This window comes from Streptomyces sp. NBC_00988 (genome assembly GCF_045162645.1).
Taxonomy (GTDB): domain Bacteria; phylum Actinomycetota; class Actinomycetes; order Streptomycetales; family Streptomycetaceae; genus Streptomyces.
On sequence record NZ_CP108730.1, the window covers coordinates 10,926,219 to 11,040,423 of the forward strand.

Consider the following 114,205-nt stretch of genomic DNA (forward strand, 5'->3'; position numbering starts at 1 on the left):
GTGGCCGACGAGTGGGGGATTCCCACGGGGATTCCAACTGCCCCTCGTGTCACAGCCGTTGACTTCACCCTCCGGTGGCTCTACTTTCAGCGCGCCGTTTCGTTCGGTTGCCCGATCCATGTTCGAAATATCGGCAAAGGAGCCGCATGTTCCGCACCCCCATCCTGCGCGCCCTCGCGATGGCCGCAGCAGTGTTCACCCTGCTTCTCGTCACCAGACCAGCCCCCGCGGACCCCCTTCAAGCGGCCCCGGTCGCCTCGACGACCCGTCAGATGGCCGTGCCCACCGCCCCGATGGGCTGGGCCTCCTGGAACAGCTTCGCCTCGAAGATCGACTACAGCGTCATCAAGGCGCAGGTCGACGCGTTCGTCGCCGCGGGCCTCCCGGCCGCCGGCTACAACTACATCAACATCGACGAGGGCTGGTGGCAGGGCACCCGCGACAGCGCGGGCAACATCACCGTCGACACCAGCGAGTGGCCCGGCGGGATGAGCGCCATCGCCGACTACATCCACAGCAAGGGCCTCAAGGCCGGCATCTACACGGACGCCGGAGCGAACGGCTGCGGCTACTACTACCCGACGGGCCGCCCCGCCGCCGCCAACACCGGCAGCGAGGGCCACTACGACCAGGACATGCTGCAGTTCTCCCAGTGGGGCTTCGACTTCGTGAAGGTCGACTGGTGCGGCGGCAACGCCGAGGGTCTCGACGCGGCGACGGCGTACAAGGCGATCAGCGCCTCGGTCACCAAGGCCACCGCCAGCACCGGCCGCGCGCTGACCCTCTCGATCTGCAACTGGGGCTACCAGAACACCTGGAACTGGGCCACGGGCCTCGCCCCCATGTGGCGGACCAGCACGGACATCTACTACTACGGCGGCACGGCGTCCCAGGCGAGCGTGCTCTCCAACTTCGACCAGACCCTGCACCCGGCCGCCCAGCACACCGGCTACTACAACGACCCCGACATGCTCACCGTCGGCATGTCCGGCCTCACGGCGGCCCAGAATCGCACCCACATGGCCCTGTGGGCGATCTCCGGCGCCCCGCTACTGGCCGGCAACGACCTCACCGCGATGACCAGTGAGACCGCCGCGATCCTCAAGAACTCGGACGTCGTCGCCGTCGACCAGGACGCGCGCGGACTCCAGGGCGTCAAGGTCGCCGAGGACACCACCGGCCTCCAGGTCTACGGCAGGGTCCTCTCCGGCACCGGCAACCGCGCGGTCGTACTGCTCAACCGCACCTCCTCCGCCCAGAACATCACCGTCCGCTGGTCCGACCTCGGCCTGACCGGCGCCTCCGCCACGGTCCGCGACCTCTGGGCGCAGACCAACCTCGGCTCGTACGGCACGAGTTACACCGCCAGCGTTCCGGCGGGCGGCTCGGTGATGCTGAAGGTGAGCGGCGGCACCGAGGCGGCGAGCACGAACTACACGGCCACCTCGACCGGCAAGTACACCGCCGTCAGTGCGGCGAGCACCGGTTTGAACGTCGTCGACGTCACCTACACCAACACCGGCTCGACGGCTGTCACCGGCACCCTCCAGGTCAACAGCCAGACCGCGACGACGGTCTCCTTCCCGCCGACCGGCTCCAGCGCCGGCACGATCTCGGTGCAGGCCAACCTGTCCAAGGGATCGGCCAACTCCCTGACCCTGACGGGCAGTTCACTTCCGACCCTGGGCACGATCAACGTCCAGCCGATCCCGGGCACGAACGGCAACCTGGTCGTCGGCACCGGGTCCGGCCGCTGCGTCGACGTCTACAACAACACCATCACCAACGGCACCCAGGCCGAGATCTGGGACTGCAACGGCGGCCAGAACCAGGCCTGGACGTACACCTCCCGCAAGGAACTGGTGGTCTACGGCAACAAGTGCCTGGACGCCTACAACAGCGGTACCACCAACGGCACGAAGGTCATCATCTGGGACTGCAACGGCCAGAACAACCAGAAGTGGACCGCCAACTCCGACGGCACCCTGACCAACGTCAACGCGGGTCTGTGCCTGGACGCGTCCGGCGCGGCCACGGCCAACGGCACCCTGCTGATCCTGTACACCTGCGGCACGGCGACCAACCAGAAGTGGACGCTGACCTAGCCGTACCGGCCCCCGCACGGCACATCGTCCCGCCGGTCGTCAGGACCGGCGGGACACACGTCCCTAGGCGAGCGCCACGGTGACCAGACCCGTCGCCGCGAGCAGGGCGCACGCCAACAGGCAGCAGGCTAGGGCGCGTTGCCGCAGTCGCCGGTACGTCTCCTCGTACTCGTCCCGCAGTTGACGACCCCGCTCGGCCGTACGCTGCCACGACAGCCGGGTGAGGGCCAGGTACTCCGCCTCGAACTGCCGCTCCACCTCGTCCCGTTGGCCGTCGGTGAGCCAGTCGAGCCGTGCCGTGAACCGGGCGGCGGCGGTACGGCCCTCCGCGTGGGCGGCGGCGATCAGCAGGTGGCCCTCGATGTCGTTGAGGAAGGCTCCGGTGTCGACGGGGTGTTCGTCCATGGCGGTCACCGGGACGTCAACTCCCGTTCCAGGGCCGGGACATCGGCGTGATGGAGGTCGAACGCCGGGGACTCGCTGCGGATGCGGGGGAGCGAGACGAAGTTGTGCCGCGGCGGCGGGCAGGACGTAGCCCACTCCAGCGAACGGCCGTAGCCCCACGGGTCGTCGGCCTCGACCTTCTCGCCGTACTTGGCCGTCTTCCAGACGTTGTAGAAGAACGGCAGCAACGACAGGCCCAGCAGGAACGAGAAGATCGTCGACACCGTGTTGAGTGTCGTCAGGCCCTCCACCGCCAGGTAGTCGGGGATCCGGCGCTGCATCCCGTTCACGCCGAGCCAGTGCTGGACCAGGAAGGTGCCGTGGAAGCCGATGAACAGCGTCCAGAAGGTGATCTTGCCGAGGCGCTCGTCGAGCATCTTGCCGGTCATCTTCGGCCACCAGAAGTGGAAGCCGGAGAACATCGCGAACACGACCGTGCCGAAGACCACGTAGTGGAAGTGGGCGACGACGAAGTACGAGTCGGAGGTCGAGAAGTCGATGGGCGGGGCGGCGAGCATGACGCCCGTGAGGCCGCCGAACACGAAGGTGATCAGGAAGCCGGTGGCCCAGAGCATCGGGGTCTCGAAGGACAGGGACCCCTTCCACATCGTTCCGATCCAGTTGAAGAACTTCACGCCTGTCGGTACGGCGATGAGGAACGTCATGAAGGAGAAGAACGGCAGGAGGACTCCGCCGGTGACGTACATGTGGTGGGCCCACACCGTCACGGACAGGCCGGCGATGGAGATCGTGGCCGCGACCAGTCCCATGTAGCCGAACATCGGCTTGCGGGAGAAGACCGGGATGACCTCGGAGATGATGCCGAAGAACGGCAGCGCGATGATGTACACCTCTGGATGGCCGAAGAACCAGAAGAGGTGTTGCCACAGCAACGCACCGCCGTTGGCGGCGTCGAAGACGTGTGCCCCGAATTTCCGATCCGCCTCCAGCGCGAAGAGCGCGGCGGCGAGGACCGGGAAGGCCAGCAGAACGAGTACGGCGGTCAGCAGCACGTTCCACACGAAGATCGGCATGCGGAACATCGTCATGCCCGGTGCGCGCATGCAGATGATCGTGGTGATGAAGTTGACCGCACCGAGGATCGTGCCGAAGCCGGAGAAGGCCAGACCCATGATCCACATGTCGGCGCCGATGCCCGGCGAGCGGACCGCGTCCGAGAGTGGGGAGTAGGCGAACCAGCCGAAGTCTGCCGCGCCTTGGGGAGTGAGGAAGCCGCCCACCGCGATCGTCGAGCCGAAGAGATACAGCCAGTAGGCGAACATGTTCAGGCGGGGGAAGGCGACGTCCGGGGCGCCGATCTGGAGCGGCATGATCCAGTTGGCGAAGCCGGCGAACAGGGGCGTCGCGAACATCAGCAGCATGATCGTGCCGTGCATCGTGAACGCCTGGTTGAACTGCTCGTTGGACATGATCTGCAGGCCGGGTCTGGCGAGTTCGGCGCGCATGAGGAGCGCCATCACGCCGCCGATGCAGAAGAACCCGAACGCCGTGACCAGGTACAGCGTGCCGATCGTCTTGTGGTCCGTGGTCGTCAGCCACTTGATGCTCTTGAGGTCTCTCACGCCCCGCCTGTGTCCGCGCACCGCTCGCACGTCACACTCGACCGACGCGAGGAGAATCACGAAATCGGGTGTGACGATCGCCCGGGTGCCGGACACGAACGGGACATGAGCAACGACGAGAACTTCGCCGCTGCCTATCGCGAGCACTACTGGGCGGTCAGCCGCTATGTTGCGCGGCGACTGGACGGGCGGAGCAGCGAGGTCGAGGAAGTGGTGGCGGAGGTCTTCACCGTCGCCTGGCGCCGCCGTGCGGATCTGCCGCCGGCCCCGTTGCCCTGGCTGTACGGCGTGGCCCGTAACTGCCTGGCCAACGCGGTGCGCGGGTACGGGCGGCGCCGTCGGCTCGTCGATCGGTTGGGCAATGACGAGGGCGCGCACGGGAGACAGGTCGCGGTTGGTCCTGAGGCGGAGGCGCCCGGCGCGTGGGTGCACGAGGCGCTTGCGCGGTTGTCGTCGGCTGATCAGGAAGTACTGCGGCTGACGGCGTGGGAGGAGCTGGGGGTGGAGGAGGTCGCCGTGGTTCTCGGGTGTGGGGTGCGGGCTGCGGCTATGCGGTTGCATCGGGCGCGGCGGAGGTTGCGGGCCGAGATCGATCGACTCGCGGTGCTGGGAGGGGCGGGGCGATGAACGTTCCACGTGCCGCGACGTGCTGTTGGTCGGCCGCGGGTGCGTCGTGGCTGGTCGCGCCCACGCGGCGGAGCCGCACATCGACACCGCCCGCGCCCCTTTGGGGCATTGCCCTCACCCCCTTGAAGGACCACCGCCATGGCTGATGAGCTCGAACTCCTGCGTAGCGCCAACCCGTTCACGAGCGACGGGCCCCTCTACGGCGACGGGCCGCTGGACCATCACGCCGAGCGTCGGCTCAACGGGCTGCTGCACGAACGGCGTTCACGGCGGCGCCGGTTGCAGTGGAGCATCGTGGCCACCGCTGCCGTCGCCGCGACCGTGCTCACTCTCGTGCTGGGCGGGCCGAGCGGTACCCCGGCGGTCGCGGTCCCCCGCGCGCTGACGGTGCAGGCGGGCTCCACGCCCGTATCCCTGAAGCAGCTCGCCGCCCTCGCCGTGGCGACCGCGGCCGACGGAACTCCCGTTCTGCGCAGGGGAACCCACGTGCAGTCATGGAGTCTCGGCATGTCCGACGACAAGCCGCCGGTCACCATCCCCGAGGAACGCATCGTGCGCTGGAACGCGGACGCCAGTCACACGGAACGTGTCGTCGAGGACGGGCATGTCCTCAAGGAGACGACGTTTCCGCCGAGTTGGAGCGATGTCCCGCCCGATGCCCGGCCCCCGCACGACGTGGCGGGACTGCGGGCGTACCTCCAGGAGACGGCGTACAGCAAGACGCCGTTGACCACCCCCGAACTCCTGTCGGCCGTGGGGGAGTTGCTGGACCACTGGACGCTCGGGGCTCGTGAGTCGGCCGCGTTGGCGCGGCTGCTCGCGGGGGCGGACGGGCTGCGGCCGGTGGGGGAGGTGACCGACCGGCTCGGGCGGCACGGGCAGGCGTACGTCTATCAGCAGTCCGCGACCCGCCTGATGCTGATCATGGACCCGGCCACCGGCGCCGTCCTCGGAATGGAGAGCACCTTCACGAAGGACCAGCCCGAGTACGGCGTCAAGGCCGGGGACGTCATGGACTACAGCGCGTGGACGCGCTGATCACACCCCGAGCTGCCGGGCCGCGGCGGTCACCGTCTGTTCCAGGAGCGTCGCGATCGTCATCGGGCCGACGCCGCCCGGCACCGGCGTGATCAACGAGGCGCGTTCGGCGGCGGATTCGAAGTCGACGTCGCCGATGTTGCCCGCGTTGTAGCCGGCGTCGATCACGACCGCGCCGGGCTTGATGTCCTCGCCGCGGATCAGCCGGGGGCGACCCACGGCCGCGACCACGATGTCCGCCTCGCGGACCACCGCGGACAGGTCCCGGGTGCGGGAGTGGCAGTAGGTGACCGTGGCGTCGCGGGCCAGGAGCAGCATGCCGGCCGGCTTGCCGAGGATCGCGCTGCGGCCGATCACTACGGCACGCTTGCCGGACGGGTCGACGTCGTACTCGTCGAGCAGCCGCATGATCCCGCCGGGCGTGCAGGACACGAAGCCCGGCAGGCCGAAGCTCATCGACGCGAACGACGCGAAGGTCACGCCGTCCACGTCCTTCTCCGCCGCGATCGCCTCGAACGCGGCCCGCTCGTCGATGTGTTCACCCATCGGATGCTGGAGCAGGATGCCGTGCACGGTGGGGTCGGCGGAGAGTTCGTCGAGGGTGCCGACCAGTTCGGCGGTGGTCGTGGTGGCGGACAACTCGACATGCCGGGACTCGATGCCGGCCTTGCGGCTGCGGTTCTGCTTCATCCGGACGTACGTGACGGAGGCCGGGTCCGCGCCGACCAGAACCGTCGCCAGACAGGGCGCCGTACCGGTGCGCTCCGTGAGGTCGGCGGCCTTCTTCGCGGTGTCCTCGACGATGCGCCGGGCGAGCGCGCTGCCGTCCATGAGCCGTGCCTGAGACATGATCCACTCCTGAGCTGGTTGACCAATCGCCCAGGCGCACGGCATCGACTCCGCGTGGGCCGCTCCACGGTGGTGCTCCACCTCAGCGCCAGTCACGGCCCACCAACAGCCTAACCGACAGTCCTACGACGGCCCCGGCCCGCTCAGCCACGCCGGAAACCCCGCGTCCGACCGGCGGGCGGCGGCGGAAGCGAGCGGGACCGTGCCGCCCGCAGCACCGACCCCAGCAGCGTGGCGGACGCGCGCAGGCCCGCTGCGGAGACCGGTGCTCGGCGTCGAGCCGTAGCGGACCGCGCGGGTGCCGTGGTCGCCGAGAAGGTCCAGGTCAGACGGGTGCTGATCCGGACCTTCGGCACCAGCCCCGCTAGCCGTCCCATGCCTGGATCATGGTCTGCCGGGTGATCTTGCCGTCCTCCAGCAGAAGCATCGACTCGGCGAGGACACGGGCCCCGTCCGGGTACTGACACGATTCGCTGTAGGCGACCCGGTCCCCTTGTACGACGCACTCCTCCAGCTTGTGCGTCATGTCGCGGCTGTAGACGTCGGCGAGCATCGCGCCGATCTCGTCCCGGCCGTGCAGGACCTTGGGGTGACTGGGCTGGGTCTGGTGGTCGACGACGTGGATCTCGGCGTCGTCCGCGTAGAGCGACAGAAGTGTCGCCGCTGTGTGCTCTTCTATGCCCCGGCGCAGGGCTTCGGAGTCGAAGCCGGGGCGTGCCGCAGTGCCCATGGTGACCTCCTCGGAGGGCCGCGGCCCACACCGGAGCGAGCCGCGACGGGCCTCTCCTACGAGACTCCTCCGCCTCGCCGTGGTCGGCAAACCGGGCGGCGCGCTCCGCCTCACGGGTGAGCGGTGCCCGGTACCCGTGACCGCGCGGGGACCGGCCGCGTTGCTGAGGGCATGATCTCAACACGACGTATTGCCGCCGCCGTTGGTCTCGCCGTCGGGGTCACCGGCCTCGTCGCGCCGATGGCGAACGCCGCCGACGCGCCCGCCTTCAAGGACGGCAAGGTCAGCCCGGTCGCCCTGCTGGACTCGCTCGCGGTGAGCGAGATCCCCGCCGAGCACCGGGCGGAGGTCCCGCGGGTCGCCAACCAGCTGCAGGGCCTGAACCATCTGAACGACCTCCAGCAGTTGCACCAGGTCACTGACATGGCCGCGCCGGTCACGGGACTCCTCCCCAGCATCGAGCCGTGAGCCCGCAGTACTGATCCTGCGGAGCACGCAGACCTTGAGGGCCGTCCGGAAACGGGCGGCCCTCAGCCGTTCCGCGGGATCAGCCCGCCGTCGCCAGGAACTGGGTCGCCGCCAGCTCCGCGTAGAGCGGGTCGGCGGTCACCAGTTCCCGGTGCGTGCCCACCGCGCGGACGCGGCCCGCGTCCATCACGACGATCCGGTCGGCCATCGTCACCGTGGACAGCCGGTGCGCCACGACCAGGACCGTCGTCGTACGGGCCACATCGGCGACGGTGTCGCGCAGGGCTGCCTCGTTCACCGCGTCCAGCTGCGAGGTCGCCTCGTCGAGGAGGAGCAGGCGGGGGCGGCGCAGGAGCGCGCGGGCGATGGCGACGCGCTGGCGTTCACCGCCGGAGAGGCGGGTGCCCCGATGGCCGACGAGAGTGTCGGCGCCCTTCGGGAGGCGGGCGACCAGGCCGTCGAGGCGGGTTGTCTTCAGGACGCGCGATACGGCGTCGTCGTCCGCGTCCGGGTTGCCGAGCAGCAGGTTGTCGCGCAGGGAACCCGACAGGACCGGGGCGTCCTGCTCCACATAGCCGATGGCGGACCGGAGTTGGGACAGGTCCCACTCCGCGAGGTCCCGGCCGTCGAGGGTGATCGCGCCGGACTCGGGGTCGTAGAAACGCTCGATGAGGGAGAACACGGTGGTCTTGCCGGCGCCGGACGGGCCGACGAACGCCGTCATTCCCTGGGCCGGTATCCCGAAGGTCACGCCGTGGTGGACGTAGGGGAGGTCGTCGGCGTAGCGGAAGCGGACGTCGTCGAAGGCGAGGGCCGCGGGTTCGGCGCCGGGGGAGGGCAACTGGGCGGGCGGGGACGGGGGTTCGGCGGGGAGTTCCAGCGCCTCCTGGATGCGGGAGAGGGCCGCGGCGCCCGTCTGGTACTGGGTGATTGCGCCGACGACCTGCTGGATCGGCTGCATGAGATAGAAGACGTAGAGGAGGAAGGCGACCAGCGTGCCGACGTCAATCGCGCCTGTCGCCACGCGTGCTCCGCCCACTGCGAGGACGGTGATGAAGGCGATCTGCATCGACAGGCCGGCCGTATTGCCCGCCGCTGCCGCCCACTTGGCCGCGCGGATGCTCTGCCGCCACGACTCCTCGGCCGCCGCGTGCAGGGTGCGCTCCTCGCGGTCCTCGGCGCCGGACGCCTTCACCGTGCGCAGCGCGCCGAGGATCCGCTCCAGCGACGCGCCCATCACGCCGATCGCGTCCTGTGCCTGCCGGCTGGCCCGGTTGATGCGCGGCACGATCACGCTGAGCACGATGCCCGCACCCACGATCACGCCGAGGGTGACGGCCAGCAGCACAGGGTCGACCAGACCCATCATCACCACCGTCGCGACGAGGATGAGCCCTTCGGTGCCGAGACCGACCAGCGAGTCCGTGGTCACCTCGCGCAGGAGCGTGGTGTCGGAGGTGATGCGGGCCATCAGGTCGCCGGGCTCGCTGCGGTCCACCGCGCTGATCCGCAACCGCAGCAGATACGACGACAGGGCACGCCGCGCACCGAGCACCACCGACTCCGCGGTACGCCGCAGAACGTATGAACCCAGCGCGCCCAACGCCGCGTTGGCGACCACCAACGCCGACATCGCGAGCAGCGCCCCGGTGATCGTCCGGTCGTGCGAGAGGTCGCCGATGAGCCCACGCGCCACCAGCGGCAGCAGCAACCCGGTGCCCCCGGTGACCAACGAGAGCAGCGCGCCCGCCAACAGGGCCCAGCGGTGCGGTCGTACGTAGTCGAGGAGCAGCCGCCAGGCCGGCGGACCGCTCTGAGTCCCTGCGATGCTCACGGCGCTCCTCGGGAGTCGGTCGGAGCATTCAGGCTACGTCGGCCGCGATCGATCACCGTGACGGTCAGGGGGCGTGGCCGGGCCGTCAGCGTGCCCTTACCGATCAGTCACGCGTAGGGTCGGAGGCAGGGACAACGGCGACGAAGGGGTTCAGGACCATGGCGCAGGAAGTACGCGGCGTGATCGCACCGGGCAAGAACGAGCCGGTCCGGGTCGAGACGATCGTCGTACCCGATCCCGGACCCGGTGAGGCCGTGGTGAAGGTACAGGCCTGCGGGGTCTGTCACACCGACCTGCACTACAAACAGGGCGGCATCAGCGACGACTTCCCCTTCCTGCTCGGCCACGAGGCGTCCGGCATCGTCGAGTCGGTCGGCGAGGGCGTCACCGACGTGGCACCCGGCGACTTCGTGATCCTCAACTGGCGTGCCGTGTGCGGGAACTGCCGCGCCTGTCTGCGCGGTCGCCCCTGGTACTGCTTCAACACCCACAACGCCAAGCAGAAGATGACCCTCGCCTCGACCGGCCAGGAACTCTCCCCGGCCCTGGGCATCGGCGCCTTCGCCGACAAGACCCTGGTCGCCGCCGGACAGTGCACCAAGGTCGACCCGTCCGTCTCCCCGGCCGTCGCCGGGCTGTTGGGCTGTGGCGTCATGGCCGGCATTGGTGCGGCCATCAACACCGGCAACGTCGGACGCGGTGACACGGTCGCGGTGATCGGGTGCGGTGGTGTCGGTGACGCGGCGATCGCCGGGTCCCAACTCGCTGGTGCGGCGCGGATCATCGCCGTGGACATCGACGACCGCAAGCTGGAGAAGGCCCGCTCCATGGGGGCCACGCACACCGTCAACTCCAAGGCGAGCGACCCCGTCGAGGCCATCCGTGAACTCACCGGCGGCTTCGGTGCCGACGTCGTCATCGAGGCGGTCGGCCGCCCGGAGACGTACAAACAGGCCTTCTACGCGCGGGACTTGGCGGGCACGGTCGTCCTCGTAGGTGTCCCGACTCCGGAGATGAAGCTCGAACTCCCGCTCCTGGACGTCTTCGGGCGGGGCGGTTCACTCAAGTCGTCCTGGTACGGCGACTGCCTGCCCTCCCGTGACTTCCCGATGCTCATCGATCTGCATCAGCAAGGGCGCCTGGACCTGGCCGCGTTCGTCACGGAGACGATCCAACTCGACGAGGTGGAGAAGGCGTTCGAGCGGATGCACGGCGGCGACGTTCTGCGTTCGGTGGTGGAGCTGTGATGGGCGCTCGTATCGAACACCTCGTCACCTCGGGGCAGTTCAGCCTCGACGGCGGTACCTGGGACGTCGACAACAACGTGTGGATCGTGGGCGACGACTACGAGGTCGTCGTCATCGACGCGGCCCATGACGCCGACGCCATCCTCGCGGCGATCGGCGACCGCAGGCTGACCGCCATCATCTGCACCCACGCGCACAACGACCACATCGACGCGGCGCCCGAACTCGCGGACCGTACCGGCGCCACGATCTGGCTGCACCCCGACGACCTGCCGCTGTGGAAGCAGACCCACCCCGACCGCGACCCCGACGCCCATCTCGCCGACGGTCAGGTGATCGAGGCCGCCGGCGCCGACCTGAAGGTCCTGCACACGCCGGGGCACGCGCCCGGCGCGGTGTGCCTGTACGACGCCGGGCTCGGCACGGTCTTCACCGGCGACACCCTCTTCCACGGTGGCCCGGGCGCCACGGGACGGTCGTACTCCCACTTCCCGACGATCATCGACTCCATCCGCGACCGGTTGCTGACCCTCCCGCCCGAGACGAAGGTGCTCACCGGGCACGGCGACTCGACGACCGTCGGGGCGGAGGCCGCACACCTGGAGGAGTGGATCGCGCGGGGCCACTGAGGCACCGGCGAATACCCGACAGAAGGTGTCCGGTTTCTCCTGCACGATCGACAGGACAGCGAGTCGGACGAGCACGGGAGGCCGGACATGCCGGGACCACTGGAAGGCAAGGTCGCGCTGGTCGCGGGGGCGACGCGCGGAGCGGGACGCGGGATCGCCGTGGAACTGGGCGTGGCCGGCGCCACCGTCTACGTGACCGGGCGCAGCACCCGCGCCCAGCGCTCCGAGTACGACCGGCCCGAGACCGTCGAGGACACCGCCGACCTCGTCACCGCGGCCGGCGGCCGGGGCATCGCCGTCCCCACGGATCACCTGGAGCCCTCGGCCGTCCGGGCCCTCGTCGACCGTATCGACGACGAACAGGGCCGCCTCGACATCCTCGTCAACGACATCTGGGGCGGCGAGCACCTCTTCGCCTGGGACACCCCCGTCTGGGAACACGACCTCGACAAGGGCCTCCGCATCCTCCGGCTGGCGGTCGAGACGCACGCGATCACCAGCCACCACGCGCTGCCCCTGCTGCTGCGCCGGCCCGGCGGTCTGGTCGTCGAGATGACCGACGGGACCGCCGAGTACAACCGCGACACCTACCGCGTCTCCTTCTTCTACGACCTCGCCAAGTCGTCCGTCCTGCGCATGGCCTTTGCCCTCGGCCACGAACTCGGCCCGCGCGGCGCCACCGCCCTCGCGCTCACCCCGGGCTGGCTGCGCTCGGAGATCATGCTCGACCAGTTCGGCGTGCGCGAGGACAACTGGCGCGACGCCCTGGAACGCGTCCCCCACTTCGCCATCTCGGAGACCCCGCGCTACGTCGGCCGGGCCGTCGCCGCCCTCGCCGCCGACCCCGAAGTGGCCCGCTGGAACGGGCAGTCCCTCTCCAGCGGCGGGCTCGCCCCGGTGTACGGCTTCACGGACCTCGACGGCAGCCGCCCGGACGCGTGGCGGTACCTGGTGGAGGTGCAGGACGTGGGGAAGCCGGCGGATGCGACCGGGTACCGGTGAGGTACGAGGTCATTCCTGGGGCGTCAGCCAGCGGCCCGAGTGGCCGGGCGGGAGTGCCAGGTCTTCGCGTACGGCCGCGTAGTAGCCCTCGCGGCCGGCGCGCTGACGGTCCATCAACTCCCGCCAGGCGTCCGGGTCGTGGGTCTCCGTGCGCATGAACCGTTCCATCTCCATCACCGCGCTGACCCATGCCCGGGCCCTCTCCACGACCTCCGGACTGCCCAGCAGGATCAGCGCCTCACCGGAGGGATCGCGGCCCACGGTCGCCTCGGCGAGCAGCGGTTCCGCCTCCGTCAGGTTCAGCGGGTGAGGGTGCGGGTCGTTGCCGAGATGGGAGGCGACCCGGTAGGTCAGGGTCACCGACCTCTTCAACGTCCGGGCGTACTCGGCGTACACCTCCAGCCGCCGTTCCTCCCAACGGGCGTCCCGCTCACGGCGGAACCTCGCCTGATCGCCTCGCACGATCGCCACGTACGAACCGAGGGCACCGATCACGACACCGATCAGCGCGGGCAGTTGCTGTAGGAACCCGTTCATGTCTGCACGCTATCTGCCGAGTTGATCGTTCCGGCAGTACGTTCGGGACCATGACTGACACAACGCGCTTCGAGGGGTACGGAGTTCTCGTCACCGGTGCGGCCCGCGGCATCGGTGCGGCCATCTCCCGGCGGCTCGCGGAGGAGGGTGCGCGGGTGCTGGTCACCGACGTCGATCTGCCCGAGGCGGAGAAGACGGCGGCGGCACTGCGCGAACTCGGCCTGGCGACCGAGGCGTTCGGCTGCGATGTGGGGGACCGGGAGGCGGTGGAGCGGGCCGTCGCCCGGGCCGTCGAGTCCTTCGGGGCGCTCGACGTCCTCGTCAACAGCGCCGCACACTGCACGCCCGACCTCCCGCTCTTCGAGGACGAGCCCGACGACGAGTGGGCGAGCGACCTCGACATCACGCTGACGGGAACGTACCGGTGCTGCCGTGCCGCACTCCCGCACCTGGTCGCCTCGGGACGCGGGGCGATCGTCAACATCGGTTCCGTGAACGGCAGTCAGGACTTCGGCAACCACGCCTACAGCGCGGCCAAGGCCGGACTCACCTCGCTGACCCGCACCCTCGCCGGGCACGCCGGCCGGCGCGGCGTGCGGGTCAATCTGGTGATGCCGGGCACGGTACGGACCTCTGCGTGGGAGGGGCGCGACGACGAACTGGACGCCGTCAGCGGGCTGTTCCCGCTCGGCCGGGTCGGCGAGCCCGAGGACATCGCCGCGGCCGTCGCGTTCCTCGCCTCGCGGGACGCCTCCTGGATCACCGGCACCACCCTCGCCGTCGACGGAGGGCTCACCGCGGTCAACACCGGGTTCCACCTGTCCCTTTCAGAGCGCAGGGCCAAGGGGCAGTGAAGCCAGCGCCGCCAGCACCCGGTCCGTATCGGCCCCGGACGTACGCCAGTTGCTGAACGCGGCGCGCAGTGCGGGTGTCCCGTCGTACACCGTCGGCGTCAGGAACGCCTCGCCGGTTGCGGCGACGGCCTCCGCGACGGCGGTCACCCGCTCCCGCGTCGGGTTCTCGGCGAGGGTGAAGCAGACGACGTTCAGCCGGACCGGCGCGGACAGCCGCAGGCCCGGGAGCGCGGCGATGCCCTCGCCGAGGCGGTGGGCGAGGGCGACGTTGCGTTCGACGATCTCGCGGTGCCCGGCGCGGCCGTAGGCCATGAGGGAGAACCAGGCGGGGAGAGCGCGCAGCCGGCGGGAGTTCTCGGGGGTGAGGTGGAGGAAGTCCGGGTCGCCGGTCGGCGGGCCGAGGTACGGGGACGCGTTGTGGAACACCCTGGTCTGGAGGTCGCGGCGGCGGGTGAACTGGACGGCCGCGTCGTAGGGCACGTTGAGCCACTTGTGGAGGTCGACGCAGACCGAGTCGGCCGCGTCGAGGCCGTCGACGAGGTGGGCGTACGCGGGGGAGAGCGCGGCGAAGCCGCCGAACGCGGCGTCCACGTGCAGCCAGAAGTCGTGCCGCTCCTTGAGGGCGGCGATTGCGCGCAGGTCGTCGAAGTCGACGGTGTTCACCGTGCCGGAGTTCGCGACGACGATCGCCGGTCGGCCCTTCAACTCGCCGAGCGCGGCGTCGAGTTGGGCCACGTCGACGGCCTCGCGGTTCCCGGCGAGCACGGGCACGTAGTGCATCCGGTCGCGGCCGATGCCCAGCACGGAGAGTGCCTTGCTGACGCTGGAGTGCGGGCTGCCGGAGAGGACGTCGACCGGGCCGAGCGCGGCGGCGCCGTCCTGGGACACGTCCACGCCCAGGCGCTCGCCGAGCCACTCGCGGGCGACGGCGAGACCCACCATGTTGGACACGGTCGCGCCGGTGACGAAGGCCCCGGAGTGCGCCTCGCCGAGCCCGAAGAGCTCGCGCAGCCAGCCCACCGTCTCCCGCTCCAGGGCCGCCGCCCAGGAACCGGCCGCCCCGGACACGTTCTGGTCGTACGCGCTGGTCAGCCAGTCCCCGGCGACCGACGCGGGCGTCGCACCACCGGTCACGAAGCCGAGGTACCGCGGGCCCGCCGACCCCGAGAGCCCGGGCGCCCACCGCTCGGCGAACCGCGCGAGAGCCGCCTCGCCACCGGCGCCCTCGACCGGCAGCGGCTCCCGGTCGGGCGCCTTGTCGAGCCGGACGACCGGCCGCTCGGCCACCCCGTCCAGCTCACGGGCGGCGACGTCACGGGCGGACTGGAGGAGCTCGGGGAGCCGGGAGAGATCGTCGGCGAGAGTGCGGTGCATGAGCGGCAGCGTAGGCGGAGGTGGCGGGCGGGGTATCGGGCCACTTCGGGGGAACTGGACCGGGCCACAACTCCTGGACTGTCAGTCGTCGGTCCTCCCGGTGGGAGCGGCTGTGCGCCATTGACGACACGGTCACGAAGAAGGCCGGTACCTCCTGCCCGCGGCGCGGCATCGTCGCTGCCGGCGCGGCTCGGATCAGACCTGTTGCAGCGCGACGCCTGCCGCGGTGAGACGGTCGATCTGCTCCTTGGGGGCGTCCCCGTCGGTGATGACGGCGTGCAGGGAGGAAGTGGGGGTGACGAAGGCCAGTGCGGTACGGGAGAGCTTCGCGCCCTCGGTGACGGCGATGACGCGGCGTGCGGAGGCGATGGCGGCGCTCTTGACGGCGGCGTCGTCCAGGTCGTACGCGGTCAGGCCGTCCGCGGCGTCCAGCCCGCAGCAGCCGATGATCGCGGTGTCGAAGCGAAGGGCGGCAAGCGACGCGACGGTCAGTGGTCCGGTCAGCGCCAGTTCGCCCGGCCGCGGCCGGCCTCCGGGCACCAGCAGGGTCAACTGCGGAGCCTCGGCCAGCGCGTTCACGGCGTGCAGGGACAGCGGCATCACCGTGAGCCGCCGGCCCGCCAGTGCGCGGGCCACTTCGAGGCAGGTGGTGCCGCTGTCGACGACGACGGACTCGCCGTCCGCGATCAGCCGCGCGGCCGCGGCGGCGATGCGCTGCTTGTTCTCCAGCCCATCCCGGCTCCGCAGCGCGAAGGGCGGTTCCTCGCCGCGGAGCAGGAGGGTCCGTGCCCCGCCCCGGAAGCGCTCCAGAACCCCCTGCGCGGACAGGGCCTCCAGGTCGCGGCGGATCGTCATCTCCGACGCCCCGGTGAGCTCCGCGAGCTCGGCAACGCCCATGCGGCCCGCCTCGCGCACAGCGTCGGTGATCCGCCTCAGTCGGTCTGTGCCAGCCATGGCCTCATTGAACGGAAACGCCGCATGAAAAGCAACGTTTCGACAATCGACGCTGTTCGTTTCGTTTGAGATGTGCGCTCAGATCCGGGCTGACAGCAACCTTCCGAACACCATTGATGTTCTATTTGTTCGAAGATACGGTGTGGAACCTCTTGAGGTCGGCTTTCCAGGGGGCCCTGACTTGTCACGCATTCTTGCCGCCGACGGCGTCGTGCCCGCCCCGTCCGCGATGCGGTCGGTATGGAGCTCGCCGCTCCACCGCGGCGCAACCGTGGCATTGTTCCTGTCCGGGCTCGGGACCTCGGCCGCCGCCCCGCAGATCACCCTGTTCCTCGTCAACGACCTGCACGTCTCGCTGACCACGGCGGGGTTGTACTACCTGACGAGCATCACCGCCCCGGTCGCCGGATACCTCATCGGCGCACGCTCGGACCGCACGGGCCGACGACTCGGGCTCTTCCGGCTGTGCGCGGCGGCAGGATTCCTCGGCTGGACCGCGATGGCCGTGTCGACCCAGGTGTGGATGCCCTTTGCGATCAGTGCCGTGGTCCTGTGCTTCGCCGGTGCCGCCGGGTCCCAGCTGTTCGCCGCCGTCCACGACGACCTACAGGCCACCGCCAGCCCCGTCGGCGACGGGGTCGTCTCGATCGTGCGGATGGCGCTGACGGCCGGTTGGATCGTGGGCCCCGTCGCGGGATCGCTGCTGGCCACCGCCGCCGGCCCACGCGCGATGTTCGTCGCCACCGGACTGTGCACCCTCGCGCAGATCGTCCCCCTGGGCTTCGCGCGCGGCCGCTCGGCGGGGCCTGTCACACGGGCCGCGCCCGCCGCCGAGGTACGGGCGGAGGCGTCGGTCGAGCCCCCGGGACGGCGCCTGGCGATACGGGCCCTGCTGCCCCTGCTCGCTTTCACCGGGCTGTACGTGCTCGTCTACGCGGGAGAGCCGATCAAGTACGGATACCTCACGATCTACATGCACGAGGACATGCACCTGCCGACGGCGGTCAGCGGGACGGTGATCGCCATCCAGCCCCTCATCGAACTGATCCTGATGCCGGTGGCCGTGGTCGTCGCCCGCCGCATCGGAATGATGCGGCTGATGGTCTTCGGCGCGGCCTTCGGCGTGGGCGCGAATCTCTGCTTCGCCCTCACCGGTAGCGCCGCCGGGATGTTCGCCGGGCAGGTCCTCATGGGCGGGGTGTGGGGTGTCTTCGCCGGCCTCGGAATCATCGTCGCCCAACGCCTGCTGCCCGAGGCCGTCGCGACCGCCTCGGCCGTCTTCATGAGCTCGACCGCCATCGCCAGCGCCCTCGGCGGGCTGACCGGCGGCCTCGGCGTGGCCCTGCTCGGACTGCCGCACGTCTTTCTCGTACCGGCGCTGTACGGGCTCGTGGCGACCATCGGCATCGCCGCCATGAGCCGTTCCCGGCACGCCGTGGGCTGAGGCTGGAGCCGCCCCCCTGGGTCGCGGGCACCGGCGACGCCGCTCGCCTCCGCGCGACGAATGGCACGGTGTTCCGGTGTCCGTTCGCGCAGGACTCTTCCAGCGGCCTGTCCCACCAGCGGAGAATGTCACCGTTTCGTCGCAGCGTGTCCTCTACTACAACCTCGACCGCCATACTCCGGTCTAGGTGGCAGAGATCGCAGTTCTTGCCGACGGGGAGGGTCCGACATGGGGGACATACGCAGACGAGGTGCCATAGCGCTCGGTGTCACCGGGCTGGTGGCGCCGCTCGCGCTGGTGCTGGGCAGCGCTCCGGCGCAGGCGGCGACGAGCTGTACGACGCAGAAGGGGCCGTACCAGAAGCAGGTCGAGAAGTTCCTCGGGCGGCCGGTCGACGGGAAGCAGTCCGCCGCCGACTGCAAGGCCATCAAGGCCTTCCAGACCAAGCACGGCATCACGCCGAACATCGGCTACGCGGGATCCGTCACCTGGGGCGTGATGGACCTCATGAACAAGCAGAAGGCCGTGGGCAACAAGCCCAACGCGGCCGGCAAGTGCCCGACCGACAAGGGCCGCATCGCCTGCGTCAACCTCACGCTGCAGATCAGCTGGATCCAGGACGGCAGCCGGCTCGCCTACGGCCCGGTCCCGGTGCGCACCGGCCGCAACGGCTACGAGACCCGCACCGGTCTGAAGAAGATCTACTGGCGGGACATCGACCACGTCTCGAACATCTACAACGTGCCGATGCCCTACAGCCAGTTCTTCGACGGCGGCCAGGCCTTCCACTCGGTCAGTCTCAGCATGTGGAACCCGCCGGGCTCGCACGGCTGCGTCAACATGACCAAGACCACCGCCAAGAAGTACTGGTCGCTGCTGAAGAACGGCGACGACGTCTTCGTGTACGGCCGCAAGCCGGGGACCTGACACTCGGTCACCCGGCTTGCGTGACAGTCGAGTTACTCGGGCGCGTCCCCGAAGTCCGGGATCTCCAGCCGCGCCCCGCCCTGCCGTGCCGAGTCGTGCGCGATGATGCCCGGCAGGGTGTAGCGGGCCGCGACCCACGCGTTCACGCTGGGCAGGGTGCGGGAGTTGACCGCGGTCACGAAGTCGTCCGCCAGGAAGTGGTGGCTGCCCTCGTGGCCGTTGTGCAGGTTGTCGAACTCCCGCGGCAGCCGCGACCGGTCGTGCACCGGCGCCGAGCCCGAGGTGAAGGCGGCGCGGAGGTCCGGCGCGATGTGCTGGAGTGACGGATCGTCAGGAGACATGGTGGGCTTGGGCTCCAGCAGCTCGCTGATGTCCTGCACCCCCTTCTTGTCCTGCCAGAAGGCCACCGTCGCGAGCTGCTCCATGCTCGCTTCGGTCCCGAAGAACCGGAAACGCGATTCGCGGATCTGCGAGGGATAGCCCACCCGCCGGAACTCGTTGGTACGGAACGATCCGCCGCCCGCGACCTCGAACAGCGCGGTGGCGTTGGAGAAGTCGTTGCCGAACTGGCTGACCTCCTTGTCGAAGACACCGTCCCCGCGCTCGTCGGTGACACCGATCGCCGAGACGCTCACCGCGTGCGTCTGCCACGCGCCGAGCACCCCGCCCACCGAGTGCGTCGGGTACAGCAGCGGCGGATAGCTGGCCGTGGCCTTCCAGTTGTCGCCGCCGCTGTACTGGTACGCCTCGTAGAACCCCAGATCCATGTCGTGGACGTAGTCGCCCTCGGCGTAGAAGATCCGCCCGAAGGCGCCCTCCGCGATCTGGTTGCGGGCGTGCACGGTCGCCGGGTTGTACTGGCTGGTCTCGCCCATCATGTACGTCAGTCCGGTCGCCCGCACCGCGTCGATGATCGCCGCGATCTCCTCCGTGCTGATCGCCATCGGGACCGCGGAGTACACGTGCTTGCCGGCACCGAGCCCCTGGAGGACCAGGGGGCCGTGCGTCCAGCGCTGGGTGAAGATCGCGACGGCGTCGACGGCCTTCGATTCCAGCATCGCCTCGTAGGAGGGGAAAGTGCCCGCCAGCCCTTGTTCGGCGACCAGTTGCTCCGCCCGCTCCGGCAGGAGGTCGGTCACATAGACCTCGCTCACGCCCGGGTGGGCCTGGAACAGTCGGGCGAACTGGCCGGAGAACTGGCCTGCTCCGACGATGCCGAGGGAGAACGTCATGGGTGCGTGTCCTTCTCTGACGGGGATTTCCCTGAGCGGAAATCACTGAACGAACATCACTGGCCGAACATCACTGGCCGAGGATGAAGTTGATCTGTTTGTTGGTCTTGCTGAGGCCGCTGACCGGTGCGTCGTTGGCGTAGACGTCCTGCATGGCGGGGCGCATCAACGCGTACACGTCCGCCGAGTAGTTGGTGATCGGGAAGGAGAAGGTGGCGAAGTCCTTCTTGTCGGCGACCGGCCGCGTGAAGGCCGTGACGTCGATGCCCTTCTTCTTGTAGGCGGCGACGGCGGCCCTCGTGCCGTCCGGGGTGGCGGGGAAGACGATGCCGTAACTGCCCACCGTCTTCTGGCAGTCGTTCGACGACAGGTAGGTCACCCACTTTCGCGCGCCCGCCTTGTTGTGGGCGTTCTTGGTGATCGAGTCGGCCAGTCCGTTCATCATGGTCGCCCGTTTCCCGGTCGGACCGGTAGGGGTATATGCGGTGCCGATCTTGATTCCCTTGGCCGCGGCGTACGTGGAGATCATCCAGGCGCCGTCGAACGCGGTCGCCGCCTTGCCCGCCGCGATCTGCGCGTTGGGCGGGTTGGCGCCGTCGCTGTAGTCCGTGAACGGCGCGAGGTAGCCCTTCTTCGCCAGGCCGAAGTACCACTTGACCGTCGACTGGTAGGTCTTGCTGTCGTACTGGAACTTCGTGCCCCAGCGCTTCTTGTCCGTGTAGTTCCAGCCGGCCGAGGCGGTGAAGGGACTCCACGTCGTCTGACCGTCGGAGTCACCGGCGCCCCCGGTGGCCATGCCGTACACCTTGACGTGGTGCTTGTCGAAGCCCGGTTCGTCGCCGCGCTTGCCGTTCCTGTCGATGGTCAGATGGGCGATGGCCTTCTCGAAGGTGCCGCCGTCCGTCGGGTTCCAGGACAGGCTGTTGAGCTGGTCGGAGCTCAGGCCCGCCGACTTGGCCATCTTCTGGTTGTAGAAGAGGGCGACCGTGTCCCAGTCCTTGGGTGTGCCGTACTGATGTCCGTCCTGGCCCTGCCAGTTGGCGGCGAGTCCGGGCTGATAGGCGGACGCGTCGACGTCGAGGTCGTCCAGCGGCTGGAGCACCTTCAGGTCGGCGAACTGGCCGAACTTCTGGATGTGGTCGGTGAACACGTCCGGCTGGGTGCCCGCGATGAAGCTCGCGGTGAGCTTGGTCCAGTAGTCGGCCCAGCCCAACTGGGTGATTTTTACGTTGAGTCCGGGGTTCTGCCGCTCGAAGTCCTTCGCGCAGGCCTGGTAGGCGGGGAGTTGGTTGGAGTCCCACAGCCAGTACGTCACCGTGTCCGAGGCCGAACCTACGGAGTCGCCCTTCGCGCAGCCCGCCGTCAGGGACAGCGCGAGCGCCCCGGTCAATGCCATGACCGTACGAAATCGCATGCCCTGCCCCTTACTTGATTCCGGTGAAGCTGATGGAACTCACGATGCGGCGCGCGAACACCCCGAAGAGCAGGAGCATCGGGAGCGCGGCGATCAGGGTCGCCGCCATCAGGCCCGACCAGTCGTAGCCGGTCTGCGGGGTCTGCGAGCGGAAGATCGCCAGCGCCACCGACAGCACGCGGGAACTGTCGCTGTAGGACACCATCAGCGGCCAGAAGTAGTCGTTCCAGGACGTGATGTACGTCAGCACGCCCAGTGTCAGGACCGGCGTGGCCGCCATCGGCAGCAGGACCCGGAAGAACACGCGGATTTTGCCCGCGCCGTCGAGCAGTGCGGCCTCCTCGACCTCGCGAGGGATGTTCATGAAGAACTGCTTGAGGAAGAACACCGCGAACGGCGTCATGAACATCGTCGGCAGCGAGATCCCCAACAGGGTGTCCACGAGCCCGAGTTGCTTGATGAGGACGAAGTTCGGCAGCAGGGTGAAGATCGCCGGCACCATCAGCCCGGCCAGGAAGAGACCGAACATGCGGTCCCGGCCGCGCCAGCGGAGCCGGGCGAAGGCGTAGGCGGCCATCGCGGAGAAGAACACCTGGCAGACGGTGATCAGGGTCGAGACGATCACCGAGTTGAGCAGATAGCGCCAGAACTTCAGCCCGCCGCCCGAACCGCCCTGTGCGATCGCCTCCTTGGTCGACTGGAGGCCGAGCGCCCGCTCGAAACCGCCGGTGGTGAAGTCGACCGGCAGCGGGTCCGAGGGGTGGGCGGCGAGACCGGTGTTGGTGGAGAGCGCGGTGCGCAGGATCCAGTAGAAGGGCAGCAGAGTGATCAGCATGATCGCGGCCATCGCGATCCAGGCGGCGACCTTGCCGACGGAGGGCCGGGGCCGGGGCGGCCGTACGACCTCCTGCTTTGCCGTAGGCGTAGGGGTGTTGGGCACGTTGGGCGTGGTGGTCAGGGTGGCCATGTCGACTCCTTCCGGTCAGCCGAGGTCGGTCTGGCCGGCGCGGGTGAGCCGGTACTGGAGGAACGTGATGGCGCTCAGCACGATCAGCAGGGCCACGGACATCGCGGACGCGTAGCCGAACTGGAAGCGCCCGAAGGCGGAGCCGTAGATGTAGTACTGGAGGACGTTCGTCGCGTTCGCCGGGCCGCCCGCGGTGGTCACCGCGACCGTGTCGAACACCTGGAACGAACCGATCACCGTCATGATCAGCACGACCGCCAGCACCGGGCGCAGCAGCGGCATCGTGATCCGCCAGAACATGCGCCACTCGCTCGCGCCGTCCACCTTCGCGGCCTCGTACATGTCGCCCGGGATGGCCTGCAGCCCGGCGAACAGCAGCAGCGCGGTGTAGCCGACGTGCCGCCACACGTTGATCAGGGCGATCGTCGGGATCGCCCAGGTCTTGTCGGCGAGGAAGGGGATGTGGTCGAAGCCGAGCCCGCCGATGATCTCGTTGCCGATGCCGAGCTGGGTGTCGAGGATCCACAGCCAGACGATGCCGGCGACGACGTTCGACATCAGGTACGGCGTCAGCACGATCCCGCGCAACAGGGCGGACTGGGTGAGCCGTTGGAGCAGGACCGCGATGGCGAGGGCGGCCACCGTCTGGATGCCGATGTTGATGAGCACGTACTCGACGGTGACCTTCAACGACGACCAGAAGATGGGGTCGTGGACCATCCGGTCGTAGTTGTCGAGGCCCACCCACTTCGCTGGCGTCAGCAGGTTGAAGCGGGTGAAGCTCAGATAGATGCCCCGCAGGGTCGGCCAGAGCAGGAAGACCAGGAAGCCCAGCAGGGCCGGGGCGATGAAGACCGCCGCCAGCCGACCGTCGCCGCTGTCTTCACGGGCCCGCGGCCGACGGGTCGGGGGACTGCTTGAGGCGATGGTCATCTGGAGACTCCCTTGTCTACGACGGCTCGTCCTCGGGCCACTTACTTTCGTCACGAAAGAATCCAGGCGTCAATAGCCGTGCACGGATCTTTTCTGTGCGGGATTGCGGCCGTAGAGTGGCCCTGTTACTTCCAGAGGGAAAGAAACCTCGGGGGGAGAGACCTTGTGGGAGTGTGACCCTCATGACCACACGTGCCGCCAGCTGGCAGCCGCTGAGCCCCGGTGAACGCTCCGTCGCGATCGAGGTGCTCGTCCACGGCCCGCTGTCGCGCACCGACCTCGCGCGCCGGCTCGACCTCTCGGCGGGCAGCCTCACCCGCCTCACCAAACCGCTGATCGAAACCGGCCTGCTGGTCGAGGTCCCCGACGGCGGCGGCCCGGCCGAGGTCCGCCAGGGCCGCCCCTCCCAACCCCTCGACGTGGTCGCCGAGTCGCGCACGTTCGTCGGGTTCAAGGTCACCGAGGACACGGTCTACGGCGTCGTCACCACCCTCAGGAGCGAGATCGTCGCCCGCCTCGACCGGCCGCTCACCACCCACGATCCCGCCCAAGTGGCTGACCTGCTGGGCGAGATGACCGGTGAACTCACCGCCCGGTTCCCCACGCTCACCGGCATCGGTATCGGCGTCGGCGGACTCGTCCAGGACCGTGCCGTGGTGGGGGAGTCGGCCTTCCTGCAGTGGAGCGACGTCCCGCTGGCCCAACTCGTCGAGGAGCGCACGGGGTTGCCGGTCGTCGTCGAGAACGACGTGGCCGCCCTCGTCGAGGCCGAGACCTGGTTCGGCGCCGGACGCGGCCTCGACCGCTTCGTCGTCCTCACCATCGGCGCGGGCATCGGCTACGGCCTCGTCCTCGGCGGCAAGCGCGTGCCGTACGCCGAGGAGGACCGCGGGTTCGGCCGCCACTGGATCCTGAACCCCAGCGGCCCGATCACCCCCGCCGGTCAACGCGGCAGCGCCGTCTCGCTGTTGACCATCCCGAGCATCCGCTACCAGATCCGGGCCGCCACCGGACTCGACCTGAGCTACGAGGAGATCCTCGCCCGCGCCGCCGCCGGTGAGCCCATGCCGGCCCGCGTGATCGACGAAGCGGCCCGCGCGCTGGGCACGTTGGTCGCCCAGATCGCCAACTTCGTGCTGCCGCAGAAGATCCTGCTCGCCGGAGAGGGCGTCGGCCTGATCGACGTGGCCGGCAAGACGGTGGACGACACCCTCCGCGCCCACCGGCATCCGCTGGCCGCCCCGCTCGACGTGGAGACGAAGGTGTCCGACTTCCACGACTGGGCGCGTGGCGCAGCGGTGTTGGCGATCCAGGTGCTGGTGCTCGGTGTGGCCGAGGTGTGAATTGCGTTACAGGGCTTGACAGATGACGTGATCAGCAACACGGTCCGATATGTCCGGTTCACTCGTGATTACTCACATCGCCTTCACCTTCGGCGACGTATGCTTCACACCATGTCCACCAGCGTTGAATCAGCCACCGAGCGATCGGCAGCCGAGGTCAACGAGGAGATCAGGGCCCTGTGGCACCGATCGGGCGGGACACTGAGCGTCGAGCAGCGCGAGGAATACCGTCGGCTTGTGATGGAGTGGGCCGCCGCGGCTCCGCAGCCGGCTGAGGCGGCCTGAGCGCCGCCGCTGTCGACTCGACGCAGGTGTCGTTGTCGTTGTGTCGGTAGCTCGCCGCCCGGCCTTCCTCGTGACCCCGGTCCAGCCGGCCGAGCCCCTGTAGCCCCGACCGACCCGATCACCCCCGTCGGACTCCCTTGAGTCGAACTCCCTTGTGATCAGCCCCACATCGCCGAGTAGTGCCGCTGGAACGCCTTGCGGTCCTGCTCGGCGCGGATCCAGCGCGTCGCCACCAGCGCGATCAGACTTCCCGCGATGACCAGCAGACCGGGACCCACGTTCTTCGGGTCCGTGAGCCGTGACGCCAGAGTCGTCGACCCCGACGTGGTGTTCGTCGCGGGCGCCGAGATCCCGGGCGTGGCCGCGCCGGCGGCTGCCCCGCTGCCTGCGGCCGAGGCGGACGGCGCGGGTGAGGCGGCCGTCTTCGGCGCCACCAGCAGCTTCACGTTCAGCGCGGCGAGCGCCTTGGTCAGCGGCTGGAAGAACGTCGTACCGCCCGCCGTGCAGTCACCGCTGCCGCCCGAGGTCACGCCCAGCGCGATGCCGTTGGCGAACAACGGGCCGCCGCTGTCGCCCGGTTCGGCACACACCGTGGTCTGGATGAGACCGGTGACCGTGCCCTCCGGGTAGTTCACCGTCGCGTTGAGCGCGGTCACCTCGCCATCGTGCAGCCCGCTGGTGCTGCCACTGCGGAACACCTTCTCGCCCACGGCCGCGTCGGCCAGGCCCGTGATCGTCACGCCGCTGCCGTTGCCGATCGCGACGACGTCCGCGCCGTCGCCCGCCGAACCGCTCGCGTACTGCACCAGGGAGAAGTCACTGCCGGGGAAGTTGTCGGAGACCGTCTTGCCCAACTGCTGGTCGCCCTGGTTGTTGGCGAACCAGATGGACCCGACCGGGCCGCAGTGCCCGGCCGTGAGGATGAAGTCGTTCGTCCCGTCGGTCACGTTGAAGCCCGCCGAACAGCGCCCGCCGGTCGACAGGATCGGCTGCGCGCCATTGATCCGGGTCGTGAACTTGCCCTGCGTGCGCTGCATCTGGACCGAGGCGCCGATGCCGGACGCGACCTTCGTCATCGCGCTCCAGTTGGCGGCGGAGACGCTGCTGTCGGCCTCCACCAGCACCCTGTTGTTCCGGTAGTCCATCGCCCACGCGGTGCCCGGCACCTTGGGCGCCGAACTCAGCGTCGTGGCGGCCGAGTTCAGCACGTTCATGCTGTACCGCACGACCTTCGCCTCGGCGCCCGCCTTCGTCACCTCGGCCGCCGTCTTCGCGTCGGTGACCGCGACGACCGTACGACCGCCGGAATCGACCCAACTGCCCGCCGTGCGTGCCGAACCGAGCTTCGCCACCAGGGCGGAACCCTTGTCCGCGGGTGTCTGTGGCGCGCTGAGCGTGGCGGCGGACGTGCCGGAAGAGTCACTGGCCATGGCCGCCTGGGTGACCATGGCACCTCCCAGCAGGAGTCCGCCGACGGCCGCCAACCGTGTAACTCGCCGGATGACCCGTCGTCGTGCGTGCCTCATGCTTGGCTCCCGAACCCCGAACGTGCGGTGCGACACCGCGGGGCTCTCCGGTCGTTGAGTGCCCTTCCTCCATACGTGGCCCGGCGCTCCCGTGTTCACCGGACGGAAGATCGGCTTCAGCACGCGCGACCAACGAGCGGTCTACACGGCTGAGTTGACCACGGCGGTGCCGAGCCGGAGCCCGCTGCCCTCGTCGTCCGAGCCGGACTCGTCGCAGGCGATCTCCGTCAGGGCGCCGTTCTCAGGATTCTCGGTCGACGCACAGCCCCCTATCTTGTGGCCCATGACCAGCATCCCGCAGGAAACGTCCGGCGAACCGAATCCCCTGCGCGCCCTCACGCTCGACCGCCTGCGCCGTCGTACGAGCATGAAGTGGCGCACGTATCCGGAGGACGTGCTGCCGGTGTGGGTGGCCGAGATGGACGTGCCGCTCGCCGAACCGGTGGTCCGCGCGGTCACCGACGCGCTCGCGCTCGGCGACACGGGCTATCCCGCCGGTACGGCCTACGCGGAGGCGCTGGCCGGGTTCGCGGAGAAGCGGTGGGGCTGGGACGGGCTTGCCGTCGAGCGCACGCGGGTCGTGCCGGACGTCATGCTGGGCGTCGTCGAGATGCTCCGGCTGGTGACCGGTGCCGGTGATGCGGTGGTGGTGAATCCGCCCGTGTATCCGCCGTTCTTCCAGTTCGTGGAGCACATGGACCGGCGGGTGGTGGAGGCCCCGCTGGGGGTGGATCTGCGGATCGACCTCGGCGCGCTGGAGGACGCGTTCCGGCGGGCGGTCGAGGGCGGGCGGCGAGCCGCGTATCTGCTCTGCAGCCCGCACAATCCGACCGGTACGGTGCACACCGCCGAGGAGTTGGCCGCTGTCGCCGCCCTCTCCGAGCGGTACGGGGTGCGGGTCGTGGCCGATGAGATCCACGCGCCGGTCGTGGCTGCGGGCGTGACGTTCGTGCCGTATCTGAGTGTGCCGGGTGGGGAGAGCGGTCTGTCGCTGATGTCGTCGTCGAAGGCGTGGAACCTGGCCGGTCTCAAGGCCGCCCTCGCTGTTGCGGGGCCCGCGTCGGCCGCCGACCTGGCCCGGCTTCCGGAGGAGGTCGGCCACGGCCCGAGTCATGTCGGGGTCATCGCCCACACGGCCGCGCTGCGCGACGGCACGGCGTGGCTGGACGCGCTGTTGGCCGGCCTCGACGACAACCGGCGGCTCCTTGCGGACCTGCTCGCGGAGCATCTGCCGGCGATCGGCTACCGGCCCGCCGAGGCCACGTACCTCGCCTGGCTGGACTGCCGCGCGCTCGGCCTCGGTGATGATCCGGCGGGGGTCTTTCTGGAGCGGGGGCGGGTGGCACTGAGCCCCGGAATCGACTTCGGGACCGGAGGAGTCGGGCATGTACGGCTGAATGTGGCGACGCCGCCGGAGGTGATTGCCGAAGCGGTGCGACGGATGGGGGTGGCGTTGGGGTGAGCGGGGTGGGGGTGTTGGGCGGGGTGGCGGTGCTGTGTTGAGTGGGGCGGCGGTGCTTGGGGGGACCAGGCGGCTGTGGTGTGTTGGGCGGGGTGGCGGTCCTGGGGCGGCAGGGCGGGTGGCCGTGCCGGGTTGAGGAGGGCGATGGTGCTCTGGGGCGAGCCGCCGAGGCGTGCCGCGGTGAGTACGGCGACGGCGCCGGAGTGAGTCGCGGCCGTGCCGGGTTGAGCATGGCTGTGGTGCTGGGGCGAGTACGGCGCCGGAGCAGGCCCCCCGCGCGTGCCGCGTCACGCCTGCCGCCGGCGCCCCGGTGACCCGCCCGGCCGTGCCGTCCTGACCACCCGCCCCGGCTGCCATGATGACCCCATGCGCGTGCTGATGCCGGTCCCCGACCGGGACTTCGATGTCACCGAGGTCGCCGTGCCCTGGCGGTTGCTCACCGACGCCGGGCACGAGGTCGTCTTCGCCACCGAGCGGGCCGGGACCCTGCCCGCCGCGGATCCTCGGTTGCTGACCGGCGTGCTCTTCGGGCAGCTCGGTGCCGAGGACGAACCCAAGCGGTTCTACGAACAGCTCACCGCCGCACCGGAGTTCAGCGCCACCGTCGCGTGGGCGGATCTGGACGTGACCGGCTTCGACGGACTGCTGCTGCCCGGGGGACACGCGCCCGGTATGCGCCAGTACCTGGGGTCGCCCGAACTGCACGCCACAGTCGGGGAGTTCTGGAAGCTCGGCCGTCCGGTCGGCGCTATCTGTCACGGGGTTCTCGTGCTGGCCCGTACCCAGGACCCGGACACCGGTCGCAGTGTCATCGCCGGACGCCGTACGACCTGTCTGCCCAAGTACATGGAACGCACTGCCTACTTGACCACCGCCTGGCGCCTGGGTCGCTACTACCGTACCTACCCCGCCTACGTGGAGGACGAGGTGCGGGCCGCGCTCGACGACCCGGGTACGCAGTTCGAGCGCGGCGCCAAGGAACTCACCCGGCGTGGGACCGCGAGCGACGACACGCACGCGTTCGTCGTGCGGGACGGGACCTACCTGTCGGCGCGCTGGCCCGGCGACGCCTACCTTTTCGCCCGCCGGTATCTGGATCTCCTGCGGGCACCGGCGGGTGCTTAGACTGCCGACCATGGACGAGACCCCGCTGGACCGGCTCGGCGCGAGCCAGTACCTGCTGATCACCAGCTACCGCAAGAACGGCTCCCCGGTCGCCACCCCGGTCTGGGTGGTGCGCGACGGCGAGGCCCTCGGTGTCTGGACGCCCGCCGACTCCTGGAAGGCCAAGCGCATCAGGGCCCGCGCCGATGTCCTAGTGGGCCCCTGCGACCTGCGCGGCAACCCGACTGGCAACCAGGTCCCCGGCACCGCCGAAATCTGCGACCCGGAGACCACCGCCCGCTACCGCAAGCTTCTCGCCCGCAAGTACGGTCTCACCGGGCGCATCACGCTCCTCGGCAGCCGGTTGCGCCGCGGGCCCGACGGCAGCGTCGGCATCCGCGTGACGCTCGCACCCTGAGGACGATCCCCTTGCACACCGAACCCAGGGAGCGCCCGTGGACCCCGCGCTGAACCCGGACGACCTGCGACTGCGGCAGGAGCGCGTCGTCTTCGCCCGGATGCGCGGTACCCAGGACCGGGTCGCCGACGCGATCACCGCGTTCGCCGGCACCATGCTCTTCGTCTACATCCACGCCCTGTGGTTCGCCGTCTGGATCGCCCTGAACGAAGGGCTCCTCGGGCAGGGCGGGATCTTCGACCCGTATCCGTACGGGTTGCTCACGATGATCGTCAGCCTGGAGGCCATCTTCCTGTCGACCTTCGTCATGGTGAGCCAGAACCGCCAGGCGACCCGGGAGAACGTCCGCGCCGACCTCGACTTCGAGACCAACCTCCGCTCCGAGGTGTGGTCCGCCCACATCGGCGCCGCGCTCGGCCTCGACCCCCGCGAGGTCGAACAACGCGTCCAGGAACTCCTCACGGAGAACCGAGCCAAGATGAACAACGGGACCCAGAAGCCGAGTTGAGCATCCGCATCATGCAGTCGGTCGCACGATGAAGGGGCCGCAACTTTCGCGCTGCGGCCCCTTCACTTCTCACGGCGTTTCGCTGGACGATCCGTTACGGCTTTCCGCTACCACGCGTCGAGCACCGTGCCGGTCAGTTCCGGTCCGCCGCTCTGCGGGTCGCCGTTCTCGTCCACGCCCAGGAACCGTACGGACTCGGGCTGTTCGGTCACCTGGTCGGTGATCGTGGGCACGCTGATCTCCGCGCTGAGCTGCCCCGCCGAGACGGAGGTCCAGAGGAACAGGCCCAGCACCTTGGACAGCGGGCGCTCCGGTGCGGCTTCCTCACCGGAGTTCTCGCTGAGCCACTGCGGGTCGACGTCCAGGGTGGACAACTCCGGGCCCGAGGTGACCGGTTGGACGAGGAAGGCCGGGTTCAGCTCCACGTCGGCGGGCGCGGACAGCGTCACCTTCCACTTGAGGGGCTGGCCCTCGGTGACCCGGTCCGCGATCGGCGTGACGGTGAACGTCGGCATCGGGTCGTCGTTCTCGGTGGTGACCCCGCCGCGGTGCGCGCCGACGACCGCGCCGTGTACCGCCTTCACGAAGATGTCGTGCTGGACGCCGTAGTCGAAGCGGGTGTTGCCCTCCACCTTCACCGGTACGTCGATGGAGTTGCCGCCGGGCCGTACCGTCACCAGCCGTGAAGTGTCCTGGCCGGTGGCCGGGTTGCTGACGTAGAGCCGCACCTGGCCGCTGCCGTGGCCGGAGATCTGGACGGGCACGTGGTACGTCTTGACGCCCGAGTCCCCTTCCTTGACGGCGAGTCGGCCGATGTCGACGCGGGGAAGCGGGGCCGAGGTGACCGCCGGAGTGCCGGGGCGCCAGGCCCAGGCGTCCATCAGCCAGGCCTGGCCGGAGCGCGAACGCGGGGTCAGGTCAAGGGACTTGATGTGACGCAGGTCGAGCCCGGCGTGCGCGGCGGCGGCCAGCGGTACGCGGACCTCGCGGGCCCAGTAGGAGGCGGTGCGCTGGGTGCCGGGCAGGCCGTCGACGCGGACCCGGCCGAGGGTCGCCCGGTGGCCGGAGGTGTCGGTCACGGACACGTCGAGCTGGGTGCCGGTGGTGTTGGGCGGCACGATCACGCGCAGGGCGAGGCCCTTGGCGCCGCCGAGGGAGACCGGCTTGCCGGGACGCACCGTCACCGGTGAACCGGCGGCGGACCAGCGCAGGGCGACGGCACGGCGGCCGACCTCCTTCGTGGCCTCCCACTGCGCGAAGTGCGGCGAGATGCCCTTGGAGTCGTCGCTCAGGCAGGCGACGGCCGGGTCGGGGTCGACCGCGGAGCACAACTTGCCGCCCGAGACGGTGACTTGACCGTCGGGGAGGAATCCGGCGCCGCGGTTCGCGCCCACCGCGTGGGTGAGGACCCGCGCGGGGTCGGCCGAGGGGGCGCGGCGGCCGGAGCCGTCGAGCAGTTCGCGCGCCCGGTCGTCGCCCCCGATGAACAGCCGTGCGGCCGTGGCGATGTAGGTGGAGCCGGCCTTGTGCTGCTGGTCGGCGGTCAGCCGGGTCGCCGTGCCCGGCGAGCACACCGCGTCCCGCTGGTCGGGGTCGTCGTAGAAGTCGTCCTCGGCGGGCGCCTGGGCCTGGCCCGGCGTCCACTCGGTGTTGAAGAAGTTGTGGTCGGCGCCCTCGACGTAGACCGCGCTGTGCAGGGCCGTTCCCCTGCTGACCCCGCGGGTGCCGTCGACGTAGACCTCGCCCTGGAGGTCGGAGACGTCACCGTCGCAACCGGGCAGGATCGTCACCGACGGCACGTCGGCCACCGGGTTCTGGCCGAAGATCGTCGGGCCGATGAGGACCGTGCCGCGGATCTTCCAGCGGACCGGGCCGTGATAGCCGTCCTGGGCGGTCGGCGGCGGGTAAAGGCTGTCCATCGCCGCGCGGTTGACGCCCTCGCCGCCGCGCGAGTGGCCCATCAGCAGGACGCGGGAGAGGTCGGCCTGGGGCGCGTCGCGGACGACCGGCGGAGCCGTCTCGGGGTGGGCGGACCAGTCGGCCCAGTGGGCCAGATGCTGCCGGATCAGCGACGAACGGGCCTGCGCGCCGGCGTCCTCGGCATCGGCGTCCTGCGCGTTGATGCCGTTCGCGGAGATCGACACCGTGACATAGCCCTGGGAGGCGAGGAGTTGCTGGTCGCGCAGGTAACCCCGGTAGCTCGGGACCGACTTGAGGCCGGTGGGGCAGGGCCAGTCACCGGTGATCTCCTCGGTGCCCGGCTTGTAGCAGGTGTAGTGACGGCCGTGCAGGAACAGCGCGAGCGGGCGCTTGCCGGTGGCGCCCTTCGGCGCGACCACGACGGCCTGCATCTCGATCGGCTGCGGATACCCGGGCAGCCGGACCGAGTCGAGCGTGTACTCGCCGGTCGTCGTACGGTACGTGCCCGGCTTGCCGGGATCGATCGCGCCTGCCGGCAGCGGGGCCGCGGGCTGTACGGCGGCCTCCGAACGCCCCTTGCCGGAGCCGCTGTTGTCACCGGCGGCATCCAACCGCCGCCCTGCGGCGAGTACTTGAAGGTCCGTCAGCTGCTTGGGTGCGACGGCACCGAGGCCGAGCCGGAACGTCCGTCCGTCCTTCGCCGGTCTCGGCACACCGAGGAGCCGGCCCCCGGCATGGAACTCGACGCGCGCGTCCCCCATGGGCACCCGCGTGCCCGAGCGCCAGACCAGCTGCTGCGCGGAACCCTTCCCCGTGATCCGCCAACCCGGCGGGAGAGTACCGTCGTTGGCCGTCGCCGCCGCCGTGAACGGTCCGGCGTCCGACGGTGGCGCCGCCTGCGCCGACCCGGACATCCCTCCCGCCACCGCGAGCACCGCCGCGGCCGTGACCCATATTCGCCGGGCACGGAACAATGTGTTCTCCTCCTCGAACCCCAGGCTCAGGCGCCCCGTCGATCACGGGAGCCTCTCGCGCCCCGGAGGACGAGAAGCAGAGCCTGTGGGTTGCCTGTGGAGGAGGATTCGGCCGATCTTCGTCGGCCGGGCCTGAACTCGGCTTCGCGCCAGGGCTGTTCGGACGCGGTCCGTGGGTCGACGCCGATCGGGGTGAGGCTCAGTGCCAGGCGCGGTACGGCTCGTCGAGGAGCTGGAAGACCGGCTCGCCGCGCACCGGGTCCTTGGCCGTGGACAGCCGGACGCGGTCACCGCTGTGGATGCCGATCGGCGGGCCGATGACCCGGCCCCGCACCACGAAGCCCTCGGCCATCTCGATCAGCGACACATTGCGGGCGGCGGGGGTGTTGCGGTGCACGACCGTGGAGTGGCGGACCGTACCGGTGCCCTCGCTGCGCTCCGTGCGCAGGTCGCCGCCCTGACAGACCGGGCACAACAACCGGTGGTACATGGCGGTGCCGCACCAGGTGCAGCGCTGGAAGAGGATGGTGTCCCCGTCCGCGGTGGGCGGATCGAGGAGGCCCGCCGGGGAGCCGACTGCCGGACGGGTCGCGAATCCTGAGTGGTGGTACACGCTGTCAACTCCCTGCGCTCGGCCGGAATCCCGCGCGCGCGGCTGAGCCGGGCACGCATGTGCGCGGCTCGCCGTGCCACCGTGCACGGCCTCAGCGTATGGCACTCAGTGCCAGGCGTAAAGATACTGCGTACCCTGGCTTTTCCGGTTCAGTCGCGACCGAACGCGGACTCGATCTCCTGGACGACGCGCCACATGGGGGCGTCACGCCGGGAGACGACCACTACGACGTCCTCGGGCCGCTGCTCCCGGTGTACGCCGGCGGGCCGCACCGGAGGGTGTCCGAAGGCGGACTGCACATACCCCAGGGCGTGGTCCACCTCGGCACCCGCGTCGCGCTGCCCGTCCGAACGCAGCCAGGAACGCAGGGCGTTGTTGTGCGCCGCGACCACGGCGGCCGCGATCACGTCCGCCTGCAGGGTGCCGTCGCGCCGCCCGGCGAAGCGCCCGCGCAGATAGTCGGCGAGGGCGCGTTCGTAGCGCCACACGACCGACAGCTCGTACGCGCGCAGCCCCGGCACCTTCTTGGTGAGGCGGTAACGCTGCACGGAGAACGTCGGGTTCTCGTTGTACATCCGCAGCACGAGCCGGGCCGCGTCGCAGACCCGCCGCACGGGTTCGTGCTCGTCGCCGCCGGAGGCGAGGAAGGCCGTCATGTCGGCCAGGCAGCGTTCGTGGTCGGGGAAGACCACGTCCTCCTTGGACGGGAAGTAGCGGAAGAACGAGCGCCGACCGACCCCGGCCAGCGCCACGATGTCGTCGATGGTGGTCTGTTCGTAGCCCCGCTCCAGGAACAACTGGAAGGCGGCCGCCACCAGGGCGTCCCGCATGGGCGGCTTGGAGCTCATGGACGGGAACGTAGCACCAGGCCGGCACGGATGGCACTCAGTGCGCTCCGGGTGGGGACTGAGTCCCCTCGAAGGGCTGGAGCGACCGATGCGATCAAAACGATCGATACGATCCGCCGCATAGAGTGACCGCGACCAGTTTCACCTCAGGGGGACCCATGCGACCGCACGTCGACCAGCGCCATGAGCGGGTGCTCGAACTCGTCCGTGAGCGCGGCAGCCTGCGGGTCGCCGAGCTCGCGGCCGAACTCGGCGTCTCCGCCGTCACCCTGAGGCGGGATGTGGAGGCGCTGGCCGGCCAGGGCAGGGTGCACCGGCTGCACGGCGCGGTGGTGTGGCCGGGCGGCGAGAGCGCCGTCGGGATGCGGGCGGCGCGACAGAAGTCCGCCGAGGCCGCCGATTCCGCTCCCTCCGCCGAGGGCGTTGTGATCGGAATGATCGTGCCGACCACCGCCTCGATCTTCGCCGACATGGTGCGCGGTGCCCGCGAGGCCGTGGGAGCGCGGGGCGGCCGACTGGTGCTCGGAGTCTCCGGATACGTCGACGCGGAGGACGCCGTCCAGGCCGGGCACCTCCTCGCGGGCGGTGCGCAAGGGCTGCTCGTCGCGCCCAGTTGGCCGGGCGGTGTCCCCGTCGGCGGCCAGGAACAGTGGCTCCTCGACCGGGGCGTGCCCACCGTCCTGGTCGAGCGTTCCGCCCCGCCCGGCAACCCCGCCGCCGCCCTGGACCGGGTGCGCACCGACCGCGCCCACGGGGCCGCCATCGCCGTCGGACACTTCGCCGCCCTCGGCCATCACCGGATCACCGCGGTACTCCAGGACGGCCCGCACGCCGCGCAGATCAGCGCGGGCTACGAGGCGGCCGTACGCTCCCTGGGCCTCGACGACGCCCGGGGTGCCCCGTCTGTCCGCGAACACGGCGACTACGAGTCGAGCGTGGACTACCTGGTCGACGCGGTCCGCGAGCGCGGAGTCACCGCCGCCCTCGTGCACAGCGACGAGGACGCGATCGTGCTCGTGCCCCGGCTCCAGGCGCGCGGCATCCGGGTCCCGGACGATCTGGCACTCATCGCCTACGACGACGAGGTCGCCCCGCTCGCCGACGTACCGCTCACCGCCGTGGCCCCGCCGAAGCGGGCGGTGGGGGAGTCGGCCGCGAAGCTCCTCCTGCAACGGATCGCCGAGCGAGGCGGCGGACGCCGGCCGGCCCCGCGTCAACACGTCGAACTCCTCCCCGAGTTGAGGATCCGCTCGTCCTGCGGAGCCGGAACGCTCGTCCGGTGACCACGGGCCGACCGTTTTGATCATTCCGCGCGAACGCTCTCGGTGAACGCTCTCGACCAAGGAGAACCGGCATGCCCTCCACACCCCTCGCCCGCCCCCGCGTCCTGTACGTCACCGACCTGACGTACCCCGCGCGCGGGCGCCGCTACTGCGACGAGGACATCGACCTGACCTCCCGGCTGCGCGAGGACTTCGACCTGGCGCTGTGCCATCCGCTGGACGCGGCCGCGCTGATGTACGGCTTCGACGCGGTCGTCGTCCGCAACAGCGGTCCCGTACTCGGCTACCAGGCTGAGTACGACGCGTTCCGCGAGCGCGCGCTCCGCACCGGGGCCCGTGTCTACAACCAGCTCTCCGGCCGGGCGGACATGGCGGGCAAGCAGTACCTCCTCGACCTGAGCGCCGCCGGGTTCCCGGTCATCCCGACCGTCGACCGCGTCGAGGACCTGGACCGGCTGCCCCGCACGGACCGCTATGTGGTCAAGCCCAAGCTCGGCGCCGACTCCATAGGGCTGGAGATCGTCCCGGCCGACCGCCTGCCCGCGCTGACCGACGGAAGCGTCCTCGTCCAGCCGTGCGTCGACTTCTCGTACGAGGTGTCCTTCTACTTCGTCGACCACGACTTCCAGTACGCCCTCTACGCCCCGGACACCGAGAAGCGCTGGCAGCTGGAACCGTACGAACCCGCCCCCGAGGACCTGGAGTTCGCGCAGCGGTTCATCGACTGGAACGGCATCGACCACGGCATACAGCGCGTCGACGCCTGCCGCGCCCCGGACGGCGGACTGCTCCTGGTCGAGCTGGAGGACCTCAACCCCTACCTCTCCCTTGAGGCGCTCGACGACACGCGGCGGGACGCCTTCGTCGCCGCGCTGAAGGCCTCCCTGCACCGGTTCGTCCAGGCCTCACCGTCCTTCTGTGAGTGAGCGCGTGCCGCACTGAACTCCGGTGGCCGTGCGCGCGTATCTCTCCAGGGGGATGGCGGACATCCGTGCGCGCGGAACGGAAGGAGAGCAGTGTGTCTACACCGCCCGAACCGGGATCGTCGTCCGGCGGCCCGGTCCTGGAACCCGCCCGAGTCCTGCGCCGCCGCCGCTCCGACAACCTCGCGGAGCTGCTGCGGGAGCCCCGCCGGGACTCCTCCGTCTTCGAGTCCGTGCCGGTGCCCCGGCCGTTCTTCGGCTCCGAGGCCGAGACACAGGAACTGCCGCCCGTACCCGGCGAGTCGCACCCGCTGCCGGCCACCGGCCCCTTCGGACCGGGTCTGCGCCGGGCCGCGATCGTGGTCGGCGTGAGCGCCGCCGCGCTGGTCGGCTTCGCCTGCGCCCTGCTGCTGCCGGGCAAGGGAGAGGCCAGCACGGCCCAGCCGATCAGCACGCCGACTCCGGTGGCGTCCGCCACGGCCAGCAGTGCCACCACCGGCGACCCGGACGGCGCCGGCACCCTCCGCGAGGGCGACAGCGGCCCCGAGGTCAAGGAGCTGGAACAGCGGCTCCTGCGCATCCCCAACGTCTACGAGAACGGCTCGACCAGCGGGCAGTACGACGCGACGCTCACGGCAGCGGTCGCCCGCTTCCAGCTCTGGTACGGCATCCGGGGCGACGAGAACGGCGTGTACGGCGACGACACCCGCAAGGACCTGGAGTCCCGCACGGCGCTCGACAACGGCCAGTAGGCGTACGGGTTTCGAGCACCCGGGGTTTCGAACACGCGGCAAGGCCTGCGGAAAGTCGGTGGTGACGGGGCCGTAGAGCCTCATCATGGACAGCGCGGCGCCGCAGGTCGGCGGTGTCGTGCCCGTTCCGAACCGAAGGCCATTCCGATGAGCGGCTCCCGCGTTCCCGGTCTGATCCTGCCCGGAGTCCTGCTGCTGGCCCTCGTCGTGGGCGTGTTCTGGTACTGGCGGCACCGCGACGACGACTGACCCCGGCCGGCGGTGGGGTCAGCGTCCCGTGCTGTGCCCGACCAGGGCCTCGGTCACGGCCCGCACGCTGCGCGCGATGTGCTGGAGCTGGAGGACCTCGGCGGCGTACAGCTTGATGGTGTGCTCGATGACCGACTCGGGCAGGCCGATGCCGGGCAGGTCGGCGCGCGCGGTCTGCAGGGCGGTCCGGGCCACCCGGATCTCGTGCTGGACCTGGATCTGCGCGTGGCGGGCGAGCAGCACGGGGTGGCGGATGAACGCGGGGTAGCTGGCGTAGCGGGCCGGCACCAGCTCGCGCAGCCACTTGGCCGCCGAGCGCTCCCAGTCGTAGCTGCCGGGCGTCTTGACCTGACAGGGCCAGTCCTGGCTGATGCGCGTGGTGGTCAGTTGCATGTCATCGCTTCCCGGTGTGCGGCGTCGCGGGGGTGGGTCGACGGTGTGAGGCGGCCCCGGCCCAGGGGATGGCCGAGGCCGCCTTGGGCGCTCGCGGAGGCGATGCCCGACCGAACACGTCCGGCGCCGACGCGGGTAGGAGACGGCGGCTGGGCGTGCCCGTGAGAGGGCCCCGGGAAGCGGGTGTCGCCGGCGCGGCGGGTCGAGCGGAGGTGCGCATGGGCGGACCGGGCTTTCTCGGGGCGGGTGCGATCCGTGAGCAGTATTTATATATGCCGTCCGCTTTGCAAGGCGTATGAAAACATTCATGCGCGAAATGGGCGTAATCGCCCCGGTGTGCATGCCTATGAGGGGGGAGTGGCGGGTCAGTCCCGCATGAAGAACTGGTGCTGCTCGGCGATCTGCTCGTAGTCCTCCAGGCGGGCCTGGGTCCGCTCGGGATCGGCGTCCGTCATGGCCTGGAGCAGCGCGGAGGCCATCACGCCGGGAGCCGCGTACGAGTCGAAGACCAGGCGGGAGCCGGTGCCGGTGGCGAAGGTGACGTCGGCCTCGTCGGCCAGCGCGCCGAGCGCCAGATCGGTCACGAGGGCCACCTTGAGCCCGGCGCTGCGCGCCACCCGGAGCGTGGTGAGCGTCTCGTGCGCGTGCCGGGGCATGTCGAACGCGAGGAGCCAGGTGCCGCCCGCCTCGCGGGACTGCAGGATCGCGTCGTAGGCGACGCTCCCGCCGCGGGTCACCAGCCGTACGTCGGGGTGGATGCGGCGCGCCGCGTACGCGAAGTACTCGGCCAGCGAGACGGAGATGCGCAGGCCGAGGACGGTGAGCGGGGTGGACGCCGACAGTTCGCGGCCGACCTCGATCAGCCGGTCGGGGTCGGCGAAGTCCCGGCGCAGGTTCTCCAGGTTCGCGATCTCGGCGTCGACCGCGGCCTGCAGTTCGTTGCTCCGGTTCTCCTCCGCCGCGGGGCCGCCCGCGAGGGTCCGCAGGGCGATCGCCTGTAGCCGCTCCCGTAGCGCCGGGTAACCGCTGAAGCCGACCGCCGCCGCGAACCGGGTCACCGAGGGCTGGCTGACGCCGACGCGCTCCGCGAGGTCGGTGATGGAGAGGAACGCCGCCTCGGTGATGTGCTCGATCAGGTACTGGGCGATGCGCCGTTGGCCCGGTGACAGCCGTGGCCCGTCGAAGAGTTCCCTGAGTTGGGACGTCGGTGCCGCGCCGACTTCCGGGTCGGTTTTTCCCGAGGTGATCACGGATGCCTGGGCGCGTGCCTGCTGCGGCGATGGCACCGGTGCGCCTCCTTTGTCTCCCACAGCCACTCAACATAGCTCACAGAGCGTTGTGACCAGAGAGTGATCAGCGCCGGTAGATCGTGATCGAATGACCGACTTGATCGATCGGACGACTGCTGTCGATCAACTCGGCCAGTTTCCCCTGTGCTTTGTCGATCGCGGTGTCCGAGACGACCAGCAGCCCGTGCACATCGCGCACCCCTGCCTTGCGCGGATCGGCCGACTCGATGCCGTAGTACGACGGCACACCACTGCCCTTGTAGACGAGCCAGATCCGCTCGCCCGCGTACCGCTCGCGCAGCCGGTCTGCGAGGCGGCCGAGGTCCTGGCCCCAGTCCACGTTGGAGTCGTGCAGCCGCAGATAGGTCTTCGACGGACCGCCGAACGCCTCGTTGGAGTACGGCAGATAGAAGGGGAACGTCCGCAGCGAACTGACCGCGACGAACGCCACCAGCAGCCCCGTGGACAGCGGAGCCCACCGCCACCACGACCGCAGCGCCGGCACACAGGCCGCCGCGACCGCCAGGAACATCGGCACGAAGATCGCGTAGCGCGTGCCGAAGTCCCGCGAGCCGTCCATCGCCGTGGCCAGCAACACGGCGGTCGGGACCAGCAGATACGGCGCCGCGGGCCGCAACCGCCGTACCGCCACGACCGCGACGGCACCCGCCATCCACAGCGCGATCATGCCGAGCGGGGTCTTCACCATCAGTGCCACCGGCAGGTAGTACCAGTGCGACCCGGTGTAGAGGTGCCCGAACAGGAAGCCCTGCCACGGGTAGTCCTCCATGCCGAACTGGATGAGCATCCCGTCCCGGAACGCCCGCGGGAACGGCAACAGAGGAACCAACTGCCCGCGCAGCCCGTCGATGACGGGCACCGGCTCCGTGGACGTGAACCGCAGCTGCGGATCGACGACGAGATACGACGCCCATACGACGGCGAGCGCCACCACCGCCACCACGGCCGCGCCCACGACCCCGAGCGCCAGCGTCCGCAGCCGGGCAGCGCGTTCGGCCGGGCGGCGGGCGGACCACACCGACGCGACGGCGAGGAGCATGAGGACGGGGACGGCGGGCAGAGCGCTCATCTTCGTCGCCACGGCGGCCCCGAGCGCGGCCCCCGCGAGCGGCAGATACATCCGCGGTCGCCGTCTGGCCCGCCACAGCAGCCACACCGACGTCAGCAGAAAGCCGGCCTCCGGCACATCGAGCGTCGCCAGCGAGCCGTGCGCGACGACATCCGGCGAGAACGCGTACAGGGCGAGCGCCACCAACCCCCGTGCCGGGCCCACGAGTTCACGCGCGAACGCGAACACGACCAGCCCGAACAGCAGCGTCAGCACGATCACCGGCAACCGCGCCCAGAACATCAGCCGCCAGGGGTCGTTGCCCGACTCGTACAGCAGATGGCGTCCCAACGCCCCCTGGTTACCTTGGTAGTTGGCGTCGAAGTGTGGATCGGCGATCGCGATTCCGGCGGCGATCACCAGCTTTCCGAGGGGCGGGTGCTCGGGGTTGTAGTCGAGGCTGTGCTCGCGCAGATAGACGGTGGCCGTGGCCACGTACACGGGCTCGTCGATGGTCGGTGTCTGCTGCACGGCGGTCGTGACCATCACGGCGGCCATCTGCGCGAGCAGCACCACCACGAAGAGGGGCAACAGCCATCGCTTACGGCGCCGCAGCCCGGCGTAGAGGCGTGTCGACCGCGAGCCGTCGGCGCGCGGCGGCGAGTCCCCGCCACCGCCGTCGTCGAGCGTGTCGGGGTCGAGGACCGAGTGCTGTTCGCGCGCCATCATCCGCCCTGCGGTGAGGCCGGTCGCGTGGTGGCGGGAGCGAGCCGGGGCCGGGTCATGGCCCTACTGTCGCATCGCTCCCGCCACCAGGGGCGTCACCGCTTCAGGAGTCGTACCGACAGACCTTCCGCCGTATACACGGGTACGGCCCGCAGCTTGTCCGAGTTCACCGTGATGGTGTCGAACTGGCCGCGCAGCGAGGACGCGCTCAGGACCCGCACCGTGGAGCCCGCGACCGGCGGGTGCTCGGCGTCGAACCGCAGGGTCAGCGTGCTGCCCCTGCCGAGCGTCGCGCGCCGGGTGACCTCGACGGCGGGCTGGTGGCCCGAGCGGAGCGTGACCTCCAGGGTGGCGGACTGCTGGGTGTAGGCGCCGTGGATCTGCACGGACTCGGAGACCCGCAGCGCACCGTCGAGCACGCTCACGTCACCGTGGCCCAGCGCGTGCGCCGAACCGGCCACCAGCGCACCGGACTTGAGCACGGTCCCGCCGGTGTACGCGTTGTGCCCGGTCAGGGTGAGCGTGCCGGTGCCCTGCTTGGTCAGGCCGCCGCAGCCGTCGATGTCGTTGCGCCAGGTGTCGGCCGCGCCGAAGCCACCGGCCGCCGCGTCGAGGGCGACGACGACGTCGGACTCGAAGGAGCCGTAACCGTCCGCCGCCGCGAAGAGGTTGAGGCGGCCCCACTGCTCGAAACCGTCGAGCAGGACGTACCCGGACGGCAGCGCGGTGGTGCGCAGCACCTCGCGCCGCTGCGCCGCGTCGAGGTACGGCAGCCGGGTCTCCAGCAGCACTTCCGCGCCCTTGGGCACGGTCAGCGCCTTGTCACGGCCGCTGCGGGTCAGGACGTAGGTGAACTTGGGCTCCACCAGACGGGAGTTGGCGGTCCGGTCCGCGTACGGGTCGGTCGCGGTGGTCGCCGAGTGGGCGTAGGCGTACAGGGTGTCCGCCGTGGTGCCGGTCTTCGCCTCGAAGTAGGCGAGGGCCTGCGCGCGCGCCGCCGCCTTGAGCGCCGCGTTGGCCGGGTCGGCGAGCGTGGCGGCGGCCAGCGCGGTGGCCATGATGCGGCCGCCCATGACGTCGACCGCCGAGTGCATGCCGGCCATGATCCGGGTGTGGCTCAACTGGAAGGTGCGGGTGACCAGTTCCTGGAAACGCTCCGGCACGGCGTACGCGTAGGCGAGGCCAGCCAGGTGGAAGGCGTTGGTGTGACCGCTGGGGAAACCGCCGTCGTCGACCGGTGACGTGCTGCGCTGGCGCAGGAGTTGGGGCGCGACGACCACCTTCGAGTCGTAGACCGGGTAGCCGAGCGCGTCGACCGTGCCGGTGTCGACGACCTCGCTCTTCTCGTTCATGCGCCACGGACGCGGGTACTGGTAGGCGTACTTGCCCGGGTTGCCCGACGCGTAGTTGCCGCGCACGGTGTCGACCAGTTCGGCCACCTTGCCGAGCGCGGAGTCGTGCGAGCCGGCGCCGAGCGCGGAACCGGCGGGCGCGTCGGCGGGGACGGCGTCGTTGATCGTGGTGGCGGGCGTCCCGTCGGGAGCGCTGGTGATCGAAGTGACCGCCAGGGCACCGGACTTGTACAGGTCGGCCAGCGGACCCAGGCCCGCGATCATCGCGTAGCTCTGGTGCTGGCGGTCGTAGAGGAACGCCTCCTTCGCCTGGGCCTCGGTGCGGTGCGTGGTGAGGTCGACGCAGTACCGCACGTTGGCGCGCAGGATCTCGGGGCGCAGCGGCGTGCCGGTGTTCCAGGCGGCGCCGGTCTTCCATATCTGCGCCATGCCGCCGAGGACCCGGACCACGGCATTGGTCTCGGGCGTCAGGTTCGCGATGACGTTCGTCTTGTAGTCGTCGACGAACGCGAGCGGAGCCGTGGCGGCCTTGGCGTCCGCGGTGGCCAGCCAGCTGACCAGCGTGGGCGCGGCGACCACACCGGCCGAGGCGCCGAGCGAGGTCTTGAGGAAACCACGTCTGTTCACGGCGGGTCGAACGGCATTCGTGCGCTGCCCGGCGGGTGACGGCATGGGTGTGCCTCTCTTGAGTTCTACGGCCGATGAGGCCGGCGAGGTCGTGCGACCAGGGAGGGTGGTGCGATCGGCTGTGGTGCGGGGTGCACCGTACGACGCGAGAAAGCGCATACGTCAACTGGTGCGTACGTGCGAAGATTCGCGGCGAGCCGTGTCCCGTCGGAGGGGGTTCGGCGTCCACGACATGACCCCCGGGTGAACGGGGGCCGTGCGGTTCACAGGATCGATCGGGCCAATGCCACGGCGCCCTCGACGGGCGGCACTTGGATGGGCCACGGCCGCGCCCCCGGCACCCGCTCGGCGAGCGCGACGGTGAGGGCGTCGTACAGGCGGGGCTGGGCGAGGACGGTGCCGCCCGAGACCACCACGTCGTCGACGGGGACGCCGCGTTCGGCGAGCCGTACGACGAGTGCGGCGAGGGACCGGCCGGCCTCGGCTATCACCTCGCGCGCGAGGAGCGAGCCGGCGTCGGCCGCGGCGAAGACGACACGGGCGTGGCGCCCCCAGTCGGCGGAGACGTCGGAAGCGCTTTCCAGCGCGGCGCCGAGACCGGGCACTTCGGCCACGCCGAACGCCTCGACGAGTCCCAGGGCGAGTTCGTCCGGGGCCTCGCCGCGGTCGTGCGCTGCCCAGGCGGCGCGGGCCGCCTCGCGGACGAGACCGGCGGCGCCGCCCTCGTCACCCAACACCGCGCCCCAGCCGCCCACTTGGAGCCGGCCGCCGTCGGCGAGCAGACCCACCGCGACGGAACCGGTACCGGCGACCAGGCCGACCCCCTTGTCCAACCCGGCCGCGGGGACGAGCAGTTCGGCGTCCCCCACGACCAGTACGGGCACTTTGAGACGTTCCTCCAGCGCGGCACGGATCCCGGCGCACTGGCGGGGTGTCTCACAGGCGTGCCCGCCCACGGCGACCGAAGACGGGTGCGCGTCGGCGGGCAGGGTGTCCTGGACCAGCGCGGTCAGCCAGTCGGCGGCGGCCGCGGGGTCGTGCGGCCGCCAGCCGCTGCTCGCACGGATGTGGTCGGCCACGACATCCGTGCCCGCGCACGCGCGCACATGTGTCTTGGTGCCACCCACGTCGATGCCGACCACGAGGGGCGTGAAGTCCTGCACGGAACCTCTTTCGTCGTTGCGCGGTGCTGCGACGGCTGGGCGAACCGTGTCCGGGGGAACGGCAGTTCAAGCACTAGGGAAGCCCCGGGACGGGCTTCTGACGGACCACGGCAGGCGAGTACCGTGACGTTCGTTAGGAAGTTAACTAACGAAGTACAGTGCGTCAAGAGTCATCGCGAACTCGGTCACAGGGACCGTTGTCCGGGCCGCGTGACGTCAGGACATCCCATCGCCGCATCCCACGGACACCCATCGGGGACGCGGCCTGTGAACTGGGGGAAGTGTGGAACACGTCGTGGCGCAGGCGTCTCGGCTGACCGAGAGCGCGAGTGCGGTGTTCGCGGTGCTGGCGAGAGCCGGCAGTGCGACCCGGCCGCAGCTCGCGACCCTGGCGGGCCTGTCCAAGCCGACGGTGTCCTCCGCCGTGGTGGAACTGGAGAACGTCCGGCTCGCCGCCCACTCCGGCACCGCCTCCGGCGGCACGGGACGCAACGCGGCCGTATACCGTCTGGGCCCGGCCGCGGGCGCCGTACTCGCCGTCGATCTCGGCCCCGCCCTCACCCGGGTGCGGGGCTGCGCCCTCGACGGCACCCTGCTGGCCGAGGCCACCGGCTCCCGGGAGGATGCCGCCGACGCCGTGCGCGAGGCCCTCGGCGCGCTGCCCGCCGGCACCCCGCTGCGCACCGTCGTCGTCGCCGTCGGTGACGTCGCCGCGCGGGACCGGGCGGGCGCCGGGATGCGCCCCGCGACGGCCAAGGCGGGCCCGGTGTTCGACGCCATGACGGTCGCCCTGCCGCCGGGCGTGCCGGTCCACCTGGAGAACAACGTCAACTGCGCCGCCCTCGCCGAACTGCACGAGGGCGCCGCCCGGGGCCGCACCACCTTCGGCTATCTCCGGATCGGCGTCGGTATCGGCCTCGGCATCGTCGTCGGCGGCCATGTGCTGCGCGGCGCGAACGGCGCGGCCGGTGAGCTCGCCCGGCTGCCCTACCCCTGGGACGACGCCGTGGAGCCGCGCCGTGAGGCCCTGGAGGAGTACGTGGGCGCCCGCTCGCTGCTGCGCCGGGCGGCGGCCGCCTGGCCGGACACCGGCGAACCGTGCCCCGGCAGCGCGGACCAGCTCTTCGCCCTCGCCCGGCAGGGACACGACACGGCGAGCGCACTGGTCGGCCGGCACGCCGCCGACGTGGGCCGGCTGGCCGCCGCCGTGGCCGCCGTACTGGACCCGGGACTGATCGTCCTCGGGGGCAGCACGGGCACGGACCCGCAGCTCCTGCCCGGTGTACGGACCGAGCTGGGGCGGCTGAGCTGGCCCACCGAGGTGGTCAGCAGCACGGTCGGTGATCTCGGCACCGTGGTGGGCGCGGCCCGGCTCGCGGTCGCCAGAGGAGTCCAAACCGTGACCGATGGTGCGGGGGCGAAGGATTGACGGCCTCCGACTTGGTCTGCCAATGTCCGGACAAGCGCTTTCTAAGTCGGTCGGGACACCGACTTGGGGTGAGGCTTCTCAGCCCGTACGCGAAGTACGGCAACCGCACGAGGGTGTGCTTGTGCGGTGACGGCCAGGACGGCCGGGGATCTCACTCCGTGTGGACGACGCGGCCGGGCGAGGCCGTGCCCCCGGAAAGCGACCTTTCCTGCAAAATGCACCCGTGCCGCATCGGTCGGCGCCGTGCTCCGTCCCCTACGACGAAAAAGGGATCGAAGATGACCACTGTGGGTGTGCGGCGCTCCAGCCGACTCGGCCGCGGCGGCATGCGCCGCCTGGTTCCCCTCGCTGCCGTCGCTGTGTCAGGTGCCCTGCTGCTCTCCGCCTGCGGGTCGGGGTCCGGCTCGGGCGGTAACGCGAAGTCACTGACGTTCTGGATCTCCACGGTTCCGGGGCAGGACGCGGGCTGGAAGAAGCTGGTCGCGCAGTACAAGAAGGAAACCGGCGTCAAGGTCAAGCTCGTCAACATCCCCTACGACGGGTACACGACGAAGCTGCACAACGCCGCGCAGGCGAACTCGCTGCCCGACGTGGCGGACGTGCCCGCGCTGGACCCGATCTGGTCGAGCAAGCTGATCGACCTCAAGTCCATCGCGAACAACAAGAGCTACAACATCAACTCGAACTTCCTCGCGAAGGACTCGTCCGGGAAGGTGCTGGCGATCCCCTCGGACGTCACCGCGTCCGGCCTGTTCATCAACAAGTCGCTGTTCGAGAAGGCCGGCGTAGCCGTCCCGGCCTCGCCCGCGAAGACCTGGACCTGGACCGAGTTCATCGCCGCGGCGAACAAGGTGCGCGCGAAGACCGGCGCCAAGTACTCCCTGACGTTCGACCAGTCTCCGTCCCGGCTCCGCGCCATGGTGTACGAGATGGGCGGGAAGTACGTCCACGCGGACTCCTCCGGCAAGTTCTCGGCGGACGCCGCGACCAAGAAGGCCGTGGAGTACTTCGTCGGACTGAACGACGACAAGGTCATGCCGAAGTCGGTGTGGACCAGCGGCGCCGACCCGTCCGCCATGTTCCAGAGCGGTGACGTGGTCGCCTACTGGTCCGGCGTGTGGCAGGTTCCGGCCTTCGCGACGAGCATCAAGAAGTTCGACTGGGCGAGCGTCCCGACCCCCGCCCAGCCGGTGCAGGCCAGTGACGTCAACAGCGGCGGCATGATGGTCGGCTTCAACAACAACGGCGCCGCGGCCACCGCCGCGCAGAAGTTCATGTCCTGGGTGTACGAGCCGAAGAACTACACCGAGCTGGTCGAGACCTCCGGGTTCCTCCCGGTCGAGAGCGGTCTGACCCCGAAGTACCCCTTCAAGTCCGCGGCGGCGCAGGCGGCGTTCAAGCTCTACAACGAGGAGATCCCGCTCTACGCCCCGATCTCGGGCTACTTCAACAACGCGCAGACGAACTGGGTGCTGAAGGGCAAGAGCCTCACCGAGGACCCGACCAAGACGGAGCTCGGCAAGGCGATCAACGGCCAGCAGTCGGCCGACAAGGCCCTGCAGAACATCGTGGACGGCTACAACACGGCGGTCGGCGGCTGATCGTGGGCCGACGGGCCGGGCGGCGGAATCACCGCCGCCCGGCCCCGGTCGCCCACGTGATGCTGGGCTCATGACGTGAGCCCACAGCGATCCATTCCACCAGCACGGAAGTCAGGAAGATGACAAATAGCGCCGCGGACGTGTCCGTGAGGCCGCCCAGGAAACGACGTAGCACCTACACACTCGCGCCGCTCGTCCTCATCGCGGCCAATGTCGTGCTCTTCGCGCTGTTCTTCGTGTGGCCGGCGGTGATCGGGCTCGTCTACTCGTTCACGAACTACACCGGTGTGGGGGCGTTCCAGTTCATCGGGCTGGACAACTACCAGAACCTGTTCGGGGACTCCACCTTCTACGACGCGCTGTTCCGGACGCTGCTGTACGCCGTGCTCGTCGTCCCGCTGAACTTCGTGCTCGCGCTGTTCATCGCCAACCTGGTGGTGAGCAAGCAGGCCAAGGGCGCGTCGGTCGCCCGTGTCGTCTTCTTCATCCCGTGGCTCATCTCGCCCATCGTCGTGGGTGTCCTGTGGCGGTGGCTGTTCGGCGAGAACTTCGGACTGATCAACTACGTCATCGAGAAGCTCGGCGGAAGCGCCGTTCCGTGGCAGTCGAACGCCGACCTGTCGCTGGGCGTCGTGGTGATGGCGGGCGCCTGGTGGGGAACGGCCTTCTCGATGCTGCTGTTCATCGCGGCGATCAAGAACGTGCCGGTGTCGTACTACGAGGCGGCCTCGCTCGACGGTGCCGGCCCGTGGCGCCAGTTCGTCAGCATCACCCTGCCGAGCATCGCGCCCACCTCCTTCATCGTCATCCTGCTCAACACGATCAACGCGATGAAGGAATACCCGCTCTTCGTCTCCCTCAACAACGGCGGACCGGGCACGTCGAATAACCTGCTTGTCCAGTACATCTATCAGACCGGCTTCAACCGGGGCCAGATCGGCTACGCGAGCGCCGCGTCGTTCGTGCTCATGCTCATCCTGATGGCCGTCGCGATCATCCAGCTGATCGTCAACCGGCGGGTGGAGAACCGATGACAACCACAGACACGCCGCGTCCGGCCGGTGCCGACTCCGTGCGGACCCTCTCCAAGAGGCAGCGACGCAACGTGCGCGACGGTGGGCTCCGGCGCGCGGTACCCGCGACGACACTGCTGTGGATTCTGGCGGCCCTCTACGGGCTGCCGGTCGCGTGGTTCGTCCTCAGCTCCTTCAAGCCGGCGGGAGACCTGTTCTCCCTTCCGCTGACGGTGCTTCCGCACAACCCCACCGTGTCGGGCTACAAGGCGGCGTGGGACAGCGCCAACTTCTCCCAGTACTTCATCAACACGGCCATCGTGTGCGTGATCACGACGATCCTCACGGTGGGCGTCAGCTGCTGCACCGGGTACGCGCTGGCCAAGTACAACAACAGGTGGCTGAAGTTCTTCTTCCTCTGCATCCTGGCCACCACGATGCTGCCGTCGGAGGTCATGCTCGCGCCGGAGTTCCTGGTCGTCCGCAACCTGGGCCTCTACAACTCGTTCGCCGGCATCATCCTCCCGGCCGTGCTCACCGCGACCGGCTGCTTCATGTTCCGCCAGTTCTTCCTGACGGTCCCCGACGAACTCGTCGAGGCCGCGCGCATCGACGGCGCCCGTGAACTGTCGATCTTCCTGCGGATCATGGTGCCGATCTCCCGGCCCATCATGCTGACCCTCGCGATCCTGTCCTTCCAGTGGCGCTGGAACGACTACATCTGGCCGCTGCTGATGCTGAACGACCCCAACAAGTTCACCGTGCAGATCGGCATCCAGAGCCTCGTCGGCGCGCAGAACATCAACTGGTCGGTGCTGCTCGGCGGTTCGGTCATCTCCATGATCCCGCTGATCATCATCTTCCTGGTGTTCCAGCGTTACGTCATGAGCGCCGACATCAACGCCGGACTGAAGGACTGACCTTGCACACCCCGCTCGACCACGAGTTCGTCCGCGCCGCGGCCCGCGCCGCCGACCGGCCGGCCGCCCCGCTGGCGGCCGGCCCCGACGAGGAACCCGCCGGTGTGGCGCACCGTGGTCTGGCGCGCCGGGTGAAGACCCTGATCGCGGCCTACCGTTCCCCGGACTCGGCGCTGCACGGCAGCGGGCAGGCCGTCACCGCTGCGATGACGCACATCCGGGCCCTGCGGGCCGCGCAGACCGCCACCGGCCTCTTCGCCGGTGGCGACAACGTGCAGTCGCCGCCGGACTCCGCGTTCACCGTGAACGACGTGTGCGACGCGCACGTCCTCGCGGCGGGCGCGGGGCCGGAACTGCGCGAGGTCACGGCCGCGCTCGCCGACATCGCCGGCGCCGCCACCGCCAGTCTCCTGACCGGCGGGGTCCACACCCCGAACCACCGCTGGGAGTTGTCCGCGGCGCTGGCCCGGCTGCACCGCTCGTTCCCCGACGACCGGCTGCTCGACCGCATCGAGCAGTGGCTCGCCGAGGGCGTGGACATCGACGCGGAGGGCCTGTACTCGGAGCGCAGCGCCAACTACGCGGCCCACGTGTCAAACCCGTCGCTCCTGCTCCTGGCCGACGTCCTCGACCGCCCCGACCTGCGGGACGCCGTCGAACGCAACCTCACCGCGACCCTGGACCTCATCCGACCGGACGGCACGGTGGAAACCGTCCTCTCGCGCCGGCAGGACCAGAACCACCCGTTCCCGCTGGCGCCCTACCTCCCGCACTACCGGCTCCTCGCGATCCGCACCGGCCGCGGCGACTTCAGCCGAGCGGCGCACCTGGCGGCAGCCGACGGCATCGACGACCCCGACCTCCTCGCGGAGACCATCCTCACCCCGGACCTCTGCCGCGAGCTCCCGACACCGACGCCGGAACCCCTGCCCCGCGCCCGCTACATCCCCACGGCCCGCCTCGCCTCCCGCGCCTCCACGACCGCGCACAGCGTCGTCTACGGCGGCTCGGACGTGCCCGCGTTCCGGCGCATCCGCTCGGGTCTCGCCTGCAACCCCACCTTCCTGCGCCTGTTCGCCGGCGACGCCGTCCTCGACGCGGTCCGCCTCTCGCAGGGATTCTTCGACCTGGGCCCCTTCCGAGCCGCAGACATGGAGCAGCTGGCGGCCAACCGGTACCGGCTCACCGAATCCCTCTCGGCCGCCTACTACCAGCCGCTCACGCCGGACCTGCGACGGGACGACGCCGCCTACTACATGGCGGACGAGGGCCGCTTCTCCGCCGCGATGGCCTTCCCGGACCGGCCCCAGGACGAGGTCTCCCGGACGACCCGCGTCGACGTGGAGCTGCGCGAGGACGGTGCCGACCTGCGGATCGACATCAGCGGACCGCGGGTGCCCTGGGCCCTCGAACTGACCTTCCGTCCAGGGGGCGTTACCGAGGGCGCCGAACCGCTCGACGACGGACGCTGGTGCCTCACGACAGGGCCGCTGACCTACCGCGTCGGCGACGACGAGATCCGGGTCGAGGCCACCGTCGAGGCAGGCGAACCCCTCGCCGGACCGGACCGGAGCGACGTACTACGGTACGACCCGGGGCAGGACTACACCGTGGTCGGCGGCACCGACGCGACGACCGGGAACCGCGTCTACCTCGGTGGAAACGGCCCCCAGACACTGAGCGTCGCCCTGCGCGCCGGCTGCCTCGCACCCGCCCGCTGATCCCGACGACCCACGCCATGGCCACCTCAGGCATGAAGGGCTGATCCACCGCGATGCAACTCCCTCACCAGCGCGGCCCGTTGCACGACCTCCCCGACACCCCGGAGGCCTACGACGCGGTCCTCGCCGACGTCGTCGAGCAGGCCCTGCGACGTCTTACGCCGGAGGGCAACCTCGAACACCCCGACTGCTACGACGACATCGGGGACACGTCGCTCGGGATGACGTCCCTGCTGGCCTTCGCCTGGCAGCGCGGCAAGGACCCACGACTGCCGGAGGCGGTACGGCGCAGCCTCGCCTTCCACCTCCGGGAGCGCGTCTACACCGAGGACAACCCCGGCTACCCGAACCTGAAGGTCCGCAACTCCGGCCTCCCGTACGCCCGTTACGTCCTGGAAGCGGGCGCGCACCCCATCGGCGACTGGCCGAGCACGGCGTGGGCGCTGCTCCAGGCGGTCAACATCCTCGACGCGACGGACGGCCTCGTCGACGACGAACAGCGCACCGCCCTGGTCGAGTTGGCGCACGGCTACTGGCGCTGGCTCACCGAGGCGACCTTCTTCAACCCCCAGGAAGCCGGCAACCAGGCCATCGGCTGCGTCGTCGGCGGCCTGATGCTGGCCCGCCATCTCCCTCCGGAAGAAGGGGAGTCGGTCCGTACGCGCGCACTCCGTGTGTACGGCGACGAGATCCGCGCCCACCGCGTGAGCGACCGCGGCGCCCTCCTCCCGCCCGAGCACGGCGGCGCGTACGACAACAACTACGGCCCGATCTCCCTGTCGTTCCTCGCGCAGGCCCACATCGTCAGCGGCGAGGACGTCTTCGCCGAGGACGGGGAGGCGCTGGCCCGCTACATCGACGCCCGCCTCACCGACGGCGGCTTCGACAACGGCGGCCCGCGCTACAGCGAACAGCACTCCGGCTTCGAATCGGTCCTCGGCCTGCGCTACTTCGGCAGCCGTATCGGCTCCGACATCGGCCGCTACCGGGGCGACAGCCGCTGGGGCAGGCACGCGGCCAAGCCGGACGGGGGAGTGGACGGACACTTCGCATGGATGGTGGTCTGGCAGATCCAGGACACCACGCGCTGGCACCGGACACCGTCCACGACGCCCGCCCGGCATCAACTCCGGTCGGGAACCGTCTCGGTGGCCTTCGACAGCAAGATGACCCCGTCACTGGTCGAGGCCGACGGCACCTACTACCTGCCCGCCGCCGTGAACCGGCAGCACGGCTTCGGGCCTGTCGTCGACGGCTTCCTGCTGTGCCGCCCGATGGGCGAGGTACGGGTCCGGGATCTCCAAGTAGACGGACTCACAGCCAAGTTGGTCACCAAGCCGGTCGTCGGCCGCGACCACGTGCTGCGGCACGTCCGCTCCCTGTACGTCACGGACGGCACGCGTCTGTGGATGACGGTGGCCCTCGAACTCCTCGACGGAGCCCCGTACTTGCTCGCCGGGCTGCCCTACGCGGCGGACGACGGGGACCGGGTGCGCAGGACGGCGGAGGGTGACGTCACCTCCGCGGGCGCCCTGCGCCTCACCCACCCGACCGACCAGGGCGCCGACCACTTCGACGCCCGCTCCGAACTCACGCAGGAACAGGCCGCGTTCGCGCTCGCCGCCGACCCGCGCGGCTACGGCAACCCCGACGAGGGCTGGCGCCACCTGGTCAGCTCCACGGCACTGGAGGCCGACCCGGCACCGGGCGCCCCGGAGAACCTGCACGTGTTCGCCGTGCGGTACGGCCCCGGAGCAGGGGAGTTCTCGCCCGCCTTCGAGACCGGCGAGGACGGTCTGACTCTCACCGTCCGTACGGAGGCCTTCACCGCGGTGATCGGCGACCCGGCGGGCGACGCCGACGCCGAGCCGGAGCTCACCCTGCTGGCCTGAGGGTCCTCAACTGCCTGCCCGCGCCGCCGAGTTCTGCTCCGGCGCGGGCAGTGCACCGAACGGCACGACCAGGTCCGCCCGGTCCCGGGTCGCCGCCACCAGGTCGGCGTTGCGCTGGTCGGTGCCCGACACCCAGGCCACCGCGGTCTCGTGGTCCTTGCCGAACTCCTCGTGCCGGGCGACGAGTCGGCGGACGCGCTCGTCCTCGTCGACCTCGCAGAACCACACCTCGTCCAGGCACGGCCGTACCCGCGCCCATGAACCCGCCTCCAGCAGAAGGTAGTTGCCCTCCGTCACCACCAGCCGGGCTGTGGGCAGTACCGGGATCGCGCCGGCGATCGGCTGCTCCAGCACCCGCTCGAAGCCCGGCGCGTACACCACTTCGTCGGTCTCCTCGCGCAACCGCCGCAGCAGCGCCGCGTAACCGGCCGCGTCGAAGGTGTCGGGCGCGCCCTTGCGGGCGCGGCGGCCCAGGCGGTCCAGTTCGACGTCGGCGAGGTGGAAGCCGTCCATGGGGACGTGCGCGACCCACGGTTCCGCGCCGCTCCCGTTCAGCGTCCGCACCAGGTGCTCGGCGAGCGTTGTCTTGCCCGCGCCGGGGCTGCCGGTGATCCCGAGGACGGCCCGTCGGCCGGGGGCGGCGAGGGCGGTGGCACGGGTGAGGAGTTCGTCGAAAGTCAGCGGCACACGGAGAGTGTGCCATCCGTCTCGGTTGCCCGGCCGGGGCGATGATGTGCGGAAGATCGGGGAGTCGACCCGACAGAGAGACCATGGAGTGGGGGACAGGAACAGGAGCCGTCCATGACCGACGACGCGACACAGATCCGCACCCTCATCACCGGCTGGGCCGAGGCCGTCCACCGCGGCGACCTCGACCGCGTCATGGCGGACCACACCGAGGATCTCGTCATGTACGACGTCCCGCCGCCCCACGCCGGCATCCACGGCCTCGCCGCCTACCGCGCCACCTGGCCGCCGTTCTTCGACTGGCAGGCCCAGGGCGCCTGCTTCGACATCGACTCCCTCGACATCACGGCCGGCACGGACGTCGCCTACGCCCATGCCCTGCTCCGGTGCGGCACTCCCGAGGAGTTCGCCGAACACCCCACCCTGCGCCTACGGCTCACCTTCGGCCTGCGCAAGGAGCGGGGCCGGTGGCTGGTCGCGCATGAGCACCACTCGTTCCCGCACGACTGAGGCTGGAAGGGCGCTCAGGTCGACTTCCTGATCAACTCGTCGGCGACCCAACGTGCTGTTCCGGCGGGGTAGGGCGCGGGCAGTCCGAGGACGATGTGGTGGAAGCCCGCGTCGAGTGCCTCGCGGATCGCGGCTCGGGTGGCCTCGGGACGGTCGTAGGAGACGGAGAGGTGGATGGAGCGGGTGATCGTGGCGGGGTCGCGGCCGATCTCTGTGCAGTAGCGGTCGAGGAGTGCGCTGCGGTGGGTGGCGTCCTCGATGTCGCCGCCGGGGATGTTCCACAGGTCGGCGTGTTCGGCGACCACGCGCAGGGTCGTGGCCGCGCGTCCGCCGATGAGGATCGGCGGGTGGGGGCGCTGGACGGGCTTGGGGTTGCCGAACGCTCCGGTGAGGTGGTGGTGGGTGCCGTGGAAGTCGAACGGTTTCTCCTCGGTCCACAGCCGCCGGATCACCGTGCAGGCCTCGGCGAGGCTCGCCACGGCGTGCGCGGAGTCGTGGAAGGGGAGGCCGTGCGCCTCGTACTCCCGCCTGGCCAGGGGATGGTCCGGGCGGGAGCCGACGCCGATGCCGAAGTCCAGCCGTCCGCCGGAGACGATGTCGACGGTCGTGGCGATCTTCGCCAGCACCGCGGGCGGCCGGAAGCGGTTGCTCGTCACCATCACGCCGAGCCGCAGGCGCCGGGTCTGCGCGGCGAGGGCGGAGAGCAGCGTCCAGCCCTCGAAGGCCGGGCCGTCCGGGTCGCCGCCGATCGGCATGAGGTGGTCGAAGAGCCAGGCGTGCTCGATCTCCGGGACGGTGTCCGCCTCGCGCCAGACGCGGAGGAGGTCGTCGTAGCCGACCTGCATGGGAGCGGTCATGATCCCGAAGCTGGGGCGGGGTGTGTGGGGCATGGTGGCGTCCGTTCTCCTGCACCGCTCATCCGCACCGCGTGGTGGCAGGCGTGGCTTGGTCGTCCGGCCTCTGATCTGGCATCATAGGCAAGCGGAACCTTGTTCCGGAAAGAATACGGAACGCGGTTCCGGTTTGGCAAGTCGTGAGGGCGGAGGAGTTGCGCGGTGAGTGGGAACGGTGCGGATGCGGGGCGCGCGGCCAAGGCGGACGGGCAGGCCGGGAAGGCGGACGGGCAGTCCAAGCGGGCCGACGCCCGGCGCAACAAGGAGACCCTCCTCGACGCCGCCGCCAAGGTCTTCGTCGCGTCCGGTGTCGACGCCCCCGTGCGGGACATCGCACGCGAGGCCGGCGTCGGACTCGGCACGATCTATCGGCACTTCCCGACGCGCGCGGATCTCGTCATCGCCGTCTACCGCCACCAGGTCGAGGCCTGCGCCGAAGCGGGTCCTGCGCTGCTGGCGAGCAGTGCCACGCCGTACGCCGCGCTGCGGGAGTGGATCAGTCTCTTCGTCGATTTCCTGGTCACCAAGCACGGACTCGCCGCGGTGCTGCGGTCCGACACCGCCGGCTTCGAGGCGCTGCACGGCTACTTCCTGGACCGCCTGCTGCCCGTGTGCGCCGAGCTGTTCGACGCGGCGGCCGCCGCCGGTGAGGTCCGGTCCGACCTGACCGCCTACGAGATCATGCGCGGCGTCGGCAACCTCTGTGTCGGCGCGGAGGGTGATGAGCGCTACGACGCGCTCCGGCTGGTCGACGTTTTCGTCGCGGGCCTGCGCCTGGCGCGCTGACGCGGTCGCCCGTCTCGTTCATGTGCGGGTAGCCGGAGTGTCATCTTGCGGTCATCTGGTGCTGAGACGTTCGCTCTGTCGGAAAAGTTGGCTATACAACTTGGCGAGAGAGTGATGGCGATGTCACAGTCCGTAGAGGATCCAGTGGGAGACCTCATAGAAGACCTGCCGCTCACCTGGCTGCGGGACAACTGCCCCTGCCCCCGGTGCCGCGACCCCCGCAACGGGCAGAAGCTGTTCCAGATCACCGAGCTGCCCACCGGCCTCGCGTTGGACGCCGTACGGCGGACCGCCGGCGGTGTCGAGGTCGACTGGGCGCCCGACGGGCACCGGTCCGCGTACTCCGCGCAGTGGCTGACCGCCAACCGGCCCGACAGCGGGGACGGTTCCGGCGATCGGCGTGGTGAGAACGGCAAGACCCTGTGGGCCGCCGCGGACCTGAACGGCCGTCTCCCCGAGGCGAGTTGGGCGGAATACCTGGGCGACCCGGTGGTCAAGGCGCGGGTGCTGGAGTCGGTTCTAGGGCTCGGCTTCGCGCTCCTGCGTGATGTGCCGTGCCGCGAGGGGCAGGTACTGGAGGTCGCGAAGACCTTCGGGTACGTCCGTGAGACCAACTACGGGCGGCTCTTCGACGTGCGGGTCGAACCGGACCCCAACAACCTCGCCTTCACCGGCGCCCGGATCACCCCGCACACCGACAACCCGTACCGCGACCCGGTGCCCACGCTCCAGCTCCTGCACTGCCTGTCCAACGCGGCGGTCGGCGGTGACTCCGGACTTGTGGACGGGTTCAAGGCGGCCGCGTTGCTGCGTGCCGAGGACCCGGAGGCGTTCGCCGTACTGACGCGCACCTCCGTGCCGTTCCAATTCAGCGATGCGCAGACCGTGTTGGCCGCCGACCGGCCGTTGATCGACGTGGACGGCCGGGGCCGGATCCGCGAGGTGCGCTTCAACAACCGTTCCATCGGCACCCTGTTGCTGCCCGCCGACGAACTGGAGGCCTTCTACCGGGCCTACCGCACTTTCGCCGAGATCACCCTGCGCCCCGAACTCCAGCTGGAATTCCGGCTGTTGCCCGGCGACTGCCTGATCTTCGACAACGTCCGCCTGCTGCACGCGCGGACGGCCTTCGAGGAGAGCGGCGCCCGTCACCTCCAGGGCGCCTACGTCGACATCGACGCGCTGGCCGGCACCTTGGCGGTACTGCGTCGTGAACGGGCCGCAGCGGGTGCGGAGTTCGTGGACGAACTGGCCGAACTCTTCGCAGGCGAGGGCGCGACCGCCTACCTGGGGGAGGAGGTCACGATGGCGCAGCACATGCTCCAGGCTGCGGCGCGTGCCGAAGAGGCGGGTGCGCCTGACGCGTTGATCGCCGCCGCGCTGCTGCACGACCTCGGGCACTTCCACGGGCCGGTCAGCGGTGCGGAGTTGATGGAGGGCACCGACAACCGGCACAGCCACACCGGGGCGGACCGGCTGGCCGAGTGGTTCGGCCCCGAGGTCACCGAGCCGATCCGGCTGCACGTGGCGGCCAAGCGGTATCTGTGCGCGGTAGAGCCGGGTTACTTCGGCCGGCTCTCCGAGGCCTCGGTGTACACGCTGGAGGTGCAGGGTGGTCCGATGTCTCCGGCCGAGGTCGCCGCGTACGAGGCGAATCCCTACGCGGCCGACGGGGTCGCGGTGCGCCGCTGGGACGACGAGGGCAAGGACCCCGAGGCACCGACCCCGGACTTCGCGCACTTCCGCCCGCTGCTCACGGCCTTGCTGCGGAGCACCTGAGGTCAGGCGTCGTCGACCGGGCGGCGGGCCAGTGAGCCGGCGGCGGCCGAGCTGTGGACGGTGAAGACGACGGTCTCCGGAAGGTACCGGTCCTCGGACCATTCGACCGGGGTGCCCGCCGGATCCGTACTGCACCGGCGCTCGCGCAACAACGGGTCGCCGGGCCGGCAGCCGAGCAGCCGGGCGTCCTCCTCGTCGGCCCGGCACAGGTCGATCGTGTGCTGGGCGTCCGCGATCAGCACGCCCGACTCCTCCAGGGCCACGGTGTGCGACACCGAGTCCGGCGGCAGCTCGGCGATCAACTCGCCCACGGCGGACGGGTACACGGTGCGCTCGATCATCACCGGGCGCCCCGAGAGCGTGCGCAGCCGCCGTACCTCGTAGATCTCCGCCCCTGCGGGCAGGCGCAGTTGGTCCCGCTCGGTCGCGTCGGCGGGGCGGGTCTCCACGGAGACGGTCCGGCCGCCGGGTTCCTCGCCGGTCGAGCGGGCCCAGCGGGTGAAGCTGAGGAGTTCGCCGAAGCTCTGCGGGCGGGGCGTGCCGATCACGACCCGGCGGGTGCCGCGCCGGGAGGCGATCAGGCCCTCGGTGCGCAGCAGGGCCATCGCCTGGCGGACCGTGCCCCGGGAGACGCCGTAGCGTTCGGCGAGTTCGCCCTCGGCGGGCAGCCGTCCGCCGGAGCCGTAGCGACCCTCGCCGATCTCGCGGCCGAGGTCCGCCGCGACCTTCCGGTACATCGCCGGGGGTTTCCCCGTGCGGTCCGCGCCGTCCGTCACCGTGCGCCTCTCCCCGGGTCCCGCGCCCGTCAGTCGTTCTCGGCGTTCTCGGCGTTCTTCTTGTTCTTGATCCGCTCGGCTTCCTTGCGGACCTCGGCCTGGGTGGCGCGCTCCTTCTCCAGCCACTCGGGGCCGGCCGCCCTCAGTGCGTCGATCTGCTCGGTGGTGAGGGGCTCGGTGACCCCGCCGCGGGCGAGACCGGCGATGGAGACGCCGAGCCTGGCCGCGACGACCGGACGCGGGTGCGGGCCGTTGGCGCGCAGCTCGCGCAGCCACTCGGGCGGGTTGGCCTGCAGCTCGTTCAGCTCGGCGCGGGAGACCTCGGCCTTCTGGAACTCGGCGGGGGTGGCCTCTAGGTACACACCCAGCTTCTTCGCCGCCGTGGCGGGCTTCATGGTCTGGGTGGTCTGGTGCGACTTCATACCGTCAAGAGTATCGACCGCGTTCGAGACCTCCGACCACGGCGGGTAACCTTGCGGGGTGACAGGCTCGGAAACATCCCCCACGTTCCGGCTCGCGTACGTCCCCGGGGTGACGCCCGCCAAGTGGGTGCGGATCTGGAACGAGCGCCGGCCCGACGTCCCCCTCGTCCTCGTACCGGTCACGGCTGCCGAGGCATCCGATGTGCTGCGGCGCGGCGAGGCCGACGCCGGACTCGTACGGCTGCCGGTCGACCGTGAGGTCTTCAGCGCGATCGCCCTCTACACCGAGGCGACCGTGGTCGTAGCCCCCAAGGACCATGTCGTGACGGCGGCCGACGAGGTGTCCCTCGACGAACTCGCCGACGAGGTGGTCCTTCACCCCCTCGACGACGTCCTCGACTGGGAACAGCCGCCGGGGGAGCCCGCGTTCGAGCGTCCCGCGACCACCGAGGACGCCGTCGAACACGTGGTGTCCGGCATCGGCATCCTCTACGTCCCCCAGTCCCTGGCCCGGCTGCACCACCGCAAGGACCTCACCTACCGGACCGTCGTCGACGCCCCCCAGTCGGACGTCGCCCTCTCCTGGCCCGAGGACGCGACCACCGAACTGGTCGAGGACTTCATCGGCATCGTCCGCGGCCGCACGGTCAACAGCACGCGGGGCCGTACCCCGACGCCCCCTCAGCCGAAGACGAAGGCGAAGCGCACCGAAACCCCCGCCCGCCGCAAGCCCGCCGCCGGAAAATCGACCGGCAGGACCGGAAACACCGGCAAGAACCCCCGCGGGTCCTCCGGCGGCGCCAAGGGAACCAAGCGCGGCAAGCCTCGCGGTCGCTGATGGTCGACGCGGTTCAGCTCTGCGGTCGCTGACAACCCGACGAGGTCACGCCCTGCGGTCGCTGCCAACCAACGCGGTCAGCTCAGGCTGACTTCGCTGTCGAACCCCGCACCACGAGCCGCGGCGCCAGTACGACCTCACGGGCAGCTGTCCGTCCCTCGTCGAGCCGCCTCATTCCGCGCCCCCGGTCAGCAGATCGCGCAGGGCCCTCTCCTCCTCGGGGCTCAGACCGCTCACGAACTGCTGGAGCGCGCCGATCGGATCCGGCCCCCGGTCCAGCGCCTCGTGCATCGCCGCGGCGGTCAACTCGGCCGCGTTCTTCGCCGGCCGGTACGCACCGCGCCGCCCGTCCGCGTCGCGCAGGACGAGCCCCTTGTCGTAGAGCCGCTTGAGGATCGTGTGCACGGTGTTGTAGGCGAGAGGGCCGTCGATCTGGGCATGGATCTCGGCCGGAGTCAGCGGCCGGTCGGTCGCCCACAACGAGGCGAGGACCTCGCTCTCCAGTTCACCGGCGCTGCGCCGCTCCGCCCGGACCTGGGGGTCTCTGCCAGCCATGACGCTCACCTTACAGCGTGTAGGGCGCGGCTTGCCTACCGTTGGCGCTCTGACCAGGCTCTTTTGCCTGGTCGGGGTGGATCGACGCATCGGGGGGCCTGCTTCCGCCTGGGAACAGGAGGAGGGCGAGGCCACTGGTCGTGGCCTTGACTCCGAGGTCTGGATCCGTCCTCTGTGTGCGCTGGTCGTGGCGCGGTGGCCTTGCTTCTGTCGGTTGAGCTTCTGGTGCACAGGCCGGACCGTCGGGTGGTCGATTTCTCCGAGGGTGATGCTTCGGGGGAGGGCGATCGTCTGCAGAGCGATGCCCCTTTGCCGGCGCGGGCGTTGGCGCTTGACGCCCGGCACCGGGATCTGCGGCAGCTGTGGTCACGGCAGCTGACTGCTCTCGTTGATCTCCTGATTCGGCGGATGGGTCTGACTGAGGACACAGGATCTCGGGCTGCCCCTGTTCGGCGCCGGACCCCGCTCCGGCGATCCGCGAACTCACCCCGCCGGCCAACTGGTCGTCCGTAGCCACTGCTACGGCCACTCGCTCACCTTCGAGGGCCACACGGTGCTCACGCCGGAGAACGTCTCCGGCGGCACGCACCTGTGGCATCTGGTCCTGGCGCTCGGCGGCGATGCTGCCGTTCCCGGCCGCGCAGCTGTTACATCCGCACATGGATCTAGGAGTGGATGGCCGGCACGGCCTCCTCAACCATCCACCGGGGCACCAGCGTTGAAGATCCGCGGGCTCACCGGGACCTTCCCGCTCTTCGAACGTCCCGGTGGGAGACGCACGGCGTCAACGGTCACACCTCCAGCAGATCCCGGGCCTTCACCGGGAGCCGTGTCTCGAAGGACTGGTTCGCGGCCAGCGCGGTGACCAGGGACCGGGCTCCGTCGGTCGCGCCCGCCGCCCGGCCGAGCGGGTCCGGACCGCCGGTGGGCGGCCCGCCGAACAGGTCTTCGAGCATGCGGACATCGCCCCCGCCGTGGCCGCCCTCTCCCGTCGCGACCTTCACCTCGGTCGGCGGCTCCCAGAACCGGCGCAGCAGCAGCTGCGTACGCCCGGCGTCGTCGCCGACCGCCGCCCCGTGCATGACCGCGCTCGTACCGTCCGACCGTGCCCGGGGCCGGGTCCAGGTGGACTCCTCGACGAGGAGTTCGAGGCGTCCCGCGCTGCCGTTGAAGGCGATCCGGTAGCCCTCCCAGGGGGCGTAGGCGTTGAGGTGGTAGGTGAGGGTGGCGCCGGAGGTGTAGCTCACCAGCACCGCCATGTCGTCCTCGATCGTGACCCCCGGGCCGAAGACGTTCTGGTCGCGGTGGTAGCCGTCCTCGGCCTCCGCGTCCAGGTAGAGCGCGCTGAGCACGGGCGAGTCCGCCAGGCGTACGGCGAAGGGGTCGCCCTCGGCGGCGGGGGAGCCGTGGGCGCGGGCGTAGTCGCGGGCGAGGCCCCGGCGCCGGCCGGCCTCGTCGCCGTAGAAGAACAGCCCGCCCAGTGCGTAGACCGTCTCCGGAGCCGTGCCGAGCCACCAGTTGACCAGGTCGAAGTGGTGGCTGGCCTTGTGCACCATCAGGCCGCCGGAGTTGGCCTTGTCGCGGTGCCAGCGGCGGAAGTAGTCGGCGCCGTGGCGCAGGTCGAGGAGCCACTCGAAGTGGACCGAGCCGATGTCGCCGATCGCGCCGGAGGCGAGGGTCTCCTTCACGGCGGCGTGCACCGGGTTGTAGCGGTAGTTGAACGCGACCCGCACGTCGCGGCCGGTGCGGCGCTGGGCGTCCAGGATGCGGCGGGCGCGGGGCGCGTCCGTGGTCATCGGCTTCTCGGTGACCACGTCGCAGCCCGCCTCCAACGCCCGCACGATGTAGTGGTCATGGGTGCGGTCCACGCTGCACACCACGACCAGGTCGACGCGTTCGCGGCGCAGCATCTCCTCGAAGTCCTCGGCCGCGTACGCGGGCACGTCCGCCCCGATCCACTGACTGTGGACGGTCATGCGGTGGGCGTTGACATCGCAGAAGCCGACCAGCTCGACCCGGTCCGCGTAGGGACCGGACAGCGCCTGGGTGAAGAGCTGGGCGCGGGCGCCGAGCCCCACCACGGCGCAGCGGCGACGGCGTGCGGTGTCGGGGATCATGCGTTCTCCGTTCGGCGGGGTTCCAGGACATGGGGTGCGGGTGCGGACGTGGGTGCGTCGCCGTGGTCTGGGACCGGCAGCCTGGCTCCGCCCTGTTGCGCGGACCGATGGGCGATGATGCCCGGCAGCGTGTAGCGGGCGGCGACCCAGGCGTTGACCGGCGGCAGGGTGCCGGCGTTGACGGCCGTCACGAAGTCGTCAACGAGGAAGTGGTGGCTGCCCTCATGGCCGTTGTGGACGTGGTTGAACTCCTCGGGCAGCCGGGAGCGGTCGTGCACCGGCGCCGTTCCGGAGACGAAGGCGTCTCGGAGGGCGGGCGCTATGTGTTCCAGCGACGGGTCGTCGGTGGGGAGGGAGCGGACGGGGCGCAGATGTTCGCTGACGTCCTCGACGCCCTCCTTGTTCTGCCACACGCTGTACGTCGCGAGCTGCTCGAAGCTGCCCTCGGTGCCGAAGAAGCGGAACCTGGACTCGCGCTTGCGGGAGGGGTATCCGACCCGGCGGAACTCGTTGACACGGAACGATCCGCCGCCCGCGACCTCGAACAGGGCGGTGGCGTTCGAGAAGTCGTTGCCGAACTGGCTGACATCCTTGTCGAAGACGCCGTCGTCGCGGTCGTCGGTGACACCGATCGCCGAGACGCTCACCGCGTGGGTGCTCCAGGCGCCCAGCACCCCGCCGATGGAGTGGGTCGGGTAGAGCAGCGGCGGATAGCTGGCGGTGGACTTCCAGTCCTCGCCGCCGCTGTACTGGTACGCCTCGTAGAAGCCCAGGTCCATGTCGTGGACGTAGTCGCCCTCGGCGTAGAACAGCCGCCCGAAGCCGCCGTCGGCGATGCGGGTGCGGGCGTAGACGGTCGCGGGGTTGTAGTGGCTGGTCTCGCCCATCATGTACGTCAGTCCGGTGTCCCGTACCGCCTCGATGATCAGGGCGATCTCGTCCTCGGTGACCGCCATCGGCACCGCCGAGTACACGTGTTTCCCGGCGCGCAGGGCCTGCACGACCAGCGGGCCGTGGGTCCAGCGCTGGGTGAAGATCGCCACCGCGTCGACGGACGGTGACGCCAGCATGGCTTCGTAGGAGGGGAAGGTGCCCGCCAGGTCCTCTTCGGCGGCGACGCGCTTCGCCCGTTCTGGGATCAGGTCGGTGATGTGGACGTCGGCGACGCCGGGATGGAGGTGGAACAGCTTGGCGAACTGACCGGCGAACTGCCCGGCGCCGACGATGCCAAGGTTGAACGGCATGGAACGGACCTTTCGGATGGGGTCACTTGGGGGCGTACGGGTGGTCACAGCGGCAGCGGCCGCCACAGGTCGGTGGCGGTCGCCGCGAGGGCGAGCGGCCCGAGGACGATGAACAGCAGGACCGGCGACATGGTCAGCAGGACGATGACGGCGACCGCGGAACCGGCCAGCAGTACGGGCACGAGCGGCTGCTCCGGTACGGAGCGGAACGCCGCGACGAGGACGGCCCGCCAGGGCATCCCCTCCCGCCATCCGGCGGCGCAGCGCAGGCCCAGCGCGGCGAGGATCGCGGTGGCCACGGCGAAGGCCGCTCCCAGCCCGGGGCCGTGGGCGTCCAGGGCGACGGCGTCCAGCCACAGCAGGGCCACCACGCCGGTGGGGACCAGGACGACGGCGCGCCCCGAGCGCAGCACCCGGCGCAGCGCGGCGAGCAGGTTCGCCGGGGTCACCCCGGGGCCGCCGTGGGCCTGTTCGCGCAGCACCGTGCAGCCGGCCACCAGCGCCGGGTAGGCGGTGACCACCGGGAGCGAGCAGAGCAGCAGGAACACCCCGAGCAGCAGGCAGTCCGCGAAGAGGTGGAAGCGGGAACTACGCATCACGGCGCACCTAGCCCTTCAGCCCGGAGGTCTGGACGCCCTCCACCAGCAGACGCTGGAAGGCGAGGAAGAACAGCAGCACCGGCAGCAGGGCGATGACCGACATCGCGAACATCGGGCCGTAGGCGGAGCTGTCGGTCTGGTCGACGAAGAGCCGCAGGCCGAGTTGGAGCGTGTACATCTTCGGGTCGGTGAGGTAGATCAGCTGGGAGAAGAAGTCGTTCCAGGCGGAGATGAACGAGAAGATCGTCGTGGTGACGAGGGCCGGCTTGAGCAGCGGCAGGATGATGTACCAGAAGGTCCGGTAGGGGCCGCAGCCGTCGAGTACGGCCGCCTCGTCGAGTTCGCGCGGCAGCGAGCGGATGAACTGGACGATCAGGAAGACGAAGAACGCCTCGGTGGCCAGGAACTTCGGTATGACGAGCGGCAGATAGGTCCCGAGGAAGCCGAGCTTCTGGTAGATGACGTACTGCGGGATGAGCATGACGTGCATCGGCAGCATCAGCGTCGCGATCATCACGGAGAAGTAGAGCCCGCGGGCACGGAAGCGGAGCCGGGCGAAGGCGTAGGCGGCGAGCGAGCAGGAGATCACGTTGCCGGCCACGGCTAGGCAGGCGAGCAGCAGTGAGTTGCCGAACAGCCGCCAGAGGGTCAGCCCGCTGATCCCGTCCGCCGCCTTGGAGTAGTTGCCCGGCGTGAAGACCTTGGGGACGGGGCTGAGATTGGAGAGGATCTCGGTACCCGACTTGAACGACGCGGTGAACAGCCACAACAGCGGGTAGAGCAGCACCAGTCCGATCGCCACGCAGATCACATGCCAGGCCACCGAGCGCCCGGGTATGCGGGGGCGGCTGCGGACCGGGGTCGTCACGGTCGTCATCACGCATCGTCCTGTCCGTAGAAGACCCACAGCCGGGCGCTGCGGAAGGCGGCGTAGGTGACCACCGCGATGACGGCCAGCAGCAGCCAGGCCATCGCCGCGGCGTATCCCATGTGGAAGTTGGTGAACGCCTGCTGGTACAGGTAGAGCGAGTAGAAGAGCGTCGAGTTCGACGGTCCTCCGGTGCCACCGCTGATCACGAACGCGGAGGTGAACGACTGGAAGGAGTGGATGATCTCCATGACCAGGTTGAAGAAGAGCACCGGTGACAGCATCGGCAGGGTGATGGAGAAGAACGTGCGCAGCCGGCCCGCTCCGTCGAGGGACGCCGACTCGTACAGCTCCTTAGGGATCTGCTTGAGCCCGGCGAGGAAGATCACCATGGGTGCGCCGAACTGCCAGACCGTCAGCAGCACCAGCGGGTACATGGCGTAGTCCGGGTTGTCCGTCAGGCCGCCGACGTGCCAGCCGAAGAAGGACGTGGTGCGGTCGGTGAGCCCGCCGGTGGCGAACAGCGACCGCCACACCAGGGCGACGCTGACGCTCGCACCGAGCAGTGAGGGCGCGTAGAACGCGGCGCGGTACAGGCCGACTCCGGGGCGGGCGCGGTTCAGGAGCAGTGCTACGCCGAGCGCCGCCGCCAGCTTGAGCGGGCCTCCGATGAGGACGAACTTCAGGGTGACCTTGGCCGAGGTGAGGAACTTGTCGTCCTCGAACATGTAGCGGTAGTTGGCCAGGCCCACCCAGTGCGGCCTGGAGAACAGGTCGTAGTCGGTGAACGACAGATACAGCGAGATGAGCATCGGGCCGAGCGTCAGCACGACTGCGCCGATCAGCCACGGAGCCAGGAAGACGTGTCCCGCTACAGCTTGGGAACGGCGGCGCCTGGGCGGCGGCTTTACGACGGAAGTGCCACCACTCGGGCGGGGCATGGGGCGGGGCGGCGCGGTCGCCTGGGCCATCGGGGTCCACTCCTCCACGGTGAGGCTGGATGTCGGCGGCAACGATTGCACGCGGCCTCACCATCGACAAGAGGTGTGGCGAAACTATGTTTTGGCTGCTGATCAGGTCGCTCTCATTGACTGGAGCGTTCCGACGGGCGTACGTTCCCCGCCAGTTGGAAACAGAGTGGCAACGTTTGCAGCCGCTTTTCCCTCACCGTCGAGCGAAGGGCCGCGATGTCCGCAGCACGCCGTCCCCACACCCCGTCCACCTCACCGGGACTGACTCGCCGTCGGCTCATCGCCTCGCTCGGCGCGCTCCCGCTGGCCGGTGCCGCCGCCGGGTGCGGCACGAGCGAGGCGTCCACCGGCGGCAGAGTGACGATCGACTTCCAGTGGTGGGGCTCCGCAGACCGGAACCTGGCCACCGAGAAGGCCGTCGCGCTCTTCGAGAAGCGCCATCCGAACATCAAGGTGACGACCTCGTTCGCCGGTTACGCCGCCTACCTCCAGCGGCTCGCCACGCAGGTCGCGGCCGGCAGCGGCCCCGACGTCCTGCAGATGGACTTCGGCTACTTGAGGGCCTACGCCGACCGCAACGTGCTCTCGAAGCTCACCGACTCCGTGTTCTCCACGATCTCCCTGAAGCGGATACCGACCATCTACGCCCGCACCGGCCTCGTCGACGGCACGTTGTACGGGCTGCCTACCGGCATCGCCACCCAAGCCCTGCTGATCGACGCCAAGTTGTGGGCCAAGGCCGGGGTCGGCATTCCGAAACCGGGCTGGACCTGGGACGACCTGCTGAGCGACATCGGTCCCGCGCTGAAGAAGGCGCTACCGGACAGGGCACCGCTGACCGACTTCAGCGGCCACATCGAGATCTTCCAGATCTGGCTCGTCCAGCACGGCAAACCGCTCTACAAGAACGACGGTTCCCTCGGAGTCACGAAGGCCGACCTCACTCAGTTCTGGGAGTACATGGGCCGGCTGCGGGACAAGGGCGTCTTCACATCCGCGAGCCTCACCGCCTCGTACGCCAGCGGCTCGACGGCCGACTCGCCGCTGGTCCGGAAGCTGTCGGCCGGCGAGTTCTCCATCACCTCCAGCGCCTCGTCGTACTTCGAGACGTACGGCGCGGTGCAGCCCATCTCCTTCCCCACCCAGACGGCTACCTCCCCGATCGGGATGACCGGCGGTGCCTCGCAGGCGCTCTGCGTCCAGCGCAAGTGCGCGCACAAGGCGGAGGCCGCGCTGCTGATCGACTTCCTGCTGAACGATCCGGACGCGGCGAAGATCCTCGGCCAGGTGCGCGGGCTGCCCTCCAACACGCAGAACCTCGCCTCCCTCGCCCCGACTCTGACCGGCGGCGACAAGGCCGTCTACCAGTTCCTCACGTCGATCCAGAGCAAGCTCTCGCCCTCGCCGGCCCCGCCGCCGTCCGGCAGCGACGAGGACAAGCTCGACTTCACCAGCATCTACCAGGACATCATCTTCGGTAAGAAGAGCCTGAAGTCGGCCGTCTCCGACATGTGGGACAAGTTCCACACCACCGTCCCCGGGGGATGAGCCGGTGTTCATCAGCGAGTTGAGGGTCACCCCCATCGCCTTCCGTGACCCTCCGCTGCTCAACGCCGACGGGGTGCACGAGCCGCACGTCCTGCGCGCGGTCATCGAGCTCGTCACGGACGGCCCCGGCGGCGAGGTGACCGGCCTCGGCGAATGCACCGGCCACGCCTGGCAGTTGGACTGGCTGGAGCTGGTCGCCACCAGGATCCGGGGCATGAGTGTGTACGACACCGGGGCGCTGACCCGGCTGGTGAGCGAACTGCTGGCCGGCCGGGCGGACGGCGTCGCCTACGGACCGGACGCCGACTGGCGGCGCTGGTCCGGCCGTACGCCCGGATCACGGGGCCCGGCGCCGGTCCCGGCACCGGCCTTCGACGTGATGCGGGTGTACTCCGCGATCGAGGTCGCCTGCCTGGACGCGCAGGGCGGAAGGGCCGGCGTGCCGGTGGTGGACCTGCTGGGCGGCCGGGTGCGGGACGCGGTGCCGTACGCGGGCTACCTCTTCTACAAGTGGGCCGGGCACCCGGGCTCGGGCGACGACGAGTGGGGCGCGGCCCTGGACCCGGACGGCATCGTCGCCCAGGCCCGGCGCATGGTGGACCACTATGGCTTCCGCTCGCTGAAGCTCAAGGGCGGGGTCTTCCCGCCGGACGAGGAGATCGCGGCGGTCCGCGCGCTGCGGGCCGCGCTCCCCGGACTTCCGCTCCGCATCGACCCCAACGCCGCCTGGTCCCTGAAGACCGCGCTGGCGGCGGTCCGTGAGCTGGAGGGCGTCCTCGAATACCTGGAGGACCCGGTGGCCGGGATCGAGGACATGGCGGCCGTCGCCGCCGCCACGTCGATCCCGCTCGCCACCAACATGTCCGTGACCTCCTTGGAGGACGTACGCCCCGCCCTGGAGCGGAACGCCGTACGGATCGTGCTGGGCGACCACCACATCTGGGGCGGCCTCCGGGCGTCCGTCGCGCTGGGGGACGTGTGCCGGGCGGTCGGCTGGGGGCTGTCCATGCACTCCAACTCCCACCTGGGGATCAGCCTCGCCGCGATGACCCACGCGGCGGCGGCGACCGCGGCGCTGGGCCACGCCTGCGACACCCACTATCCGTGGAACGCGGCGGAGGACGTCGTGCTGCCCGGCGCGCTGTCCTTCCAGGACGGCTCGGTACGGGTGCCCGACGGGCCCGGGCTGGGGGTGCAGCTCGATCGCGTGGTACTGGACCGGCTGCACGCCACGTATCTCTCCCTGGGCCGCGAGCACCGCGACGACAAGGGCTACCTGCGCAGAGTGACGCCATGACGTGGCGGCCAATAGCCGCGCAGGGCAGGGGAGTTGGGCACAACGCACCGGCGCTCCGCGACCGGGCCGCACCACGCACCGGACAGAGCCGCTCAGCGCCGCTCGATCGCCGCTGTCGAACCCCGTACGACCAAGTGCGTCGGCAGCACCCGCTGCTGTGGTTCCGCCCCCTCGCCGGCGGGCGTGCCCAGGATGCGGAACAGCAGGTCGACCGCGGCCCGCGCGGCATGCGCCTTGGGTACCGAGACCGTCGTCAGCGGGGGCGCGGCCATACCCGACAGGGCGATGTCGTCGCAGCCGACCACGCTCATCTCGTCCGGCACCCGCACCCCGCGCGCGGTGAAGCGGCTGATCAGCCCGAACGCGACGATGTCGTTGAAGGCCACCACCGCGCTCGCCCCGCTGGCCAGCACCACATCGGCGGCCCCCGTGATCCCGCCGTCGAAGTGCGGGGCCACACTTCCCACGTGGATGATCTCGACCTTGCCCGAGTCCTCCATCGCCTTGATCCCGGCCGCCCGCTCCTGCGCCGTCCAGGTGGAGCGCGGGCCACCCACGTAGGCGATCCGGCGGTGGCCGAGCGCGTGCAGATGGGTCAGGGCGTCGGTCATCCCCTCCACCATGTCCGCCGTGACACTCGCGAAGCCGGGCTCCTTGCGGTGCAGCAACACGATCGGCTTCATGGTGACCTGGTCCAGCGCGGCCAGTTCCTCGCTGCTCAGGTGGGGGGCGCACAGCACGATGCCGTCGACCTCCGGGCCGAGCGTGCGGATCGCGTCCAGCTCCAGGCCCTCGTCGCGCTCGGAGTCGCTGATGAACACCGCGTGGCCGAGGCCTCGGGCGCGGGCCTGCACGCCCTTGCAGATGTCCGCGAAGAACGGGTTGAGCAGGTCCGGGACGATCACCCCCAGGTGGCCCGTACGACCGGTGATCAGGCCCTGCGCCGCACGGTTGGGCTGGTAGCCGAGCCGGTCGGCGGCGGCCCGTACCCGCTCACGCGTGCTCTCGCTCACCGTGCCGTCGGGCGACAGCGCCCGGGACACGGTGGACGGGGAGACCCCGGCCGTCCTCGCCACATCTCGAATCGTCACCTGCACGTGCCGAGGTTGACACCCCTGCTCACGGGCGTCAATCAAGATCGCCCATCCCATGGCCCGAAGCGGCTTCCCCCAGCACTGCCCGAGGAGCGTCGAGCATGACCCCGGACCAGCCCCGTCACCGCGTCGAATCGGTCGACCCCACCGACAACCGGAACGACCAGCACTTCCTCGCCTTCCTCGGTGCCGCCGCCGACGCCCGCGCGACGGACATCCTGAAAAGCCACGCCGGCGACCTCACCCAGCTCCGAGACCTGGGCAAGGCACGCGCCGCCGCCCGCTCACTGCGCACCCTCACCTCCGTCCACGTGTACGACGGCTCGGCGTACCACCACGACAGCACCCTGCTCACCCCGCTCGAAGAACTGGCGGAGGCCCTCGCCGAGGAGCAGTTCGAGGACGGCCTGTGGGACCAGGGAGGCGCCCACTCCCCGCCGGACACCGCGTTCTCCGTCGTCGACCTCGCCCTGGCGTGGGGCCTTCTCGACCAGGACGCGCACCCGTCCACCGAGCGGCTGCGGAGCACGGTCGGGCGGATTCTCCGCGCGGCGGGTCCCGGGCTCGCGACCGGCGGTGTCCACACGGCGAACCACCGCTGGCTGGTCTGCGCGGCCCTCGCCCGCGTCCACGCCCAGTGGCCCGACCCGTCATACGTCCGCCGGATCGACGCCTGGCTCGCCGAGGGCATCGACCAGTTGCCGGGCGGCGAGTACAGCGAGCGCAGCCCCAACTACGCCGCGGCCGTCACCAACCCGGCCCTGCTGACGATCGCCCGCCTCCACGGACGCGAGGACCTCTACGCGAACGTACGGGCCAATCTCACCGCCGGCCTGTACCTCGTCGAGCCCAACGGCGAGGTGGAGAGCGTCCATTCACGGCGCCAGGACCAGACCGCGCTGCGTCACCTTCCCGAATTCTGGCTCCAGTACCGGGAGTTGGCGGTCCGTGACGGTGACGGCCGGTTCGCCGCGGTGGCCGCGTTCCTGGGTGAACGCGGCACGGACCAGACCTTCGGCGAGACCCCGGCCGGCGACCGGCTCGCCGAGGTGCTGGACCGTCCCGAACTGGCCCGCCATCTCCCTGAACCCGCCGCTCTGCCCACGGACTTCGAGCACCATGACGACAGTTGCCGGCTGGTCCGCGCACGCCACGGCCGGAACACCGCGACCGTCTTCGGCGGCACGGACTTCCCCGAGGTCCGGGCCATCTCCTCGGGCTTGTCCACCAACCCGACGTTCTTCAGGATGCGCAAGGGCGCGGCGATCCTCGACTCCCTGCGGCTGGCACCCCGGTTCTTCTCCCTCGGCCACTTCCGCGCCGAGGGACTGGAGCGCGACGCGGACGGATGGCGGCTGCACGCCGAGGTGCGCGGCGCCTACCACCAGCCGCTCCCGCCCGGCCACCGTCGGCAGGGCGGCGGCTACCCGCTCACCGACGACGGCCGCTTCTGGTCGGCGATGGACTTCCCGCACCGCGAGCGGGAGTACCGGACGCTCCGTACGGAGATCCTGCTCCGGGAGGTGCCGGGCTTCGGCTGGGACATGGCCTGCTCCCAGACCGGGGCCGATGTGCCGTTCGCGCTGGAGCTGTGCCTCCGGCCCGGGGGCGAACTGACCGGCGACGGCGTGGAGCGGCTCTCCGACGACACGTATCACCTGGTCCACGGCGAAGCCGCGTACACCGTGGGGGAGGACCGCATCGTCTTCGGTCCCGGAAACGGCAAGGGCGGCCGGCAGCCACCGGTCGTCGACCCGGGCGAACGCTACGCCTGGCTCGGCGGCTCCCTCACCCCGGACGGCATCCGCGTCCTGATCACCGGCCGCACGCGGACGACGTACCGGCTGACCCTGCGCTGACCTCATCGATGTGTCAATGGTCAACGAGTGACCATGAGCCTACGGACGCCCTAGTCGGTGCCGGTGAAGTCCATCGGGACCTCTTCCAGCGGCGTGGCGAGCCGCAGGTTCGGAAGGCGTTGGAAGAGCTTGGGCAGGACGGTCTTCAGCTCGGCGCGGGCGACATTCTGACCGAGGCAGGCGTGGACGCCGTGACCGAAACCCATGTGGCGGATCATCCTGCGGTCGATGTCCAGGGTGTCGGGGTCCTGGATGGCGCGGGGTCGCGCCTTCCGTGGCGCCGGTGCGGCGCTTGTCGGCGACCAGCCCGGTGATGTGGTCGATCAGCCGGTGGGCGCCCTTGTCGCGCACCTCGGGGTGAAGCGACCGGTGAGCAGCCGGCGTTAGGCGCCGTGCTCAGCCGCGGGTCACTGAAGACCTGGCTGCCCTCCTCGAAGCGGGTGACGATCCAGCCTGTCGAGCCGTTGCGGAAGCGCACCTTGACGAGGGGCCGGTCCTCGCGCAGCCGGGTGTGCTTGGCGGGCGGGTCGCGGGGGAGGCTGGGTGCGCGTCGATGGCGGCCGTGAAGTGCGGCAGGTGATTTTCCGCCGCAAGGGTCTTGAATCGGCGGTCTTGTTAACGTTAACGTCCAGCGCAACACCACAGAAACTAGGGAGCGATCTCCAAGTGATGCCCTATGACGTCGTCAACTGACCGGGGCGGACGCCCCGCGGTCCTCGGCGACGTGGCCCGGCTGGCGGAGGTGTCGGCGATGACCGTGTCGCGGGTGCTCAACGAGCACGCCGGGGTCAAAGAGAGCACCCGGGCACGGGTGTTGGCCGCCGTGGCGGAGCTGGGCTACCGGCCCAACAGCATGGCGCGGGCGCTGGTGACCGGCAGGTCACGGGTGCTGGGCGTGGTCGGCTTCGACACCAGGCTGTACGGCCCGGCGACCACGCTGTTCGGCATCGAGCAGGCGGCCCGCGACGCGGGTTACACCGTACGGGTCACCACACTGGAGTCCACCGGCCAGAACTCGGGCGAGGAGGTCATGCGTGACCTGATGTCGGAGTCGCTCGCCGGGGTCATCCTGGCCGCCCCGCACGACTGGGCGGCGGGGGCGCTGCCGCACCTGACCAAGGGGACCCCGGTGGTCGTGGTGGACGTCGACATCGAGCAGGAGTCCGCCCCGGTGGTCGGCATCGCCCAGCACGCGGGCGCCCGGCAGGCCACCGAACACCTGCTGTCGCTGGGTCACCGGACCGTGTGGCACGTCGCGGGCCCCGTGGACTGGCCGTCGGCGCAGGCCCGTGAGACCGCCTGGCGCACCACCCTGACCGAGGCGGGACGCAAGGCGCCGGCGCCGCTGCGCGGGGACTGGACCGCGCGGTCGGGCTACGAGCAGGGCCGGCGCCTGGTGCGCCGCAAGGACGTCACCGCGATCTTCGCCGCCAACGACCAGATGGCCCTCGGGGTACTCCTCGCGCTGCGCGAGGCCGGTCTCGACGTGCCCGGCGACGTGAGTCTGGTCGGCTTCGACGACATCCCGGAGGCCGCGTACTTCTGGCCGCCGCTGACCACGGTGCGGCAGGACTTCGACGAGGCGGGTCGGCTCGCCCTCGACCTGCTCGTGGACCAGATCGAGGGCACCGCGGTGCGGGACGGCCTGACCGTGGTCGAGCCCGAACTCGTCGTACGTGCCAGCACGGGCCCGGCGGCCCGGAACTGACGCGGGGGAGCCGACACTCATGAACTCACGTGCATCCAAAAATGTTAACGTTAACGATCTTCCTCGACGTATTCTCTTCGGCGCCGCCTACTATGCCGAGTACCAGCCGTACGAACGGCTGGCCACCGATCTGGACCTCATGGCCGAGGCCGGATTCTCGGTCATCCGCGTCGGCGAATCCGTCTGGTCCACCTGGGAGCCCGAGGACGGCCGCTTCGAACTCGACTGGCTGCAGCCGGTGTTGGACGAGGCCCACGCCAGGGACATCTCGGTCATCATCGGGACGCCCACCTACGCCGTCCCGCCGTGGCTGCGCCGCAAGTACCCGGAGACCGCGGCACACCGCGCCACCGGCCGACCAGCCCCGTACGGCGGCAGGCAGGACGCGGACTTCAGCCACCCGGCCTTCCGGTATCTCGCCGAACGCGTCATCAGGAAGATCGTCCCGCGCTACGCCGACCATCCGGCGGTCATCGGCTGGCAGGTGGACAACGAGCCCGGGATGGAGATCCTCCACAACCCCGCCGTCTTCCAGGGCTTCGTCGACCACCTCCGGACCACCTACGGCGACGTCGGGACCCTCAACGACCGCTGGGGCCTGACCTATTGGTCGCACCGCATCAGCGAGTGGTCGCAGCTGTGGACGCCCGACGGCAACACCACCCCGTCGTACGACCTGGCCTGGCGCCGCTACCAGGCGGACCTGACCACCGACTTCATCGGCTGGCAGGCCCGGATCGTACGGGAACTCGCGGCCCCCGGACACTTCGTCACGACCTGCGTCGACCTGGGCCGCAAAGCCCTCGACGAGGTGGCGCTCGGGCGGGAGTTGGACGTGGCCGCCACCAACATCTACTTCCCGATGCAGGACGGACTGCGGCACCCGGCCCCGGAGGACCCGTCGGCGGTCGGCCGCCCGTGGTGGCTGCCCTGGTCCGGTGCCTGGGCGCTGTACCTCAAGTCCGACCTGTCGTACGGGATACGCCGCGAGCCCTTCCTCGTCACCGAGACGCACGCCCAGTCGATCGGCGAGTCGCACGTCAACTACCCGGCGTACGACGGCCAGTGGCGCCAGGCGGTGTGGGCGATGGTGGCCCGCGGGGCCTCGGCGGTCGAGTACTGGCACTGGCACACCCTGCACTTCGGCCTGGAGACGCACTGGGGCGGAGTCCTCGGGCACAGCCTCCAACCCGGCCGCTGCTACGGGGAGTTGAGCCGCACCGGCGCCGAACTACGGCAAGCCGGGGAGACGTTGGCCGGTCTTGAGCCGGACGCCGACGTCGCGATCCTGTACTCACTGGAGAGCAAGTGGGCGCTGGAGTTCCAGCCGCCCATCGCCGCCGGAACCAGCGGCGACCCGGACCGGTCGGCGTACGACCGTGTCGTCGCGACCCTGCACCAGGGCCTGTTCGACGCCGGGCTCCAGGCCGCCGTACTGAGCCCGCGGCAACTCGGCACCGACGCCGCCGCGCTCGCCGCCCGTTGGCCGGTGCTGGTGGTGCCCGCCCTGTATGTGGCGAGCGACGAACTCCTTGAGTTGCTGGAGCAGTACGCACGCCATGGCGGCCACCTGCTCCTCACGTTCCGCTCCGGGTACGCCGACGAGGAGGCCAGGCCGCGCCCGCGGGTCATGCCCGGTGTGCTGCGCGAGGCCGTCGGGGCGCACTACCTGGAGTACACCAACCTCGCCGAGCCGGTGCGCGTGACGGGACCGGACGGGGGGTTCGACGGCCGGGCGACGGCCTGGGCGGACGCCCTCGTACCGGACACCGCCAAGCCGCTGGCCATGTACGACCATCCGCACCTGGGCCGCTGGCCCGCCGCCGTCACGAACGAGCACGGGAGTGGCCGGGTCACCTATCTCGGCACCCTGCCCGATGCCGCGCTGGCGAGCCGACTGGCCCGCTGGGTCGCTGAGACGACCCTGCCCGAGGACCCGTGGCATGCCCGGCCCGCCTCGGTGACCGTGACCGGGGCCCGCGCGGCCGACGGACGGCGGCTGCGGTTCGTCAGCAACTGGTCGTGGGAGACGGCGCCCGTGCGGCTGCCCGTGCCCGCAACGGATCTGCTTTCCGGCGAAGCGCTCGAAGCCGGATCGGAGTTTTCACTCGGAGCTTGGGATGTCCGGGTGCTCGTCGAGCGGGACACCGGGATCACCGGGAACAGACAGGAGGAGAGACGATGAGGTCTCCGACAAGGGGCAGGCGTTCACGCCTGCTCGCCACAGCCGCGGGTGGGCTCGCCCTGCTCGTGCTGACCGCCTGCTCCGGCGGCTCGACGGCCGGGTCCGGCAACGGCACCAAGTCCGTCGACATGGCAGCCGAGTTGAAGAAGCCGGCCACGATCGAGTTCTGGAGCTGGGTGGACGGCATCCAGTCCGAGGTCGGTCTCTTCGAGAAGAAGTACCCCAACATCAAGGTCAAGGTGGTCAACGCCGGCCAGCCCGCCGCCGAGTACCCCAAGCTGCGTACCGCGCTGAAGGCGGGCAGCGGGGCCCCCGACGTCGTACAGCTGGAGGCCCACGAGGTCTCCTCCTTCACCATCACCAAGAGCCTGCTCGACCTGGCCCCGTACGGCGCGAACAGCGTCAAGAGCAAGTTCGTGTCCTGGGCGTGGAGTCAGGTCTCGCAGGGCTCCTCGGTGTACGCCATCCCGCAGGACACCGGTCCGATGGGCATGCTGTACCGCAAGGATCTCTTCGACAAGTACCACATCCAAGTCCCCACGACCTGGGCGGAGTTCGCGACGGCGGCCGAGAAGCTCCACAAGGCCGACCCGAAGGCGTATCTGACCAACGTGTCGCCGAGCAACGGCGCGTCCTACACCGGTCTGCTCTGGCAGGCGGGATCGCGTCCGTTCAAGACCAACTCGGCGACGAGCTTCGACGTGAACATCGCCGACGCGCCCGCCAAGAAGGTGAGCGACTACTGGAGCGGCCTGGTCAAGTCGGGCGCGGTCTCCACCGACCCCGACTTCACCGACCAGTGGTACCGCGGCCTGGCGAGTGGCAAGTACGCCACCTGGCTCACCGCCGCCTGGGGCCCGTTGTTCCTGCAGGGCACCGCGAAGGGGACGTCCGGCAAGTGGCGCGTCGCCCCGCTGCCCCAGTGGACCGCGGGGGAGTCCGCCTCGGGCAACACCGGCGGCTCCACCAGCGCCGTCGTCAAGAGCACCAAGTACCCTGCCGCCGCCGCGGCGTTCGCGGAGTTCCTCAACAGCGACCCCGCGTCGACGAAGATGCTGGCCGCCAAGCAGTCGCTCTTCCCCGCCACGACGGCGCTGCTCAACGACCAGAGCTTCCTGAGCACTTCGCTGCCGTTCTTCGGCGGGCAGAAGGTGAACCAGGTCTTCTCCGACATCTCCAAGACGGTCAGCACGGACTTCACCTGGAGCCCCGTCCAGGACTACGTCTTCAGCGACTTCAACGACACCGTCGGCAAGGCGATCACGAACAAGCAGGACCTCACCGCCGCGCTGGCCCAATGGCAGAACTCGGTCACCTCATACGCCAAGCAACAGGGCTTCACCGTCGGTGGCAGCTGACCGGAGCACACCGAGCCCCCACGGACGCCATCACCGGTGTCCGCGGGGGCCGGGGGAAGGTACGACATGAGCCAGACCGTCCCACCCGTGGCCGCGCGTCGCGTCCCGCCGCCGGTCGTCCCCAAGTCCCGCCGTCCGTGGCGGAGTTCCACCCGCGAGGCGCTGACCGCTTATGGGTTCGTCGCCCCCTTCATGATCCTGTTCGCCGCGCTGCTCGTGGTCCCCCTCGGCTACGCGGGCTATCTCAGCCTGTTCCGGTCGCAGCTGGTCGGCGGCGACGTCTTCGCCGGACTGGGCAACTACCGGCGGGCGCTGGACGATCCGCTGTTCCGGGAGGGTGTACTGCGGATGGCGCGGTTCCTGGTCATCCAGGTGCCGGTCATGCTGGCCGCCTCGCTGCTCTTCGCCCTCGCGCTGGACAGCGGCCGGCTGCGCTTCCCGCGCCTCATCCGCCTGGGCATCTTCGTGCCGTACGCGATCCCGAGCGTCATCGCCGCGCTCATGTGGGGCTACCTGTACGGCCCGGACTTCGGCCCGTTCGCCCAACTGGCCCGGGACGTCGGTCTGGGCACCCCCGGATTCCTCAGCCCGCACTGGATTCTCGCCTCCCTCGCCAACATCGTGACCTGGGAGTTCGTCGGCTACAACATGATCATTATGTTCGCCGCCCTGCAGTCGGTGTCGCCCACGCTGTACGAGGCGGCGGCCGTGGACGGCGCCGGCGCGTTCCGGGTCGCCTGGTACATCAAGATCCCCGCGATCCGGCCGGCGCTGCTGCTCAGCGTGATCTTCTCGGTGATCGGCACCTTCCAGCTCTTCAACGAGCCCAAGCTGCTGTCCGCGCTCGCGCCGCAGGCCATCAACACCGCGTACACCCCGAACATGTACGCGTACACGCTGGTGTTCACCAACCAGGAAGTGAACTACTCCTCGGCCGTCTCCTTCCTGCTCGGCGCGGTGATCGTGGTCGTCTCCTACGTCGTCCAGCTCGCGTCCCAACGGAAGGCCCGCCGGTCATGACCAGCAAAACCGCTCCCGCCTCGGCATCCTCCGCGACGCCCCGCCGCAGCAATCTGCTCACCCTGGTGATGCTGGCGTGCCTGGTGTACTTCCTGCTGCCGCTGTTCTGGCTCGCGGTCTCCGCCACCAAGGACAACGGGTCCCTCTTCTCCACGTTCGGGCTGTGGTTCGGCGGTGGCTTCCACCTCTTCGGCAACCTCCGCGACGTCTTCACCTACAACGACGGCATCTACGGGCGGTGGCTCCTCAACACCGCGCTCTACGCCGGGATCAGCTCAGTCGGCTCGGCCTTCCTGGCGGCGCTGGGCGGCTATGCCTTCGCCAAGTTCCGCTTCCCGGGCCGCAATCTGCTCTTCTCCATCGTGCTGGGTTCGATCATGGTGCCCAGTACGGTGCTGACCATCCCGACGTATCTGCTGTTCAGCAAGATCGGCCTGGTCAACACCCCGCTCGCGGTGATCATCCCGATGCTGCTGAGCCCCTTCGGCATCTACCTGATGCGGGTGTACGCGGAGGGCGCGGTGCCCGACTCCCTCATCGACGCCGCACGGGTGGACGGCGCCGGTGCGCTGCGCACCTTCTGGCAGGTGGGGTTCCGGCTGATGCTGCCGGGATTCGTCACGGTCCTGCTCTTCCAGCTCGTGGGCAGCTGGAACAACTACTTCCTGCCGCTGATCATGCTCAACAACCCGAAGCTGTACCCGGTGACCATCGGACTCGCCCAATGGCAGTCCCAGGCAAGCGGGTTGGGCGGCGCCCACGCCCTCTTCTCGATCGTCATCACCGGATCCCTCGTCTCGGTCCTCCCCCTCATCGCGGCATTCCTCCTTCTGCAGCGCTACTGGCAGGGCGGCCTCGCCACCGGCTCCGTCAAGGACTGACGGAGAGGCGCGGCCCCGGCCGCGCGACGGGTGACTCCGGATGTTGCGCCTTCATGAAATGAGTCCGTCAGGTCTTGGAGGGACCCCGGCACTGCTGCATACAGTTGCATACACCTCGTGCCGCGGCATCGGCCCCGACCTCCCTCCTACTCCTTCGGAGACGCACCGCCATGGAAGAGATCACCTACGAAGACCCCACGGTCGCCGAAGGCATCGCGGCCATCCGCACCGGTTCCCCGTTCGTCTACGGCCTCACCAACTACGTCGCGGCCAACCTCAGCGCGAACGTCCTGCTGGCCGTCGGCGCGGGCCCCGCCATCGGTGCCGCCGCCGACTTCCCCACCGTCTTCCCGGCCGGTGCCGGTGCCGTCTGGATCAACACGGCCGCCCTGATCAGCAACCCCGCCGAACCCGTCGCCGCCGCGGCCCGCACGGCCCACGCGGCAGGGACCCGTTGGGTGCTCGACCCGGTCGCGGTCGGCGCGGGAGCAGTGGAGTACGACGCGTTCGTCGCGTCCCTCCTGGAGTACCGGCCGACCGTCATCCGCGGCAACGCCAGCGAACTGACCGCGCTCGCGGGCGGCGACAGCACCGGCAAGGGCGTGGAGACCACCCTCTCCTCCGAGGACGCCGTCGGCGTCGTGGAGGACCTCGCCCGACGCACCGGCGCGATCGTCGCTGTCAGCGGTCCCACCGACTACCTGACCGACGGCACCCGCACGGTGGCCGTGCCCGGCGGGGACGTACGCCTGACGCAGGTGACCGGCGCCGGATGCAGCCTCGGGGCGCTGATCGCGGGCGCGCTCGCCGTCGTACCCGACGCGCTGACCGCCACCGTCGTCGCGCACGCGGCCTACGCCGTCGCCGCCGAACGCGCCGGTGCCCGCACCACCGGTACCGGCTCCTTCGCCGTGGCCCTGCTCGACGAGCTGTCCCTGCTCGCCGTCTGAGCCGGCCTGCCGAATCCCCCCTCAGGGAGCACCACTTGACCACCGACGACACGCACACCGGCCCCCGCCTGCACCTCGCCGCGTTCCTCAACGCGGGACCCCAGGGAACCGTCGGCTGGCGCCACCCCGACGCCGGTGACGGCTTCCTCACGGCCGCGCACTACACCCGGATCGCCCGTGTCCTGGAGGGCGCCGGCTTCGACATGGCGTTCGTCCCCGACTCGCTGGCCGTGCCGCGCAGCCTCGGGGACTCCTTCGACCCCGCCGTCACGTGGGGGACCGGCACACCGCGCCTGGACCCGATCCCGGTCATCACGCTGATGGCCGCCGCGACGCAGCACCTCGGCGTCGCCGCCACCGTGTCGACCGGCTACCAGGAGCCGTTCCACGTCGCCCGCGGCATGGCCACCCTGGACCACCTCCTCGGCGGCCGGGCCGGCTGGAACGTGGTCACCAGCTTCCAGGACGCCGAGGCCCAGAACTTCGGCCAAGACAAACTCCCCGACCGCCAGGCCCGTTACGACCGGGCGGAGGAGTTCCTGGAGGTCACCGCCCAGCTCTGGGACAGCTGGGCCGACGACGCGATCGTCGCCGACAAGGAGAGCGGGATCTACGGCCGGCCCGACCGGGTGCGTGCCGTGGACCACCGGGGTGAACGCTTCGGCGTACGCGGCCCGTTGAGCGTTCCGAGGCCGCCCCAGGGCTACCCGGTGATCATCCAGGCGGGCTCCTCCCCGGCCGGCCGGGACTTCGCGGCCCGCTGGGCGGACGTCGTCTTCTGCAGCCACGAGTCGCTGGAGTCGGCCGTCGCCTTCTACGCCGACGTCAAGTCCCGTGCCGCCGCGCACGGTCGGGACCCCGAGCAGCTCAAGGTGCTCCCGGCCGCGACCACGGTCGTAGGCACCGACTTGAAGGACGCGCTCGCCAAGCACGAGGCGTTCACCCAACTCGTCCACCCGGAAGCCGGGTTGTCGCGACTCGCCTACCACGTCAACGTGGACCTCACCCGCTACGACCTCGACGGTCCGCTCCCCTCCCTGGAGGAGGTCGGTGTGGAGGGCCACTACCGCGAGGTGGTCGAGTTCGCCGAACGCGAGAAGCTCAGCGTGCGTGAGATCGGCCGCTGGTACGGCGCCCGCACCGAGGGCGACATGATCGGCTCGCCATCGGACATCGCCGACACCATGGAACAGTGGCTCGACGCCGGCGCGGCCGACGGCTTCATGATCCAGGCCACCCATGTGCCCGCCGCCTTCGAGGAGTTCGCCGACCACGTCGTACCGGAGCTGCGCCGTCGTGGCCTGGTGCGCACCGCCTACACAGGCGGCACCCTGCGCGACAACCTCGGCCTCGCCCGCCCCGAACGGGGCGAATGGCGACACCGCGCCCGCCCGGCCGAGGGAGACCGGTCGTGACCGACTCCGCACTCGTGGACGCGAGTTGGCTGCACCGGCACCTGTCCGACGTCGTCCTCCTCGACGCCACCGTGGACCGCCGCACCGACCCGGACGGCACCACCGTCTTCGTCTCCGGACTCGCCCTGCACACCGAACGCCGCATCCCCGGCGCCCACTTCGCCGACCTCGTCACGGGCTTCTCCGATCCCTTCGCCCCTTTCCCCTTCACCCGCCCGTCGGGCGACCGCATCGCCGCCCACGCACGCGAACTCGGCATCCGCGAGGACTCCACCGTCGTCGTCTACGACCGGCTTTCCGGGGCGTGGGCCGCCCGCGTGTGGTGGGTGCTGCGCTCGGCGGGCATCACGAACGTCCGGGTCCTCGACGGCGGGCTCACCGCGTGGGAGGCGGCCCAACTGCCGGTCACCGAGGGCCGCGAGGAGCCTTTGCCACCGGGTGACGTCGTCGCCGCCCCGGCCCGCGAACACTTCACCGACCTGGCCCGGATGCGCCTGATCGCCGACGGCGACGACTCCACCCCGGCCGTCTGTGCCCTGCGCGGCACCGAGTACCTGGGTGACCCCGCCCGCGCCCGCTCCGGACACATCCCCCGCACCACGAACCTGCCCTACGCCGACCTGCTCGCCCCGGACCACACGCTCGACCTCGAACGCACCGCCCACCTGGCCCAGTTGCACGGCCTGCGCCAGGGAGCCGGTACGGTCCTGTACTGCGGCGGAGCGATCAACGCCGCCGGGCTGGCACTCGCCCTCCGCGAGATCGGCATCGACGACGTCGTCCTCTACGACGGCTCGCTCGGCGAGTGGCGAGCCCACCCCGAACTGCCGTTGGCGACCGGCCCTGAGGGAAGCGGATGAAGAGCACACGGGACACGATCTACGACACCCTCAGGCAGCGGCTGACCTCCGGGTACTACCCGGCGGACGCCTCGCTCGTACCGCTCGCGCTGAGCGAGGAGTTCGCGGTCTCCCGCACACCGGTGCGCGAGGCGCTGGCACTGCTGGAGCGGGACGGGCTGCTGGTACCCACCCGGCGCGGGTTCGCGCTGCGCCTGCGCTCCGACGAGGAGATGCTCGAACTCTTCGAGATCCAGGCGGTGTTGGACGCCACGGCCGCCCAGTCGGCGGCGCTGCGCCGCAGCCCGGTCGACATGGTCCGCCTCGACGCCCACCTCGACCACGCCCAGTCCCTGGACGAGCCCGCACAGATCCGGCGGAGCCTGAACGACTGGCACGACGCGGTACGCCAGGCCGCCCACAACGCAACCGTCGTCGCCTTCCTCCGCACCCTCGACGCACAGGTGAAGACGAGCGCGCCCTGGCGAACCCCCGAAGTCGCCGACACCTTCACCGCCGCCTTGGCCGAACACCGCGCCATCACCGAGGCCATCCGGACCCAGGACACCGAAGCGGCCCGGCTCGCCATGCTCGCCCACCACGGCCACGACCGGGACCGCCGCATACGGCAACGCGTACGCGTGGACCGGACGCCGGCGCCCTCGACGACATCGAACGGCCCCGCTGACGCTCAGCCGTGAGGTCCGCGGCGAACACGCTGTGTCGTACGCTCCGGTGATCCGCAAAGCGACTCCGGTCGGCCGTACTCGGCGGGCATGAGCAGCAGCTGCCCCGCACTGACAGACGCGTGAGTCCGGGCAGGGCTCTTGCTCGGGTCCAGTCCCTCCCGCAGAGCGCGGCGCAGGGCGTCGATGGCCGCGCGGGGCGGACAGGCGGCTCGTATGTCGGAGGCGCCCCAGGTGGGCAGTCCGGTCCCGGTCAAAGGCATGGCACCAGTGCATCGGACAAACCGGCGCAGCGCATTGTCGGATCGGACAGTGATCGATTTCGGATCCCTGTCGGACGGGCAATGAGTTCCCCAGGCGTCTGCCACATTGACGTGACCACCACCGGAACCACGGCCACCAGCACTCACAGTGCGCGGAAGGTCTCCGTCGCCCATTCCTTGAGGAGCCGGATCGTGTGCTCCGGCCGCTCCTCGTGGAGGTAGTGACCGGTGTCCGGCCAGTGGTCCACCCGGGAGCCGGGTACATGCAGGGTGCCGCGTTCCCATGTCGCGGCTTCCTCGGACGTCCACACTGTCAGCGCGGGCTGGGGGCGTCGGCGTAGGTACTGCTCGCTGTGCGGGCGGATGCCGACGGCGCCGGGGTCCGTGTACATGCCCGCGTACGACTGCGCGATGACGTGGTCCGGTGTGCCGAGCGTGGTCCGGACGTGGGCCGTGCGCAGTCCGGCCGGGGCATCCGGCGCGAAGGCCCCGGCCACGAAGGAGGCCGCGGCGCGGGCGCCGTTCGCCCGGTACTCGGCCAGTCGGCCGGGAACTCCGTCGACCTCGGCTCCATGGGCGCCGTGGGCCGGGTCGAGCGCGACGACCGACCGTACGGTGTCCGGACGGCGGACGGCGAGGAGGTTGACCACCTGTCCGCCCATGGAGTGCCCGACGGCGACCACGGGTCCGGTGCCGAGGGCGTCGATCAGCGCGGCGAGGTCGTCGGCCATCTCCGTCGGGGTGTTGCCTTCCCGTGGCACTTCGGAGCGCCCGTGGCCGCGCAGGTCGGGGACGATGACGTGGAACGTCGCGGCCAGTTCCTCGGCGTGCCGCGACCATTCCCTCCCGTCGCCGCCCCAGCCGTGCACCAGGAGCAGGGCGGGCGCGGCGGCCGGGCCGAGATCGGTGCGGAAGAGTCGGACGCGGTCCAGGTCCTTCACTGGTGGTTCTCCCGGTAGGTGGCGTACGCGAAGTCGGCGAACACACCCGCGCCGTCGAGGTCCTGCACCCACAGTCCCAGCATGGCGCCGGTGAAGCCGAGGACGCGCAACTGTCCGTCGTGGAACTCGTCGGCGTGTTCGTCCGAGAGGACGGTGGCGTCGAGTTCGAGCGGCAGGGTGCGGCGGCCGTCGCCGGTGTCGTACGAGAACCGTAGGACCGGTCCGTCGAGTTCCGTCCGCAGGACGACCGGGCGCGTGGGTTCGAGCGGGATCTCGACCGGGTGTGCCGTGAGGTGTCCGGCCGTGCAGCTCAGGGCGGTGAGCAGAGGGCTGCCGTCGTCGTTCGCCGTCACGTACAGATAGTGCCAGTTGCGGGTGTTGTAGCAGGCGGTGACGCCGGCCAGGTGGTCCGGGGTGCGGGGACCGAAGGTCAGTTCCGTCTCGAAGGTGCAGTGCTGTGCGGTGACGCGGCGGGCGACGAGGCTGGGGGTGCGGCGGCCGGCGGGGGACTGGCCGCCGTGGATCCGCAGGCGGCCGGGGGACGGGTCGGCCCAGTCCGGGGTCGCGGGGCGGCGCAGCGTCGACCACTGGGGCCCGAGCACGTCGAAGTGGTCGGTGGCCGGCTCCCGTTGCACCGGAACCGGCGGCAGGCCGGGTGCGGGCACGGTGACGGCCGGGACCCCGCCCGCGATGCGCGGCCAGCCGTCCTCCGTCCAGGTCACCGGTTGCAGCGCGGTCTCCCGGCCGAGCACGCAGCGGCCCCGCTCGCCGTAGGGGCGGGCGACGATGTGGGCCGCGTACCACTCGCCGGTCGACGTCTCGACCAATGAGCAGTGTCCGGCCTTCTGCAGCGCCAGCGACGGATCGTGACGGGACGTCAGAAACGGTCCGGACGGGTCGGATTCGTACGGGCCGAAGAGGTCACGGGAACGGGCGACGGCCGCGCCGTGTTCGTAACCGGTGCCGCCCTCGGCGTGCACGAGGTAGTACCAGCCGTCCCGTTGGTACAGATGCGGGCCCTCGGCGACTCCGGCGGCGGTGCCCACGGAGATCGTGCGGGGCTCGCCGAGCAGTCGCCGGGTCTCGCGGTCGTATTCCTGGAGCTCGATCCCGGCGAACGACTCCCGCCCCGGCCGCCAGTCGAACCGCATGTTGAGCAGCCAACTGCGCCCGTCCTCGTCGTGGAAGAGCGACACGTCGAAGCCGCGGCCGTGCAGCGGCACCGGGTCGGACCACGGTCCCTTGACGGAGGGCGCCGTTGTCACGTAGTTGGGCAGGTCCTTCCAGCCCTCGGCGTACGTGTCCACGACGGTGAAGACCAGGTGGAACAGCCCGTCGGCGTACGACAGTCCGGGCGCCCAGACGCCTCCCGAGTCGGGGACGCCGGTCAGGTCCAGGAGCCGCTCGCTGTCCAGGATCCCGCCCAGCGCCTGCCAGTTGACCAGGTCCCGGGAGTGGTGGAGCCGTACACCCGGGTACCACTCGAAGGTCGACGTGGCGATGTAGTGGTCGTCGCCGACGCGCAGGATCACCGGGTCGGGTTCGAAGCCGCGCAGGACGGGATTGTGGATCACTTGAGGTCCGTTCAGAACGCAGGGGGACTCAGACGCGGCGCAGGACGAGCGTGCTGCGCGGGCCGATCTTCGGCCGGACGGCCGGGCCGACGGTCTTGCCGGTGGACAGGTCGCGGGCGGGGCCGAAGTCCTGGCGGGCGGGGAGGGTGAAGACCTTGTCGGCGCTGGTGTTCATGGCGATCAGGTAGTCGCCGTACGCGCAGTAGTAGAAGGGCGCCTTGCCGACGAGCATGGTCTCGACACCGTCGAAGTGGACGCCGAGGGTGGGGTCGGGGACGTCGGACGGGACGGGGGCGAGGTGGTAGACGTCGCCCTTCTGGGACTGGTGGAGGGTGTCGCCGGGCGGAGGGAATCCGCCCGGCGGGAGGCCTGCGGCGCCGGGGTCGTTGATGGCGTAGTCCCACAGGATCCAGTCGCGGGCGGTGAAGGTGTCGTCGGTGGTGCCCGCCGAGTGCTGGCGGATCGTCGCCGAGCGCTGGTCGACGGGGGTGACGTGGTGGATGCGGGCGTAGTCGTTGACGCCCTGGCGGGCCCGCCAATACAGGGAGGCGAAGAGCAGTTCCTTGCCGTGCTTGACGGCGACGGCACCGTTCTCCTCGTCGGTGAAGACGAAGTCGGGGCTGTTCCAGCCGGTGGGCAGCCGGCCAGGGCGCGAGGCGAGGGACTGGTAGTCGTCCCAGTCGCGGGAGACCAGGCGCAGTGCGTTGAGGCCGACGCGGGTCCAGTCGTACGTCGCGATGAGCTGGAGCTGCGGGTAGAGCTGGCCGTCCTCCACCATCTCCTGGGTCCAGCCGACGAGTTCGGGGTCCTTGAAGACGGCGGCGGACATCAGCGGGTGGGAGTCCCACGCGGTACGGGAGGCGTACGCGATCGCACCGGGGTAGACCTCGTTGCGCCAGCCGATGACCGTCTCGGTGCGGGAGACCCGGGCGTTGTCGCCATCCACGTCGACGACCCGGAAGCGGCCCCGCGCCTTGACCATCCTGACCATCTGCTCGCGCAGTTCGGGGGCCTCCTGGCCGCCGTGGCCCCGGGTCACCGACTCGTACATCATGACCAGCCAGTCGGTGACCTCGCCGTAGCTGCCGACATAGCCCAACTCGCGCGTCAGGCCTGCCTTGGAGACCTGGTAGTAGTCGGCGCCGAGCGGCTTGGACGGGGTGCCGTCCGCGTCCTCGGGGCCGAGGTAGGGCACCAGGCCGATGGACTGGTACAGGTAGTCGCGGGCCTTGGCCTCGGACAGGGCGAGGTCCGGGTCCAGCAGCCTCAGGCCTCGGTTGGTCTGGTAGATGCCGATGGCGCAGATCTGGGCCTGGTTGGAGTAGTGCGGGAAGTGCTGCCGCCAGTAGTCGCGGCTGGACTTGAGCATCGTGGTGTACGCCGCGCGCCGCACCGGCTGCTCGACGGTCGTGGTGTCGGCCGGTGCGATGACGTCGACGCCGTCGAACCAGGCCGAACCGGGACCGGTGAGCCGTAGATGGAACTCCACCTGGGTCGCGGTGTCGGGGGTGGCGATGTCGAGGGAGACGTACTCCCAGTCGTGGGTACCGGTGGTGGCGTACTTCTTGTGGTCGCCTCCGACGAGGGTGCCGTTCGCGTCGTAGAAGAGCGGGTCTATGTGGGCGCCCTCGCCGGTGACGCCGTCGGTCTTGATCCAGGCGCCGTACGTGTAAGTGCCCGTGCCGACCCGCACCTTGGGCGTCGCGTAGACGTAGCTGTAGTCGGTGTCGCCGGTCGCGGTGAGCTTGAGGGAGGCCGAGCCGGTGTGCGAGACGGTGGTGTCGCGGGACCAGGTGCCGCCGGACGCCCAGCCGGGCCTGGCCCAGTTGTCGGGAGTGGTGCCGCCGGCCTCGAAGCCGGGATTGCGCAGCTCGGTCGGCTTGACCAGGTCGACGGAGTCGAACCAGGCGGTGCCGGGGCCGGACAGCCGCAGGTGCAGCTCGATCTGGGTCGCGGTGTCGGGGGTGGCGATGTCGAGGGAGACGTACTCCCAGTCGTGGGTACCGGTGTTCGCGTACTTCTTGTGGTCGCTGCCGACCAGGTTGCCGTTCGCGTCGAAGAAGAGCGGGTCGATGTGGGCGCCTTCCCCGGTGACGCCGTCGGTCTTGATCCAGGCGCCGTAGGTGTACGTGCCCGAGCCGACCTTCGTCCTGGGTGCGGAGTTGACGTAGCTGTAGCCGCCGGCGGTGGTGGCCGTGAGCTTGAGGGAGGCCGAGCCGGTGCGCGCGACGGTCGTGTCGCGGGACCAGGTGCCGCCGCCGGCGGAGGCCCAGCCGGGCTGGACCCAGGAGGTGGGCGTGGCGCCGCCGTCCTCGAAACCGGCGTTGGCTATCTCGTATGAGGAGCCGGTGACCTTGGTGTCCAGCCTGTCGCCGAGGTGGTCCCAGAGCAGGGCCAGGACGAGGCCGACCCGGCCGAAGCCCTGCCACTGCTGGTCGGAGCCGGTGAGCACGCTCGCGTCCGACTGCCAGGCCATGTAGCGGCCGTCGATGGCCTGCAGGACCCGCTCCACGGCGGAGTCCTGCCGGTAGGCGGGGCTGCCGGACCACAGGTAGCCCTCGGCCAGGGACTGCATCGCCCAGCCGTCCATCGAGGCGGGGGTGGCGGTGGTGAGGAGGGCGGTCTGTTCCTTCTGGACCCGCGCCTTCACGGCGTCCAGCACCTCCGCGCCCGTGGTGCGTGGCACGGGTGTCGGGGCCGGGCCCTGCACCTCGCCCTTCGGCGGGACGAAATAGGGCTCGGCGTGGGTGTAGAGGCGGTAGATGCCGCGCGAGGCCGTGGTCTGGCTGTAGTACAGCTGCGCCTGGTTCTGGCCGTAGGACCAGATGCGGCCCATCGAGCGGATCTCCAGGCTCACCTTCTTCTTGCCCTTGGTCAGCTTCTCCGGGAGCGGCAGGGTGTGGAAGAAGAACCGGCCGGGGGTGCGGGGCGCGGTGTCCAGGATGTCGAGGCTGTCGACCGCGCCCTCGTCCTGGTAGCCGACCTGAAGGCCCTCGCAGAACAGTTGCAGTCGCCAGTTGTTGGAGCCGAAGCTCGCCTCGGTGGCGGTCGGGTCGTGTTCGTCGCCCCATAGCCGGATCGTGACGTAGGTGGTGCCGGTCGGGCTGACCTTGGCGTCGAAGGTGAGCGTGCCGCCCCAGTACGAGGCCGGGTCGGCGGGTCTGAGGACGCGGGCGCTCTGGCCGAGGCCGCCGGTGACCGTGTCGGACAGGATGGCTTGGAGGTGGTGCGCCGTCTCGGAGGCCGTGTCACCGAAGACGACGACGTCAAGGGGCTTGCAGGCGCTCGCCGTTGCGTTCCCCGAGCCCGCGTCGGCGATGGGCGTCGCCGCCGCGGGCGGTGCCGCGAGCCAGCCGATGCCGGCCGCGGCGATACCGGTGGTGCCCGCGTACTTCAGTACCTCACGTCGTCGTGGGGCCGTGGACATGGCTGTGCCTTTCGTCAGGCGGGTCTGAGTGAAGTCCGGCCGGGCGAGAGCTACTTGACGCTGCCGACCAGCACGCCGCTGCGCCAGTACTTCTGCAGGGCGAACATGAAGACGGCGAGCGGGACGATCGAAAGCAGCGATCCGGTCAGGACGAGGGTGTTCATGTTGATGCCGGACTGGGACTGCTTCTCCCACGCGAACAGGCCGAGGGTGACGGGGAAGGAACGTTCGCCGTTGAGCATGAACAGGGGGAGGAAGAAGTTGTTCCAGATGCCGACGAAGTCGAGCATGAAGATGGTGATGGCCCCCGTGGTCATCAGCTTCAGCGAGATCGACCGGAAGATCAGGAACTCGCCCGCACCGTCGATCCGGGCCGCCTCCAGCAACTCGGCCGGCACCGAACTGTCGGCGTAGACCTTGCCGAGGTACACGCCGAACGGGTTGACGAAGTACGGGATCAGCACCGACCAGACGGTGTTGGTCAGCCCGATCTGGGCGAACAGCAGATACAGCGGCAGGGCCAGCAGCGTGCCGGGCAGCAGCGAGGCGCCCACGATGGTGCCGAAGATCGCGCCCCGGCCCCTGAAGTCGAACTTCGCCAGGCCGTAGCCGGCCGCGACCGAGATCAGCGTGGAACCGAGCGCGCCGACACCGGAGTAGAAGATCGAGTTGCCGACCCAGCGCACGAACAGGTGATCGTGGTACGCCCAGATGTCACGGAGGTTGTCCACGAAGTGGTTGGCGGAGAACCACAGGCCGAAGGTCGAGTAGAGGTCGGTCTGGTTCTTGGTACTGGAGACCAGCAGGAACCAGGTCGGCGCGAGGGAGTACAGCACGAACAGGACCAGCAGACCGGTCGTGACGACCTTCGCCCGCAGGCTGGGGGCCATCGGGGACTTGGCGGTGGTGGCGGTGCTCACTTGGCCCCCCGGTTCGTGAAGCGGAAGTAGGCGAACGCGAGGACACCGGTGACCAGCGCGAGGATCAGGGACTGGGCGGCGGCGTACTGGTACTCGCCGGTCTGGAAGGCCTTGTAGTAGATCGCGAGCATCGGCGTGAAGTCGGTGTTGATCGACTCCGGTGCCACCTGCCGCAGGATCAGCGGCTCGCCGAAGAGCTGGAGCCGGGCGATCACCGAGAACATGCCGGTGAGGACCAGGATGCCGGTGATGTTGGGCACCTTCACCGACCAGGCGATCCGCCACTCCCCGGCACCGTCCAGGTGTGCGGCCTCGTACATCTCGCGGGGCAGCGACTGGAGCGCGGCGGAGATCAGGATCATGTTGAACCCGATGCCCTGCCAGGTCAGCACGTTGCCGAGCGCCAGATAGGTGGTGACACCGCCGAAGAAGTCGAAGTCGGCGCCGACCCGGCCCAGCACGTCGTGGATCGGGCTGCCGGTCGGGCTGTAGAGGAACAGCCAGATGAGGGTGGAGACCACGGTGGGGATGACATAGGGGATCAGCAGCGCCGAGCGGAAGAACCGCACCGCGCGGGCGGCCACGCTGTCGAGGAGCAGGGCCATCAGCAGCGAGATGCCCAGCATCAGGGGGATCTGGATCGCGCCCAGCAGGATCACCCGCACGATGCTCGACCAGAACGAGGTGTCGGAGAACGTGTCGGCGAAGTTGGCGAACCCGGTGAAGACCGTCCGGGACGCGCCGAAGCCCAGCCCGGAGCTCTTCTTCTGGTAGAGGCTCTGATAGACGGCGTAGCCGATGGGGATGACGTACGTCGCCAGGAAGCCGGCCAGGAAGGGCAGCGTGAACAGCAGCCCTTTGTACGCTCCCCGGGCTCTTACGGGTCGCGGGGCGGCCCGCCCGGACACGGGGGCGGGGGGTGCGGCGCTGCTGCGTCGCAGGGCGGTGGACACGGATCTCTCCTACGGTCGGGTGCGCTGTTCGTCGAGCCGGCGCCGGCCTCGCCGGGCGTCACGCCCTGGCTCGGGGCGGTGGCGTCAGTTCGCGGCGGAGGCGTTGATGCCCTTGCCCTTGAGGTCGGAAAGGGTCCACGACTGGAGATGGGTCAGCATGTCCTTGACGGTCAGCTGCTTCTTGATGACCTTGCCCCAGTCCTTCTGCATCTCCGCGTACATGTCGGCGTAGTCGGGGCCGTACTGCCACTGCGATCCGACGCGGGAGGCAGCCGTGGTGATGACCTCGGCGCTGTCGGACTTCCCGTTGAACATCTCGGTCGGGATGATCTTGTCGACGTACGGGGACACGTCCTTGAGCGCGGGGAACAGGCCCGACTTGGACGCGGGGTCGGTCAGGGTGGTGACCGACTCCTTGCTGCTGCTCAGCCAGGCCGCGAACTGTGCGGCACGGTCGGGGTACTTGCAGCCCTTCAGTACGGCGGTGGTGTCGAAGTTGCTGGAGGTCTGCGGACTGGCGGTGTCGAACAGCGGCGCGTCGGCGAGCTGCCACTTGCCCTTGGACTTGGGGAAGTTGGTGTCGTAGATCGGCAACTGCCAGGTGGAGGTGGTCATCAGGATGGTCTTGCCGAGGTCCCAGGTCTTGAAGACGCCCGGGTCTGCGTAGGAGGCGTTGGACGCCAGATTGTGGTCCACGAGTTGCTGGACCACGTCACCGGCCTTGAGGGCCTCGGGGGTGGTGAAGCCGATCTTCCACTGGTTGCCGTCCACCTTGTACCAGGAGGCGCCCGCCTGCCAGGACAGGTCCACCAGCGTGCTCGGGTCCTCACCGGCCATGTTGAAGATCTTGATGTTCTTGTTCTTCTTCTGGATCGCGATGCCGTCCGCGATCAACTCGTCCCAGGTCGACGGGGCCTTGGTGATCCCGTACTTCTGGAACAGGTCCGCGCGATAGGCGGTGAACAGGGGGGACGAGCCCATCGGGATGCCGTAGGTGGCGCCACCGGGGCTGACCGCGTTCCACGCCGCCGTCGTGTACGCGCTCTTGTACTGGGCGGCGGTCCTGCTGATGTCGGTGAGCAGGCCGTCGGCGGCGAACGTCGCCAGGTTCATGCCGTCCATCTTGGACAGGCACGGCGCGGTGCCGGCCTTCACTGCGGCCCGCAGCTTCTGGTAAACGGTGTCACCGGCTTCCTGCGAGAACGCCACCTGGGTCTCGGGATGGGCCTTGTTCCAGACCTCGACCTGAGCCTCGATGCCCTCGGTCCAGCTCCAGAACTGCAGCTTGACCTTGCCCTTCGTGCTGGGTGAGGAGGAGGCCGCGTCGTTGTCGCTGCTCGAACACGCGCCCAGCAGCAGGGAGAGGGCGGCGGCGGTCGCCGCTCCGGCGACGACTCTCTTGCGGGACTTGCTCATGGTGGGTCCTCCGGGGGCAGGTGCTGCTTCGTGCCACAGTGCAGTAACCGTTTGCCGTGGACCGTAGGACGAAATCGGCCGTTGCGACAAGAGGCCGCGCGCTATTCATGTCGCCCAATTTTCCTGGAGGTTACCTCGCTGTGCCTCTGAGCTGGGGATACATCGCCGTGTATCGGTTTGGCCATGCCGTGATCACATGACGGAATCCGTTCGGCACTGCCGTGAAGCTCCCTCGGATCCCTTGCGGCTGTGGCCTCATGTCCATTGACCAGGGCGTGGAGCCGTCGCTACGTTGGAATACGTTTACTTACTTCCCCCTCCGCGCTGAAGCAGGAGAACCATGCCCACCGCACCGCTGCCGACAGCCCTGTTCGCCATGGACCCGGTTCATTTGCCCGAGCTCTTCCCTCCTCCCGTGCTGGCGCGGCTGCGGGAGCTCGTCCGGATCGATCCCGGCCACGTCGTCCAGGACTTCGCCGACCCGGCGGCGGTGGCGTCCCTGGCCGAGGCCGAGATCCTCATCACCGGCTGGGGCTGCCCGCACATCGACGCCGACGTGCTCGCCGCCATGCCCCGGCTGCGCCGGGTCCTGCACGCGGCCGGCAGCGTCCGGAGCCTGCTCGGCGACGCCGTCTGGGAGCGCGGCATCGCCGTCTCCAGCGCGGTGTACGCCAACGCGCTTCCCGTCGCGGAGTACGCGCTCGCCGCGATCCTGCTGGCCGGCAAGGACGCCTTCGCCCTCCGTGAACGGTTCCGCGCCGAAGGGGCATACCCGCCTCCCCGGGACTACGCGGACGTCGGCAACCTGGGGCGCCGCCTGGGCGTCATCGGCGCATCGAGGGTCGGCCGTCGGCTCCTGGAGCTGTTGCGGCCCTTCGACCTCCAGGTCTCGCTCTACGACCCGTACGTGGACGAGGAGGAGGCGGCCGCGCTGGGCGCGGTGCCGCTGCCGTTGGACGAACTCCTGAGGGGCAGTGACATTGTCAGCCTGCATGCTCCCGACATCCCGGAGACCTATCGCATGCTCGATCGGCGACGGCTCGCCCTGATCCGCGACGGTGGCGTGCTCATCAACACCTCACGCGGTGCGCTGGTCGACCCCGACGCCCTGACGGACGAGCTCGTCAGCCGTCGGCTGGGCGCCGTACTGGATGTCACCGAACCCGAGCCGCTGTCTGCCGGCTCGCCCCTCTACGGATTGCCCAATGTCTTCCTCACACCGCACATCGCGGGCTCCCTCGGCAACGAGCTGCGCAGGCTCGGCAGCACGGTGGTGGAGGAACTGGAGCGGGAGAACGCCGGGTTGCCGCCGGAGCACGAGGTGCGGCGGGCGGACCTCGCCCGGGCGGCGTGACCTTGCGGGCTGTCCGACCCGGGGCGGTACGGAACTGTCCTGCCCCCGTCCCGCCAGTCCGCGGCCGGTCGAAGGGAAAGCGATTACGGGGGTGAGGTGCAGTTACGGATGCAGTAACGTCGGGCCGTGACGGAGAATGGAGTCCCCCCGACGGCCGCCGCCAAGCGCACTCGGAAGCGGAGCGGCGGAGGCCGATCGAGCACCATCCGCGACGTCGCCGCGCAGGCGGGTGTATCGGTGGCAACCGTTTCCCGGGTGCTGGCCGGCAACTATCCGGTGGCAGCGGACACCAGGGCTCGGGTCATGGCTGCGGTCGAGGCGCTGCGCTACGTCGTCAACGTCCATGCAAAGGCGCTGTCCGGTGGCGTCGAGGGTCCCATCGCGCTGGTCCTCAAGGACATCACCGGGCCGTCCTTCGCCCATGTCGCCGCCGGGGTGGAGCAGGAGGCCGCCGACCGGGGCCGGCTCAGCCTGGTCTGTGCCACGCACGGGGACCAGAACCGTGAGGACGACCTCGTCCAGTTGATGCGCCAACAGCACGCGGGCGCGGTCGTCCTGGTGGGCGGAGTGAACCCCGACGACGACTACCACCGGCGGATGACCGAGTACGCCAAGGCCCTGGACGCCGTCGGCTCCCGTCTCGTCCTGGTCGGGCGGCCGGCGCTGCCCGACGGGGGCCCCGTGACCGTCGTGGAGTACGACGACCGCGGCGGCGCCTTCCAGGCCGCGAGCCACCTCCTCTCCGCAGGGCACCGCCGGATCCTCTTCCTCGGCGGTGAGCCCCTGATCAGCAGTGCTGAGCGCCGCCGTGCCGGGTTCCAGGACGCGCTGCGTGCACACGGTGTCCCCTACGCCGAGGAACTGGACATCCCGGGCCCGTACCTCCGCAACTCCGGCCATCTGCGCACCCGCGAAGCCCTCCGTTCAGGCATCGACTTCACCGCTGTCTTCGCCGGTACCGACATGGTCGCTCTCGGAGCCCTCGCCGCTCTGCGCGAGGCCGGCCTCGATGTCCCCGGTGACGTCTCCGTGGTCGGCTTCGACGACGTCCCCTTCGCCGCCGACCTCACGCCCGCCCTCACCACGGTCCGCGTCCCTTACGAGGAGCTCGGCCGTACCGCCGTACGCCTCGCTCTGCAGGGCGACGAGCGGCTCTCCACCGACGACCACGTCGTCATCAGCACGCAGTTGGTGATCCGGCAGTCGGTGCGCACGGTGCAGTGACCACCGCGTCCGGCCGCCTCGGTCCGCACGTCGTCCACCAGATCGATGTCTGACCCTGTCGTGCCCTCTGACAGTCGATGGAAATAGAGGCGTGTAAACGCTTACTATCGGCTTCGCCCTGTGTAAGGATCCCGCCGAGGCCCCGCCGAGCGTGTCGCACGGTGGCTGCCCCGGCCCGCGGACGACCGTGCGGGCCCTCATTCGCGCTGCGTTTCTCCCCGACCGGTCGGCTGCCCGCGGCGCCCACCTCTGGGCGGAGGCACCGCAATCCAAAGGAGAGTTGCATGTGGCAGCACATGTCGAAGAGGCTCAGACAGGCGCGGTGGTCAGCGACCGTCACCACATTGTTCGCTCTGCTGGCGGTTCTCGTCCCCGCGCTCCCGGCGGGGGCCGCGACTCCCGATCCGGTGACCGGTGCCTTCCCCACCGTCGCGCTGAAGCAGGTCACCAGTAGCGCGGGGTTCGTCCACCCGGGAATCGCCGTGAGTGCGTCGAGCCTGAGTCGGGCTCGCCAGGAGGTGCTCGGCGGCGTCGAGCCGTGGGCTTCCTACTACGCGGCGATGATCGACACCAACTACGCGTCGACGACCCTCACTTCCGTGAACAGGGGGTCCGGGGTCGACACCCCGGGGACGGACGCGTTCAACTCGCAGGGAGTCGAGGCGAAGTTCATCACGGACGCCTTCGGCGCCTACACGCAGGCGATCCAGTACTACATCACGGGTGACCCCGCCTACCGCGAGAACGGTATGCACATCATCCGCACCTGGTCCCACATGGACCCGACCAAGTACGCGTCGTATCCGGACGACCACATCCACGCCGGCATCCCGCTGATGCGCATGCTCGCCGCGGCCGAGATCTTCCGTTACTCCAGCGTGAACGCCGGCACCGACGACTACGACACGACCTGGACGACCGCGGACACCGCGAACCTGACCGGCAACCTCGTCACGCCTGTCATCAGGACCCTGCTGTACGGCAACACGTTCTTCATGAGCCAGCAGTCGTATCCGCTGGTCGGCGAGCTGGCGGGCTACATCTTCACGGACGACCGGGCGGGCTACGACCAGGGCGTCGAGTGGTTCTCCGTCAACTCGACCAACACGGACCCCACCAGCAACGGGTCCTTGATCTCCCTGATCCGCGAGATCGGCAAGAGCGACCCGCTGAACCCCTACGGTCAGTCGTTCGTCCAGGAGCAGGAGATGGGCCGCGACCAGGCGCACGCCTGGGACGGCATCAACGCCCTGACCGAGATCGCCCGCATCATCACGGTCCAGGGCACCAGGCTGGACCCGGTCAAGGGCACCCCGTCCACCAAGAAGAACGCCGTCTCCGCCTACGAGTTCGGCAAGGACCGGCTGCTCGCCGGCACGGACGCGTTCTACGCGTACATGATGGGCAGGACCATCAAGTGGATCGATACGACCGGTGGTCCCGGCAAGCCCGCGGAGGCCTACCGGGGACGGCAGTTCGACCCGATCGACGAGCTGTACAACGTCTACACGTACGACCTGGGCGTCGACGTCGAGAAGAAGGCGCCGAACGTCGCCAAGATGCGCGAGCAGGCCGACGGTCCCGAGTTCTACTGGGGCACGAGCCTGTACAACTTCTGGAACAGCAACCCCGACTACAACCCGGACTACTGGCTCTCGCTGCCCGAGCAGGTCGCCGGGAAGGCCCGGCCCGCACTGCCCGCCAACCCGCTGGTGCGGGTGGCGAACCGCAGCATCGCCCTCGACAGCCGCTCCAAGGACCACTCGTACAACGGACATGACGTCGTCCGGATGCAGGCCTCGAAGAAGGGCACCAGCATCGCGGTCCGCACGCTGCTCTACGACAACCGCGACGGGTACAGCCCCGTCGGGGTCCTGGTCCGCACGACCGGCCCCGCGACCCTTGAGATCCGCAAGAACATGTCGCTCGCGGCCTACCACACCGTCAGCCTGCCGGACACGCATGGCAAGTGGCGCTACGTCACCTACGACATGGACTACGCCCTCCTGCCCGGGAGCACCGGGGGCGAGAACCTGGCGTACTACACGATCGTCGGCTCGTCGAAGGTGAGCGTCGACATCGACAGCGTCAACCTTCAGGCCAAGACGCAGCTCACCCCGCCGACCTTCCCGCAGGGGCAGCGGACCACGCTCATCGGGGTGGCCGGCGAGACCCTCGACCGGTCGCTCGCCGCGACGGACTCCGGGGGAGACACTCTCACCTACACGGCGCCCGGGCTGCCCAAGGGCGCCACGGTCGACAGCGCCACCGGGGAGTTCCTGTGGACGCCCACCCGTGCTCAGGCCAGTACCACGCAGCAGACCGTGGTCGCCGACGACGGCACGGTCGACACCGTTCTGAACGTCAGCCTGGTGGTCACGTCCGACAGGGCCAGCGCGCTGACGGAGGCTCAGGCCGGCTTCGACTCCAAGACGGCGTACGTCAAGCAGACCCTCGGCGCGTTCAATGCCACCGTGGCATCCGTCCAGGCGACGATCGACACCGCCGACGACAGCACCTTCCTGGCCGGTCTGACCAGCGTGCAGAACGCGGTGAAGGCGCTGGAACTGCTCACCCCGGTCCTCGCCGACGACGGCTCGCTGGACTACCCCTCGCTGGTGACCTCGGCGCTGTCCGCCACGTCTGTGGCGAACTTGGTCGACGGTGACATCAACACCACCTCCGGCGATCTGACGGCTGCGTCCACTGTGGACTTCGGGGCCGGATTCCGGGTGAAGGCCGGCGCGTTCGGCCTCCAGGCCCGGTACAACTTCGCCAACCGATCGCAGGGAGCCAACGTCTACGGCTCGAACGACGGCCAGACCTGGACCCTGCTCACCTCGCGCGAGACCACCAACACGTCCCCGGGTTTCGCCATGGAGACGATCCCGGTCCGGGACGCGGTCAAGGACCTGTCGTTCCGGTTCTTCAAGATCCAGGTGGACGATCCGGGAGTGGCCACTGACCCGAACTACCCCGGGCTCTCCTCCTTCAGCGAGTTCCGCATCCACGGCGACCGCTTCGAGACGGCACAGGCGATCTCGTCGGCGAAGCTCTCCTCCGACGACCCCGTCGCCGGCCAGGCCGTCAACGGTGACACCGTGACCCTCGACCTGGTGGCCACGCAGTCACTGGCCACCGTCGACGTCAGCATCGAAGGTGTCGACGCGACGGTCACCAGCACCGACGACAAGCACTGGACCGCCACCGCCGTGCTCCCGGAGAACGTGGCCTTCGGCCGCGCACTGCGGTTCACGGCCGACTGCACGACATCCGACGGCCGACTCGGCTCGACGGTCTACCAGACCACCGACGGGTCCTCGCTTCAACTGTGGAACGACCATGTGGTGGCCGTCGCCGTCCAGCAGTCCTGGGTCGACGCGTCCACCCCGCAGTGGCCCGGCACCGGCACCACGGCCGCCAACGGATGGCGCATGTTCGACGGCGACGTCACCACCGCCACCGACACGACCACCGCCAACGGCTGGGTGACGGTGAAGCCGACCGACGGGTCCTCGCTGGACTTCGACGGCGTACGGATCCGCCCTCGCGCGTCGTTCGCGAGCCGGGCCAACGGGACGGTGCTGCAAGGCTCCACCGACGGCGGCACCACCTGGCAGACCGTCCTGACCGTGTCCGGCGTGACGAGTGATCAGCAGTGGTACCTGTTCAAGCTGCCGACGCACCAGTCACTCCCGATGCTGCGTGTCCTCGACGAACACGGCGGAAACACCGACATCGCCGAAGTCCAGCTGCTGCAGTTCAACTCACTGCCGCAGTAGCAGCCAAGGGGAACAGGCGGCGGCCTCGGCACCGGGCGAGGGCCGCCGCCTGTGCCGTCCCGCGTTCAGCCGACTCAGGTCCGCGCGGCGGACTCGAAGGCGATCAGCACCGCGGAGCACTGGGCCGGCAGGCCCACACGCAGGGCGTGCCCGCACTCGTCCCAGTCGAGAGTCGCCCGCGTTCCGGCTTCGAACAGCACCCGGGGACGGTCGTCGCCGCGGGCCCAGGGGAGCGGGACGTGCACGGTCTCGGGAGCGCCGTCGCGGCGCCACAGAGCCAGCAGGGTCGTGTCGTCGGCCGTGGTGAGCGCGAGGGCGAGCCAGCCGTCGCGCCAGCCCGGCAGGCCGAGCGGCCAGTGGGCGTGAGCGGTCGGCAGGAGGTGACGGTAGGTCTTGTAGGTGGCCAACGCCTCGCACACGATGGACATCTGATGCTGTGTCAGGAGATCGGGGCGACCGCTGAGGTGGATGCGGCCCAGCATCGCCGACACCATCACCATGCCGAGCTCGGCGTCGGTGTGCTCCGGCAGCGGATACGCCCAGATCGCGCCCTGCTCAGGAGTGACCGCGGTGGGAGCGGCGGCGGCGATGGCGGGCAGCAACCGGAAGTCCTGCTGGTCGGTGACCGAGTGGATGGGCAGCCGGGACAGGATCGCGTGGTCGGTGCGGCTGCCGCCGGCCGCACAGCTCTCCAGGACGAGTGACGGGTGTCGGTCGAGGACGCCGTCGAGCCAGTCGAGGTAGGCGCGGTTGTGGCCGAGCAGGCCGTCGCCGGGGCTGTCGGTGCCGTCCGGGCCGTCGGTACCCGCGCCGATGTCGATGTTGTAGTCGAGCTTCAGATAACCCACGCCGTAGTGACGTACCAGCCGGTCCACGACCGTGTCGAGGTGGGCGCGGGCGGCTGGATGGCGCAGGTCCAGTTGATGGCGGCCCCATTCCGCCACGCGTACGCCGTCCCTGCGGAAGAATGCCTCGTCGGGCAGCGCGGCGGCGACCGGGCTGCGCACGCCGACCACCTCGGGCTCCAGCCAGAGCCCCGGTACCAGTCCGGCTGTGCGGATGTGGTCCACGACCTCGGCCAGTCCACCCGGGAACCTGGACGCCGACTCCTCCCACTCGCCCACCGCGTCCCACCAGCCGGGGACCCCGCCGGGGCCCACGGTGCCGGACGGTTCGTTGTCGTACCAGCCCGCGTCGATGCAGAACACCTCGGCGCCCGCCGCAGCCGCCGCGTCCACCAGCGGGAGCAGGGCCTCAGTGCTGGGCTCGCCCATCAGGCTGTTCATGAAGTCGTTGAAGACTACGGGGAGTTGATCGTGGTCGGGGTGCGGTCGGCGGGCAGCGCGGCGGTGGGTGGTGAGCGCAGCGAGCGCGGTCTCGAAGCCACCCTCGGGGACGAGGGCGACCGTGACCGGGACGGTGTGGAAGGACTCGCCCGGGGCGAGGCGGCGGCGCCACTGGTGTTCGCGGTCGGTGGGGCCGGAGAGAGCGAGGTACACGTCGTCGAAGCGGTCGGCGAACTCGGCGTGCCAGGAGCCGTTGTGCTCGATCTGCCAGAGCAGGGCACGACCGGTCGTGGGCTCCTCCAGGCAGGCCATCGGCAGGTGTTCGGAGGAGGACCAGGAGCCGGTGCTGGTCAGGGCGACGCGGTTCTTCGAGCCGGTCTGGCCGTACCGGACCATGCCGACGTCGTGGAGTCCGCGCTCGGCGAGCGTGGCTCGCGACCAGCGGAACTCGCCGCTCCAGGGGTTGGCGGCGAGCCAGAGCGCGAGACCGTCCTCCCAGCGTTCGCCGTCCGGCAGGTGCCGCGCGAGGTTGGACAGGGCGAAGGAGGAGACGTACTCCAGTGTGGTGGCGTGGTCGCCGCTGTTCTCGACGAACGCCTCGGCGTGCAGCACGGGGGCGTCCTCGCGCACCGTATAGACGGCGGTGGCGCGCAGACCGCTGTCTTCGTCGGCCATCCGCACCCGCAGGGTGTGCACACCGGCGGCGGTGTGCTCCTCGTGGCCGGTGCAGCGCAGGCCACGTGAGACCGCTCCGTCCACGTGGCGCTTTCCGGATGTGCCCAGGCGTCCGCCGTCCGTGGTCTGGATCTCGACCAGGGGCAACGCTCGGTGCAGGAGGAGCGCGCACCGCTCCGGTTCGCGTGCCGGGTCGGGCAGCGACGCCGCTTCGCCCGCCGCGAGGAGTCGCGCGGGGCCCGCCGGGTCGACGGAGACGAGCAGGGACAACGCGTCGGTTCCCCAGCGAAGGTGGGTTGTGGACATGAGCGGTGTTCTCCGGTGTCAGCAGGTCTTCGGGTGGAGAATACGTTTACTTTCGAGGCGACGGTAGTTCTCGCCGCGGCCTGCTTCAAGTGGCTCCCGATGCAGTAACGTCGAGCTGTGACGGATCAGGAAACAGGAGCTCGGGCGACGAGCCGCCGAACAGGGAACGGTAAACGCCGAGGTGGGAGCACCGGGCAGGACAAGCCCAGCACGATCCGGGACGTCGCCGCGAAAGCGGGCGTGTCGGTAGCAACCGTTTCCCGAACCCTCGCCGGCAACTACCCGGTCTCCGAGGAGACCCGGGCCCGCGTCATGACGGCGGTCGAGTCACTCCACTACGTGGTGAACGTCCACGCCAAGGCGCTGTCCGGCCAGGTCGCGGGCCCCATCGCCCTGGTGATCCAGGACATCACCGGCCCTTCGCTCGCCCATGTCGCCGCCGGGGTCGAGAAGGAGGCGGCCACCCGAGGCCGGCTGAGCCTGGTCTGCGCCACCCACGGCGACACGGACCGCGAGGACAATCTGGTTCAGCTCATGCGGGAGCAGCACGCGGCAGCGGTCGTCCTGGTCGGCGGGGTGGTGCCGGACGACACCTATCACCGGCGCATGGCGCAGTACGCCACCGCCCTGGACGCGGCCGGTTCCCGGCTGGTGCTGTGCGGGCGCCCGCCGCTGCCCGAAGGGCTGCCGGTCACGGTCGTGGACTACGACAACAAGGGAGGCGCTTTCCAGGCCGCCGACCATCTGCTCACGGCGGGACACCGGCGCATCCTCTTTCTCGGCGGTGAACCCCTGCAGAGCAGTTCCGAGGACCGCCGGGCCGGCTACCGCCAGGCCCTGCGGGCCCACGGTGTGCCGTACGCCGAGGAGCTGGACAGCTCGGGTCTGTACACCCGTGCCTCCGGCTACCAGCGCACCCGGGACGCCCTGCGCTCCGGGCTGGGCTTCACCGGGGTCTTCGCCGGCACCGACATGGTGGCCGTCGGAGTGCTCGCCGCCCTCCGCGAGGCCGGTCTCGACGTCCCCGGCGACGTGTCGGTCGTGGGTTTCGACGACGTGCCCTTCGCCGCCGACCTGTCGCCGTCGCTCACCACGGTCCGGGTGCCGTACGAGGAACTGGGCCGCACCGCCGTACGCCTGGCGCTGGGGCGTGAGGAGCGCGTCGGCGACGACCACGTGGTGCTCAGCACCCAGCTGGTCATCCGCCAGTCCGTACGCCGGACGACGTGAGCGCGTAGCGGGCCGGGCAGCCGTGGAACGGCCTTCTTGGCGGATTCGGGTGCCGGGCCGCAGGGATGTCCCGGATCGCCGACCCGTGAGGCCGCGCGGGGTGAGAGACGTCCCTCGGGCACAGCACGGTCCAGGTGGTGGGGTCGTCGGGGGAGCGTGTCACGAGGGTCGGCCGACGCCCGTCGGGGCAGACCTCGCCGGGACCTTCTCGCCGGCCGCGCCGCCCGGTCCGCGCGTCGAGGCGTACCTCAGCCGACGCCCTCACCCCGCCCCGCCGTCCGGACTTCCGCCGAGGCCGCCGGGTGGTGGGAGCGGGGCACGCTCGGCCCGACCTGAGTCCGGAGCCGGTGAAGGTGGCGCCGGAGCGGACCAGCTTGAGCCAGGCCGGGTAGACGGTGGTGCCGTCCGTCTCGATGTTGCTGTCCACCTGGCCGTCACCGCTCTTGTTCCACTGCAGGGTGACACCGTGGCCAGGGGAGAGCGCGAGGATCGGGCAGCCCGGCGAGGCCGTACCGGTGATGTCGTTACGGACCATGATCCCGGACCGGGTCCCGGCGTTGACGGGGCACGTGGACTGGCGTGGGACCCACGCGACAACCTCCGGACCGGACCGCCGACATCCATGCCCCGGGCGTCACCACCGTTCGGCAGACGACCGGGGTCATCGGGGGCGTGCCGCTGTGGAGCCCGGAGACTCCCGATCTGTACCGGGCGGTGTCCATGCTGCTCTCGGCGCGGGGCACCGTGGTCGACCGGTGCGAGAGGCGATTCGGCTTCCGTTACTTCCGCCGGACCACCGGCCAGGGGTTCCTCCTCAACGGCGCACATCGCTGTCCGCGCGGAGTGAACGTGTGCCAGGACCAGGCGGGTTGGGGCGACGCACCGAGATCACCGTGTCCCTCCCGCAGACGAGATGACTCCTCACCGAGTGCTCAGTTGGGAGTTGGGGTCTTGGCGGTGGACGTGTCGGTCGTGGTGTCGCGGTCGACGGCCGGGCTCGGCGGGTTCGGTCGGCGCAGGCGGCGCAGGGTCACGGCGCTGATGAGTGCGATGGCCAACAGTGCGCCGCAGTACAGGGTGATGCCGTGCCATGCGGTCGCGGAGTAGGCCAGTCCGCCCAGGGAGCCGCCGATGGCGCTGCCGAGGTAGTAGAGGAAGAGGTAGACCGCCGAGCCCTGGGCGCCCATGGCGGCGGACCGGGCGGCGACCCAGCCGCTGGCGACCGCGTGGGCCGCGAAGAAGCCGATGGTGAAGACGACCAGTCCGACGATGACGGTGACCAGGTTGGGGACCAGCATGGTGGCGAGGCCGGCCAGGGCGATGACGAGCGCGGGCCACAGGACGCGGCCGCGGCCGTGGCGGTCGACGAGCCGCCCCGCGGTGGTCGAGGAGAACGAGCCGGCTATGTAGGCGACGAACAGCAGCCCCGCCACCGTCTGGGAGAGGTGGAAGGGCGCGGCGATCAGCCGGAACCCGAGGTAGTTGTACACGGTGACGAACGCGGCCATGGCCATGAAGCCGATGACGTACAGGCGCAGCAGGCCGCTGTCGGGCAGGGCCTTGGTGATGCCCGCCGCCAGTGCGCGGGCCTGTGGTTCGCGGCGTACGAAGCGCACGGAGGGCGGGACCGACAGGCGGAAGAAGACGGCTGCGGCTGCGGCCACCAGACCGACTCCGCCCAGTGCCCAGCGCCAGCTTCCGGTGACCTCCAGGATGCCGTCGGCGATCAGCCGGCCGGCCATTCCGCCGATGCCGTTGCCGGCGACGTACAGACCCATCGCGTGCCCGAGCGACCCCGGGTGCACCTCCTCGGACAGGTAGGACATGGCGGTCGCCTGGAGGCCGGCCAGGGCCAGGCCCTCCAGCGCGCGGATGACCAGCAGCGTCGTGAAGTTCGGCGCGAAGGCCGAGGCGATGCCCAGGACCGCGGCCGATGACAGCGACAGCGCCATCATCCCGGTGCGGCTCCACGCGTCGGACAGGACGGTCAGCGGTACGACGGCCACGGCCATGGCGGCCGTGGACACCGAGATGGTCAGTGAGGCCGCGGCGGGTGAGAGGTGCAGGTCGGTGGAGAGGGCCGGCAGGAGTGCCTGGACGCAGTACAGCGTCATGAAGGTCGTGATCCCGGCGGCCAGCAGTGCCAGGGTGGCCCTTCGGAATCCCGAATCGCCCCGCGCGTGAGCGGCCGGGAGAGCGTTGCTGTCAGTCACCCGAACGACGCTAGGACGTCCTGATGGATGCGTCCAATGCATGGAATGGCGAATATCGTTCCGTCCATGGAACAGTCATTCAGTCGTGCCGCGCCGGTCCACTCCGACCGCCTCGCTCCGCTGGCGGGACTCTGCCCGGACCTGGTCCGCTTCGCGGCCGTGGCCCGACTGGAGCACCTGACCGGCGCCGCCGACGAGTTGGGTGTGCCGCAGTCGACGGTCAGTCGCAGCATCGCCCGGGTGGAGGCCGCGGTCGGTACGCCTTTGTTCGACCGCGAGCGGCGTGGCCTGCGACTGAACCGGCCCGGCCGCGCCTTTCTCGCCCGAGTGCAGCGAGGGCTGGGGGAGTTCGCCGCGGGCTACGAGGAGCTGCGCCGGATCACCGACTCTCCCGGCGCGATCTCCTTCGGCTTCCTGCCCGCCCTGGGCAGTGCTCCGGTGCCGCTGCTGGTCAAATGGTTCCGCGAGGAACACCCGGGCGTCCGGTTCGACTTCGTCCAGGACAGCGCCGCGAACCTGCTGGAACACCTGCGCGACGCGGAGGTGGACCTCTGCCTGACCTCCCCGCTGCCCGACGAATCCGATGTCACCGCCCGACCCCTCGTCCGTGAGCCCCTGCGCTTGGCCGTCCCCGCGGGGCACCGTCTGGCCGGGCGCGGCTCGGTGCGACTGGCCGAAGCGGCGGCGGAGCACTTCGTGATGGCAAGTCCCGGCTACGGTCTGCACCACCTGGTGACGACCCTGTGCGAGTCGGCCGGTTTCACCCCGCACGCCGCCTTCCACGGCTCGGAGATCGCCACCATCCGCGGCTTCGTCGCGGCCGGACTCGGCGTGGCCGTGCTGCCTCCCGCACCCGAGGAGACTCCCGGCATCACCGAGCTGCCGCTGGAGGATCCCGACGCCTTCCGGGCCATCGGCCTCATCCATGCCGGAGCCCGCACCCCCACGCCCGTCGTCGTCGACTTCGCGAACCTGATCGCCCGACGCGCCCAGGACTGCTTCCCGCACTCCGTCCTCGCGTGATCGAGGCCACCAGAGTTGCACGGCACAACCTTGACAGTTGTGCGATGCAACTCGCAGGATGGCCGCATGGAGGCTGACCGGGACCCGATCGAGGAGATCCACCAGGCGATCGTCCAGTTCACGCGCAGCACGAGGACCCAGTCCAACGACATGTACCAGGGGCTGTCGTTCGTCGCGTTCGGCGTGCTGAGCTACGTCGACTCCGCTCCGAGCCCGCACGCGAAGGACCTGGCGGACGTCTACGGTCTGGACAAGTCCACCGTCAGCCGCCAGCTGGCCGAACTGGAGGCGCAGGGGCTGCTGTTGAGGGTCCCCGCCCCACACCTCCCCAGGGCACAACTGCTCAAGCTCACCCCGAAGGGGCGTCGACGTCTCACGGTGACCCGGGCGCGGCAGCAGGAAGCGCTCAGGCAGCTGTTCGGCGACTGGGCCGACGAGGACGTGGCCGTGTTCGGACGACTGCTGGCGCGCTTCGTCAGCGAAACGGGCCGGTCCTCGGGGCTTCCCGAACTGCCACCCGCATCGTCGCCCCCACCCCGCACGCGGCGTAAAGGCTGACGTAGGTCGGGCACCGAGGACGGCATGGTCCGCACGACGGGCGTCTGCGGCTGCCCGGCGGCGGACAGAAAGACCGATCTCTATGGGCAGCGGCTTGCTGCCGGAATGCTGAGGAAGTCATGAAGACGAGTGAACTCGGTTCACAGGGGCTGGTCGTGAGCGCGCAGGGCCTGGGATGCATGGGGATGAGCGCCTTCTACGGAGGCCGCGACGACGCCGAGTCGGTCGCCACGATCCACCGGGCCGTCGAGCTCGGGGTGACGTTCCTGGACACCGCCGAGGTCTACGGTCCTTTCCTGAACGAGCAGTTGCTGGCCAGGTCGCTGAAGGGCCGCCGGGACGAGGTGACGATCGCGACGAAGTTCGCCGTCGAGATCGCCGATGACGGAACGACGGCCGGTGTCCTCAACGGCAGCCCGGCGTATGCGCGCAAGGCGCTGGAGCGTTCCCTCCGGCACCTGGAGACCGACCACATCGATCTCTACTACCTGCACCGCACCGACCCGAACGTGCCGATCGAGGAGACGGTCGGAGCCATGGGCGAGTTCGTGGCCGAGGGCAAGGTGCGCTACGTCGGGATCTCCGAACCCTCGCCCGAGACGATCCGGCGCGCGCACGCGACCTTCCCGCTGACCGCGGTCCAGTCGGAGTACTCGCTGTTCGAGCGCGACGCCGAGCACAACGGAGTGCTGGACACGCTGCGTGAGCTGGGCATCGGCTTCGTGCCGTTCTCACCCCTGGGCCGCGGCTTCCTGTCTGGCAACATCCGTACCGTCGACGACCTTGAGGCCACCGACGCCCGCCGTAACCTGCCCCGGTTCAGCCAGGAGAACATCGACGCCAACCTGAAGATCGTCGACAAGCTTCGAGAGCTGGCCGAGCAACGGAACATCGAGGTCGCTCAGCTGGCACTGGCATGGGTCGTGAACCAGGGCACGGTGCCGATCCCCGGCACCAAGAAGCGCCACTATCTGGAGCAGAACGCGGCGGCGACAGCGATCGAACTGACCGCGGATGAGACCGCCGCGATCGACGCCGTCTCGCCCCAGGGCGTGGCCGCCGGCGCGCGCAACACCCCAGCAGGGCTGAAGCGCGACCGCCTCTGAAAAAGGCGTGGCGGCGGCCCAGTTGACGTCGGGATGGCTGACGGTAACCGCGGCTGCGACGCCCGGCGCGGCTACTCGCCCGGCGAGGTCAGCGGGCCGAGGTGGCCGGACTTCACGGCGGCGACGACGCCACCGTCGACCAGGAGGTCGGTGCCGGTGATGAACGAGGCGTCCGGGCCGAGCAGGAAGGCGGTGGCGGCGGCGATGTCGCCGGGCGTGCCGAGGCGGCCGGTTCCGGAGGCGTCGACCAGGGCGCGGATGAGCTGACCGGCCTGGCCGGCGAGTTCCTGCTGTCCCATGGGGGTGGAGATCACACCGGGGCTGATGCTGTTGAGCCGGGCACCGCGCTCGCCCCAGGCGGTACTGGCGGCCGCGACGCGCACATGGTTCGCGCGCTTGGCGATCCCGTAGGCGGCCGCGGGGTCGGTGACGTGGTCCGGGCTGAGGAACGGCAGCTGCAGGAGTTGGTCGGCGGGGGTGCTGGCGAGGGCGCTCTCCTGCTCGGGGGTGAGCGCGGCGGCGATGTGTCCGGCCATGCTGGCGATCACCACGCCGGCGCCTCCGGTGGCGATGACGGGCGCGAACGCGTCCAGGACGAGCGCCACGCCGAGCAGGTCCACCTTGAGGATCGCCTGCGCGGGTGCCTGGACGGGGGACAGCCCGGCGGTGTGCACGACCTGGTCGACCTCGCCGGCCGCCTGCGCGGTCCGCGCCAGGTCCTGGACGGAGGCGGCCGAGGTCACGTCGACCACCTGCGTGGCCACGGTGAGGCCCTCGTCCCCCAGCGTCCGTTCGGCGGCCTTGAGGACGTCCTCGCCGATGTCGGCCAGCAGGACCGTACGGCCCGCGCCCAGTCGGCGCGCCACCGCCAGGCCCATGCCGCCGGCTCCGATGATGACCAGCACCTTTGTGCTCACGTCGCGCCTCCCGCCTATTTTCGAGACAACTTGTCTCGCTTTCTCTTTCACCCTACCTCTCCGGCTAATCTCGTCAACATGTCTGACTCACAGCGGGGGCGTACGCGGAGCGAGAGCACACGGCAGGCCATCTTGGAGGCGACCCGCGACGAGCTGGCGGCCAGCGGGTACGACAAGCTGTCCATCGACCGCATCGCGACGGCCGCCGGCGCCGGTAAGCAGACCGTCTACCGCTGGTACCGCTCCAAGAACGAGCTCGTCGCCGAGTGCATCCTGGAGGGGTACGTCCCTGCCAGGACCGCCGTGGTCGCGGACAGCGGCGAGGTGCGCGGTGACCTGCGCACCTGGTTGCGAGGCTTCGCCGATTTCCTCGCCGAGACCGAGAACGCCTCCCTGATCCGCGCGTGCACCGCCGCGGCGGCCGAGAGCGACGAGGTGGCGGCGAAGTTCTACGAGCGCCTCACCGCCGCCAACGAAGCCGCCCTCACCGCCCGCCTGGACGGCGCGGTGCGCCTGGGACAGCTGAGGGCGGACACGTCGACCGCGGCCGTTGCCGAAGCGCTCATCGGGGCGATGCTCTACCGGCTGCTCGTACGGCAGGCTCCGACCGACGAGTTCATCAACGGCCTCCTCGACGCCGTGTTCAACGGCATCGACGCGTCGTCGGCCCCACAGGCCGGGCGCTGATGAGGTGACGCGGCGGCCCGCCTGTGCCGTTGGTCAGCGGATCGAGGAGGGATGCCGGGCCAGCGGGGTCACGGTGACGTCCATGTACGGGAAGAGCGGCAGTCCCCACAGGAGTTCGTTGAGCCGGTCGTTGTCGGTGACGTCGAAGACGCTGAGGTTGGAGTACTGGCCGGCGCAGCGCCACAAGTGCAGCCATTCGCCGGAGTGTTGGAGCTTCTGGGCGTACTCCTTCTCGGCGGCGACGGTCGACGCCCGGAGCGTTGGGTCGAGATCGGGGGGCAGGTTCACGGCCATGTGGACGGCGAAGAGCATGACGGTCTCCGATCAGGAAGCGGGATCGAGGACGAAGTCGTAGGTGACCTGCCTGCCGCCGTCGCCCACCGGCCGCGGGTCGATGACGAGTTCCGGCTTCACGGCGGAGGCCACGTCGTCCTCGACGTGTTCGCCGCCGCGGAAGTACAGCTGGGCGGTGAGCGTCTCGTGGCCGGGAGCGGAGACCTTCAGGTGCAGATGGGCCGGGCGCCAGGGGTGCCACCCGGCGGCGGTGATGAGCGCGCCGCAGGATCCGTCGGTGGGGATCTGGTAGGGGGCGGGCTGGATGGTGAGCACCGCGAAGTGCCCCTTGTCGTCGGCGGTGACGGCACCGCGCAGGTTCCACTCGGGGATGCCGGGTGCGAACTGCGCGTACAGGCCGTCGTCGTCGGCCTGCCACATCTCCAGCAGCGCGCCGGACAGGGGCTCGCCCGAGACCCCCGTGACCTGGCCCTGGAAGAGGAGCGGGGTGCCGGCCTCGTCCTCGCGCATCGGCAGGGTGCTGACACTGGGGAGGCCGGGAGCGCCCGGCACGTAGTACGGCCCTTCGATGGTTCCCTTGCTCCCCTCGCGCTCGGCGCCCGCGACCTCCTCGACGACGTGCTCGATCCACACGTCCAGGAAGAGCGGCCACTCGCCGTCCTCGCCCACGGAGATCAGCCATGCCTTGAGGGCGTTGTACTCCTCGTACGTCACCTGGTTTCGGCGGATGACGTCGTGCACGGCGGATATCAGCTCGGTGGCAAGGGTGTTGACGCGCTCCGTGTCGGCGACGGCCTGGGCGGTCGCGGTGGCCTTGTCGGTGCGGAAGCGGTCGGTGGCGGAAGCGCCGGATGCGGCGGCGGTGGCTTTCAGCGTGGTGTCGGACATGATGTGCGGCTCCTTTGCCGGTCGGGAAATGCGGTTCAGCGGTCCTGGCGGTAGCGGGTGAGCTTGTCCGGGTCGATCGCGACGCCCAGACCGGGCAGGTCCCGTACGGCGATCGTGCCGTCGGCGATCGTGACCGGTTCGGTGAGCAGGTCGTCGCTCATGTCCAGGAAGTTGGAGAGTTCGCCGGCACGGCGGGAGGCGGCGGCGTACGCGGCGCCGAAGGCGACCGTGCACACCGTGCCCAACTGGCCGTCGATCTGGTTGCCCATCACCACCTCGGCACCCATCCCCTCGCACTGGAACAGCACGCGCTGGGACTGGGTGAAGCCGGTGCGGGCGGTCTTGACGCTGATCGCGGTGGCCGCGCCGTCCAGCAGGGAGCGGGTCACCTCCGCGGGCGTGGTGGCGGACTCGTCCGCGACGAACGGCACGGGACACTGCCGTACGAGCCATCGCCGTCCCAGCACGTCGTCGGCCGGGCACAGCTCCTCGGCGAGGGTGATGCCGACGGGTTCGAGCGCGCGCAGGGCGGCGGCGGACTCCGAGGCGGTCCAGCCGCGGTTGCCGTCCACGTACAACTCGGCCTCGTCGCCCAGGACTTCGCGCAGAGCCCGGCACACATCGAGGTCGAGCGTGATCGGCCGCCGCCCCACCTTCACCTTGAAGGTGGTGATGCCGTACGTGTCCCGGATCCGCTCGGCCTCCTCGGCCATCCGCTCCGGGGCGTCGAAGCCGAGCATGTGCGAGACGCGCATCCGGTCGGTGTAACCGCCGAGGAGTTGGGTGACGGGTTGGCTCAGGGCCTGGCCTGCTATGTCCCAAAGAGCCATGTCCACGGCCGACTTGGCGGCCGGGTTGCCGACGGTGCGGTGGAGACGGGCGTGCACCTGCTCGCGGGCGAACACGTCCATGCCGGTGAGCTGCGGGGCGAAGATCTTCTCGATGACGGCGATCACGGACTGCTGTGTCTCGCCGTAGGTGAAGGGGCGGGGCGGTGCGTCGGCGACGCCCACCAGCCCTTCGTCGGTGTGGACTTGGACGAGCACGTGCTCGGCGCTGTGCACCTCACCGCTCGCGAAGCGAAGGGGTTTCAGATACGGGATCGAGTACGGGATCGTCTCGATCGCGGTGATCTTCATCGGGTGCCGCCCGGGGTCTCCTGGATGACCGCCTCCGTGTGACGGGCGATGCCGAGCAGGCGGGCAACGTGGTCGGGGTGGCCGATGAGTTGGAGGCCGAGCGGCATACCGTGCGGGTCGCGGTGGCCGGGGACGGTGACGACGGGCAGGCCGAGCAGTTGCCAGGGGCGGCTGAGCACGGGGGTACCGGTGGCGTCCAGGCCGTACGGGGCGGGGCCCGGGGCGGCCGGAGCGAGGATCACATCGACTCGGGTGAGCAGGTCGAGAACCCGGGTGCGGGCGGTGCCGGCGATGTGCTGTGCCCTGCGGTACTCGCCCTCGGAGGTCCGGCGGCCACGCTCCAGCAGTTCGCGCAGGGGCGTGCTCAGCGACTCCGGGTACTCCGCCTCGGCGGCCAGGGAACGCGCTGCCTCGTACGCCATGACGGTGGCGTGGGTCTCGGCGAGTTCGGGTGTCCGGACCTGGCCGCCCAGGTCGTTCGCCTTGGCGCCGGTCGCCGTCAGGGCCTTGGCGGTGCGGTCCAGCGCGTCGAGCATCGCCGGGTCGATGTCGGCCAGTTCGGTGCCGCGCCAGACCAACACCCCGGTCCAGTCCGGGACTTCGGCCCTGGTGCCGTCGACCGCCTCGACCACGGCGGCCAGTTCGGTGACTCCGGGGGTGATCAGTCCCGGTGCGTCCAGGCTCGGGCTGAGCCCGGTGATCCCCCGTGTCGACCAGGCGCCGACGGGGGCGACATACCCGGCGACACCGCAGAAGGACGCCGGCCGGGTCAGCGAACCCGCCGTCTGCGAGCCCAGTGCCAACGGCACCACGCCCGCCGCGACCGCCGCCGCGGACCCGCTGGAGGAACCGCCCGGAGTGTGGGCGAGGTTGTGCGGATTGCGGGTCGGGCCCGGCTGGAAGTAAGCGAACTCGGTGGTGACTGTCTTGCCCAGCGGTATCGCGCCCGCCCGGCGCAGCCGGTCCACCAGCCAGGCGTCAGAGGTGGCGATCCGCCCTCGCCGCAGCGGGGAGCCGCACTCGGTGGGCAGCCCGGCGACGTCGATGATGTCCTTGACGCCGACCGGCACACCCCGCAGCGGCCCGTCCGTGATGCCCTCGGCCGCCTTGCGCGCACCCTTCGCGTCGACGAGAGTCCAGGCACGGATGTCCGGCTCGGTCTCGGCCAGGCGGCGCAGCGCGCCGTCGACCGCTTCGCGCGGGTCGTGCGCGGCGGAGGTCAGTGAGGGCACGTCAACCTGCTTTCGAAGTAGGGGTGTTCCTCAACAGGCGCAGTTCAATGGGCTGTTGCTCAACGGGCGGATTTCAGCGGGCTGTTCCTCAACAGGCCACCGGCGGCGCCGAGTCCAGCCGGTGGAAGGCGCGGTTGAAGTAGACGAGACTGTGGCCGCCCGGCCGGGTGCGGATCCGCTCGATCTCGACGAACAGCACGCTGTGGGTGCCCATGGCCTTGGACTCCTTGATGGTGCCGACCACGGTCACCACCGCGTCCTTGAGCACCGGCACGTCATGCGTCCGGTCCCAGACGTCCCAGGTGAAGCGCTCGGCCATGGACGCCTCGGTCGCGCCGGCGAAGTGCAGCGCCAACTCCTGCTGATCTCCGCCGAGTACGTTGACGCACACGCGGCCGTTGGCGCTGAAGACGTCGTGCATGGCGCTCTTGCGGTTGACGCAGACCAGGACGGTCGGCGGATCGTCGGTCACCGAGCAGACCGCGCTGACGGTGATGCCGCAGCGGCCGTTCGGTCCGTCCGTCGTCAGGATGTTGACGGCCGCGGGAAGGTGCGCCATCGCCTCCCTGAAGTCCGCCCGGTCCGGGGCGTGTTGGGTGTCGTACGCGTTCATGGTCGTTCGTTCCTCTCCGCGCCGGACTCCGGCGCATCGCTCGGCGTGCCCGCTCACCACAGCTCGACCACCAAGCGGGGTGACCTGGAGCGGGAGACACACGCGGCGATCTGGTCGCCCGCCGCCTTTTCCTTGGCGGTCAGGCAGTGGTCGCGGTGGTCGGGCTCGCCGTCGAGGACCCGTAGGACGCAGGTGCCGCAGATGCCTTCGCGGCAGGAGGTGTCGAGCGGGACTCCGTTGTCCTCCAGCACTTCGGCGATGCTCTTGTCGGCGGGCACGGTGTAGACCTCGCCGGTGTCGAGTTCGACCTCGAAGCTCTCGGCGGGGGCGGCGTCCGGCTGGTCCGCCGCCTGGAACAGCTCGGAGTGGATCTGGTCCTCCGGCACGCTGCGGGACGCGAGCGCGGTGACCTGTTCCATGAACCCCTGGGGGCCGCAGGTGTAGACGTGCGCGCTCGCCGGGAGATCCGTGAGCGCGGCGGAGAGGGCCTGGACCGCCGCCTCCCGCCCGTGCCCGAGGTGGAGGACGACCCGGCCGGCGAAGGCGGACTCCTCCAGCCGGTCCGCGAAGGCCGCCTCGGCCCGGCTCCGCGCCACGTAGTGCAGCCTGAAGTCCGCACCGGTGGCGAGGAGTTCGTACGCCATCGCGAGCAGCGGCGTGATACCGATGCCGCCCGCGACCAGGTGGTGCTCGCTCGCGCCGGCGTCGAGGCCGAAGAGCTGCCGGGGTGCGCCGATGCGCAGCTCCGTGCCGGGTTCCGTCTTGTCGTGCAGGGCGTGGGAGCCGCCCCGGGACGTCTCCTCGCGTTTGACCGCGATGGTGTAGGCGCCTGGGTCGTGCGGCGGTCCGCACAGTGAGTAGGGGCGGGTGATTCCGGTCGGTCCGGTCACGTCGATGTGGGCACCGGCCGGGTAGCCCGGGAGCGGGCTGCCGTCGGTGCGGGCCAGCCGGAGGACCTTGACCGCGTCGGTGACGTCGACGGCCTCGGTGACGGTGACAGTGAACATCCGTCTGCCTTCACGTTCGGGGCGGAACCAGTGGGAACCAGCGGAACCAGCAGGGATCAAAGGGGCGAGGGACTTCAGCTCATGGAGGGCCTCAGCGCAGGTAGAGGCCGCCGTTGGCGTCCCAGCACGCCCCGGTCACCGTGTCCGCGGTGTCCGCCGCCAGCAGCACGGCCATGTCGGCGATGAACTCCGGGCGCCCGAGGCGGCGTACGGGAATCGAGGCCTCGATCTGCGCGAGCCTGTCGGGGTCGACGTTCTCGCGGACGGACGGCAGTTCCTGCGGGCCGGGGGAGATGGCGTTGACCGTCACGCCCTGCGGCCCGAGTTCACGGGCGAAGACCTTGGTCAGCGTGATGACGCCGCCCTTGGCCGAGGCATAGTGCGCTCCGGTCGCCGTGCCGCCGTTCTGTCCCGCGAGCGAGGCGATGTTGACGATGCGTCCGTAACCGCGGTCGGCGAAGTACGCGCCGAGCACCTGACAGCCGAGGAACGTGCCGTCGAGGTTGGCCGACACGACCGCGCTGAAGCTGTCGGGGGTGATGTCCATCAGCGCCTCGACCTTGGAGAGGCCCGCGTTGTTGACCAGCACGTGGACGGCGCCCCAGCGTGCGACCAGGTCGGCCAGGACCCGTACGAACGCGGTCTTGTCGCGGGCGTCCAGGCCGAGTCCGACCGCCGAACTCCCGGTCGGGTCCAG

Annotated in this window: 101 protein-coding genes, 1 pseudogene and 1 riboswitch (1 of these 103 running past the window's edge); of the genes and pseudogenes, 50 read left to right on the forward strand and 52 right to left on the reverse strand. The window is 70.1% G+C overall.

Annotated elements, in window-relative coordinates; all coding sequences use genetic code 11:
• Window positions 1-146 precede the first annotated feature (146 nt).
• Window positions 147-2,105, forward strand: a complete 1,959-nt coding sequence (locus tag OG496_RS49285; RefSeq protein WP_405975561.1) for a ricin-type beta-trefoil lectin domain protein — start codon at window positions 147-149, stop codon at window positions 2,103-2,105.
• A gap of 63 nt (window positions 2,106-2,168) precedes the next feature.
• Here OG496_RS49285 and OG496_RS49290 read toward each other — a convergent pair whose 3' ends face one another.
• A complete protein-coding gene (locus OG496_RS49290) occupies window positions 2,169-2,510 on the reverse strand; it encodes a hypothetical protein (protein ID WP_405976857.1) in 342 nt (113 codons plus the stop codon).
• 5 nt (window positions 2,511-2,515) lie between these two features.
• A complete protein-coding gene (gene ctaD, locus OG496_RS49295; RefSeq protein WP_405975562.1) occupies window positions 2,516-4,132 on the reverse strand; it encodes a cytochrome c oxidase subunit I in 1,617 nt (538 codons plus the stop codon).
• A gap of 105 nt (window positions 4,133-4,237) precedes the next feature.
• Between ctaD and OG496_RS49300 the strand changes: the two genes are divergently transcribed.
• Both OG496_RS49300 and OG496_RS49305 read left to right on the forward strand, forming a co-directional pair.
• Window positions 4,238-4,759 (forward strand): RNA polymerase sigma factor, encoded by a 522-nt coding sequence (locus OG496_RS49300; RefSeq protein WP_405975563.1) that lies wholly within the window; start codon window positions 4,238-4,240, stop codon window positions 4,757-4,759.
• A gap of 138 nt (window positions 4,760-4,897) precedes the next feature.
• A complete protein-coding gene (locus OG496_RS49305; RefSeq protein WP_405975564.1) occupies window positions 4,898-5,797 on the forward strand; it encodes a CU044_5270 family protein in 900 nt (299 codons plus the stop codon).
• On the opposite strand, the gene OG496_RS49310 is transcribed toward OG496_RS49305, so the two are convergent.
• From OG496_RS49310 to OG496_RS49320, 3 genes are all read right to left on the reverse strand, one after another.
• Window positions 5,798-6,646 carry a bifunctional 5,10-methylenetetrahydrofolate dehydrogenase/5,10-methenyltetrahydrofolate cyclohydrolase gene (locus tag OG496_RS49310; RefSeq protein WP_405975565.1) on the reverse strand — a complete coding sequence of 283 codons (849 nt, stop codon included), beginning with the start codon at window positions 6,644-6,646 and terminating at the stop codon, window positions 5,798-5,800. It abuts the gene before it with no gap.
• A gap of 21 nt (window positions 6,647-6,667) precedes the next feature.
• Window positions 6,668-6,752, reverse strand: a riboswitch (ZMP/ZTP riboswitch).
• Window positions 6,753-6,789: 37 nt separating this feature from the next.
• Complete coding sequence (locus OG496_RS49315) at window positions 6,790-7,023, reverse strand: hypothetical protein (protein WP_366491538.1); 234 nt, start codon at window positions 7,021-7,023, stop codon at window positions 6,790-6,792.
• The gene (locus OG496_RS49320) at window positions 7,011-7,376 is read right to left on the reverse strand and encodes a nuclear transport factor 2 family protein (protein ID WP_033280311.1); all 366 of its coding nucleotides are present in this window, start codon (window positions 7,374-7,376) and stop codon (window positions 7,011-7,013) included. Before OG496_RS49320 ends, OG496_RS49315 begins: the two co-directional genes overlap by 13 nt.
• Before the next feature lie 171 nt (window positions 7,377-7,547).
• On the opposite strand from OG496_RS49320, the gene OG496_RS49325 reads away from it, so the two are divergent.
• Entirely contained in the window at window positions 7,548-7,844 is a 297-nt protein-coding gene (locus OG496_RS49325; RefSeq protein ID WP_366491536.1) for a hypothetical protein, read from the forward strand.
• Window positions 7,845-7,923: 79 nt separating this feature from the next.
• On the opposite strand, the gene OG496_RS49330 is transcribed toward OG496_RS49325, so the two are convergent.
• Window positions 7,924-9,678 carry an ABC transporter ATP-binding protein gene (locus OG496_RS49330; RefSeq protein WP_405975566.1) on the reverse strand — a complete coding sequence of 585 codons (1,755 nt, stop codon included), beginning with the start codon at window positions 9,676-9,678 and terminating at the stop codon, window positions 7,924-7,926.
• Window positions 9,679-9,836: 158 nt separating this feature from the next.
• Between OG496_RS49330 and OG496_RS49335 the strand changes: the two genes are divergently transcribed.
• The 3 genes from OG496_RS49335 (at window position 9,837) to OG496_RS49345 (ending at window position 12,556) form a co-directional block, all read left to right on the forward strand.
• Entirely contained in the window at window positions 9,837-10,925 is a 1,089-nt protein-coding gene (locus OG496_RS49335) for an S-(hydroxymethyl)mycothiol dehydrogenase (protein ID WP_405975567.1), read from the forward strand.
• Complete coding sequence (locus OG496_RS49340; RefSeq protein ID WP_405975568.1) at window positions 10,925-11,554, forward strand: MBL fold metallo-hydrolase; 630 nt, start codon at window positions 10,925-10,927, stop codon at window positions 11,552-11,554. Before OG496_RS49335 ends, OG496_RS49340 begins: the two co-directional genes overlap by 1 nt.
• Before the next feature lie 87 nt (window positions 11,555-11,641).
• On the forward strand, window positions 11,642-12,556 hold the full coding sequence (locus OG496_RS49345) for an SDR family oxidoreductase (RefSeq protein WP_405975569.1): 915 nt from the start codon (window positions 11,642-11,644) through the stop codon (window positions 12,554-12,556).
• A 9-nt stretch (window positions 12,557-12,565) separates the two neighbouring features.
• On the opposite strand, the gene OG496_RS49350 is transcribed toward OG496_RS49345, so the two are convergent.
• Window positions 12,566-13,093: a hypothetical protein gene (locus tag OG496_RS49350; RefSeq protein WP_405975570.1), complete on the reverse strand. Its 528-nt coding sequence runs from the start codon at window positions 13,091-13,093 to the stop codon at window positions 12,566-12,568.
• 50 nt (window positions 13,094-13,143) lie between these two features.
• Here OG496_RS49350 and OG496_RS49355 point away from each other — a divergent pair, with 50 nt between their 5' ends.
• Complete coding sequence (locus OG496_RS49355) at window positions 13,144-13,947, forward strand: SDR family NAD(P)-dependent oxidoreductase (RefSeq protein ID WP_405975571.1); 804 nt, start codon at window positions 13,144-13,146, stop codon at window positions 13,945-13,947.
• Here the strand turns inward: OG496_RS49355 and OG496_RS49360 are convergent.
• A complete protein-coding gene (locus OG496_RS49360) occupies window positions 13,921-15,321 on the reverse strand; it encodes a pyridoxal phosphate-dependent decarboxylase family protein (protein ID WP_405975572.1) in 1,401 nt (466 codons plus the stop codon). The genes OG496_RS49355 and OG496_RS49360 overlap by 27 nt on opposite strands.
• A 195-nt stretch (window positions 15,322-15,516) precedes the next feature.
• Window positions 15,517-16,275, reverse strand: a complete 759-nt coding sequence (locus tag OG496_RS49365; RefSeq protein ID WP_405975573.1) for a DeoR/GlpR family DNA-binding transcription regulator — start codon at window positions 16,273-16,275, stop codon at window positions 15,517-15,519.
• A gap of 181 nt (window positions 16,276-16,456) precedes the next feature.
• Here OG496_RS49365 and OG496_RS49370 point away from each other — a divergent pair, with 181 nt between their 5' ends.
• On the forward strand, window positions 16,457-17,719 hold the full coding sequence (locus OG496_RS49370) for an MFS transporter (protein WP_366491527.1): 1,263 nt from the start codon (window positions 16,457-16,459) through the stop codon (window positions 17,717-17,719).
• Window positions 17,720-17,947: 228 nt separating this feature from the next.
• Entirely contained in the window at window positions 17,948-18,646 is a 699-nt protein-coding gene (locus OG496_RS49375; RefSeq protein ID WP_405975574.1) for a L,D-transpeptidase family protein, read from the forward strand.
• A gap of 32 nt (window positions 18,647-18,678) precedes the next feature.
• Here OG496_RS49375 and OG496_RS49380 read toward each other — a convergent pair whose 3' ends face one another.
• The 4 genes from OG496_RS49380 to OG496_RS49395 all read right to left on the reverse strand — a co-directional run bounded on the left by OG496_RS49380 (window position 18,679) and on the right by OG496_RS49395 (window position 23,192).
• Window positions 18,679-19,878, reverse strand: coding sequence for a Gfo/Idh/MocA family protein (locus tag OG496_RS49380; RefSeq protein WP_399389812.1), 1,200 nt, complete (start codon window positions 19,876-19,878; stop codon window positions 18,679-18,681).
• A gap of 70 nt (window positions 19,879-19,948) precedes the next feature.
• Window positions 19,949-21,292: an ABC transporter substrate-binding protein gene (locus OG496_RS49385; protein WP_405975575.1), complete on the reverse strand. Its 1,344-nt coding sequence runs from the start codon at window positions 21,290-21,292 to the stop codon at window positions 19,949-19,951.
• A 10-nt stretch (window positions 21,293-21,302) separates the two neighbouring features.
• Complete coding sequence (locus tag OG496_RS49390) at window positions 21,303-22,259, reverse strand: carbohydrate ABC transporter permease (RefSeq protein ID WP_399389810.1); 957 nt, start codon at window positions 22,257-22,259, stop codon at window positions 21,303-21,305.
• Window positions 22,260-22,274: 15 nt separating this feature from the next.
• A complete protein-coding gene (locus OG496_RS49395) occupies window positions 22,275-23,192 on the reverse strand; it encodes a sugar ABC transporter permease (RefSeq protein ID WP_318020689.1) in 918 nt (305 codons plus the stop codon).
• A 182-nt stretch (window positions 23,193-23,374) separates the two neighbouring features.
• Between OG496_RS49395 and OG496_RS49400 the strand changes: the two genes are divergently transcribed.
• Together OG496_RS49400 and OG496_RS49405 are read left to right on the forward strand one after the other, a co-directional pair.
• Window positions 23,375-24,535 (forward strand): ROK family protein, encoded by a 1,161-nt coding sequence (locus tag OG496_RS49400; RefSeq protein ID WP_405975576.1) that lies wholly within the window; start codon window positions 23,375-23,377, stop codon window positions 24,533-24,535.
• A gap of 99 nt (window positions 24,536-24,634) precedes the next feature.
• Complete coding sequence (locus OG496_RS49405) at window positions 24,635-24,820, forward strand: hypothetical protein (protein WP_327399287.1); 186 nt, start codon at window positions 24,635-24,637, stop codon at window positions 24,818-24,820.
• Window positions 24,821-24,978: 158 nt separating this feature from the next.
• Here OG496_RS49405 and OG496_RS49410 read toward each other — a convergent pair whose 3' ends face one another.
• Both OG496_RS49410 and OG496_RS49415 read right to left on the reverse strand, forming a co-directional pair.
• Window positions 24,979-26,346: a S1 family peptidase gene (locus OG496_RS49410; RefSeq protein ID WP_405975577.1), complete on the reverse strand. Its 1,368-nt coding sequence runs from the start codon at window positions 26,344-26,346 to the stop codon at window positions 24,979-24,981.
• 141 nt (window positions 26,347-26,487) lie between these two features.
• Entirely contained in the window at window positions 26,488-26,631 is a 144-nt protein-coding gene (locus tag OG496_RS49415) for a hypothetical protein (protein WP_405975578.1), read from the reverse strand.
• Here OG496_RS49415 and OG496_RS49420 point away from each other — a divergent pair.
• From OG496_RS49420 to OG496_RS49435, 4 genes are all read left to right on the forward strand, one after another.
• On the forward strand, window positions 26,630-27,808 hold the full coding sequence (locus tag OG496_RS49420; protein WP_405975579.1) for a MalY/PatB family protein: 1,179 nt from the start codon (window positions 26,630-26,632) through the stop codon (window positions 27,806-27,808). The two genes, OG496_RS49415 and OG496_RS49420, sit on opposite strands and share 2 nt — an antisense overlap.
• A gap of 366 nt (window positions 27,809-28,174) precedes the next feature.
• Window positions 28,175-28,933, forward strand: a complete 759-nt coding sequence (locus tag OG496_RS49425; protein WP_405975580.1) for a type 1 glutamine amidotransferase domain-containing protein — start codon at window positions 28,175-28,177, stop codon at window positions 28,931-28,933.
• 10 nt (window positions 28,934-28,943) lie between these two features.
• Window positions 28,944-29,330, forward strand: coding sequence for a PPOX class F420-dependent oxidoreductase (locus OG496_RS49430; protein WP_366491517.1), 387 nt, complete (start codon window positions 28,944-28,946; stop codon window positions 29,328-29,330).
• A gap of 37 nt (window positions 29,331-29,367) precedes the next feature.
• The gene (locus tag OG496_RS49435) at window positions 29,368-29,838 is read left to right on the forward strand and encodes a DUF1003 domain-containing protein (protein ID WP_366491516.1); all 471 of its coding nucleotides are present in this window, start codon (window positions 29,368-29,370) and stop codon (window positions 29,836-29,838) included.
• 107 nt (window positions 29,839-29,945) lie between these two features.
• On the opposite strand, the gene OG496_RS49440 is transcribed toward OG496_RS49435, so the two are convergent.
• From OG496_RS49440 to OG496_RS49450, 3 genes are all read right to left on the reverse strand, one after another.
• Complete coding sequence (locus tag OG496_RS49440; RefSeq protein WP_405975581.1) at window positions 29,946-32,732, reverse strand: hypothetical protein; 2,787 nt, start codon at window positions 32,730-32,732, stop codon at window positions 29,946-29,948.
• A gap of 199 nt (window positions 32,733-32,931) precedes the next feature.
• The gene (locus tag OG496_RS49445; protein WP_033280331.1) at window positions 32,932-33,345 is read right to left on the reverse strand and encodes a Zn-ribbon domain-containing OB-fold protein; all 414 of its coding nucleotides are present in this window, start codon (window positions 33,343-33,345) and stop codon (window positions 32,932-32,934) included.
• A 149-nt stretch (window positions 33,346-33,494) separates the two neighbouring features.
• Window positions 33,495-34,175 (reverse strand): TetR family transcriptional regulator, encoded by a 681-nt coding sequence (locus tag OG496_RS49450; protein ID WP_405976858.1) that lies wholly within the window; start codon window positions 34,173-34,175, stop codon window positions 33,495-33,497.
• 176 nt (window positions 34,176-34,351) lie between these two features.
• On the opposite strand from OG496_RS49450, the gene OG496_RS49455 reads away from it, so the two are divergent.
• The 3 genes from OG496_RS49455 (at window position 34,352) to OG496_RS49465 (ending at window position 37,151) form a co-directional block, all read left to right on the forward strand.
• Window positions 34,352-35,476 (forward strand): substrate-binding domain-containing protein, encoded by a 1,125-nt coding sequence (locus tag OG496_RS49455; RefSeq protein ID WP_405975582.1) that lies wholly within the window; start codon window positions 34,352-34,354, stop codon window positions 35,474-35,476.
• Between the two features lie 71 nt (window positions 35,477-35,547).
• On the forward strand, window positions 35,548-36,402 hold the full coding sequence (locus OG496_RS49460; RefSeq protein WP_405975583.1) for a hypothetical protein: 855 nt from the start codon (window positions 35,548-35,550) through the stop codon (window positions 36,400-36,402).
• 92 nt (window positions 36,403-36,494) lie between these two features.
• Window positions 36,495-37,151 carry a peptidoglycan-binding protein gene (locus tag OG496_RS49465; RefSeq protein ID WP_405975584.1) on the forward strand — a complete coding sequence of 219 codons (657 nt, stop codon included), beginning with the start codon at window positions 36,495-36,497 and terminating at the stop codon, window positions 37,149-37,151.
• A gap of 267 nt (window positions 37,152-37,418) precedes the next feature.
• On the opposite strand, the gene OG496_RS49470 is transcribed toward OG496_RS49465, so the two are convergent.
• From OG496_RS49470 to OG496_RS49490, 5 genes are all read right to left on the reverse strand, one after another.
• Window positions 37,419-37,793: a hypothetical protein gene (locus OG496_RS49470; protein ID WP_019064417.1), complete on the reverse strand. Its 375-nt coding sequence runs from the start codon at window positions 37,791-37,793 to the stop codon at window positions 37,419-37,421.
• A 365-nt stretch (window positions 37,794-38,158) separates the two neighbouring features.
• Complete coding sequence (locus OG496_RS49475; RefSeq protein ID WP_019064418.1) at window positions 38,159-39,079, reverse strand: MurR/RpiR family transcriptional regulator; 921 nt, start codon at window positions 39,077-39,079, stop codon at window positions 38,159-38,161.
• Between the two features lie 67 nt (window positions 39,080-39,146).
• Window positions 39,147-40,880 (reverse strand): ArnT family glycosyltransferase, encoded by a 1,734-nt coding sequence (locus OG496_RS49480; protein ID WP_405975585.1) that lies wholly within the window; start codon window positions 40,878-40,880, stop codon window positions 39,147-39,149.
• 92 nt (window positions 40,881-40,972) lie between these two features.
• Window positions 40,973-42,901, reverse strand: a complete 1,929-nt coding sequence (locus tag OG496_RS49485; RefSeq protein ID WP_405975586.1) for a phosphatase PAP2 family protein — start codon at window positions 42,899-42,901, stop codon at window positions 40,973-40,975.
• A 218-nt stretch (window positions 42,902-43,119) separates the two neighbouring features.
• On the reverse strand, window positions 43,120-44,019 hold the full coding sequence (locus OG496_RS49490; RefSeq protein WP_405975587.1) for an N-acetylglucosamine kinase: 900 nt from the start codon (window positions 44,017-44,019) through the stop codon (window positions 43,120-43,122).
• A 295-nt stretch (window positions 44,020-44,314) separates the two neighbouring features.
• Between OG496_RS49490 and OG496_RS49495 the strand changes: the two genes are divergently transcribed.
• The 6 genes from OG496_RS49495 (at window position 44,315) to OG496_RS49520 (ending at window position 52,595) form a co-directional block, all read left to right on the forward strand.
• Window positions 44,315-45,448: an ROK family protein gene (locus OG496_RS49495; RefSeq protein WP_405975588.1), complete on the forward strand. Its 1,134-nt coding sequence runs from the start codon at window positions 44,315-44,317 to the stop codon at window positions 45,446-45,448.
• 278 nt (window positions 45,449-45,726) lie between these two features.
• Window positions 45,727-47,049, forward strand: a complete 1,323-nt coding sequence (locus OG496_RS49500; RefSeq protein ID WP_366491507.1) for an extracellular solute-binding protein — start codon at window positions 45,727-45,729, stop codon at window positions 47,047-47,049.
• 119 nt (window positions 47,050-47,168) lie between these two features.
• Entirely contained in the window at window positions 47,169-48,083 is a 915-nt protein-coding gene (locus OG496_RS49505) for a carbohydrate ABC transporter permease (protein WP_405975589.1), read from the forward strand.
• A complete protein-coding gene (locus tag OG496_RS49510; RefSeq protein ID WP_366491505.1) occupies window positions 48,080-48,982 on the forward strand; it encodes a carbohydrate ABC transporter permease in 903 nt (300 codons plus the stop codon). The genes OG496_RS49505 and OG496_RS49510 overlap by 4 nt, the downstream gene beginning before the upstream one ends.
• Window positions 48,983-48,984: 2 nt before the next feature.
• On the forward strand, window positions 48,985-50,703 hold the full coding sequence (locus OG496_RS49515) for a hypothetical protein (protein WP_405975590.1): 1,719 nt from the start codon (window positions 48,985-48,987) through the stop codon (window positions 50,701-50,703).
• Window positions 50,704-50,756: 53 nt separating this feature from the next.
• Window positions 50,757-52,595, forward strand: coding sequence for a hypothetical protein (locus tag OG496_RS49520; RefSeq protein WP_405975591.1), 1,839 nt, complete (start codon window positions 50,757-50,759; stop codon window positions 52,593-52,595).
• 6 nt (window positions 52,596-52,601) lie between these two features.
• Here the strand turns inward: OG496_RS49520 and OG496_RS49525 are convergent, their stop codons facing one another.
• A complete protein-coding gene (locus OG496_RS49525; protein WP_405975592.1) occupies window positions 52,602-53,282 on the reverse strand; it encodes a nucleoside/nucleotide kinase family protein in 681 nt (226 codons plus the stop codon).
• Window positions 53,283-53,396: 114 nt separating this feature from the next.
• Here OG496_RS49525 and OG496_RS49530 point away from each other — a divergent pair, with 114 nt between their 5' ends.
• Window positions 53,397-53,792 (forward strand): SgcJ/EcaC family oxidoreductase, encoded by a 396-nt coding sequence (locus OG496_RS49530; protein WP_366491501.1) that lies wholly within the window; start codon window positions 53,397-53,399, stop codon window positions 53,790-53,792.
• Window positions 53,793-53,806: 14 nt separating this feature from the next.
• On the opposite strand, the gene OG496_RS49535 is transcribed toward OG496_RS49530, so the two are convergent.
• Window positions 53,807-54,682, reverse strand: coding sequence for an LLM class flavin-dependent oxidoreductase (locus OG496_RS49535; protein WP_405975593.1), 876 nt, complete (start codon window positions 54,680-54,682; stop codon window positions 53,807-53,809).
• Between the two features lie 165 nt (window positions 54,683-54,847).
• On the opposite strand from OG496_RS49535, the gene OG496_RS49540 reads away from it, so the two are divergent.
• Together OG496_RS49540 and OG496_RS49545 are read left to right on the forward strand one after the other, a co-directional pair.
• On the forward strand, window positions 54,848-55,471 hold the full coding sequence (locus OG496_RS49540; protein ID WP_405975594.1) for a TetR/AcrR family transcriptional regulator: 624 nt from the start codon (window positions 54,848-54,850) through the stop codon (window positions 55,469-55,471).
• Between the two features lie 120 nt (window positions 55,472-55,591).
• Complete coding sequence (locus OG496_RS49545; protein WP_405975595.1) at window positions 55,592-57,250, forward strand: TauD/TfdA family dioxygenase; 1,659 nt, start codon at window positions 55,592-55,594, stop codon at window positions 57,248-57,250.
• Between the two features lie 2 nt (window positions 57,251-57,252).
• Here the strand turns inward: OG496_RS49545 and OG496_RS49550 are convergent, their stop codons facing one another.
• Both OG496_RS49550 and OG496_RS49555 read right to left on the reverse strand, forming a co-directional pair.
• The gene (locus OG496_RS49550; protein ID WP_405975596.1) at window positions 57,253-58,026 is read right to left on the reverse strand and encodes a GntR family transcriptional regulator; all 774 of its coding nucleotides are present in this window, start codon (window positions 58,024-58,026) and stop codon (window positions 57,253-57,255) included.
• Between the two features lie 29 nt (window positions 58,027-58,055).
• Window positions 58,056-58,448, reverse strand: a complete 393-nt coding sequence (locus OG496_RS49555) for a DUF5997 family protein (protein ID WP_405975597.1) — start codon at window positions 58,446-58,448, stop codon at window positions 58,056-58,058.
• A 58-nt stretch (window positions 58,449-58,506) separates the two neighbouring features.
• On the opposite strand from OG496_RS49555, the gene OG496_RS49560 reads away from it, so the two are divergent.
• Window positions 58,507-59,286, forward strand: coding sequence for a LysR family transcriptional regulator substrate-binding protein (locus OG496_RS49560; RefSeq protein WP_405975598.1), 780 nt, complete (start codon window positions 58,507-58,509; stop codon window positions 59,284-59,286).
• Between the two features lie 171 nt (window positions 59,287-59,457).
• Here OG496_RS49560 and OG496_RS49565 read toward each other — a convergent pair whose 3' ends face one another.
• From OG496_RS49565 to OG496_RS49590, 6 genes are all read right to left on the reverse strand, one after another.
• Window positions 59,458-59,841 carry a BlaI/MecI/CopY family transcriptional regulator gene (locus OG496_RS49565; protein WP_405975599.1) on the reverse strand — a complete coding sequence of 128 codons (384 nt, stop codon included), beginning with the start codon at window positions 59,839-59,841 and terminating at the stop codon, window positions 59,458-59,460.
• A 791-nt stretch (window positions 59,842-60,632) separates the two neighbouring features.
• Window positions 60,633-61,958, reverse strand: coding sequence for a Gfo/Idh/MocA family protein (locus tag OG496_RS49570; RefSeq protein ID WP_399389780.1), 1,326 nt, complete (start codon window positions 61,956-61,958; stop codon window positions 60,633-60,635).
• Window positions 61,955-63,202: a Gfo/Idh/MocA family protein gene (locus OG496_RS49575; protein ID WP_405975600.1), complete on the reverse strand. Its 1,248-nt coding sequence runs from the start codon at window positions 63,200-63,202 to the stop codon at window positions 61,955-61,957. Before OG496_RS49575 ends, OG496_RS49570 begins: the two co-directional genes overlap by 4 nt.
• 44 nt (window positions 63,203-63,246) lie before the next feature.
• Window positions 63,247-63,798 (reverse strand): hypothetical protein, encoded by a 552-nt coding sequence (locus OG496_RS49580; protein WP_405975601.1) that lies wholly within the window; start codon window positions 63,796-63,798, stop codon window positions 63,247-63,249.
• Between the two features lie 10 nt (window positions 63,799-63,808).
• On the reverse strand, window positions 63,809-64,678 hold the full coding sequence (locus tag OG496_RS49585; RefSeq protein ID WP_366491491.1) for a carbohydrate ABC transporter permease: 870 nt from the start codon (window positions 64,676-64,678) through the stop codon (window positions 63,809-63,811).
• Window positions 64,678-65,640: a sugar ABC transporter permease gene (locus OG496_RS49590; RefSeq protein WP_366491490.1), complete on the reverse strand. Its 963-nt coding sequence runs from the start codon at window positions 65,638-65,640 to the stop codon at window positions 64,678-64,680. Before OG496_RS49590 ends, OG496_RS49585 begins: the two co-directional genes overlap by 1 nt.
• 216 nt (window positions 65,641-65,856) lie before the next feature.
• On the opposite strand from OG496_RS49590, the gene OG496_RS49595 reads away from it, so the two are divergent.
• Both OG496_RS49595 and OG496_RS49600 read left to right on the forward strand, forming a co-directional pair.
• The gene (locus OG496_RS49595) at window positions 65,857-67,188 is read left to right on the forward strand and encodes an ABC transporter substrate-binding protein (RefSeq protein ID WP_405975602.1); all 1,332 of its coding nucleotides are present in this window, start codon (window positions 65,857-65,859) and stop codon (window positions 67,186-67,188) included.
• 4 nt (window positions 67,189-67,192) lie between these two features.
• Window positions 67,193-68,485 carry an enolase C-terminal domain-like protein gene (locus OG496_RS49600; protein WP_405975603.1) on the forward strand — a complete coding sequence of 431 codons (1,293 nt, stop codon included), beginning with the start codon at window positions 67,193-67,195 and terminating at the stop codon, window positions 68,483-68,485.
• A gap of 92 nt (window positions 68,486-68,577) precedes the next feature.
• On the opposite strand, the gene OG496_RS49605 is transcribed toward OG496_RS49600, so the two are convergent.
• Window positions 68,578-69,561, reverse strand: coding sequence for a LacI family DNA-binding transcriptional regulator (locus tag OG496_RS49605; protein WP_366491487.1), 984 nt, complete (start codon window positions 69,559-69,561; stop codon window positions 68,578-68,580).
• Window positions 69,562-69,680: 119 nt separating this feature from the next.
• Between OG496_RS49605 and OG496_RS49610 the strand changes: the two genes are divergently transcribed.
• Entirely contained in the window at window positions 69,681-71,438 is a 1,758-nt protein-coding gene (locus OG496_RS49610) for a hypothetical protein (RefSeq protein WP_405975604.1), read from the forward strand.
• A gap of 50 nt (window positions 71,439-71,488) precedes the next feature.
• On the opposite strand, the gene OG496_RS49615 is transcribed toward OG496_RS49610, so the two are convergent.
• The gene (locus OG496_RS49615) at window positions 71,489-71,644 is read right to left on the reverse strand and encodes a cytochrome P450 (RefSeq protein ID WP_405975605.1); all 156 of its coding nucleotides are present in this window, start codon (window positions 71,642-71,644) and stop codon (window positions 71,489-71,491) included.
• A gap of 470 nt (window positions 71,645-72,114) precedes the next feature.
• Between OG496_RS49615 and OG496_RS49620 the strand changes: the two genes are divergently transcribed.
• The 9 genes from OG496_RS49620 to OG496_RS49660 all read left to right on the forward strand — a co-directional run bounded on the left by OG496_RS49620 (window position 72,115) and on the right by OG496_RS49660 (window position 82,495).
• On the forward strand, window positions 72,115-73,146 hold the full coding sequence (locus OG496_RS49620; RefSeq protein WP_405975606.1) for a LacI family DNA-binding transcriptional regulator: 1,032 nt from the start codon (window positions 72,115-72,117) through the stop codon (window positions 73,144-73,146).
• 19 nt (window positions 73,147-73,165) lie between these two features.
• On the forward strand, window positions 73,166-75,331 hold the full coding sequence (locus OG496_RS49625) for a beta-galactosidase (protein WP_405975607.1): 2,166 nt from the start codon (window positions 73,166-73,168) through the stop codon (window positions 75,329-75,331).
• A complete protein-coding gene (locus OG496_RS49630; protein ID WP_405975608.1) occupies window positions 75,328-76,689 on the forward strand; it encodes an ABC transporter substrate-binding protein in 1,362 nt (453 codons plus the stop codon). Before OG496_RS49625 ends, OG496_RS49630 begins: the two co-directional genes overlap by 4 nt.
• A 66-nt stretch (window positions 76,690-76,755) precedes the next feature.
• The gene (locus OG496_RS49635) at window positions 76,756-77,709 is read left to right on the forward strand and encodes a carbohydrate ABC transporter permease (protein ID WP_405975609.1); all 954 of its coding nucleotides are present in this window, start codon (window positions 76,756-76,758) and stop codon (window positions 77,707-77,709) included.
• Complete coding sequence (locus OG496_RS49640) at window positions 77,706-78,590, forward strand: carbohydrate ABC transporter permease (RefSeq protein WP_405975610.1); 885 nt, start codon at window positions 77,706-77,708, stop codon at window positions 78,588-78,590. Before OG496_RS49635 ends, OG496_RS49640 begins: the two co-directional genes overlap by 4 nt.
• A gap of 170 nt (window positions 78,591-78,760) precedes the next feature.
• Window positions 78,761-79,540, forward strand: coding sequence for a hydroxyethylthiazole kinase (locus OG496_RS49645; RefSeq protein WP_405975611.1), 780 nt, complete (start codon window positions 78,761-78,763; stop codon window positions 79,538-79,540).
• A 35-nt stretch (window positions 79,541-79,575) separates the two neighbouring features.
• On the forward strand, window positions 79,576-80,955 hold the full coding sequence (locus OG496_RS49650; protein ID WP_405975612.1) for an LLM class flavin-dependent oxidoreductase: 1,380 nt from the start codon (window positions 79,576-79,578) through the stop codon (window positions 80,953-80,955).
• Complete coding sequence (locus tag OG496_RS49655; RefSeq protein ID WP_405975613.1) at window positions 80,952-81,815, forward strand: sulfurtransferase; 864 nt, start codon at window positions 80,952-80,954, stop codon at window positions 81,813-81,815. Before OG496_RS49650 ends, OG496_RS49655 begins: the two co-directional genes overlap by 4 nt.
• Window positions 81,812-82,495, forward strand: a complete 684-nt coding sequence (locus tag OG496_RS49660; protein WP_405975614.1) for a GntR family transcriptional regulator — start codon at window positions 81,812-81,814, stop codon at window positions 82,493-82,495. The genes OG496_RS49655 and OG496_RS49660 overlap by 4 nt, the downstream gene beginning before the upstream one ends.
• Before the next feature lie 391 nt (window positions 82,496-82,886).
• On the opposite strand, the gene OG496_RS49665 is transcribed toward OG496_RS49660, so the two are convergent.
• From OG496_RS49665 to OG496_RS49690, 6 genes are all read right to left on the reverse strand, one after another.
• Window positions 82,887-83,684, reverse strand: coding sequence for an alpha/beta fold hydrolase (locus tag OG496_RS49665; RefSeq protein ID WP_405975615.1), 798 nt, complete (start codon window positions 83,682-83,684; stop codon window positions 82,887-82,889).
• A complete protein-coding gene (locus OG496_RS49670; protein WP_405975616.1) occupies window positions 83,681-85,258 on the reverse strand; it encodes a glycoside hydrolase family 43 protein in 1,578 nt (525 codons plus the stop codon). The genes OG496_RS49665 and OG496_RS49670 overlap by 4 nt, the downstream gene beginning before the upstream one ends.
• Before the next feature lie 28 nt (window positions 85,259-85,286).
• Entirely contained in the window at window positions 85,287-88,685 is a 3,399-nt protein-coding gene (locus OG496_RS49675) for a Tat pathway signal sequence domain protein (RefSeq protein WP_405975617.1), read from the reverse strand.
• Between the two features lie 50 nt (window positions 88,686-88,735).
• Window positions 88,736-89,575, reverse strand: coding sequence for a carbohydrate ABC transporter permease (locus tag OG496_RS49680; RefSeq protein WP_405976859.1), 840 nt, complete (start codon window positions 89,573-89,575; stop codon window positions 88,736-88,738).
• Between the two features lie 26 nt (window positions 89,576-89,601).
• Complete coding sequence (locus OG496_RS49685; RefSeq protein WP_405975618.1) at window positions 89,602-90,558, reverse strand: carbohydrate ABC transporter permease; 957 nt, start codon at window positions 90,556-90,558, stop codon at window positions 89,602-89,604.
• Between the two features lie 84 nt (window positions 90,559-90,642).
• Window positions 90,643-91,974 carry an extracellular solute-binding protein gene (locus OG496_RS49690; RefSeq protein WP_405975619.1) on the reverse strand — a complete coding sequence of 444 codons (1,332 nt, stop codon included), beginning with the start codon at window positions 91,972-91,974 and terminating at the stop codon, window positions 90,643-90,645.
• 340 nt (window positions 91,975-92,314) lie between these two features.
• On the opposite strand from OG496_RS49690, the gene OG496_RS49695 reads away from it, so the two are divergent.
• The 3 genes from OG496_RS49695 to OG496_RS49705 all read left to right on the forward strand — a co-directional run bounded on the left by OG496_RS49695 (window position 92,315) and on the right by OG496_RS49705 (window position 98,334).
• Window positions 92,315-93,328, forward strand: coding sequence for a hydroxyacid dehydrogenase (locus OG496_RS49695; RefSeq protein ID WP_405975620.1), 1,014 nt, complete (start codon window positions 92,315-92,317; stop codon window positions 93,326-93,328).
• Between the two features lie 126 nt (window positions 93,329-93,454).
• Complete coding sequence (locus OG496_RS49700) at window positions 93,455-94,552, forward strand: LacI family DNA-binding transcriptional regulator (protein ID WP_405975621.1); 1,098 nt, start codon at window positions 93,455-93,457, stop codon at window positions 94,550-94,552.
• 284 nt (window positions 94,553-94,836) lie between these two features.
• Window positions 94,837-98,334, forward strand: coding sequence for a putative Ig domain-containing protein (locus tag OG496_RS49705; RefSeq protein ID WP_405975622.1), 3,498 nt, complete (start codon window positions 94,837-94,839; stop codon window positions 98,332-98,334).
• Window positions 98,335-98,408: 74 nt separating this feature from the next.
• Here the strand turns inward: OG496_RS49705 and OG496_RS49710 are convergent, their stop codons facing one another.
• Window positions 98,409-100,601: a glycoside hydrolase family 36 protein gene (locus tag OG496_RS49710; RefSeq protein ID WP_405975623.1), complete on the reverse strand. Its 2,193-nt coding sequence runs from the start codon at window positions 100,599-100,601 to the stop codon at window positions 98,409-98,411.
• Window positions 100,602-100,718: 117 nt separating this feature from the next.
• Between OG496_RS49710 and OG496_RS49715 the strand changes: the two genes are divergently transcribed.
• Window positions 100,719-101,831: a LacI family DNA-binding transcriptional regulator gene (locus tag OG496_RS49715; protein WP_405975624.1), complete on the forward strand. Its 1,113-nt coding sequence runs from the start codon at window positions 100,719-100,721 to the stop codon at window positions 101,829-101,831.
• On the opposite strand, the gene OG496_RS49720 is transcribed toward OG496_RS49715, so the two are convergent.
• The gene (locus OG496_RS49720; protein ID WP_405975625.1) at window positions 101,800-102,366 is read right to left on the reverse strand and encodes a hypothetical protein; all 567 of its coding nucleotides are present in this window, start codon (window positions 102,364-102,366) and stop codon (window positions 101,800-101,802) included. The genes OG496_RS49715 and OG496_RS49720 overlap by 32 nt on opposite strands.
• Window positions 102,367-102,503: 137 nt before the next feature.
• Here OG496_RS49720 and OG496_RS49725 point away from each other — a divergent pair.
• A pseudogene (locus OG496_RS49725) lies at window positions 102,504-102,599 on the forward strand (hypothetical protein); the annotation flags it as partial.
• Between the two features lie 164 nt (window positions 102,600-102,763).
• Here OG496_RS49725 and OG496_RS49730 read toward each other — a convergent pair.
• The gene (locus OG496_RS49730; protein ID WP_405975626.1) at window positions 102,764-104,044 is read right to left on the reverse strand and encodes an MFS transporter; all 1,281 of its coding nucleotides are present in this window, start codon (window positions 104,042-104,044) and stop codon (window positions 102,764-102,766) included.
• A 66-nt stretch (window positions 104,045-104,110) separates the two neighbouring features.
• On the opposite strand from OG496_RS49730, the gene OG496_RS49735 reads away from it, so the two are divergent.
• The 3 genes from OG496_RS49735 (at window position 104,111) to OG496_RS49745 (ending at window position 106,731) form a co-directional block, all read left to right on the forward strand.
• Window positions 104,111-105,067: a LysR family transcriptional regulator gene (locus OG496_RS49735; RefSeq protein ID WP_405975627.1), complete on the forward strand. Its 957-nt coding sequence runs from the start codon at window positions 104,111-104,113 to the stop codon at window positions 105,065-105,067.
• 66 nt (window positions 105,068-105,133) lie between these two features.
• Window positions 105,134-105,625: a MarR family winged helix-turn-helix transcriptional regulator gene (locus tag OG496_RS49740; protein ID WP_366498262.1), complete on the forward strand. Its 492-nt coding sequence runs from the start codon at window positions 105,134-105,136 to the stop codon at window positions 105,623-105,625.
• Window positions 105,626-105,744: 119 nt separating this feature from the next.
• A complete protein-coding gene (locus OG496_RS49745; RefSeq protein ID WP_405975628.1) occupies window positions 105,745-106,731 on the forward strand; it encodes an aldo/keto reductase in 987 nt (328 codons plus the stop codon).
• Between the two features lie 71 nt (window positions 106,732-106,802).
• Here OG496_RS49745 and OG496_RS49750 read toward each other — a convergent pair whose 3' ends face one another.
• The gene (locus tag OG496_RS49750; protein ID WP_405975629.1) at window positions 106,803-107,648 is read right to left on the reverse strand and encodes an SDR family oxidoreductase; all 846 of its coding nucleotides are present in this window, start codon (window positions 107,646-107,648) and stop codon (window positions 106,803-106,805) included.
• Window positions 107,649-107,726: 78 nt separating this feature from the next.
• Between OG496_RS49750 and OG496_RS49755 the strand changes: the two genes are divergently transcribed.
• A complete protein-coding gene (locus tag OG496_RS49755; RefSeq protein WP_405975630.1) occupies window positions 107,727-108,335 on the forward strand; it encodes a TetR/AcrR family transcriptional regulator in 609 nt (202 codons plus the stop codon).
• Window positions 108,336-108,368: 33 nt separating this feature from the next.
• Here OG496_RS49755 and catC read toward each other — a convergent pair whose 3' ends face one another.
• The 7 genes from catC to OG496_RS49790 all read right to left on the reverse strand — a co-directional run.
• Window positions 108,369-108,647 carry a muconolactone Delta-isomerase gene (gene catC / locus OG496_RS49760; RefSeq protein ID WP_405975631.1) on the reverse strand — a complete coding sequence of 93 codons (279 nt, stop codon included), beginning with the start codon at window positions 108,645-108,647 and terminating at the stop codon, window positions 108,369-108,371.
• A 12-nt stretch (window positions 108,648-108,659) separates the two neighbouring features.
• Window positions 108,660-109,517 (reverse strand): catechol 1,2-dioxygenase, encoded by an 858-nt coding sequence (gene catA / locus OG496_RS49765; protein ID WP_405975632.1) that lies wholly within the window; start codon window positions 109,515-109,517, stop codon window positions 108,660-108,662.
• A 35-nt stretch (window positions 109,518-109,552) separates the two neighbouring features.
• The gene (locus tag OG496_RS49770) at window positions 109,553-110,656 is read right to left on the reverse strand and encodes a mandelate racemase/muconate lactonizing enzyme family protein (RefSeq protein WP_405975633.1); all 1,104 of its coding nucleotides are present in this window, start codon (window positions 110,654-110,656) and stop codon (window positions 109,553-109,555) included.
• Window positions 110,653-111,888 carry an amidase gene (locus OG496_RS49775; RefSeq protein ID WP_405975634.1) on the reverse strand — a complete coding sequence of 412 codons (1,236 nt, stop codon included), beginning with the start codon at window positions 111,886-111,888 and terminating at the stop codon, window positions 110,653-110,655. Before OG496_RS49775 ends, OG496_RS49770 begins: the two co-directional genes overlap by 4 nt.
• An 88-nt stretch (window positions 111,889-111,976) precedes the next feature.
• Window positions 111,977-112,501: a 4-hydroxyphenylacetate 3-monooxygenase, reductase component gene (gene hpaC, locus OG496_RS49780; RefSeq protein WP_405975635.1), complete on the reverse strand. Its 525-nt coding sequence runs from the start codon at window positions 112,499-112,501 to the stop codon at window positions 111,977-111,979.
• A 53-nt stretch (window positions 112,502-112,554) separates the two neighbouring features.
• Entirely contained in the window at window positions 112,555-113,508 is a 954-nt protein-coding gene (locus tag OG496_RS49785; protein ID WP_405975636.1) for a PDR/VanB family oxidoreductase, read from the reverse strand.
• Between the two features lie 91 nt (window positions 113,509-113,599).
• Window positions 113,600-114,205: the 3' portion of an SDR family NAD(P)-dependent oxidoreductase gene (locus tag OG496_RS49790; RefSeq protein WP_405975637.1), read on the reverse strand. Its footprint extends 162 nt past the window's final position; only the last 606 of its 768 coding nucleotides appear in the window; its start codon lies beyond the right edge, outside the window — the gene reads right to left on this strand; the stop codon is at window positions 113,600-113,602.

Coding starts and splice junctions, on each gene's coding strand:
- OG496_RS49460 (WP_405975583.1), top strand. CDS start 35,548: ATGCCCTCCACACCCCTCGCCCGCCCCCGCGTCCTGTACGTCACCGAC.
- OG496_RS49705 (WP_405975622.1), top strand. CDS start 94,837: ATGTGGCAGCACATGTCGAAGAGGCTCAGACAGGCGCGGTGGTCAGCG.
- OG496_RS49360 (WP_405975572.1), bottom strand. CDS start 15,321: ATGCACCGCACTCTCGCCGACGATCTCTCCCGGCTCCCCGAGCTCCTC.
- OG496_RS49410 (WP_405975577.1), bottom strand. CDS start 26,346: ATGAGGCACGCACGACGACGGGTCATCCGGCGAGTTACACGGTTGGCG.
- OG496_RS49755 (WP_405975630.1), top strand. CDS start 107,727: ATGTCTGACTCACAGCGGGGGCGTACGCGGAGCGAGAGCACACGGCAG.
- OG496_RS49565 (WP_405975599.1), bottom strand. CDS start 59,841: ATGGCTGGCAGAGACCCCCAGGTCCGGGCGGAGCGGCGCAGCGCCGGT.
- OG496_RS49500 (WP_366491507.1), top strand. CDS start 45,727: ATGACCACTGTGGGTGTGCGGCGCTCCAGCCGACTCGGCCGCGGCGGC.
- OG496_RS49740 (WP_366498262.1), top strand. CDS start 105,134: ATGGAGGCTGACCGGGACCCGATCGAGGAGATCCACCAGGCGATCGTC.
- OG496_RS49355 (WP_405975571.1), top strand. CDS start 13,144: ATGACTGACACAACGCGCTTCGAGGGGTACGGAGTTCTCGTCACCGGT.
- OG496_RS49470 (WP_019064417.1), bottom strand. CDS start 37,793: ATGCAACTGACCACCACGCGCATCAGCCAGGACTGGCCCTGTCAGGTC.
- OG496_RS49340 (WP_405975568.1), top strand. CDS start 10,925: ATGGGCGCTCGTATCGAACACCTCGTCACCTCGGGGCAGTTCAGCCTC.
- OG496_RS49745 (WP_405975628.1), top strand. CDS start 105,745: ATGAAGACGAGTGAACTCGGTTCACAGGGGCTGGTCGTGAGCGCGCAG.
- OG496_RS49570 (WP_399389780.1), bottom strand. CDS start 61,958: ATGATCCCCGACACCGCACGCCGTCGCCGCTGCGCCGTGGTGGGGCTC.
- OG496_RS49620 (WP_405975606.1), top strand. CDS start 72,115: ATGACGTCGTCAACTGACCGGGGCGGACGCCCCGCGGTCCTCGGCGAC.
- OG496_RS49320 (WP_033280311.1), bottom strand. CDS start 7,376: ATGGGCACTGCGGCACGCCCCGGCTTCGACTCCGAAGCCCTGCGCCGG.
- OG496_RS49405 (WP_327399287.1), top strand. CDS start 24,635: ATGCTTCACACCATGTCCACCAGCGTTGAATCAGCCACCGAGCGATCG.
- OG496_RS49680 (WP_405976859.1), bottom strand. CDS start 89,575: ATGGCCCCCAGCCTGCGGGCGAAGGTCGTCACGACCGGTCTGCTGGTC.
- OG496_RS49645 (WP_405975611.1), top strand. CDS start 78,761: ATGGAAGAGATCACCTACGAAGACCCCACGGTCGCCGAAGGCATCGCG.
- catC (WP_405975631.1), bottom strand. CDS start 108,647: ATGCTCTTCGCCGTCCACATGGCCGTGAACCTGCCCCCCGATCTCGAC.
- OG496_RS49455 (WP_405975582.1), top strand. CDS start 34,352: ATGCGACCGCACGTCGACCAGCGCCATGAGCGGGTGCTCGAACTCGTC.
- OG496_RS49425 (WP_405975580.1), top strand. CDS start 28,175: ATGCGCGTGCTGATGCCGGTCCCCGACCGGGACTTCGATGTCACCGAG.
- hpaC (WP_405975635.1), bottom strand. CDS start 112,501: ATGAACGCGTACGACACCCAACACGCCCCGGACCGGGCGGACTTCAGG.
- OG496_RS49575 (WP_405975600.1), bottom strand. CDS start 63,202: ATGCCGTTCAACCTTGGCATCGTCGGCGCCGGGCAGTTCGCCGGTCAG.
- OG496_RS49400 (WP_405975576.1), top strand. CDS start 23,375: ATGACCACACGTGCCGCCAGCTGGCAGCCGCTGAGCCCCGGTGAACGC.
- OG496_RS49595 (WP_405975602.1), top strand. CDS start 65,857: ATGTCCGCAGCACGCCGTCCCCACACCCCGTCCACCTCACCGGGACTG.
- OG496_RS49305 (WP_405975564.1), top strand. CDS start 4,898: ATGGCTGATGAGCTCGAACTCCTGCGTAGCGCCAACCCGTTCACGAGC.
- OG496_RS49365 (WP_405975573.1), bottom strand. CDS start 16,275: ATGGCTGGCACAGACCGACTGAGGCGGATCACCGACGCTGTGCGCGAG.
- OG496_RS49390 (WP_399389810.1), bottom strand. CDS start 22,259: ATGGCCACCCTGACCACCACGCCCAACGTGCCCAACACCCCTACGCCT.
- OG496_RS49415 (WP_405975578.1), bottom strand. CDS start 26,631: ATGGGCCACAAGATAGGGGGCTGTGCGTCGACCGAGAATCCTGAGAAC.
- OG496_RS49695 (WP_405975620.1), top strand. CDS start 92,315: ATGCCCACCGCACCGCTGCCGACAGCCCTGTTCGCCATGGACCCGGTT.
- OG496_RS49720 (WP_405975625.1), bottom strand. CDS start 102,366: ATGGTCCGTAACGACATCACCGGTACGGCCTCGCCGGGCTGCCCGATC.
- OG496_RS49675 (WP_405975617.1), bottom strand. CDS start 88,685: ATGTCCACGGCCCCACGACGACGTGAGGTACTGAAGTACGCGGGCACC.
- OG496_RS49710 (WP_405975623.1), bottom strand. CDS start 100,601: ATGTCCACAACCCACCTTCGCTGGGGAACCGACGCGTTGTCCCTGCTC.
- OG496_RS49580 (WP_405975601.1), bottom strand. CDS start 63,798: ATGCGTAGTTCCCGCTTCCACCTCTTCGCGGACTGCCTGCTGCTCGGG.
- OG496_RS49375 (WP_405975574.1), top strand. CDS start 17,948: ATGGGGGACATACGCAGACGAGGTGCCATAGCGCTCGGTGTCACCGGG.
- OG496_RS49555 (WP_405975597.1), bottom strand. CDS start 58,448: ATGAAGTCGCACCAGACCACCCAGACCATGAAGCCCGCCACGGCGGCG.
- OG496_RS49735 (WP_405975627.1), top strand. CDS start 104,111: ATGGAACAGTCATTCAGTCGTGCCGCGCCGGTCCACTCCGACCGCCTC.
- OG496_RS49510 (WP_366491505.1), top strand. CDS start 48,080: ATGACAACCACAGACACGCCGCGTCCGGCCGGTGCCGACTCCGTGCGG.
- OG496_RS49335 (WP_405975567.1), top strand. CDS start 9,837: ATGGCGCAGGAAGTACGCGGCGTGATCGCACCGGGCAAGAACGAGCCG.
- OG496_RS49420 (WP_405975579.1), top strand. CDS start 26,630: ATGACCAGCATCCCGCAGGAAACGTCCGGCGAACCGAATCCCCTGCGC.
- OG496_RS49690 (WP_405975619.1), bottom strand. CDS start 91,974: ATGAGCAAGTCCCGCAAGAGAGTCGTCGCCGGAGCGGCGACCGCCGCC.
- OG496_RS49640 (WP_405975610.1), top strand. CDS start 77,706: ATGACCAGCAAAACCGCTCCCGCCTCGGCATCCTCCGCGACGCCCCGC.
- OG496_RS49610 (WP_405975604.1), top strand. CDS start 69,681: ATGACCCCGGACCAGCCCCGTCACCGCGTCGAATCGGTCGACCCCACC.
- OG496_RS49450 (WP_405976858.1), bottom strand. CDS start 34,175: ATGCGGGACGCCCTGGTGGCGGCCGCCTTCCAGTTGTTCCTGGAGCGG.
- OG496_RS49660 (WP_405975614.1), top strand. CDS start 81,812: ATGAAGAGCACACGGGACACGATCTACGACACCCTCAGGCAGCGGCTG.
- OG496_RS49520 (WP_405975591.1), top strand. CDS start 50,757: ATGCAACTCCCTCACCAGCGCGGCCCGTTGCACGACCTCCCCGACACC.
- OG496_RS49785 (WP_405975636.1), bottom strand. CDS start 113,508: ATGTTCACTGTCACCGTCACCGAGGCCGTCGACGTCACCGACGCGGTC.
- OG496_RS49545 (WP_405975595.1), top strand. CDS start 55,592: ATGTCACAGTCCGTAGAGGATCCAGTGGGAGACCTCATAGAAGACCTG.
- OG496_RS49300 (WP_405975563.1), top strand. CDS start 4,238: ATGAGCAACGACGAGAACTTCGCCGCTGCCTATCGCGAGCACTACTGG.
- OG496_RS49485 (WP_405975586.1), bottom strand. CDS start 42,901: ATGCCGTCACCCGCCGGGCAGCGCACGAATGCCGTTCGACCCGCCGTG.
- OG496_RS49630 (WP_405975608.1), top strand. CDS start 75,328: ATGAGGTCTCCGACAAGGGGCAGGCGTTCACGCCTGCTCGCCACAGCC.
- OG496_RS49635 (WP_405975609.1), top strand. CDS start 76,756: ATGAGCCAGACCGTCCCACCCGTGGCCGCGCGTCGCGTCCCGCCGCCG.
- OG496_RS49345 (WP_405975569.1), top strand. CDS start 11,642: ATGCCGGGACCACTGGAAGGCAAGGTCGCGCTGGTCGCGGGGGCGACG.
- OG496_RS49530 (WP_366491501.1), top strand. CDS start 53,397: ATGACCGACGACGCGACACAGATCCGCACCCTCATCACCGGCTGGGCC.
- OG496_RS49385 (WP_405975575.1), bottom strand. CDS start 21,292: ATGCGATTTCGTACGGTCATGGCATTGACCGGGGCGCTCGCGCTGTCC.
- OG496_RS49315 (WP_366491538.1), bottom strand. CDS start 7,023: ATGGGACGGCTAGCGGGGCTGGTGCCGAAGGTCCGGATCAGCACCCGT.
- OG496_RS49380 (WP_399389812.1), bottom strand. CDS start 19,878: ATGACGTTCTCCCTCGGCATCGTCGGAGCAGGCCAGTTCTCCGGCCAG.
- OG496_RS49625 (WP_405975607.1), top strand. CDS start 73,166: ATGAACTCACGTGCATCCAAAAATGTTAACGTTAACGATCTTCCTCGA.
- OG496_RS49590 (WP_366491490.1), bottom strand. CDS start 65,640: ATGGCCCAGGCGACCGCGCCGCCCCGCCCCATGCCCCGCCCGAGTGGT.
- OG496_RS49430 (WP_366491517.1), top strand. CDS start 28,944: ATGGACGAGACCCCGCTGGACCGGCTCGGCGCGAGCCAGTACCTGCTG.
- OG496_RS49290 (WP_405976857.1), bottom strand. CDS start 2,510: ATGGACGAACACCCCGTCGACACCGGAGCCTTCCTCAACGACATCGAG.
- catA (WP_405975632.1), bottom strand. CDS start 109,517: ATGTCCGACACCACGCTGAAAGCCACCGCCGCCGCATCCGGCGCTTCC.
- OG496_RS49535 (WP_405975593.1), bottom strand. CDS start 54,682: ATGCCCCACACACCCCGCCCCAGCTTCGGGATCATGACCGCTCCCATG.
- OG496_RS49310 (WP_405975565.1), bottom strand. CDS start 6,646: ATGTCTCAGGCACGGCTCATGGACGGCAGCGCGCTCGCCCGGCGCATC.
- OG496_RS49395 (WP_318020689.1), bottom strand. CDS start 23,192: ATGACCATCGCCTCAAGCAGTCCCCCGACCCGTCGGCCGCGGGCCCGT.
- OG496_RS49615 (WP_405975605.1), bottom strand. CDS start 71,644: ATGGGTTTCGGTCACGGCGTCCACGCCTGCCTCGGTCAGAATGTCGCC.
- OG496_RS49505 (WP_405975589.1), top strand. CDS start 47,169: ATGACAAATAGCGCCGCGGACGTGTCCGTGAGGCCGCCCAGGAAACGA.
- OG496_RS49325 (WP_366491536.1), top strand. CDS start 7,548: ATGATCTCAACACGACGTATTGCCGCCGCCGTTGGTCTCGCCGTCGGG.
- OG496_RS49585 (WP_366491491.1), bottom strand. CDS start 64,678: ATGACGACCGTGACGACCCCGGTCCGCAGCCGCCCCCGCATACCCGGG.
- OG496_RS49350 (WP_405975570.1), bottom strand. CDS start 13,093: ATGAACGGGTTCCTACAGCAACTGCCCGCGCTGATCGGTGTCGTGATC.
- OG496_RS49480 (WP_405975585.1), bottom strand. CDS start 40,880: ATGATGGCGCGCGAACAGCACTCGGTCCTCGACCCCGACACGCTCGAC.
- OG496_RS49285 (WP_405975561.1), top strand. CDS start 147: ATGTTCCGCACCCCCATCCTGCGCGCCCTCGCGATGGCCGCAGCAGTG.
- OG496_RS49770 (WP_405975633.1), bottom strand. CDS start 110,656: ATGAAGATCACCGCGATCGAGACGATCCCGTACTCGATCCCGTATCTG.